At 38.1% G+C, this 115,343-nt stretch carries 113 protein-coding genes and 1 riboswitch (1 of these 114 running past the window's edge); of the genes, 47 read left to right on the top strand and 66 right to left on the bottom strand.

Annotated elements, in window-relative coordinates:
* Positions 1 to 515, bottom strand: partial view of an NAD(P)H-dependent oxidoreductase gene (locus tag BUA72_RS05440; RefSeq protein ID WP_072922073.1) — the 5' portion only. 16 nt of this gene lie to the left of the window's left edge; 515 of the gene's 531 nt are visible here — the first part of the coding sequence; it begins with the start codon at positions 513 to 515; its stop codon lies beyond the left edge, outside the window.
* 95 nt (positions 516 to 610) lie between these two features.
* Here BUA72_RS05440 and BUA72_RS05435 point away from each other — a divergent pair, with 95 nt between their 5' ends.
* The 4 genes from BUA72_RS05435 to BUA72_RS05420 all read left to right on the top strand — a co-directional run bounded on the left by BUA72_RS05435 (position 611) and on the right by BUA72_RS05420 (position 2,760).
* On the top strand, positions 611 to 1,012 hold the full coding sequence (locus BUA72_RS05435) for a winged helix-turn-helix transcriptional regulator (RefSeq protein ID WP_072922072.1): 402 nt from the start codon (positions 611 to 613) through the stop codon (positions 1,010 to 1,012).
* 140 nt (positions 1,013 to 1,152) lie between these two features.
* Positions 1,153 to 1,746 (top strand): hypothetical protein, encoded by a 594-nt coding sequence (locus BUA72_RS05430; protein ID WP_072922071.1) that lies wholly within the window; start codon positions 1,153 to 1,155, stop codon positions 1,744 to 1,746.
* 14 nt (positions 1,747 to 1,760) lie between these two features.
* Positions 1,761 to 2,207, top strand: a complete 447-nt coding sequence (locus BUA72_RS05425) for a hypothetical protein (protein WP_072922070.1) — start codon at positions 1,761 to 1,763, stop codon at positions 2,205 to 2,207.
* A 43-nt stretch (positions 2,208 to 2,250) separates the two neighbouring features.
* Positions 2,251 to 2,760 carry a hypothetical protein gene (locus BUA72_RS05420; RefSeq protein WP_072922069.1) on the top strand — a complete coding sequence of 170 codons (510 nt, stop codon included), beginning with the start codon at positions 2,251 to 2,253 and terminating at the stop codon, positions 2,758 to 2,760.
* 115 nt (positions 2,761 to 2,875) lie between these two features.
* On the opposite strand, the gene BUA72_RS05415 is transcribed toward BUA72_RS05420, so the two are convergent.
* From BUA72_RS05415 to BUA72_RS05400, 4 genes are all read right to left on the bottom strand, one after another.
* Positions 2,876 to 3,424 (bottom strand): DNA-3-methyladenine glycosylase I, encoded by a 549-nt coding sequence (locus BUA72_RS05415; protein WP_072922068.1) that lies wholly within the window; start codon positions 3,422 to 3,424, stop codon positions 2,876 to 2,878.
* On the bottom strand, positions 3,424 to 3,741 hold the full coding sequence (locus tag BUA72_RS05410; protein ID WP_047453741.1) for a MazG-like protein: 318 nt from the start codon (positions 3,739 to 3,741) through the stop codon (positions 3,424 to 3,426). The genes BUA72_RS05415 and BUA72_RS05410 overlap by 1 nt, the downstream gene beginning before the upstream one ends.
* Positions 3,741 to 4,661 carry a helix-turn-helix domain-containing protein gene (locus tag BUA72_RS05405; protein ID WP_072922067.1) on the bottom strand — a complete coding sequence of 307 codons (921 nt, stop codon included), beginning with the start codon at positions 4,659 to 4,661 and terminating at the stop codon, positions 3,741 to 3,743. Before BUA72_RS05405 ends, BUA72_RS05410 begins: the two co-directional genes overlap by 1 nt.
* Positions 4,662 to 4,813: 152 nt before the next feature.
* Complete coding sequence (locus BUA72_RS05400; RefSeq protein WP_072922066.1) at positions 4,814 to 5,620, bottom strand: SDR family oxidoreductase; 807 nt, start codon at positions 5,618 to 5,620, stop codon at positions 4,814 to 4,816.
* Positions 5,621 to 6,048: 428 nt separating this feature from the next.
* Here BUA72_RS05400 and BUA72_RS05395 point away from each other — a divergent pair, with 428 nt between their 5' ends.
* From BUA72_RS05395 to BUA72_RS05385, 3 genes are read left to right on the top strand one after another with little or no spacing between them, the layout of a single operon-like run.
* Entirely contained in the window at positions 6,049 to 6,963 is a 915-nt protein-coding gene (locus BUA72_RS05395) for an alpha/beta fold hydrolase (protein WP_072922065.1), read from the top strand.
* 17 nt (positions 6,964 to 6,980) lie between these two features.
* Complete coding sequence (locus BUA72_RS05390) at positions 6,981 to 7,361, top strand: hypothetical protein (protein ID WP_139259521.1); 381 nt, start codon at positions 6,981 to 6,983, stop codon at positions 7,359 to 7,361.
* Positions 7,362 to 7,416: 55 nt separating this feature from the next.
* Complete coding sequence (locus BUA72_RS05385; RefSeq protein ID WP_072922063.1) at positions 7,417 to 8,433, top strand: TQO small subunit DoxD; 1,017 nt, start codon at positions 7,417 to 7,419, stop codon at positions 8,431 to 8,433.
* A 220-nt stretch (positions 8,434 to 8,653) separates the two neighbouring features.
* On the opposite strand, the gene BUA72_RS05380 is transcribed toward BUA72_RS05385, so the two are convergent.
* The 6 genes from BUA72_RS05380 to BUA72_RS05355 form a co-directional block, all read right to left on the bottom strand.
* The gene (locus BUA72_RS05380) at positions 8,654 to 10,231 is read right to left on the bottom strand and encodes a DHA2 family efflux MFS transporter permease subunit (protein ID WP_072922062.1); all 1,578 of its coding nucleotides are present in this window, start codon (positions 10,229 to 10,231) and stop codon (positions 8,654 to 8,656) included.
* A 134-nt stretch (positions 10,232 to 10,365) separates the two neighbouring features.
* Positions 10,366 to 11,469, bottom strand: a complete 1,104-nt coding sequence (locus tag BUA72_RS05375) for an HlyD family secretion protein (RefSeq protein ID WP_034729023.1) — start codon at positions 11,467 to 11,469, stop codon at positions 10,366 to 10,368.
* Between the two features lie 15 nt (positions 11,470 to 11,484).
* Positions 11,485 to 12,804 (bottom strand): TolC family protein, encoded by a 1,320-nt coding sequence (locus BUA72_RS05370; protein WP_072922061.1) that lies wholly within the window; start codon positions 12,802 to 12,804, stop codon positions 11,485 to 11,487.
* Entirely contained in the window at positions 12,788 to 13,414 is a 627-nt protein-coding gene (locus BUA72_RS05365; protein ID WP_034729018.1) for a TetR/AcrR family transcriptional regulator, read from the bottom strand. Before BUA72_RS05365 ends, BUA72_RS05370 begins: the two co-directional genes overlap by 17 nt.
* Positions 13,415 to 13,705: 291 nt before the next feature.
* Positions 13,706 to 14,956: a tail fiber domain-containing protein gene (locus BUA72_RS05360; protein WP_072922060.1), complete on the bottom strand. Its 1,251-nt coding sequence runs from the start codon at positions 14,954 to 14,956 to the stop codon at positions 13,706 to 13,708.
* A 312-nt stretch (positions 14,957 to 15,268) separates the two neighbouring features.
* Positions 15,269 to 16,387 (bottom strand): DNA polymerase III subunit, encoded by a 1,119-nt coding sequence (locus BUA72_RS05355; RefSeq protein ID WP_047453728.1) that lies wholly within the window; start codon positions 16,385 to 16,387, stop codon positions 15,269 to 15,271.
* 401 nt (positions 16,388 to 16,788) lie between these two features.
* Between BUA72_RS05355 and mdlD the strand changes: the two genes are divergently transcribed.
* From mdlD to BUA72_RS05335, 4 genes are all read left to right on the top strand, one after another.
* The gene (mdlD, locus tag BUA72_RS05350; protein ID WP_072922059.1) at positions 16,789 to 18,108 is read left to right on the top strand and encodes an NAD(P)-dependent benzaldehyde dehydrogenase MdlD; all 1,320 of its coding nucleotides are present in this window, start codon (positions 16,789 to 16,791) and stop codon (positions 18,106 to 18,108) included.
* 193 nt (positions 18,109 to 18,301) lie between these two features.
* Positions 18,302 to 19,585 carry a membrane protein gene (locus BUA72_RS05345; RefSeq protein ID WP_047453724.1) on the top strand — a complete coding sequence of 428 codons (1,284 nt, stop codon included), beginning with the start codon at positions 18,302 to 18,304 and terminating at the stop codon, positions 19,583 to 19,585.
* Between the two features lies 1 nt (position 19,586).
* Positions 19,587 to 20,183: an LPS export ABC transporter periplasmic protein LptC gene (gene lptC, locus BUA72_RS05340; RefSeq protein ID WP_047453723.1), complete on the top strand. Its 597-nt coding sequence runs from the start codon at positions 19,587 to 19,589 to the stop codon at positions 20,181 to 20,183.
* Position 20,184: 1 nt separating this feature from the next.
* A complete protein-coding gene (locus BUA72_RS05335) occupies positions 20,185 to 21,228 on the top strand; it encodes an anhydro-N-acetylmuramic acid kinase (RefSeq protein ID WP_072922058.1) in 1,044 nt (347 codons plus the stop codon).
* 199 nt (positions 21,229 to 21,427) lie between these two features.
* Here BUA72_RS05335 and BUA72_RS05330 read toward each other — a convergent pair whose 3' ends face one another.
* Positions 21,428 to 21,817: a hypothetical protein gene (locus tag BUA72_RS05330; RefSeq protein WP_047453718.1), complete on the bottom strand. Its 390-nt coding sequence runs from the start codon at positions 21,815 to 21,817 to the stop codon at positions 21,428 to 21,430.
* Positions 21,818 to 21,857: 40 nt separating this feature from the next.
* On the opposite strand from BUA72_RS05330, the gene BUA72_RS05325 reads away from it, so the two are divergent.
* Complete coding sequence (locus tag BUA72_RS05325; protein ID WP_034729000.1) at positions 21,858 to 22,469, top strand: NUDIX hydrolase; 612 nt, start codon at positions 21,858 to 21,860, stop codon at positions 22,467 to 22,469.
* On the opposite strand, the gene BUA72_RS05320 is transcribed toward BUA72_RS05325, so the two are convergent.
* The 4 genes from BUA72_RS05320 to gldJ all read right to left on the bottom strand — a co-directional run bounded on the left by BUA72_RS05320 (position 22,462) and on the right by gldJ (position 28,601).
* Positions 22,462 to 23,733: a UDP-N-acetylmuramoyl-tripeptide--D-alanyl-D-alanine ligase gene (locus BUA72_RS05320; RefSeq protein WP_072922057.1), complete on the bottom strand. Its 1,272-nt coding sequence runs from the start codon at positions 23,731 to 23,733 to the stop codon at positions 22,462 to 22,464. The genes BUA72_RS05325 and BUA72_RS05320 overlap by 8 nt on opposite strands.
* A gap of 113 nt (positions 23,734 to 23,846) precedes the next feature.
* Positions 23,847 to 25,787, bottom strand: coding sequence for a family 2A encapsulin nanocompartment cargo protein cysteine desulfurase (locus BUA72_RS05315; RefSeq protein WP_072922056.1), 1,941 nt, complete (start codon positions 25,785 to 25,787; stop codon positions 23,847 to 23,849).
* Complete coding sequence (locus BUA72_RS05310) at positions 25,768 to 26,691, bottom strand: family 2A encapsulin nanocompartment shell protein (protein WP_047453712.1); 924 nt, start codon at positions 26,689 to 26,691, stop codon at positions 25,768 to 25,770. The genes BUA72_RS05315 and BUA72_RS05310 overlap by 20 nt, the downstream gene beginning before the upstream one ends.
* A gap of 308 nt (positions 26,692 to 26,999) precedes the next feature.
* Positions 27,000 to 28,601 carry a gliding motility lipoprotein GldJ gene (gldJ, locus tag BUA72_RS05305; protein WP_047453710.1) on the bottom strand — a complete coding sequence of 534 codons (1,602 nt, stop codon included), beginning with the start codon at positions 28,599 to 28,601 and terminating at the stop codon, positions 27,000 to 27,002.
* Positions 28,602 to 28,765: 164 nt separating this feature from the next.
* On the opposite strand from gldJ, the gene porU reads away from it, so the two are divergent.
* The 3 genes from porU (at position 28,766) to BUA72_RS05290 (ending at position 36,739) form a co-directional block, all read left to right on the top strand.
* Positions 28,766 to 32,668 (top strand): type IX secretion system sortase PorU, encoded by a 3,903-nt coding sequence (porU, locus tag BUA72_RS05300; RefSeq protein WP_072922055.1) that lies wholly within the window; start codon positions 28,766 to 28,768, stop codon positions 32,666 to 32,668.
* A 60-nt stretch (positions 32,669 to 32,728) separates the two neighbouring features.
* Entirely contained in the window at positions 32,729 to 33,892 is a 1,164-nt protein-coding gene (gene porV / locus BUA72_RS05295; protein ID WP_047453705.1) for a type IX secretion system outer membrane channel protein PorV, read from the top strand.
* Between the two features lie 582 nt (positions 33,893 to 34,474).
* Complete coding sequence (locus BUA72_RS05290) at positions 34,475 to 36,739, top strand: FUSC family protein (protein ID WP_072922054.1); 2,265 nt, start codon at positions 34,475 to 34,477, stop codon at positions 36,737 to 36,739.
* Here BUA72_RS05290 and BUA72_RS05285 read toward each other — a convergent pair.
* Positions 36,720 to 37,334 carry a 4'-phosphopantetheinyl transferase family protein gene (locus BUA72_RS05285; RefSeq protein WP_047453701.1) on the bottom strand — a complete coding sequence of 205 codons (615 nt, stop codon included), beginning with the start codon at positions 37,332 to 37,334 and terminating at the stop codon, positions 36,720 to 36,722. The two genes, BUA72_RS05290 and BUA72_RS05285, sit on opposite strands and share 20 nt — an antisense overlap.
* 202 nt (positions 37,335 to 37,536) lie before the next feature.
* On the bottom strand, positions 37,537 to 38,067 hold the full coding sequence (locus tag BUA72_RS05280; protein ID WP_034728986.1) for a HugZ family pyridoxamine 5'-phosphate oxidase: 531 nt from the start codon (positions 38,065 to 38,067) through the stop codon (positions 37,537 to 37,539).
* A gap of 166 nt (positions 38,068 to 38,233) precedes the next feature.
* Here BUA72_RS05280 and ahcY point away from each other — a divergent pair, with 166 nt between their 5' ends.
* Positions 38,234 to 39,547 (top strand): adenosylhomocysteinase, encoded by a 1,314-nt coding sequence (ahcY, locus tag BUA72_RS05275; RefSeq protein ID WP_047453696.1) that lies wholly within the window; start codon positions 38,234 to 38,236, stop codon positions 39,545 to 39,547.
* A 404-nt stretch (positions 39,548 to 39,951) separates the two neighbouring features.
* Entirely contained in the window at positions 39,952 to 40,344 is a 393-nt protein-coding gene (gene yiaA / locus BUA72_RS05270; RefSeq protein WP_034728978.1) for an inner membrane protein YiaA, read from the top strand.
* Positions 40,345 to 40,472: 128 nt separating this feature from the next.
* On the opposite strand, the gene purE is transcribed toward yiaA, so the two are convergent.
* Positions 40,473 to 40,976 carry a 5-(carboxyamino)imidazole ribonucleotide mutase gene (purE, locus tag BUA72_RS05265; protein ID WP_047453694.1) on the bottom strand — a complete coding sequence of 168 codons (504 nt, stop codon included), beginning with the start codon at positions 40,974 to 40,976 and terminating at the stop codon, positions 40,473 to 40,475.
* Positions 40,977 to 41,037: 61 nt separating this feature from the next.
* Positions 41,038 to 41,868: an AraC family transcriptional regulator gene (locus tag BUA72_RS05260; protein ID WP_072922495.1), complete on the bottom strand. Its 831-nt coding sequence runs from the start codon at positions 41,866 to 41,868 to the stop codon at positions 41,038 to 41,040.
* Positions 41,869 to 41,955: 87 nt separating this feature from the next.
* On the opposite strand from BUA72_RS05260, the gene BUA72_RS05255 reads away from it, so the two are divergent.
* The gene (locus BUA72_RS05255) at positions 41,956 to 42,960 is read left to right on the top strand and encodes a zinc-dependent alcohol dehydrogenase family protein (RefSeq protein WP_083544118.1); all 1,005 of its coding nucleotides are present in this window, start codon (positions 41,956 to 41,958) and stop codon (positions 42,958 to 42,960) included.
* Positions 42,961 to 43,058: 98 nt separating this feature from the next.
* Here the strand turns inward: BUA72_RS05255 and BUA72_RS24370 are convergent, their stop codons facing one another.
* Positions 43,059 to 43,196 carry a hypothetical protein gene (locus tag BUA72_RS24370; protein ID WP_175548854.1) on the bottom strand — a complete coding sequence of 46 codons (138 nt, stop codon included), beginning with the start codon at positions 43,194 to 43,196 and terminating at the stop codon, positions 43,059 to 43,061.
* A gap of 5 nt (positions 43,197 to 43,201) precedes the next feature.
* Here BUA72_RS24370 and BUA72_RS05250 point away from each other — a divergent pair, with 5 nt between their 5' ends.
* From BUA72_RS05250 to BUA72_RS05230, 5 genes are all read left to right on the top strand, one after another.
* Complete coding sequence (locus BUA72_RS05250) at positions 43,202 to 44,110, top strand: DMT family transporter (protein ID WP_072922053.1); 909 nt, start codon at positions 43,202 to 43,204, stop codon at positions 44,108 to 44,110.
* A 604-nt stretch (positions 44,111 to 44,714) separates the two neighbouring features.
* The gene (locus tag BUA72_RS05245) at positions 44,715 to 45,281 is read left to right on the top strand and encodes a hypothetical protein (protein WP_072922052.1); all 567 of its coding nucleotides are present in this window, start codon (positions 44,715 to 44,717) and stop codon (positions 45,279 to 45,281) included.
* Positions 45,282 to 45,289: 8 nt separating this feature from the next.
* Positions 45,290 to 47,413 (top strand): cation:proton antiporter, encoded by a 2,124-nt coding sequence (locus BUA72_RS05240; protein WP_072922051.1) that lies wholly within the window; start codon positions 45,290 to 45,292, stop codon positions 47,411 to 47,413.
* 197 nt (positions 47,414 to 47,610) lie between these two features.
* On the top strand, positions 47,611 to 48,321 hold the full coding sequence (locus BUA72_RS05235) for an SH3 domain-containing protein (RefSeq protein WP_072922050.1): 711 nt from the start codon (positions 47,611 to 47,613) through the stop codon (positions 48,319 to 48,321).
* 23 nt (positions 48,322 to 48,344) lie between these two features.
* A complete protein-coding gene (locus BUA72_RS05230; protein ID WP_072922049.1) occupies positions 48,345 to 48,980 on the top strand; it encodes a hypothetical protein in 636 nt (211 codons plus the stop codon).
* Between the two features lie 48 nt (positions 48,981 to 49,028).
* Here BUA72_RS05230 and BUA72_RS05225 read toward each other — a convergent pair whose 3' ends face one another.
* Complete coding sequence (locus tag BUA72_RS05225) at positions 49,029 to 49,223, bottom strand: bacteriocin-like protein (protein ID WP_047453684.1); 195 nt, start codon at positions 49,221 to 49,223, stop codon at positions 49,029 to 49,031.
* Positions 49,224 to 49,489: 266 nt separating this feature from the next.
* On the opposite strand from BUA72_RS05225, the gene BUA72_RS05220 reads away from it, so the two are divergent.
* Entirely contained in the window at positions 49,490 to 50,302 is an 813-nt protein-coding gene (locus BUA72_RS05220) for a hypothetical protein (protein ID WP_072922047.1), read from the top strand.
* A 71-nt stretch (positions 50,303 to 50,373) separates the two neighbouring features.
* Positions 50,374 to 50,910 (top strand): hypothetical protein, encoded by a 537-nt coding sequence (locus BUA72_RS05215; RefSeq protein ID WP_072922046.1) that lies wholly within the window; start codon positions 50,374 to 50,376, stop codon positions 50,908 to 50,910.
* A 106-nt stretch (positions 50,911 to 51,016) separates the two neighbouring features.
* On the opposite strand, the gene BUA72_RS05210 is transcribed toward BUA72_RS05215, so the two are convergent.
* Positions 51,017 to 52,129: a 5-(carboxyamino)imidazole ribonucleotide synthase gene (locus BUA72_RS05210; RefSeq protein WP_072922045.1), complete on the bottom strand. Its 1,113-nt coding sequence runs from the start codon at positions 52,127 to 52,129 to the stop codon at positions 51,017 to 51,019.
* A 42-nt stretch (positions 52,130 to 52,171) separates the two neighbouring features.
* Positions 52,172 to 52,723, bottom strand: coding sequence for a DUF1543 domain-containing protein (locus BUA72_RS05205; protein ID WP_072922493.1), 552 nt, complete (start codon positions 52,721 to 52,723; stop codon positions 52,172 to 52,174).
* A 200-nt stretch (positions 52,724 to 52,923) separates the two neighbouring features.
* Here BUA72_RS05205 and BUA72_RS05200 point away from each other — a divergent pair, with 200 nt between their 5' ends.
* Positions 52,924 to 53,754 carry a sulfite exporter TauE/SafE family protein gene (locus BUA72_RS05200; protein ID WP_034728950.1) on the top strand — a complete coding sequence of 277 codons (831 nt, stop codon included), beginning with the start codon at positions 52,924 to 52,926 and terminating at the stop codon, positions 53,752 to 53,754.
* Positions 53,754 to 54,137, top strand: a complete 384-nt coding sequence (locus BUA72_RS05195; RefSeq protein ID WP_047453674.1) for a DUF1634 domain-containing protein — start codon at positions 53,754 to 53,756, stop codon at positions 54,135 to 54,137. Before BUA72_RS05200 ends, BUA72_RS05195 begins: the two co-directional genes overlap by 1 nt.
* Positions 54,138 to 54,140: 3 nt before the next feature.
* Here BUA72_RS05195 and BUA72_RS05190 read toward each other — a convergent pair whose 3' ends face one another.
* The 3 genes from BUA72_RS05190 to BUA72_RS05180 form a co-directional block, all read right to left on the bottom strand.
* Positions 54,141 to 54,518: an SMU1112c/YaeR family gloxylase I-like metalloprotein gene (locus BUA72_RS05190; RefSeq protein WP_072922044.1), complete on the bottom strand. Its 378-nt coding sequence runs from the start codon at positions 54,516 to 54,518 to the stop codon at positions 54,141 to 54,143.
* Positions 54,519 to 54,652: 134 nt separating this feature from the next.
* Positions 54,653 to 55,444: a hypothetical protein gene (locus tag BUA72_RS05185; protein WP_072922043.1), complete on the bottom strand. Its 792-nt coding sequence runs from the start codon at positions 55,442 to 55,444 to the stop codon at positions 54,653 to 54,655.
* Positions 55,444 to 55,884: a nuclear transport factor 2 family protein gene (locus BUA72_RS05180; protein WP_072922042.1), complete on the bottom strand. Its 441-nt coding sequence runs from the start codon at positions 55,882 to 55,884 to the stop codon at positions 55,444 to 55,446. Before BUA72_RS05180 ends, BUA72_RS05185 begins: the two co-directional genes overlap by 1 nt.
* Positions 55,885 to 56,017: 133 nt before the next feature.
* Here BUA72_RS05180 and BUA72_RS05175 point away from each other — a divergent pair, with 133 nt between their 5' ends.
* Complete coding sequence (locus BUA72_RS05175; protein WP_072922041.1) at positions 56,018 to 57,100, top strand: endonuclease/exonuclease/phosphatase family protein; 1,083 nt, start codon at positions 56,018 to 56,020, stop codon at positions 57,098 to 57,100.
* Positions 57,101 to 57,365: 265 nt separating this feature from the next.
* Here the strand turns inward: BUA72_RS05175 and BUA72_RS05170 are convergent, their stop codons facing one another.
* Positions 57,366 to 58,652, bottom strand: a complete 1,287-nt coding sequence (locus BUA72_RS05170; protein ID WP_047453667.1) for an adenylosuccinate synthase — start codon at positions 58,650 to 58,652, stop codon at positions 57,366 to 57,368.
* A 376-nt stretch (positions 58,653 to 59,028) separates the two neighbouring features.
* Between BUA72_RS05170 and BUA72_RS05165 the strand changes: the two genes are divergently transcribed.
* Entirely contained in the window at positions 59,029 to 59,619 is a 591-nt protein-coding gene (locus BUA72_RS05165) for a hypothetical protein (protein ID WP_072922040.1), read from the top strand.
* 69 nt (positions 59,620 to 59,688) lie between these two features.
* The gene (locus BUA72_RS05160; protein ID WP_072922039.1) at positions 59,689 to 60,624 is read left to right on the top strand and encodes an alpha/beta fold hydrolase; all 936 of its coding nucleotides are present in this window, start codon (positions 59,689 to 59,691) and stop codon (positions 60,622 to 60,624) included.
* Between the two features lie 392 nt (positions 60,625 to 61,016).
* Here the strand turns inward: BUA72_RS05160 and BUA72_RS05155 are convergent, their stop codons facing one another.
* Positions 61,017 to 62,615: an ABC-F family ATP-binding cassette domain-containing protein gene (locus BUA72_RS05155; protein WP_072922038.1), complete on the bottom strand. Its 1,599-nt coding sequence runs from the start codon at positions 62,613 to 62,615 to the stop codon at positions 61,017 to 61,019.
* Positions 62,616 to 63,001: 386 nt separating this feature from the next.
* Between BUA72_RS05155 and BUA72_RS05150 the strand changes: the two genes are divergently transcribed.
* The 6 genes from BUA72_RS05150 (at position 63,002) to BUA72_RS05125 (ending at position 68,019) form a co-directional block, all read left to right on the top strand.
* Entirely contained in the window at positions 63,002 to 63,556 is a 555-nt protein-coding gene (locus tag BUA72_RS05150; protein ID WP_034728922.1) for a phosphoribosyltransferase, read from the top strand.
* A gap of 125 nt (positions 63,557 to 63,681) precedes the next feature.
* The gene (locus tag BUA72_RS05145) at positions 63,682 to 64,260 is read left to right on the top strand and encodes an adenylate kinase (RefSeq protein ID WP_034728921.1); all 579 of its coding nucleotides are present in this window, start codon (positions 63,682 to 63,684) and stop codon (positions 64,258 to 64,260) included.
* 67 nt (positions 64,261 to 64,327) lie between these two features.
* Positions 64,328 to 65,311 carry a GTPase ObgE gene (obgE, locus tag BUA72_RS05140; RefSeq protein ID WP_034728920.1) on the top strand — a complete coding sequence of 328 codons (984 nt, stop codon included), beginning with the start codon at positions 64,328 to 64,330 and terminating at the stop codon, positions 65,309 to 65,311.
* A gap of 3 nt (positions 65,312 to 65,314) precedes the next feature.
* Complete coding sequence (locus BUA72_RS05135) at positions 65,315 to 66,088, top strand: hypothetical protein (RefSeq protein WP_072922037.1); 774 nt, start codon at positions 65,315 to 65,317, stop codon at positions 66,086 to 66,088.
* 64 nt (positions 66,089 to 66,152) lie between these two features.
* A complete protein-coding gene (locus BUA72_RS05130) occupies positions 66,153 to 66,641 on the top strand; it encodes a DUF6438 domain-containing protein (protein WP_072922036.1) in 489 nt (162 codons plus the stop codon).
* A gap of 88 nt (positions 66,642 to 66,729) precedes the next feature.
* Complete coding sequence (locus BUA72_RS05125) at positions 66,730 to 68,019, top strand: DEAD/DEAH box helicase (RefSeq protein ID WP_047453970.1); 1,290 nt, start codon at positions 66,730 to 66,732, stop codon at positions 68,017 to 68,019.
* A 148-nt stretch (positions 68,020 to 68,167) separates the two neighbouring features.
* Here the strand turns inward: BUA72_RS05125 and BUA72_RS05120 are convergent, their stop codons facing one another.
* The 8 genes from BUA72_RS05120 to BUA72_RS05085 all read right to left on the bottom strand — a co-directional run bounded on the left by BUA72_RS05120 (position 68,168) and on the right by BUA72_RS05085 (position 76,416).
* Entirely contained in the window at positions 68,168 to 69,301 is a 1,134-nt protein-coding gene (locus tag BUA72_RS05120; protein WP_139259519.1) for a hypothetical protein, read from the bottom strand.
* 30 nt (positions 69,302 to 69,331) lie between these two features.
* Positions 69,332 to 70,096 (bottom strand): TatD family hydrolase, encoded by a 765-nt coding sequence (locus BUA72_RS05115; protein ID WP_072922034.1) that lies wholly within the window; start codon positions 70,094 to 70,096, stop codon positions 69,332 to 69,334.
* A gap of 4 nt (positions 70,097 to 70,100) precedes the next feature.
* Positions 70,101 to 70,628, bottom strand: a complete 528-nt coding sequence (locus BUA72_RS05110; RefSeq protein WP_047453651.1) for a DUF4269 domain-containing protein — start codon at positions 70,626 to 70,628, stop codon at positions 70,101 to 70,103.
* A complete protein-coding gene (locus BUA72_RS05105; protein WP_072922033.1) occupies positions 70,621 to 71,580 on the bottom strand; it encodes a GSCFA domain-containing protein in 960 nt (319 codons plus the stop codon). Before BUA72_RS05105 ends, BUA72_RS05110 begins: the two co-directional genes overlap by 8 nt.
* An 86-nt stretch (positions 71,581 to 71,666) precedes the next feature.
* Positions 71,667 to 72,638 carry a polyprenyl synthetase family protein gene (locus BUA72_RS05100; RefSeq protein ID WP_034728908.1) on the bottom strand — a complete coding sequence of 324 codons (972 nt, stop codon included), beginning with the start codon at positions 72,636 to 72,638 and terminating at the stop codon, positions 71,667 to 71,669.
* A gap of 103 nt (positions 72,639 to 72,741) precedes the next feature.
* Positions 72,742 to 73,884 (bottom strand): inorganic phosphate transporter, encoded by a 1,143-nt coding sequence (locus BUA72_RS05095; RefSeq protein WP_047453646.1) that lies wholly within the window; start codon positions 73,882 to 73,884, stop codon positions 72,742 to 72,744.
* Positions 73,885 to 73,903: 19 nt separating this feature from the next.
* Positions 73,904 to 74,542 (bottom strand): DUF47 domain-containing protein, encoded by a 639-nt coding sequence (locus BUA72_RS05090; protein ID WP_040998750.1) that lies wholly within the window; start codon positions 74,540 to 74,542, stop codon positions 73,904 to 73,906.
* 149 nt (positions 74,543 to 74,691) lie between these two features.
* Positions 74,692 to 76,416, bottom strand: coding sequence for a DEAD/DEAH box helicase (locus tag BUA72_RS05085; RefSeq protein ID WP_047453633.1), 1,725 nt, complete (start codon positions 76,414 to 76,416; stop codon positions 74,692 to 74,694).
* A 612-nt stretch (positions 76,417 to 77,028) separates the two neighbouring features.
* Between BUA72_RS05085 and BUA72_RS05080 the strand changes: the two genes are divergently transcribed.
* Complete coding sequence (locus BUA72_RS05080; RefSeq protein ID WP_072922032.1) at positions 77,029 to 77,691, top strand: DUF2461 domain-containing protein; 663 nt, start codon at positions 77,029 to 77,031, stop codon at positions 77,689 to 77,691.
* Between the two features lie 504 nt (positions 77,692 to 78,195).
* Here the strand turns inward: BUA72_RS05080 and BUA72_RS05075 are convergent.
* From BUA72_RS05075 to BUA72_RS05025, 11 genes are all read right to left on the bottom strand, one after another.
* Positions 78,196 to 79,254: a diphosphomevalonate decarboxylase gene (locus tag BUA72_RS05075; protein ID WP_072922031.1), complete on the bottom strand. Its 1,059-nt coding sequence runs from the start codon at positions 79,252 to 79,254 to the stop codon at positions 78,196 to 78,198.
* A gap of 76 nt (positions 79,255 to 79,330) precedes the next feature.
* Positions 79,331 to 81,100 (bottom strand): AMP-dependent synthetase/ligase, encoded by a 1,770-nt coding sequence (locus BUA72_RS05070; RefSeq protein WP_072922030.1) that lies wholly within the window; start codon positions 81,098 to 81,100, stop codon positions 79,331 to 79,333.
* Entirely contained in the window at positions 81,097 to 82,110 is a 1,014-nt protein-coding gene (locus BUA72_RS05065) for an NAD-dependent epimerase/dehydratase family protein (RefSeq protein ID WP_072922029.1), read from the bottom strand. Before BUA72_RS05065 ends, BUA72_RS05070 begins: the two co-directional genes overlap by 4 nt.
* A gap of 421 nt (positions 82,111 to 82,531) precedes the next feature.
* Complete coding sequence (locus tag BUA72_RS05060; RefSeq protein WP_072922028.1) at positions 82,532 to 83,536, bottom strand: MvdD family ATP-grasp ribosomal peptide maturase; 1,005 nt, start codon at positions 83,534 to 83,536, stop codon at positions 82,532 to 82,534.
* Positions 83,529 to 84,485, bottom strand: coding sequence for an MvdC/MvdD family ATP grasp protein (locus BUA72_RS05055; protein WP_072922027.1), 957 nt, complete (start codon positions 84,483 to 84,485; stop codon positions 83,529 to 83,531). Before BUA72_RS05055 ends, BUA72_RS05060 begins: the two co-directional genes overlap by 8 nt.
* 82 nt (positions 84,486 to 84,567) lie before the next feature.
* Positions 84,568 to 84,795 carry a microviridin/marinostatin family tricyclic proteinase inhibitor gene (locus BUA72_RS05050; RefSeq protein ID WP_047453616.1) on the bottom strand — a complete coding sequence of 76 codons (228 nt, stop codon included), beginning with the start codon at positions 84,793 to 84,795 and terminating at the stop codon, positions 84,568 to 84,570.
* A 51-nt stretch (positions 84,796 to 84,846) separates the two neighbouring features.
* On the bottom strand, positions 84,847 to 85,083 hold the full coding sequence (locus BUA72_RS05045) for a microviridin/marinostatin family tricyclic proteinase inhibitor (protein ID WP_047453968.1): 237 nt from the start codon (positions 85,081 to 85,083) through the stop codon (positions 84,847 to 84,849).
* 46 nt (positions 85,084 to 85,129) lie between these two features.
* Positions 85,130 to 85,372 (bottom strand): microviridin/marinostatin family tricyclic proteinase inhibitor, encoded by a 243-nt coding sequence (locus tag BUA72_RS05040; protein ID WP_072922026.1) that lies wholly within the window; start codon positions 85,370 to 85,372, stop codon positions 85,130 to 85,132.
* 115 nt (positions 85,373 to 85,487) lie between these two features.
* Positions 85,488 to 86,267 carry an alpha/beta fold hydrolase gene (locus BUA72_RS05035; protein ID WP_072922025.1) on the bottom strand — a complete coding sequence of 260 codons (780 nt, stop codon included), beginning with the start codon at positions 86,265 to 86,267 and terminating at the stop codon, positions 85,488 to 85,490.
* Positions 86,268 to 86,372: 105 nt separating this feature from the next.
* Complete coding sequence (locus BUA72_RS05030; RefSeq protein ID WP_072922024.1) at positions 86,373 to 87,092, bottom strand: pyridoxine 5'-phosphate synthase; 720 nt, start codon at positions 87,090 to 87,092, stop codon at positions 86,373 to 86,375.
* A gap of 147 nt (positions 87,093 to 87,239) precedes the next feature.
* Positions 87,240 to 88,508: a mechanosensitive ion channel family protein gene (locus BUA72_RS05025; protein ID WP_072922023.1), complete on the bottom strand. Its 1,269-nt coding sequence runs from the start codon at positions 88,506 to 88,508 to the stop codon at positions 87,240 to 87,242.
* Between the two features lie 122 nt (positions 88,509 to 88,630).
* Between BUA72_RS05025 and BUA72_RS05020 the strand changes: the two genes are divergently transcribed.
* Complete coding sequence (locus tag BUA72_RS05020; RefSeq protein WP_034728880.1) at positions 88,631 to 89,122, top strand: DUF456 domain-containing protein; 492 nt, start codon at positions 88,631 to 88,633, stop codon at positions 89,120 to 89,122.
* A 62-nt stretch (positions 89,123 to 89,184) separates the two neighbouring features.
* Entirely contained in the window at positions 89,185 to 89,688 is a 504-nt protein-coding gene (locus BUA72_RS05015) for a hypothetical protein (protein ID WP_072922022.1), read from the top strand.
* Here the strand turns inward: BUA72_RS05015 and BUA72_RS05010 are convergent.
* The 3 genes from BUA72_RS05010 to BUA72_RS05000 all read right to left on the bottom strand — a co-directional run bounded on the left by BUA72_RS05010 (position 89,675) and on the right by BUA72_RS05000 (position 91,452).
* Positions 89,675 to 90,316, bottom strand: coding sequence for a uracil-DNA glycosylase (locus tag BUA72_RS05010; protein WP_072922021.1), 642 nt, complete (start codon positions 90,314 to 90,316; stop codon positions 89,675 to 89,677). The two genes, BUA72_RS05015 and BUA72_RS05010, sit on opposite strands and share 14 nt — an antisense overlap.
* A 108-nt stretch (positions 90,317 to 90,424) precedes the next feature.
* A complete protein-coding gene (locus BUA72_RS05005) occupies positions 90,425 to 90,931 on the bottom strand; it encodes a GNAT family N-acetyltransferase (protein WP_072922020.1) in 507 nt (168 codons plus the stop codon).
* Complete coding sequence (locus BUA72_RS05000) at positions 90,928 to 91,452, bottom strand: hypothetical protein (protein WP_072922019.1); 525 nt, start codon at positions 91,450 to 91,452, stop codon at positions 90,928 to 90,930. The genes BUA72_RS05005 and BUA72_RS05000 overlap by 4 nt, the downstream gene beginning before the upstream one ends.
* 84 nt (positions 91,453 to 91,536) lie before the next feature.
* Here BUA72_RS05000 and BUA72_RS04995 point away from each other — a divergent pair, with 84 nt between their 5' ends.
* Positions 91,537 to 93,684 (top strand): endonuclease MutS2, encoded by a 2,148-nt coding sequence (locus BUA72_RS04995; protein ID WP_072922018.1) that lies wholly within the window; start codon positions 91,537 to 91,539, stop codon positions 93,682 to 93,684.
* 115 nt (positions 93,685 to 93,799) lie between these two features.
* Here the strand turns inward: BUA72_RS04995 and BUA72_RS04990 are convergent, their stop codons facing one another.
* Together BUA72_RS04990 and BUA72_RS04985 are read right to left on the bottom strand one after the other, a co-directional pair.
* Entirely contained in the window at positions 93,800 to 94,879 is a 1,080-nt protein-coding gene (locus tag BUA72_RS04990; protein ID WP_072922017.1) for a fibronectin type III domain-containing protein, read from the bottom strand.
* A gap of 88 nt (positions 94,880 to 94,967) precedes the next feature.
* A complete protein-coding gene (locus BUA72_RS04985; RefSeq protein WP_072922016.1) occupies positions 94,968 to 96,035 on the bottom strand; it encodes a GEVED domain-containing protein in 1,068 nt (355 codons plus the stop codon).
* Between the two features lie 235 nt (positions 96,036 to 96,270).
* On the opposite strand from BUA72_RS04985, the gene BUA72_RS04980 reads away from it, so the two are divergent.
* Together BUA72_RS04980 and BUA72_RS04975 are read left to right on the top strand one after the other, a co-directional pair.
* A complete protein-coding gene (locus BUA72_RS04980) occupies positions 96,271 to 97,068 on the top strand; it encodes a hypothetical protein (RefSeq protein WP_072922015.1) in 798 nt (265 codons plus the stop codon).
* Between the two features lie 52 nt (positions 97,069 to 97,120).
* A riboswitch (cobalamin riboswitch) is annotated at positions 97,121 to 97,300 on the top strand.
* Positions 97,301 to 97,414: 114 nt separating this feature from the next.
* Positions 97,415 to 97,798 (top strand): acyl-CoA thioesterase, encoded by a 384-nt coding sequence (locus tag BUA72_RS04975; RefSeq protein WP_034728864.1) that lies wholly within the window; start codon positions 97,415 to 97,417, stop codon positions 97,796 to 97,798.
* Between the two features lie 95 nt (positions 97,799 to 97,893).
* Here BUA72_RS04975 and BUA72_RS04970 read toward each other — a convergent pair whose 3' ends face one another.
* Complete coding sequence (locus BUA72_RS04970; RefSeq protein WP_034728862.1) at positions 97,894 to 98,484, bottom strand: HD domain-containing protein; 591 nt, start codon at positions 98,482 to 98,484, stop codon at positions 97,894 to 97,896.
* Between the two features lie 207 nt (positions 98,485 to 98,691).
* Complete coding sequence (locus tag BUA72_RS04965) at positions 98,692 to 99,372, bottom strand: XAC2610-related protein (RefSeq protein ID WP_139259517.1); 681 nt, start codon at positions 99,370 to 99,372, stop codon at positions 98,692 to 98,694.
* A 295-nt stretch (positions 99,373 to 99,667) separates the two neighbouring features.
* Between BUA72_RS04965 and BUA72_RS04960 the strand changes: the two genes are divergently transcribed.
* From BUA72_RS04960 to BUA72_RS04935, 5 genes are all read left to right on the top strand, one after another.
* A complete protein-coding gene (locus BUA72_RS04960) occupies positions 99,668 to 99,997 on the top strand; it encodes a PadR family transcriptional regulator (RefSeq protein ID WP_034728860.1) in 330 nt (109 codons plus the stop codon).
* Between the two features lie 11 nt (positions 99,998 to 100,008).
* A complete protein-coding gene (locus BUA72_RS04955; protein ID WP_047453589.1) occupies positions 100,009 to 101,727 on the top strand; it encodes a PspC domain-containing protein in 1,719 nt (572 codons plus the stop codon).
* Positions 101,728 to 102,035: 308 nt separating this feature from the next.
* Complete coding sequence (locus tag BUA72_RS04950) at positions 102,036 to 102,638, top strand: 1-acyl-sn-glycerol-3-phosphate acyltransferase (RefSeq protein ID WP_034728854.1); 603 nt, start codon at positions 102,036 to 102,038, stop codon at positions 102,636 to 102,638.
* Between the two features lie 55 nt (positions 102,639 to 102,693).
* The gene (locus BUA72_RS04945; protein ID WP_034728852.1) at positions 102,694 to 103,125 is read left to right on the top strand and encodes a PaaI family thioesterase; all 432 of its coding nucleotides are present in this window, start codon (positions 102,694 to 102,696) and stop codon (positions 103,123 to 103,125) included.
* A 258-nt stretch (positions 103,126 to 103,383) separates the two neighbouring features.
* On the top strand, positions 103,384 to 104,349 hold the full coding sequence (locus BUA72_RS04935; protein WP_072922013.1) for a chorismate-binding protein: 966 nt from the start codon (positions 103,384 to 103,386) through the stop codon (positions 104,347 to 104,349).
* 226 nt (positions 104,350 to 104,575) lie between these two features.
* Here BUA72_RS04935 and BUA72_RS04930 read toward each other — a convergent pair whose 3' ends face one another.
* The 11 genes from BUA72_RS04930 to BUA72_RS04880 form a co-directional block, all read right to left on the bottom strand.
* Positions 104,576 to 104,770, bottom strand: coding sequence for a hypothetical protein (locus tag BUA72_RS04930; RefSeq protein WP_034728849.1), 195 nt, complete (start codon positions 104,768 to 104,770; stop codon positions 104,576 to 104,578).
* 5 nt (positions 104,771 to 104,775) lie between these two features.
* Positions 104,776 to 105,378, bottom strand: coding sequence for a MarC family protein (locus tag BUA72_RS04925; RefSeq protein ID WP_047449212.1), 603 nt, complete (start codon positions 105,376 to 105,378; stop codon positions 104,776 to 104,778).
* 44 nt (positions 105,379 to 105,422) lie between these two features.
* The gene (locus BUA72_RS04920) at positions 105,423 to 107,162 is read right to left on the bottom strand and encodes a BatD family protein (protein WP_072922012.1); all 1,740 of its coding nucleotides are present in this window, start codon (positions 107,160 to 107,162) and stop codon (positions 105,423 to 105,425) included.
* Positions 107,162 to 107,911, bottom strand: a complete 750-nt coding sequence (locus BUA72_RS04915) for a tetratricopeptide repeat protein (protein WP_051891283.1) — start codon at positions 107,909 to 107,911, stop codon at positions 107,162 to 107,164. The genes BUA72_RS04920 and BUA72_RS04915 overlap by 1 nt, the downstream gene beginning before the upstream one ends.
* 102 nt (positions 107,912 to 108,013) lie before the next feature.
* Entirely contained in the window at positions 108,014 to 109,021 is a 1,008-nt protein-coding gene (locus tag BUA72_RS04910; RefSeq protein ID WP_047449218.1) for a vWA domain-containing protein, read from the bottom strand.
* Entirely contained in the window at positions 109,021 to 110,013 is a 993-nt protein-coding gene (locus tag BUA72_RS04905; RefSeq protein ID WP_072922011.1) for a VWA domain-containing protein, read from the bottom strand. Before BUA72_RS04905 ends, BUA72_RS04910 begins: the two co-directional genes overlap by 1 nt.
* Positions 110,006 to 110,902 (bottom strand): BatD family protein, encoded by an 897-nt coding sequence (locus BUA72_RS04900; protein ID WP_410493295.1) that lies wholly within the window; start codon positions 110,900 to 110,902, stop codon positions 110,006 to 110,008. The genes BUA72_RS04905 and BUA72_RS04900 overlap by 8 nt, the downstream gene beginning before the upstream one ends.
* A 31-nt stretch (positions 110,903 to 110,933) precedes the next feature.
* Entirely contained in the window at positions 110,934 to 112,604 is a 1,671-nt protein-coding gene (locus BUA72_RS04895) for a DKNYY domain-containing protein (protein WP_139259515.1), read from the bottom strand.
* 23 nt (positions 112,605 to 112,627) lie between these two features.
* On the bottom strand, positions 112,628 to 113,491 hold the full coding sequence (locus tag BUA72_RS04890) for a DUF58 domain-containing protein (RefSeq protein ID WP_072922008.1): 864 nt from the start codon (positions 113,489 to 113,491) through the stop codon (positions 112,628 to 112,630).
* A gap of 124 nt (positions 113,492 to 113,615) precedes the next feature.
* A complete protein-coding gene (locus BUA72_RS04885; RefSeq protein WP_047449231.1) occupies positions 113,616 to 114,074 on the bottom strand; it encodes a GNAT family N-acetyltransferase in 459 nt (152 codons plus the stop codon).
* Positions 114,074 to 115,078 carry an AAA family ATPase gene (locus tag BUA72_RS04880; RefSeq protein WP_072922491.1) on the bottom strand — a complete coding sequence of 335 codons (1,005 nt, stop codon included), beginning with the start codon at positions 115,076 to 115,078 and terminating at the stop codon, positions 114,074 to 114,076. The genes BUA72_RS04885 and BUA72_RS04880 overlap by 1 nt, the downstream gene beginning before the upstream one ends.
* Positions 115,079 to 115,343 lie beyond the last annotated feature (265 nt).

Below are 115,343 nucleotides of genomic sequence, written 5' to 3'. Positions count from 1 at the left end.
AATTCCAGATACATCGGCACACTGCTCTCAATCCATTCCTGTGAAGGATCATTTTCAATTCCATAGTACACAAAAGGTTCTTTATAATCTCCTTTGATGTAGTCAAAAGTAAGCTCATAAGGACGGAAAAGCTCATTCATGGTATATTTGTACTTTCCGGATGCACTGTAGCCTTCTTCATCAATTCCAGCCGTAACAGCCAGCGACATTTTCTTCCCTCCGACTTTGTAACCGCTCTTACTTCCATAGGCCCAGCCGTAAAGAAGCACCTCATCAAACCATTTTTTCAAAAGCGGCGGACTGCTGAACCAGTAAAACGGAAACTGGAAGACAATTTTGTCATAAGACTCCATCAGCTGCTGTTCTTTTGCTACATCGATCTTTTCATCCGGATAAGCTTCGTACAGGGAGTGAATGGTATATTTTTCAGGATATTTTTTTAATTCTTCTATCCATCTTTTATTGATCACTGATTTTTCAATATCAGGGTGAATGACTATTACTAATGTTTTCATTTTTCTGTTTAAATTTTCTTCAGCAAAAATAATATACGTAACTTACATTTAAAATAGTAGTGCCCAATTGTACGGTACTATAAAAAATGTAAGTAATGACTAAAATAAAGGAAACATCGACCAATTTTGCCAATAAAAAAGCGCTTTCCGATGAGTGTCCGGAGATCTATGCTTCCAATACCATCGGCGGACAGTGGGCGCTGGCCATCTGCTGCTACCTCATCAACGGAAAACTGAGATTCGGGGAGCTTAGAAAAAAGCTGAACAATATCACAGAACGAATGCTTACCCTGCAACTCCGTAGACTGGAAGAAGACCGTATCATCACCAGAACTGTGTATGCCGAAGTTCCGCCCCGCGTGGAATATGAACTGACAGAGATCGGATACAAACTAAAACCCATCATCCTGGAATTTGAAAAATGGGGCAAGGAACATAAGGACATTATGCGGGATAAGGAAATTGTTTCTGAACCGCAGAAGGTGGGAAATAGCTGAATTTAAGTTTCGGCTAAAGCCAATTGATTTTGTTTGATTGATTGAACGGGCTAAAGCCCGTTCCTATTGATGAAATAGAGACCAACAATTGAATTTCATATTCAAAAACCTCACTTTATACTTACAAGCAATTTACTTTCATGGATAAAATTTTAGTATTCTTTTTTATATTTTTAGGTTCTGATGTTCTATTTTCACAGAATATCAATGGGTATAACAAAATTTTAAAGATAGAAAACTTACCCTTCAACAAACATGAAGTAAGGATTTACAGAAAGCAGGCAACTTCGATCGGATTAGAAATGTTTAGGCTTTCTCAGGATCATATGGAAAACTGGACCTGCGAATTATATAAAACAGAATCAACAAGAAATCAACAGGTAACGATTAAAAAATCTAATACAAATTCACCAAAAAACATAGATTTGGTTTGGTTAAAAATTCTTGACACCAATCTTTTACATCTTCCCCAGTGGAAAAGTATTCAGTATAAGTTAGAAAAGAAAAATAAAGAATATTTTACAGAAGATGGTGAAATTATGTCTTCAAAATCTACATCAACTATATTGGATGGGGTTTCTTATTATGTAAAAATAAAAAATGATAAAAAAGAAAATCAATTTGAATATAATAATCCTGAATCCTATTTAAAAATTTACCCTAATGTTGATGAACTCATTTTCTTTAAAGAATTACTGGATGTAGTAAGCACTGAATTCAAAGTTTTTCCGTAAATAATATAAAATAGATGGTTACATTAGATTTTTTAAAAGAGATTTTATCTTCCCAAGCTTTGAGAAATAATCCCCGTGCTAATTATTTTTATGAATTTGATATCGTTGCATTTGATCATTCCATAAATGCCCCGGATTTCATGAGAACCCACTTTGCTTTAAAAGATAATAAGGAGCTAGCTGTACACCCAATCACTGAATCTGAATTCAGGAAAACTATACATAAGTGGTTCTTTGGGCGTGAAAGATCAAAGAATATCGATCCGGATCAGCCAGAAAATCTGGAAAAAGTAGAAAGCTTTTATCATTCTTTAAAATCGTTCACCAAAGAAAAGCAGATTTTCCATTTTCAAAATGTTAATATTGGAAGGTATGAATATCAGCTGGGTATAGATTATGACTATTTATACATTGAAGGCGAAAAAAATAATTTCCTCATTTATTTCAACGCGCAGGGCTGATAATGCGTAAATTTAAGGTATCACAAACTATAAAAACTAACCTATGAAAAATTTGATTTTTTCTCTCCCCTTTTTTCTTACTCTATTCTTCGGAACCCACGTCAATGCACAGAAAATTTCCGATGGCCAGACTATAGAAATCAACGGTATGAGTGTCACGTTTAATATTTTAAACAAAGAAAGCGTGGAAGCTGGTGGTAAACCGTACGACCGCTATAAAGTTTCAGCTACTGTAAAAAACGCCTCGGATAAAGGGTACAACATCAGACTGTCTTCTTATCCTCAGATTGTGAGCAACATTGGACTTGTAGAACTTAACTGTATCAATGCAACCGGCGCGAAACTAACCTCCAAAAAAATCGAACTGAAAATGAAAGCCCAGATGATTAATGTATCGTATTCTGCTTACGATAAATCCGGGAAATTCACCACCAATATGATTCCTATAACGGGAAGTTATTATTTTGATCCGGGAGATACCATCAGCGATAATGCTATTTTCATTGTTCCACAAGGTGAAAAGCCTGATGTTTCAGTGAGAAATTTAAGATGATTTGGTGATTCGATTATGTGATGATTTGGTGATGGGATAATTTTTAAAGAAAACACCACTCTCTCAAACTCTCTAACACTAAAACCCTCAGACTCTAAAACCCTCCAACACCCATCTACTTCATCCAAAGTGGCTTCTGTTCCAACACGTGATGATAAACAGGACATGTTTCGGCGTGGGCTCCTTTCAGATATCCTGTGCTCATTAAAAACTCATTTACAATTTCTCCGCCGGTGAATTTAAAGGTCTTTTTGAACAGTTTCATCCATTCCTGAAGCGTTTTCGGGTGATGATGCTCCAGCCATTTTTCAAAAGATCCGAATTCCTTTTGCAGTTCTATAATGGTTTTTGCGTTTTCAATGGCTGCATTTATTTTCAGGTGGTTTCTTATGATTCCGCTGTCGTTCATCAGTCTTTCTCTGTCCTCTTCTGTGTAGGCAGCGATTGTCTGAATATCGAAATTATGATAGCCTTTTCTGAAACTCTCTTCTTTTTTTAAAACGGTTTCCCAGCTCAGTCCTGCCTGATTGATTTCCAGAATAAGCCTGCCGAAAAGTTCGTTGTCATCATGGATCGGGAATCCGTAATAATGATCGTGGTAATTTTTATGCAGTTCTTTTCTGCTTTCGGGCTGCATCCCGTCTATGGCTAAACAATAACTCATTAAAATAATTTTTCTGTTTTGGTTAAAAATTCGTCTAAAGCTTCTTTAATATCAATTCCTGTGCGGTCTGCCAGAACAATGAGCCACCAGATATTTTCACCCAACTTATGCTTCAATTCGGCTTCTGAATCTTTTTTAAGCCATCTCTTCTGGTGAGACATAATATCTCTGCCCACCAATCCTGCATCGGTAAGATAGGCCAGAGCATCCTCTTCCAAAGTCCATTCGGTTCCATGGTGCTGGCGTTCCAGTTCATGATAGCTTTCTCTGATTCCGAGGGAACGTTTAATGATTTCGTCTAGATTATTTTGATCCATTATTTCTGTTTTTTTAAAGATTGTTTGTATTCGTTGGGCGTAAGTTCTGTTTTCTTTTTGAATAATTTACTTAACGATTGCGGATGCTCAAAACCCAGCTGGTAAGCCGTTTCTGAAACCGAAAACTGAGATTCAGAAAGATATTCTTTAGCCTTTTCTATCAGTTTATCATGAATATGTTGTTGTGCATTCTGCCCTGTATGATGGCGAAGCATATCACTTAAATATCTTGGAGTCAGATTAAGTTTTGATGCCAGATATTCTACCGTGGGAAGAGCATTTACTCCTTTTTCATTATCGAAATATTCATTGAGAAGATCTTCCATTTTAGACAATAAATTATTATTCACAGATTTCCTGGTGATAAATTGTCTGTTGTAAAAACGGTTGCTATAAGTCAGTAATAATTCTATCTGAGAAATAATTACATCCTGGCTGAACTGATCTATCCGCTCGTTCAGCTCATTCTGAATGTTGTCGAAAACATCCTTAATGGTTTGCTTCTCTTTTTCCGAAAGATACAATGCTTCTGCTGCAGAATAGGAAAAAAAACTATATTCCTTAATTTTCTTCAGGAGGGAATAAGGTCTGATGAAATCCGGATGAATGTGTAAAGACATTCCGCTGTAGTCAGCTTCTTCATTATCCATTCTAAGGACCTGACCTGGCGAGACAAAGGACATTCCACCATTTTCAAAGTCATAATATCCCTGTCCGTATCGGATTTTACCATTGAATTTTGTTTTAAACGAAATCTTATAGAAATCTGATTTTGTCCCGTTTTCAAAAATTTTAGGATCAAAACGAGTCTCACCATAATCAATAACACTGATTAAGGGATGCAATGGTGCAGAAAGCCCCATCGTTTTATGTAAAGTCGACAGCGAACGAAAATGAATCGGTGATGGAATGATTTTCATAATACAAATATAAGATGAGATTGTGACAACTGTTTGTCAGGAGGGAGAAATGTCAATTTTGCTTCGCAAGTGAATAATGGTCAATTTTAAAAATGTACGGATTAAATTCACAAGCGTAGCGGATTCACTATTGACAATTCACTTATTTGTTTCTAAAATACAAAATCTGATTTTATTCTCTGCACTTGGGCTTCAGATCCCGTTTCAGCTCTCTCATCATACAAAGCATTGGCATCTTTTCCTGCAATATACCTCAGCTGATCTTTTCCATCCGTGGCTGCTTCGTAAATAACCCTGGCTATATCTTCCGGTTTTGAATAATTTGAAATCTGTTCAGGGCTGTATCCTTCACTCACTTTTGCCACTAATTGTCCATAAGCCTCATGTGTAGCTCCATCCAAAGACCGTCCCGCAAAATCAGTCTGTATCCCTCCGGGAGCTACAATTTTCACTTTAATTCCGAATTGCGCCAATTCATACCCCATAGATTCTGAAAATCCATCAACTGCAAATTTTGTTGCGCTGTAAACGGAACATGTAGGAAAACCTATCAACCCAAAGCTTGACGTAATATTAATCAAGACGCCATCCTTTTTCTCCCTGAAATACGGCGTAAAACCTTTTGTTATACGGATCACTCCCATCAGATTGGTTTCGATCTGCATTTTAATCTGTTCATCAGTGAAAGCTTCCAAAGGTCCTATTAATCCATATCCGGCGTTGTTCAGAACTACATCTACGTTATAGTTGCCTAGAATATAATCCACTGTTTCATTAAGTTCCTGCGAATTGGTGACATCAAGTTTCAGAACCGTCACCTTTTCAAGTTGGGTCAGTTCGGTTTCAGCCTCCGGATTTCTCATTGTTGCAATAACGTTCCAGCCTTTGCTTTGAAATAGTTTTGCCGTTGTTTTTCCTAAACCTGATGAGGCTCCTGTAATAAAAATTGTCTTTTGCATTATAGTAAATTTTATACTGCAAAATTCCTGAGAATTCATAATTTAAAAGTAACCAAACTGAGTTTGGTTGTAGCTGTTTTGACGAAAGATAATAAATAGCTAGAAGTTGGATTAAGGTATTTTTTAGATACCAGACATCAGATTTCAGACATTAGACTTTCAACTGGAATAAGGATATCAATCGTGAATTTTGCTTCGCAAGTGAATGGGGAATGCTAGATGTTAGATACCAGACATCAGATATCAGACGATCATTTATTAGCTTAATGACTACCAACCAACAACTTATAAACCAGCAACTAGCAACCAAAATTCATAACTCTCTCAAACCCGTATTTCGGCACCTCATCTTTCTTTAAAAAACGAAAATATCCTGTTCGAACTCATGTTAAATAATTACTTTTGACAAAAATAAAAAGCAGGGCGCTATGACACAGCTGTTATTACTCCTATTTTCCATGATTTTCAGTGCTGTTCAGGCCCAGAATCTGTATTCCAAAGCTTATGGCAACCCAAAAGACACACCTGTTATTTTCATCCACGGCGGACCCAGCGGAAATGCTACTCTGTTTGAAGGAACTACGGCTCAAAAGCTTGCAGACAAAGGATTTTATGTGATTGTTTATGACAGACGCGGCGAAGGAAGGTCTAAAGATGACCATGCGACCATGACTTTTAAAGAAAGCTTTCAAGACCTCAACCAGATCTATACAACGTACCATCTTAAAAAAGCCAATATCCTTGCCCACAGTTTTGGGGGAATTATCGGAACCTTATTCACCAGACAGTTTCCTGAAAAAGTAAGTTCACTGACATTGGCAGGAGCTTTGTTTTCACAACAGGAAACCTATGACCATATTTTAAAACAGGCTAAAGAGAAATTCAAAAATGATCCTTCACAACTTCAGGAGATTGCGGAGATTGAAAATTTGAGTAAAAACTCGGCAGCTTACAGAAAGAGATGCTACGAAATCGCCAGCAAAATGAATTTCTTCAACATGCCCTCTCCCACTCCGGAAAGTAAGCAATTGAGACAGGCATATGAAACCGGTGAATTTTACGCCACCAATTTCAGAAACCAGGAATCACCGTTGAAATTCTATAAAAATGAATCCCAGAACAACATTGACAATACTTCTGTTCTGAACGAAATTAAAAAACGCGGAATTCCAATTTTCGCCGTTTATGGTAAAGACGATGGAATATTTTCTACGAAACAGCTTAATGATATGAAAACGATCGCCGGAAAAAATCATTTTAAAATCATTGATAATTGTTCCCACTATCTCTTCGTTGACCAGCAGGATGAATTTTTACAATTCATGGGGGGAAATCTAAAATAAAATGTAGTTTTGTAAACATGCGAACCACAGGCACTTCTATGAAAAACTATAAAGCACTCATCATGATGCTGATATTAGTGTTTTCATTATCGCCGTGTTCTGTGAAAAGAGATCTTCTCGGCCTTTTTGATGTTCAGTATATCAGTGGTTTAAATAAAGTAAAAATTACAGATTCCGTTCAGTCCTATGCCTGTGACAGTGTAACGGAACGTTCTTCAAGCAAAGTTTCTGTTTCAAAAAGGATCTTAAAATCTAAGAATCACAAGTACTTTACAGAAGCTATTCCCTTCCCGGAGGAAGGAACAATAAGTTTTCAAAACAAGTATTCCGGCACAACGACCGGAAACAGTCCGCCGAAATATATCCTGTTTAAAAGACTGAAATTGCATGTGGTTTAGATTTTTATCTGAATCCAATTTTCTATAAACAGTTTTTTAATACAATACAATTTCAATGAAACATACTTCAGACAGCCGGTCTTATGACCTGGCCGGACTCTATACATTATCACTCCGTCTTGTGATCGGATGGACTTATTTTTCAGCATTCTGGCGCAGACTCGTCCTTGAAAACAAACTTATTCCCGATGAAGCCGGATATATCGGTGAAAAATTCAATCACTTTCTCCCTAATGCTTTGGGAATAAAACCTATTATTGAATATCTGGTTACCCATCCTGATGCTTTGGAAACTTCAATGATTACTTTTACCATTATTGAGGCTGTGGTAGGACTGTTCATTATTTTAGGATTATTTACCAGATTAATGAGCATTGGAATTTTCGGGCTTGCTATGGGAATTCTTCTCGGTTCCGGCTGGATCGGAACGACCTGTCTGGATGAATGGCAGATCGGTGTTTTGGGAATTGCCGGAGGATTTGTTTTATTCCTTACGGGAAGCGGTCCTTTTTCACTGGATCATTATTTCATTAAAAAGAATACACCTTTCACTCACCAAAAATGGTTTCTGTGGCTGGGATCCGGTGTTCTTCCTTTTTCAAAACCTAAAACGATTGTGCTGGCGGGATCTGTTTTTATTTTCGGACTTACGCTGTATACCAACCAGTATTTCCATGGCGGCGTTTGGGGAACACTTCATAATAAATCGGTAAAACCTAAGATTGAAATTTCCAATGTTTTACTTAATGCTTCGGACATAACGTTTGAGATTTACAGAACACAGGGCGTGGATGTGTACGGCTCTTTTCTGATCGGAATTCAGTTTCTGGACAAAAACGGAACTGTTTTAAAGGCTTTAGACCTCAACGATCTTTCAAAGTTTCCTAAAGAGAACATTAAAAACCATTATGTGGCTAAAGTAAAACCCGGGAAACATAGCCTGATTATTCCACTGGGCTCAAAGGCTGATCTGAGTTTCAATCTTAATGAAATTTCTGTGAAACATGAAGAGATTCATACGGTAAAGCTGATTGACATCAGTGGGATTGAATGGACTGCGGAGGTAAAGTAAGAAACTTAAAATTGAACCATTAAGAGTCTTTAAGTTGTTAAGAATATTAAGTTTAAATGCTTCGACTACGCTCAGCATGACATCTCTAATACTACTGACTTTAACCGTGAATTTTTAACGTTGATGCTAAGTATAGATAGAATGTTTACGAACGAAATTTCAATACAACATTCCATAAAAAAACCTCCGGAAATTCCGGAGGTTTTGTATTTCAACTGATTTAGTGCATGGCTTCACTTAAATCTATTTTTTCTTTGCTCTTTCGTTCTTTTACCAATAAGATGAACGGAATACAAATCAGGAAGGCAATTCCTAAATAAAGGAAAACATCCATGTATGACAGCACTGTTGCCTGTTTGGTGACCGTCATATCCATCATTTTATAAGCGGCGTTCATGGCACCATCAGGAGTCATTCCTTTTGCCATAAAGCTTGCTTTTAATCCATTCAATCTCTGCTGGACATCAAAATCATTGGAGTCTAAATGAGAAATCAGATTCACCCTGTACTTCTGACTTGCATTGGCGATAAATGTTGTGATCGCTGCGATCCCGAAAGATCCTCCCAACTGTCTCATCATCCCTGTAAATGCTGCTCCCTGACCAATTTCCTGACCTTTCAATGTACTTAATGATAATGAAGTGATCGGAATAAACAATAATCCTAATCCAGCTCCTCTTACCATCAACATCCAGAAGAAAGCTTCTTTACCGGTGTCCGGCGTTAGAATTTTATACCCCCAGAAACTGTAAACGAAGAAGGTAAATAATCCTAAAGATACCAAGATCTGCTGTTTTACCCCTTTTGAAAGTAACTTTCCAATAATAGGCATCATGAAAGCGGTTGTTAATGCCGCGGGAATCATTAATGCTCCGGATTCTAAGGCCGTCCATCCTAAAATACTCTGGGTATAGAGCGGAACGATGAACGTAGAACCATATAAACCAAATCCCAATACAAATGACATGGCGGTTCCAATCCTTAAATTACTGTTTTTTAAAACTCTTAGCTCTACAATGGGGTACTTGAAAGTAAGTTCTCTCCAGAGGAATAATATAAATCCTAAAACCGCTGATACGGTAAACAGAACGATCCATCCACTCGCAAACCAGTCTTCCTCATGTCCTCTTTCTAAGATATACTGCAATGAACCTACTGTAACTGCCAATAAAGCGATTCCTAACCAATCTACATCTGAAGCTTTACGTTTTTCAGCGTATTTCGGGCTTTTTATAAACTGTAAGGTCATTAAAGTGGCCGCAATCCCGATAGGAATGTTGATATAGAAAATATAAGGCCAGCTAAAATTATCTACGATATATCCTCCTAATGGTGGCCCCAATGTAGGGCCGATAATTACTCCCAAACCATAAATAGCCTGAGCCATACTTCTTTTTTCAACGGGATACGATTCCGTAATGATGGTCTGTGAGGTTACCAGTAAGGCTCCACCTCCAATCCCCTGACAGAGTCTGAAAAATACCAGTTCCCAGATATTATCTGCATTACCGCATAAAAAAGAGAATACGGTAAAAATAATAATAGAGGCTGCAAAGTAATTTCGTCGTCCGAACTGTTGGGAAAGCCAGCTTGTCATGGGTACGATAATCACGTTACCAATGGCATAAGCTGTAATGACCCAACCTACTTCGGAAAGGGTAGATCCCAGGTTACCTTTCATCTCGTTCAGGGCAACGTTCACAATCGTGGAATCCACAATTTCCAGCAAAGCACAAAGAATAGCTGTGATCGTAATGATCACTCTTCGGGCTCCGTATTCTACTAATGAATCTTGCATAGTTTTTTACGATGTAAAAAGGTGAATTGTCAATGGTTAATCAACTTCGTTTGTCAATTTTCAATTTCATGTTATCCTCAGCAACTGACTTGCTTCAGCAAAATTGACAATTCACTTATTTCACAGTTTTAATATTATTTAAGCGAAACCTCTGCTTTCACGTTCATTCCCGTTCTAAGCTTCTTAGCAATATTCGGGTCCAGTTTTACAAAGTCAATTTTTACAGGAAGTCTTTGTACTACTTTCACGAAGTTACCACTCGCGTTATCCGGAGGAAGAATAGAGAACGTAGAACCTGTAGCCGGAGAGAATGAACTTACCACTCCGTCAAATTCTGTATCCGGGAAAGCATCAATCTCGATTTTCACTTTCTGACCTTCTACCATTTTATCAACCTGAGTTTCTTTAAAGTTGGCTACTACCCATTTCTGGTCATTCTTCACTAAGCTGAATAACTGAGATCCCGCCTGTAAATACTGTCCTGCCTGGATTGGAACTTTTCCTACAAATCCGTCTTCCGGAGCCAGGATAATGGTGTAAGAAAGATTCAGTCTTGCATTTTCTACGTCTACTTCTCTCTGCTTAGCCACTGAACCTGCCACGCTGATCTGCTGAGAACTTGCAGCGGTCTGAGAAGATGCTACATTCGTTTGCTGAGCGATCTGGTTTCTCTGATCAACCAAAACCTGCAATTGTCTGTCTGCAGACTGTTTTGCGGCCAAAGCCTGCTCATATTGCTGTTCTGTAATCGAGTGATCTTTTACCAGAACCGAATATCTTTTCAGATCCTGATTGGTTTTCCAAACGTTTACTTTTGCTGCTTCTATCTGTGCATTGGCCGTTGTTACAGCTGCCTCTGAAGTATTGATGCTTTTAGACGTTGCTGTAGTAGTAGCCTGTGCGTTTGAAATATTGCTTTTTGCAGTCGTTAATGCTGCTTCAGCCTGTACCAAAGCCATTTTCTGGTCTCTGTTGTCCAGGATCACCAAAGTATCTCCTTTCTTTACAAACTGATTATCTTTTACTTTTACCTGCGTTACATATCCTGAAACTTTAGAAATAACAGGGCTCATGTTGGAAGCAATCTGAGCATCATCCGTTTCTTCGTGAATCTGTCCGTAAGAATAAGTTCTGTATCCGTAAATCCCTCCTACCACAACGACAACCGCTAAAATGATCGGGAAAACTAAACTTTTTTTCTTTTTAGGTTCAATTGCTGGTGTATTATTATTTTCCATTTTTGGTCTTAATCTTTATTTAAATGTTAAAGTTCCTGTAGTTTGTAATAGTTTTCTGTAAGCCAGTGCTGCATCTGCTTTTGCATTGATAACCCCTACATTTGATGCTATCTGAGCGGCATCCGCGTCCAAAAGTTCGGTCATGGTTGCCAAACCGTTATCATATTTATTTTTTGTAATTCTGTAATTTTCATTAGCCTGTTCAGCAGCTTTCTCATACACAGATATTCTCTTTTTGGAGTAATCTGTATTCTGATATTCTCTGTTCACGTCAAGCTTAATATTGTCATTCAATAACTCATCCGTTGCCGCTAACTGCTTTTCTCTTGCCTGAGACTGTCTCAATGAAGAATTTTCTTTCCAGATATTAGATAAATTGTAAGAAATTCCGATTCCCACATTCACGGCATTGTATACGGTAAGAACTTTTGGAACATCTGCCGCTACATATCCTCCGGTAAATGCTATTGAAGGAAGGTTTTCAGCTTTTGCTGATTTTGAACCAAGCTCGGCCGCTTTTCTCTGCTGAGCCAAAGCCTGTAAGTCTTTACGGTTTTCTCTGGCTTCATTGACGTAATAATCAACGGCTTTTACTTCGGAACCTTCATCGATATAATTCTGGTCCACTTCAATTTCTGTAGTTTCCGGAATCCCTAGCAACAGATCCATATTGATGTTGGCAATATTGTAGTTGTTTTTGGCTTCCAGCAATTGCAGCTCGATATTTGAAGTCTGAAGATTGGCTTTTAAACGGTCATTTCTTGCGATGACTCCATTGTTTTCCAGTTTAAGAAAAGTCTCATCTCTTTTTTGAGAAGCGGTAAGGTTTTCTTCTAAAACTTTGATGGACTGATTGGCTTTAAATAAATTATTGTAAGCCTGAGCTACGTTGTAAGCAATCGCTATTTTATCATTCTCAGTGCTCAGTTTTGAAGCTTCCACCAGGTATTTTGCAGACTGGATCCCGTACCTAATTCTTCCGCCGCTGTAGATCGGAACACTTAAATTAACCGTTCCGTAAGCCACCTGATGTACATCCGGACTTGCTCCTGCTGCTCCTGAACCACCGCCAATCTTTAGATCAATAGTAGGCTTGATAGGAAGGTACATATAACTTCCCGACACTTTCAGTTCCGGAAGCTGTCTGTTTTTGGCTTCCAAAAGATCTGCTGTAGCCTCTTCAATCTTGGCGGCATCGATCTTAAGGTTTTTACTGTTCTGGATTCCCAGCTGCACGGCTTCGTCGAGAGTGAGCTGTTTTTTCTCCTGAGCATTAATGGCTGCAATTCCCATAAACAGGGATAATGCGAACACCGAGTTATTTATTCTCTTCATAACCTAAAAGGTCTTTTAGTAAATATTTTATATGTTTATTAAGTTCTGTGTAATATTTTTCATCAAATACTTCATCGTCGTCAGGATCGTTCAGGAATTCTTTGTACATCTCCTTGGCATTGGATGCGTAAAATAAAGTTCCGCTTACCGTAGCATGAAGTAAATAAATGGGAGGATTTTTGGTGAAAATTCCCTTTTTAAGCCCGCTTTCCAAAACCTGAGAATACATGGAGATAAAGCCCATCTTGGTCTGCTTAAGAAATTCCACGATCTGCGGATTTTGTGTATAAAGCTGCTCCCGCTGCATAATTCTGTAAAAACATTTGTGATGTCTTACTCTTCCGGAAAACTGGTCTACGACTTTCTCTATCTTCTGCCAATCGTTGATATCCGTTCTTTCCAGAATATCTTTGGCGAAGAACTGTCCTTCATTCATTCTGTACTCAACCAATTTCTCGTACAGTTTTTCCTTGGATCCGAAATAGTAGGAAATCATAGAGATATTTACATTCGCTGCCTTTGAGATTTCCCTGGTGGAAGTTCCTTCAAAGCCTTTTTCAGCGAAAAGCTTCTCAGCGGCAAATAGTATATTTTCTTCTTTTGAAACCATAGTCATTCTATTTTTCAGGGTGCAAATGTACACAAGATTTTCACAAAATCAAACGATTGATTGATTTTTTAATGTTCTTTTAATATTAGCTAATATAAATCGCTGAAAATTAATATAGTTAGAGCCTAACTAATTTGGATACTCTGTGAAAATTAGTTATATTCCTTTCAAAATGAGTCTATTCTGATAACTTAATTTACCCGAAAACAGGCTTAGAACATAGATTATTCAGTTGACTCCATAAAAAAATCCGGCTGAAAGGCCGGATCTTCTGTTTTGAAAACAGGATCTTTATTGGGTAACAATCATTTTTTTGGAATCAATTAATTTTCCGTCAGCCTGAAGACCGTAAAGATACGTTCCGGGCGTGAGTGTGCGGGCTGAGATACTGATCTGCTTTTCACCTCTTTTTACAGGAATAGATTGGAGCTGTCTCCCACCCATATCATACACCAGGATGGATACATTTTCTCCGGCAGCATTAAACCGGATAACCGTTTCCTGGTTAAAAGGATTCGGAACGTTCTGCTCTAGGGAAAATGAAGAAGAGCTTGGTTTATCGGATACCGTTTTCTTTGTTTCAGAAACTCCGTTGATCTTCGCTTCTAGTACGGCCATTCTTTCTTTAAGGTCTTTGATTTCGCTTTTCTGCTCTTTAAGTTCGTTCAGCAGCAGCGGAATAAATTCAATATAATTGAGGGCATAATTTCCTTTCTCATCTATAGTAACCAGATTCGGGAATTCTTTTTCCACTTCCTGGGCTATGAAACCGAAGTGCAGTTTATCATTATCTGCTCTTTTGTCTGTATTTCCTTCCTTGGACTTAAAAGTATAAGAGTATGGCTTGATATTAAGCAACTTGGAAGAAAGATCTTTTAAAGGCATAATATTATCCTTTAATTTTTTATCTGAACTTAAAACAAATGCCTGCGCTCTGACTGACCCATAAAAAACATCCACGTCATAAGTAGATGATGCATCAACCCCCACACCCAATCTGGCCATATAAATTCCATTGGCACCGCCTGAAACTGTACCAAACCCGGAGGCACTGCCGTTACCACCATTCAGAAAGCTTAAATAGGCTACGCCTCGTATAGAATTAATACTGGTCCCATTTCCAAATGTAGGACTTGAATACATGGTAAGATTTGAAGATTTCAGGTTACCCAGATTGTCATTGTACATCATCCTGCTTTCATTAGCTGTATTGGACAAAGACCGAAGTCCGAAAACACCGCCATAGCTCAGCCAGTTGATCATCACCGGATCTACAGGCGGAAGTATATTTCCAACCTGATTGTATATTTCTACAATATTGGGGGTGTTAGTCCCAAACATTTTATATACATGATTTATTTTCAAGGCTGAGATTGCCGAACCACTGTTTATATCCAATCTGGCAAGGGGTGATGCATTTCCAATTCCGACATTTCCGGTAGTTGTGGTAGGTGTTGAAGTTCCTGTCCATACATTCTGGGCAGAAACTGAGAGCGCTGCTATTGACAATAACAGACCTAAAAGGAGTCTTGTTCTTTTCATAATATATTTTGTTTTAGTGGTTTTAGTTCTTTAATAGTTCCATGAAGCTATTAAAACAAAATATATCCCTTTACTATGAATAAATAAGTGTGGGTGCTTTCTTAGTAAGTGCCTCTATTTTGGGAGCAAGTGTAATTTTGATAAGGTATTGTCAATAGTGATTTTTTTAGAGTCAAGATTTCAGATTTCAGATACCAGACATCAGACATCAGACGATAATTCGTTGGCTTAATTACTAGCAACACATAAACAAGCAACTAGCAACAAACAAAACAGCAACCGTCACCCAATTCAGGTGAAGCAGGAAATTTTCTATGAATTTTTGTGAATGTAGCGCGATAATTTTATCCCCAGATCTGTCCAGACAATTTTAGGATTTCCGTTTCTTGTCAGATGAAGATCCGCGGTATTGATTTCCTCTAAGATACTTTCAATATTGGCTCCGCTTATAAATTTCGAGAATCCGGCCCAGTTGAAGCCGTCTGCATCGATCTTTTTATAGACCAGATTTTCAGACTGATAGTTCTGAAGAAGGGCAAGTCTGAAGATTTCTGAGCAGTAGTTCAGGAAATTTTTCTGTTTTTCCCTGTTCCATCCTGCAATTTCTCTGGCCCAGAAGATGATACTTTTTAGGAACTGAGGTTTCTTTTTTACCATAAATGCATCACGCACCCATTGGATGAAAAGCTTTTCAAATTCGTCACTTTTATGTCCTGAATTTAAAATTTTTAGCGCATCATTTAGATCGCCCTGCGCTTCGTGAACAATCTCCCTTATCTTTTCAGCAGAAACTGAAGCATTCTTTTTAAGATAGTTTTCCAGATCCTCATCATTGAGCCTTGGAACTTCCACGATCTGTGTTCTGGAAAGAATAGTCGGAAGAATATCGTTGGCCGTTTCAGCGGTCAGAAGAATAAGGGTCTTTGCAGGCGGTTCTTCTAAAAACTTCAGAAATTTATTGGCTGCCGCAACGTTCATTTTATCAGCTCTCCAAACGATGAGAATTTTGGTTCCGCCTTCAAAACTTTTCAGGGCAAACTTCTGGTTCTGGTCATCTATTTCATCCGCGGAAATAAAAAGCTGTTTATTTTCAGATTCCAGAAAAGCGGTCCAGTCGTCGTAGCTCGCATAGGGAGAAGCCATGATCATTTCCCTGAAGTCTTCGAATTTATTTTTGCTTAACGAATTTTTGTTATCGGTAAAAACGGGGAAACTGAAGTGCAGATCCAGATGGTTCAGATGCTCCACTTTCGAGGCTGCATGCTCATTTTCCTGTCTAAAGACTTCCTTAGCATAAGCTAAAACCATGGGAAAAGTTCCATAGCCTTCTTTTCCTAAAAAAAGCTGTGCATGGCTTACTCTGTTCTCGGTGATGCTTTCCTGAAGAAGTTTTTTCAGATTTTCCTGTCCGGCGATGTTCTCCCAATTCATGTTCCAAAGATAAAAAATCTTATGTCAACTGGGAAAATTAAGTCTATTTAATATAACAGAAGAGTTACAGGTTTGAGAGTTGGAGAGTTTTTGGGTTGGAGAGTTTTGGGAGGCAGGTGTATTTTGGCTGCTGGTTGGTGAGTTGCTAGTTAATGGTTAATAGTTATTAAGCTAACGAATTATCGTCTGAAGTCTGGTATCTGAAATCTGACGTCTAAAAATCTTGGCTCTCGATTCCTGATTCTAAAATTCCCCAATAGGAAACATCAATCATCCAATTAGACTAAATCAGATTTTAAATCGTACACAATATAATTTTTGGCAATACATTTGTTGTATCAATTTTAATTAACTTATTGATACCATTTCAACACCCATTTTAATCATTAAATAATAAAAGAATGACTCAAGAATCGGAACAAAAAATAAGAGAAGTATTCCAGCAACAGAAGGCTTTTTTTAAAACCAATCAGACTAAAGATATTGAATTCAGAAAAGCACAGCTGCGAAAATTCCGTGACGTGTTTTCCAGTCATACCAATGCTCTTTGTGAGGCTTTGGATATTGATTTAGGAAAAAGCAGAAAAGAAGCGGAATATGTGGAAATTCAAATTGTCATGAGCGAACTCGATTATCTGCTTGACCATATAGACGAATGGGCAAAACCCACTCTGGTAGAATCCAAACCGCATCCGTCCGGAGCGGAAGTTGTGAGCAAAATAATATATGAGCCTTACGGAGTGAACTACATCATAGGCCCTTTCAATTACCCGGTTCAGCTAACCTTCAGCCCGCTTATCGGTGCTTTGATTGCAGGGAATACGGCGATCATTAAGCCTTCAGAAAACACGCCTCACGTGGCCAAAGTTCTGGAAGATATTGTTAAGGCATCTTTTGAAGAATCTTATGTTGCGGTAGTTCAGGGAGCTATTGAAGAAAACACATTATTGCTGAGCCTTCCTTTCGATTATATTTTCTTTACAGGAAGTCCAAACGTTGGAAAAATTGTCATGAAAGCAGCGGCTGAACAGCTTATTCCTTTAACGCTGGAACTTGGAGGAAAATCACCAACGATTGTTCATCATGATGCAGATCTGGATAAGGCTGTGGCGAGAATTTCTTATGGAAAATGGATCAATTGCGGGCAAACCTGTGTTGCTCCGGATTATATCTACATTCATGAATCTGTGAAGGATCTTTTTGTTGAAAAATTTAAAGCCTATTTACATGCTACTTACAGCGATGGATCATTGGGGAAAATAGGAAAAATTGTGAACCAGAATCAGATCAAGCATCTTGCAGGTTATTTAGAAGCTGCTCCCGAGAAAGTAATATACGGTGGAAAGTATGATCTTGAAACCCGTCATTTTGAAGCCACTCTTATGGATCAGGTGACCTGGAATGATCAGGTGATGCAACAGGAAATTTTTGGTCCTATCCTACCGATACTGACCTATAATGATATTGATGAGGCTCTGGAAGAAATAAACAGCAGACCTAAGCCATTAGCTTTATATGTTTTCTCAGAAAATCAGGAATTTGCAGATGATGTTCTGAACCGTACTACAAGTGGTGATGCTGAAATCAACAGTACGATTATTCATGTAGGATCTCACTATTTACCGTTTGGAGGGGTGGGAACTTCCGGAATGGGAAAATACCACGGAAAGTTTAGTTTTGAAAATTTCAGCCACAGCAGGTCTGTACTTCAGGTAAAATAATTTACTGATTTAAGACTAAAAAAGACCATTCACCGCATATGAATGGTCTTTTCTACATAATAGAATTGCTATTTTTATTTGTAAAAAATTGCATTTTTCTTTTAAAGACAGGCCCTTAACAAACTTTAACCACATATAATTTTTACAATTCATTAATATTTAAGATATTTGCGCATTGTTTTAAAAATAAAGAATGAAAAAAATCTTTGCGGTATCATTCATATCAGTTGGATACTTCCTAAATGCACAGAGTCTAAGTAACTCTCCGTATGCAACTTATGGAATTGGAGATGTAAAATATGATAATACTATTGAAACTGCCTCTATGGGTGGTATTTCTACTGCTTATATCAGTGATTTCACGAGCAGCTTCAATTTCGCAAACCCTGCGAATAACTCTAATTTCGAGCTTACAAGTATCAGACTGGAAGCTACCAACGAAAACAATTACTTCAAAACAAATTACAACGATACAAAGTCTACCAAACATTCTACGTATCTTTCTAATATTGCCCTAGCTTTCCCTTTGTCTCCAAAGGTAAAAATGGGAATTTCCTATCAGCCATACAGCTCTAAGAGCTATGATATTGTAAATACAACCACCGGAGCAGACGGGGTAATGTATGCTAACCGTTTTAAAGGAAGTGGAACTCTGAATACTGCGCAAGCTGCTGTTTCTTATAAAATTGATCAGAATTTTGCAGTGGGTTTGAGAGCCAATCTTTATTTTGGAAACCTGTATGACCTAAACGAGCTTAGGATTCAAAATACTGAATACATCAACGGATACGAGACTAAAAACAGTATCAAAAACTTCAACTTTACGTTGGGAGGTAGCTATCAGGCTCTGAACACACGTACAGACAAAAAGCTTACCATCGGTGCTACGGCTACATTTGGAAACACCAGTAATATGACTACTGACTATACCAACAGTACGTACAGATATAGTGATGTTGCAGAAAGTGTAAAGTCTTTGGAAACTATTATAGAGCAGAAAAGTACAAGTTCTAAAAACCTTCTTCCATTGCAGGCCTCTTTAGGGGTAGGTTACGGAAGTGAAAACCACTGGTTTGTATCAGGACAGCTTGACTATAAAAAAGGAGAAGATATTTCTTATTTCGGAAAGTCTTTTGACTTCCAGGATACCTACAGAATCTCTGCCGGAGGATGGTACTTACCTAATTACAACAACTTCAGAAATTATTTCTCAAGAGTGATCTACAGATATGGAGCCTTCTATGAAAGAGGAAACCTTAAGTTAGACGGGAACAGCATCAATAAGTTTGGAATCTCTGCAGGGGTGTTACTTCCGTTCAAAACAAGCAGCATTACCAGAATGAGCGGTCTTGAACTGGGTGTAGAATTAGGAAAGAGAGGAACTCTTAACAATAACCTGATCAACCAGAACTACATCAACCTGAGAGTTGGTTTCAACTTTGCTGACAGATGGTTCAGAAAGACTCTTTACAACTAAAATGAATTTTTCAAAAAAAATATCATATAAAAATATAGCATGCCTTTTTAGTTGTGCTATATTTTTTATACTGACATCCTGCGAAGAGGATCTTACCAAGGCCAATGGAAGCAAAAGCAAAAACTTCCCTTCACAGATCATCAATAATGCCAATATTATCCAAAGGGATTCAGGGTTTATCTCATTAAAAGCCAAAGCTCCGATCATTGAAAAATATGAACTGATCGACAGTCCTTACGTAGTGGCAAGAAAAGGAATCAACATCGAGTTTTTCGATAAAAAGAAACCTAAAGTACCCGGAAAAATCACCGCCAAATATGCCCGTATTTTTGAATATAAAAAATTCTACGAAGCAAAAGGTGATGTAAGAATTACGACCAATGAAGGACAGCGTTTTGCAATGCAGAGTATTTACTGGGACCAGAGAAAAAACAGAATCTACACCAAAGACACGGTTTACGTAACCATGGAAGATGGCTCTACTCTTGTAGGCGCGAATGGGATGACGGCTAAAGATGATTTCTCGGAATACAAGTTCTTCAATAATTCCGGAGATTTCAGTACAAAAAGACTCGAAGAAAAGAAAACACCACAATAACATGAGATTTCAGGCTATTGGACTCATGTCCGGCACCAGTCTGGACGGTCTGGATATATGTTTTGCCGCTTTTGAAAAACAAAACGGCTGGAATTTTCAGATCCTTAAGGCAGAAACCCTTCCCTATCCCGAAAACTGGGAAGAAAAGCTCAGAAACGCCATCCATTTATCACCAGAAGAACTATTGGAACTTCATTCGGAATATGGTTTTTATCTGGGTCAAAAAGTCAAAGAATTCATTGACAATAACCACCTTGAACACATCGATCTGATCGCGTCTCACGGCCATACGGTTTTTCATCAGCCTCAGAAAAAGTTTACATTACAGATCGGAGACGGAAGAGCCATCAAAATAGAAACTGCCCTTCCTGTCATTTACGATTTCAGAAGTCAGGATGTTCTGATGGGAGGAAACGGAGCCCCTTTAGTCCCTATCGGAGATGAGTTGCTTTTTTCAGAATATGATGCCTGCCTCAACTTAGGCGGATTTTCCAATATTTCCTTACAACAGGATGGTAAAAGAATAGCTTTCGATATTGCCCCGGTTAATATTGTATTGAACAGACTCGCACAAAAATTCAATAAAAATTTTGACGAAAATGGTGATCTGGCGAGAAAAGGTGTGATTGATGAAGATCTTTTAACAAAGCTTAATTCTCTTGAGTTCTACAGCCAGCCACATCCCAAATCATTAGGCATCGAATGGTGCTGTGAACATATTTTTCCTTTATTGGAAAACATGGATACCGCAGATGCTATGGCTACTTTTACTGAACATGCCGCTCAGCAGATTTCAGAGATTATTAATCAAAAGAATTTACAAAATATTCTCTTCACCGGCGGAGGCACTTACAATACTTTCCTGATTGAAAAAATCAAAGAAAAAACTGAGTCTGCGATCATCATTCCGGAAAAAGAGATCATTGATTTTAAAGAAGCTCTGATTTTTGCTTTTATGGGTGTTCTAAGATTTAATAATGAAATCAATGTACTGGCTTCTGCTACCGGAAGTACAGCAGATCATAGTTCGGGCTTAATTTGTTGATTTCGGGAGACAATGTCAATGGTGAGTTTTTGAGAACCAAGAGTCAAGATTTTAGACATCAGATTTCAGATACCAGACATCAGACCATAACTCATTAACTTAATTACGACGAACTAGCAACTAATAAACTAGCAACTAAATCACGAAACTCTAAAACCCGTACAGCAATAAAAAAGTCCTGAAAAATCAGGACTCCTATTTATTTGTAAACTTCGATCTTATCGGTGAGTGTATTGATAAAGTTTTGAAGCGGCTTTTCTACCATCATTTTGATAAAAGGATTGAACTTCCCTTCAAAAAGCATCTGAACTTCAGTCTGCGTATCATTAACAGGGTTTAAAGCAGCCGTTAATGTAAAATCCAGACTTGAGCTTGCTGACTTCAAAACAGCTTTCTGCTCGTTCACTTCATCTATTTTCAAAGCAATTTCAGGCATTCCCTGAAGACCGAATTTGAATCCGTTGTCTCTTGTTTCGAATTTCTGAAGACCGTCCGGCATAAAATCTTTATAGTTTTCAGGCGATTTCAATATTTCAGACAATTCTTTAGATGATTTATTGACAATAATCTTTCGTCCTTCTAAATTCATTTTTTATTTTTGTATTTAAATTCTTAATTCTTACAAATATATGTATAAAGTTTTTGTGAACGAAAAAAAATTATTGGTGTCTAAGCATCCCGAGCATCTTGAAAAAGAACTTAGGTACGAAAGTTTCACAACTTTAGAGATGGCATTGGATATTTTGGAAAACACTTCCGTGAAGGAACTGAATGTTTTCGGTGAGAATATTGAAGAGATCTGGAAAGAGTTTCAAAAGCTTTTCAGAATCATAGAAGCTGCCGGAGGTCTGGTGAGCAATCCTCAGGGAGAACTTCTTTTTATCAAACGTTTAGGCAAATGGGATCTTCCGAAGGGTAAGATGGAAAAAGGGGAATCCCGCGAGGAATCTGCCGTAAGAGAGATTGAAGAGGAAACCGGCCTTAAAGACGTAGAACTCTTGCAATTCATCAATACGACGTATCACATCTATATCGAAAGAAACGGTGAAAAGATCCTTAAATGCACGCATTGGTTTGAAATGAACTTCAATGGAGAAGATACTTCGAAACCACAGATCGAAGAAGGCATTACTGAAGTAGCCTGGAAAAACACCACTCAGATAGAGGATGAAGTTTTCCCAAGCACTTTTCAGAATATCAAACTTATTGTAAAAGATTTCTGGAATCTAAAGCTTAAATAAAGTCTATCGATTTTTCAAGAGCAATTCCTCTTGACCCTTTTAACAGGATATTTTCAGACTGAATGGTATTCTGCTGAAGGTATTCTATCAGTTCTGCAGTATTGTCAAAAGACAATGCTGAAGGATTGACTGTTTTAAAATATTTTCCTACGGTAATAATCTGGTCAAAGGCCAATTCCTGAGCAAGTTTTAAAATACTCTGATGTTCTTTCTCACTTTCTGCCCCCAATTCAAGCATATCTCCGATAATGATGGTCTTACTGCCTTCGAATGTAACAAAGTTATGCAGAGAAGCTGTCATTGAGCTTGGATTGGCATTGTAAGTATCGAGTACCAGCGTTCTTCCCTCTTTTTTCACTACCTGCGAACGCATGTTCGTTGGCGTATAATTTTCAACGGCATGTTTTATTTTTTCAAAGCTGATTCCGAAATGAAGGCCAAGGCTGGCTGCCGCACACAGATTGGTAAAATTATATTCTCCGGTCAGTTTGGACACCGCTTTTAATCCCTGAAACTCCAGCCCTACAAAATGTTCTTCTGAAAACAGTCCGAACTGATAATCCGAAGTTTCTTTTCCGAAAGTGATTTTTGGGGTATAATTTTGAGTTTTTTCTGCCTGAATGGGATCATTCTCATTCACGACAATAGTTCGTCCGTTCGTTTTCAGATAATCATAAAGCTCAGATTTTCCTTTAATCACGCCTTCAAATCCTCCAAAACCTTCCAGATGGGCTTTTCCAAAGTTAGTAATATATCCGAAATCCGGTTGGGAAATGGTACACAGAAGCTCTATTTCTTTCTGATGATTGGCTCCCATTTCGATAACGGCCATTTCATGTTCAGGTTTAATGGAAAGAATCGTCAGCGGAACTCCGATATGATTATTTAAATTTCCATACGTATACTGCACATTGAATTTCTCTGAAAGCACGGCATGAATGATTTCTTTAGTGGTTGTCTTCCCATTGCTGCCCGTAAGCCCAATAATCGGAATATCCAGCTGATTTCTGTGATAAATGGCAAGCTGCTGGAGAAATTCCAGGGTAGACGGAACATAGAAAATGTTTCGGTCTTTATTTTCAAATTCCGGCTGCTCCACGATAGAGGCCAAAGCACCATCGTCAGCGGCTTTTTCTGCTAAGGTTGCTGCATTGAAATTATCACCCGAAAAAGCAAAGAAAATATCATTCTTCCCGACTTTTCTGCTGTCGATCGTTACTTTATCTGACTTTAAAAATAAAGGATAAAACTGTTCTATATTCATAGTTCAAAAATAAAAAAACCTTCCGAAAATCCGGAAGGTTTTTTATAAGTATTTTGTGCCAGGATTTCCCTGCTTAATACTGCCATTTTTAAGCTTTAATGACTTTTCAACTATTAATAACCGCTTCTGAGTCTGTATAAACTTTCTACCAGCACATCTACATCTTCACAGGTATTATAAAAAGCAAGTGACGGTCTCACGGTACTTTCCAAATTAAATCTCCGCAGAATGGGCTGTGCACAATGATGACCGGTTCTCACGGCAATTCCCTGCCTGTTTAAAGCCTGTCCTACTTCATCATTGGTATATCCTTTAAAGACAAAGGACAGCACACTGGCTTTTTCATTGGCTGTACCAATTAACGTTAATCCGGGTATTTCATTGAGAAGCTTAGTCGCATACACCAATAAATAATGTTCATACTGGTGGATTAAATCAATGCCAATTTTATTTACATAATCTATAGCTGCTCCCAATCCAACCGCGTCAGCTATATTTCCGGTGCCTGCTTCAAACCTTGATGGAGTCTCATGATACTGCGTATGCTCAAAAGTTACATCTTTAATCATATTGCCACCACCCTGCCACGGTTCCGTTTGATTCAGTAAATCTTCCTTCCCGTAGACAGCTCCGATTCCTGTTGGTCCAAATACCTTATGGCCTGAAAAAACAAACCAGTCACAATCCAATGTCATAACATCAGTGCGCATATGGGAAACAGACTGGGCACCGTCCACCAAAACTTTTGCACCGGCAGCATGGGCTAAATCTATAATTTGTTTAGCAGGAGTCACTGTGCCTAAGGCGTTAGATACCTGAGTAAATGAAACTAATTTGGTTTTCGGACTTATGAGCTTAGCATATTCATCTAATAGAACCTGCCCCTGATCATCGACTGGGATCACTTTTAATTTCAGTCCCTTTTTCGCGGCCAGCTGTTGCCAGGGAACAATATTGGCGTGATGCTCTAAATGACTGATAATAATTTCATCTCCGGCGTTAAGATTTTGTTCTCCCCAACTTTTCGCTATCATGTTTATTCCTTCGGTAGTCCCTCTGACAAAAATAATTTCACTGGCGGAACGGGCATTTAGAAAAGCCCTTACTTTTTCACGGGCATCTTCATAAGCATCAGTAGCACGGGCGGCAAGCTCATGAGCAGCCCTGTGGATATTGGAATTTTCATGTTCATAAAAATAACTGATCCTGTCGATCACCTGCTGTGGTTTCTGCGTAGTTGCAGCATTATCCAGCCAGATTAAAGGTTTTCCATTGATCCGTTCCCTTAAGATCGGAAAATCCTTTTTAATTAAATCAATATTTAGGGAGGGTTTAAACTGCCTGAGGTTTGCAAAAAAATCTTTCGATCCCCTCTTCTCTTGTTCAGAAAAATCCCGGTCTGAAAATGATGAGATCCGGTTGGGCAGGAAATAATATTTACCTGCATCAAGAGCTGTTTCGGGAATTACCGGCAATTGCTGAACCGTATTAAATCTGTTAAAATCAGATAATGCTTTAACCAGGCTCTCATCTTCAATCGGTGAAAATAATCCGAACTGTTTGCCATCTAAATCCAGATGCTCTGTAAATGGGTTGATGTCATTAAAACGGTGTTTTACCGCTTCATTTATTTTAAAGTGAGAATCGTTTACACTGGTGGTTTGAAAGGTATTGAAGTCAGTCTCATTTTTCTGGTTGGAATACAGTGGTGATTTACCACTGCCTGCTACTGACGGCTGAATACCCTTATTATTCGTTATTACCGGATCGGATAAATAGAATTGGGAATCAACAGGCTTTTGAGTGTTTATCCGTTCCAAAGCAGAAGATGATGCTCCCAATCCTGAAAAGGAAGAAGATGTACGGTCTTTTAATGTCAGATCGTGGTAATCAAAATTGGCCTGAGAGGTTCCTTTATTAAAATCATGATCAGGCAAAGCTTCATCAGGAAAGCTGTTTTCTATGCCGGGAGGTGAAGAAAACAATTGATTTGCCAACTGTTCCAACGTTTTTTCACTGGGCAGACTATGATTATTAAGCGTATTTATACTCATGATACTTTCCTATTTCTACATCCTCAAGAACGGCAATCGAATCCTCCACCAAAACGGCAAGAGAACAGTACAGTGAGACTAAGTAAGAGGCAATAGCCTTATCATTGATTCCCATAAAACGCACAGACAAACCCAGGGACTGCTCACCCGGTAAACCTGGCTGGTATAATCCGACCACTCCCTGTCTGCTTTCGCCGGTACGGATCAGCAAGATTTTTGATTTTCCCTTAACGATCGGTACTTTATCTGATGGAATCAATGGAATTCCGCGCCAGGTTAGAAACTGAGATCCAAATAATGATACCGTAGGCGGTGGAACACCACGACGTGTACATTCCCGCCCAAATGCAGCAATAGCAAGCGGATGCAGTAAGAAAAAACCCGGTTCCTTCCAGACTTTTGTAATCAGTTCGTCTAAATCATCCGGCGTTGGCGCACCTGTCCGGGTTTTTATTCTTTGATTGGGTGAAATGCTGTTTAACAATCCATACTCAGCATTATTAATGAGTTCACTCTCCTGTCTTTCTTTAATACTTTCGATGGTCAGACGTAACTGCTCTGAAATCTGGTTATACGGCTTACTGTATAAATCAGAAACTCTGGTGTGTACATCTAAAACAGTATTGACTGCGCTTAAATTGTATTCCCTTGGATTCTCAACATAATCAATAAAAGTATGAGGAAGTTCACGTTCATCTCTGTTTGAACAGTCAACTTCTGCATAGCTCCCTTCTTTAACTTTATTTAATCTGTAAACACCGGATTCTACGGGAATCCAATTCAGCAAATGAGTCAGCCATCTTGGGGTGATGGAAACCATTTGAGGAACGGTACGGGTTGCAATAGCGAGCTGTCTTGCTGCTACATCGCCTAAAGCGGTTTGCTTGTTTTTTAAATCTGCCATAATTAATATTTTATTGTGGCTTAAATATATAGAAAAAAACAATTAGTCTACTAATTTAGTAGATTAATAAGGAATTAAAATAATCAGATAATTATAATTTATTTGCATCGTTATTTTGTTTAAAAATATATTAGAAAAACAACTGACAGGCAAAAATTAATTTGCACTTTTCCCATGGTGTTCCGTCAAAAAAGAATCACTTTTATGGAGTATAGATCCCCATATAAAAAAAACAGTAAAGGTCTTTTGACCTTTACTGTTTTTTATTTTTTCCAATCCTGTAATCAGGAGAGGTTATTTTGATCATATTATCTTCTAGTTCTGCTCTTATCGCTAGCTCTAGCATCCTGTGCAACACGGAAACCAATCCATCCGTAGGCTTTGCCCTGGTTTTTGAATCTTCTCTGACCCGGATCCAGCCAATAAGCCGTATCCTGCCAAGAACCACCTTTTACAACTCTTACGTCGTTAGACATTGCTGAAGTTCTGTCTTTAGTATCTTTCAGCATTTTCACTCTTCCTCCTGCATCTACTACAAATCTCTTTTGAGGAGAGTTGTACATATCATAAGAAGCAGCTGAATCTGATGCTCTGTAGTATTCTAAAGAAGACTGTCTGTCTCCATCTCTGTAGTTTCTGTAATCAGCGATAGTTTCTCTTTCAAACTGTCCCGGAAGTCCTCTGTAGACTAATCTTCCGTCGGCTAACGTATCATACTTGATAGTTCCTTCGTCGATCATTTTGTAAGTTCCGTCACCGTTTCTTACAACAGCCTGAGGCATGTTTCCTCTGTAGTAGTTGAAATCACTGAAATCTTCGTCAATGATAGGTCTGTAAACGTCAGCCGTCCATTCAGAAACGTTTCCGTACATACCGTAAATTCCAAGGTCGTTAGATGGGTATTGTCTTACGTCTGCAGTCTGAGCAGATCCGTCATTTTTCCATCCTGCGATACCTGAATAGTCACCTGTACCCATTTTGAAGTTTTCAAGGAACATTCCTTTATCTCTTCCTTTAGTACCTCTTAACTTTTCAATTTCAGGTTTTTTACCTTTGTATTGGTTATATTCTCTGTTCTTAGCCATACCAAGAGCTGCATATTCCCATTCTACTTCGGTAGGAAGTCTGAACTTCTGAACCATTGAAGAGTTTGGAGCTCTGTTTGCAGAAAGAAGTCTCTGGTTGGTTGTTTTCATCCCAGATTTTTGCTGCATCCTTTTCTCGTTGATATATCCCTGCATTTCCGGATCATTCGCTTTGAATTTATCCATGTTGAATGCTGTTCCTCCCTGGTTATTGGATTCGTTGATATACAAATCTTTAGCAATAACTCCGGCCTGCATCAAAGCTTTTTCATTCGCTCTGTCTGTAAGCCATTCACAATATCTGTTAGCCTGAGTCCAGGAAACTCCTACTACCGGGTAGTAATCGAATTCTGGCGAACGCAGATAAGTTTCATTATAATCGTTTCTAGCGAGTTTATTATCCCATAAAAGAGTATCTGGCAAAGCGCCGTTATAGATCTCCTTGAAGCTAGGATCACTAGGTGGAAATACGTACTTCAACCATGTAAGGTATTCGCGGTATTCGTAGTTAGTAATTTCTGTTTCTCCGATGAAGAATGAACTCACCTGCATTCTGCGCGGTGTGTTATTCCAATCATGCATAACATCATCTTTCACTAATCCCATTGTAAAAGTTCCACCTTCTACATATACCATTCCTGGCCACCCCTTCTGTTTTTGTTGCTTTCCTGCAAAAAACCAACCTTGTTTTTCGTTTGGTTTCCAACCCGTCTTGCTGACAAATTTTTTAGTACCGCCTCCTTTGCTGGTCCCGGATCCGCCACAGCTGGTTAATGCAAGTGTAGAACTTAATGCTATTAATGAAAACAACTTTAGTTTTTTCATAGTCGATATAAATATTTTCAAAGTACAAAGAAAAAATAAATTATTCAATAAATCAAGTAAACATTTGATTTTTTTGAAAAACGTTAACAAATTAATTTTATTGTATCACAATTTAATTCTAAAATTTTCATTTTATTTGTAATTCGGAAATTTCAATAATAAACATGAAACAAAAAATCACCTTTTTATTACTATTCTCTTTTGTATCAACACTTTGGGCCCAGAGAAAAGCCATAGAATGGGAAGGCTCTAAAATCCTGGATTTTGGTGACACAAAATTAAATCTTCCAAATTTCAAAAATGAAGGTTTTTCGTTCAGCCAAAATAACGTTTTTATCATCACCAAACAAAAAATAGGAGAAAAGCAACTGAAAGTTTCTGATCTCGCCTGGGAAAGTGTTTCGAATAAAGATCTCTATGATCTGGATAAAGGAAGACTGCCTGAATTTGAAGTGGCAGATGTTGCGTATTATACGTTGGAGGGAGAAAGATACGCCAGCATCAGTGTGTCTTTATTTAAAAATGTAAAAGGACGTGTCCTGAGACTTTCTTCATTTAACATTTCTGAAACTTCGGCTCCCAACAATTTCAGATCAGGAAATGCCAGCAAAGTGGGAACTACTAACAACCCTCTTTCTGCGGGTGGTTTTTATAAAATAAAAGTAGACAAATCCGGTATATTTAAAATTACAACGCAATTCTTAAAAGATAACGGGATCAATCCTGCTTCTGTAAATCCGAAAAATTTCAGGATTTACGGAAATGGTGGTGTGATGCTTCCTGAGTACAATCAGGATACAAAGTACGGCGCACTTCAGGAAAATGCAATCCAGGTTGTGGGTGAAGAAGACAATGTGTGGAATGACGGTGACTATGCCCTGTTTTATGCTCAGGGTCCCAACGGATACAATCTTTATGACCGTTCCAACGGAAGCGGTTATAAAAGAACCGACACCAGAAACGATATGAGTAATAATCTCAAAAATATCTATGAAGATTTTTCATACTACTTCATCAATTTCGATAAAGGTCCCGGCAAAAGAGTACAGCCTGTAGATGCCAATCTTCCGGCAGGAAATTTAATCACGAGGTATGATAATTACCAGGTGGTCAACAATGACCAGAAAAATCTTTTAAAAGTAGGAAGAATCTGGGTGGAAGATGCACCGTTCACAACGGATAAAGCGGTTACTTTCACGACCAACTCTCCTATTCAGGCTAATGATGTCATCAGATACAGAACTCAGGTTATCGGTTACAGAGCACAGCAGAACACTGTAGAGTTTAAGATCAATAACCTGAATCCAACTCCTCCATTGGCTGTTCCTACCAACACTTCAACCTATGTATACGATTTCTACCAACTGAAATATGATGGGACTATAACTAATCTGAACGGAAACCAGATTACCATTAACTACAAACCCAATATTTCTACAAACCCTAACGGAGCATTTTACTTTGATTATGCTGAAGTGCAGTACAAAGACAATTTAGCTTTTAATGGTTCTCAGATGAGCTTCAGAGATTTCTCTATTGCCAGCGGATCCAATACCAATTATGGATTTGGGGTTTCCAATGCAACCAACCTTGAGCAGGTATGGGATGTTACCGATATTACAAATGCCAATAGAAGAATAAATAAAGCAGGTGCCGGGAGTTTTAATTTCGGATATATCGCTGCTGATCCTAACTTCAATAATGAGTTTGTAGCTTTCAGGGCTGATGCGGCTTATAGTCCTCAGTTTGTAGAAAGAATTGCCAATCAGAATCTGTCTGCTCTGCAGAATGTGGATTATCTGATCCTTACTGTTCCTGAAATGATGGGACAGGCGCAAAGACTAGCCAGCTACCACCAGACGAAAAACAATTATACAGTAGAAATTGTAGACCCTACTAAAATCTATAATGAATTTGGAAGCGGAAGCAGAGATCTTACTGCGATCAGAGATTTCGTAACCAAACTCAATACCGGCGGAAGACTTAAATATGTATTTATTTTAGGAGACGGTTCATTTGATTATAAAAACAGAATCTCCGGTAATTCCAATATTGTGACCAGCTACCAAAGTGAGCAGTCTGCAGATTTTGTAGGATCCTACGTGACGGATGACTATATTGTAATGACACAACCGCAGACGACGGCTTTCATTGAAAATAACCTTCCGGATGTTCCTGTAGGAAGAATTCCGGCAGCTAATGTTACAGAGGCAGGTGATATGATGAACAAAACACTTGCTTATTATAATGCGCTTCCGGGACAGTCCTCTCCTTTCGGAGAATGGCGTATGAAGGTAGACTTCGTAGTGGATGATGATCAGGATGGAGGAAGTCCGTTCCACAATGTAATGAATGCTACCCTTGCGAGCGTTTTTGAACAACCGGGACAGCTTGACCTGAAAGAATATAATGTAAGAAAACTATATCTGGATGCGTTCCCAGCCCAAAGTACGGCAGCGGGACAGAGGTATCCGCAGGTAACTCAGGCTATCACCAATGATATAGGAAACAGTCTGTATCTTTTCTATTTCGGACATGGAGGTATCAACGGATGGGCACAGGAAAGAGTATTGACAAGTACTGAGATCCAGAACTCCAACAACTTCTCCAATGTATACAGCAGATTTCCATTTGTATCCACTATTACGTGTGAATTTACGTTATGGGATGAGCCGGGTACTTCTTCTGCAGGAGAACAGTTTATTAAATTAAAACAGGGTGGTGCTGCTGCTATGATTACATCCAGCCGTGCCATCGGGGTAGATTACGGACGTCTGTTTACAGATACCTATACAAAGAATATTTTCAAACTGACCAACGATGATTTTGAAACGTTAGGATATGCCCATTTACTTGCTAAAAAACAAAAAGGCCCTAGTATTGACCACCTGAAAGTAAATTTCCTTGGTGATCCGGCGATGAAACTGAGCAGACCTCAAAGAAACCTTGTGATCGATGGTATTGAATCTCCGGTTCCGGGACTGATCAGAGGATTGGACTTTATTAAAGTAAAAGGACACGTCAACAATCCAAACGGAACGCTTAATTCGACTTTCAACGGAAGAGTTTCTATCCACATTTTTGATAAGAGATTAAACAAAAAGACCCTTAATAATGACGGAGTATTAACTCCTGTCCTGGATTACACAGAAGAAGGAAGTGCTATCGTTAAAGCTTCCGGAACTGCAGTCAACGGAGTATTCACTGTGGAATTCTATGTTCCTAAGGATATCAATTACGCTGTAGGACAGGGAAGAATTCTTGGATATGCCGATAATAAAGGAACAGACGTATTTAATAATCAGGCTGTACAGGTAGGAGATATCAATCCGAACGGAATCAACGATAACGAACCTCCTAAAGTAAAACTGTATATGAACAACACCAACTTTGCGGATGGTGGTATCACGAACCAGAATCCAATGCTATTAGCGTGTATTACGGATAATACCGGGATCAACTCTACAGGATCAGGTGTAGGTCACGACATTACAGTTTATCTTGATGGGCAGATCATCAATACCGTTGTTCTGAATGACTTCTTTGCTTCCGGTGAAGGAAACGGATGTCTGAGCCCAAGCCTTGCCGACTACCAGAAAGGAAATGTAACGTACCCATTCCGAAACCTTGCCATAGGACAACACCAATTAACATTTAAAGTTTGGGACATAAACAATAATTCGACAAGTGCTACGTTAAACTTTGAAGTTAAGGATGAAGCTGATCAGCATCTTGTCATCAACAGACCACTGAACTGGCCGAATCCTTTTACCAATAAAACGTATGTACAGTTTGAGCATAACTGTGATGATATTTTAGATGTGAATGTTCAAATCTATACGATAACAGGAAAATTAGTAAAAACATTATCTCAGCCGGTAGTCGCAGAACCGTTCCTACAGGGCTTTAGAACGCCACGTCAGGCAATCGAATGGGACGGAAGAGATGATTTTGGGGCAACTGTTGCAAAAGGTACGTATATTTTTAAGATATTTGCAAAAAGTCAAAATCAAGAAAAATGCAAAGGAAGTGCTACAGCTGTAGAAAAAATGGTACTTTTGAAATAAATTAAATAATACATAGATAATAATATTTATAAAAAACTGATAATATATAAAAGACAACATATGAATTTAACTACTAAACTGCTTTTGGGATTTGGTTTAAGTGCTGGTTTTTTAGGCTATTCGCAAGATTTAAGTAAGATAAATCCAGTATTGACCGGAGCTCCTTTTCTAAGAATTGCACCAGATGCAAGATCCGGAGGTATGGGAGATCAAGGGGTGGTAACTTCACCGGATGCATTTTCACAATTCTGGAATGCGGCAAAATATCCTTTTAGCAGAACAAGTTCTTCCGTAGGTCTTAACTATACACCATATATGGGGAAACTTACCAATGATGTATTTTTACTATATGGTGCATTCCATAAATTCTTAGGACAGGAAGAAAGATCTACGATCTCTGCCAGTATCTATTATTTCAACATGGGTGAAGTAGATCTTACTCAGCTAGTAGGTTCAGAGGTAACTTCTATGGGTACATCAAAGCCTAATGAATTTTCCATTGACGTAGCTTACGGTTTGAAACTTTCTGATTCTTACTCAATGGCCGTTACCGGTAGATTCATCCGTTCAGACTTAGCTGGAGGTTTCAACACAGATACTACTCTTAAAGCTGCAAACTCATTTGCAGTAGACGTTTCCGGATACTATACTTCTCCAAGATTTTCAAGTTTCGGAGGATATGACGGAAAAGTGAACGCAGGTTTTGCCGTTCAGAACTTAGGTCCTAAATTAGACTATACAGGAAATGAAGAATCCAGATCTTACCTGCCTACTATGGCAAGATTAGGACTTGGATACGATATGTATTTAGATGATATGAACAAGATCGGTATCAGCTTTGAAGGTTCTAAGATTTTGGTTCCGGGATCTGAGTATGTGGGTATAGATCCTAACACAAGACAGCCAAGATATGAAATCCCTAACGTAGGGCCTATTGCCGGGATTGGAAAATCGTTCAAAAACAAAAACTCTATCATGATGAGTGGTGCTTTGGAATATTCGTATGACAATGCATTTGCAGTAAGAACAGGTTACTTCCACGAAAGCGAAGAGCAGGGAGCAAGACAGTTCGCTACAGCAGGTATTGGATTGAAGTACCGTTCTTTCGGACTTGATATTTCTTATCTGATCAATATGTCAAAAATCAATACTGCTTTGGATAACACCATTCGTTTCGGTCTTACCTGGAACATCGGTGACGAAACATCCAACGTAGAGAATTAAGATATTATATACCTCAAATCAAAAGCCTCATTTTTATGGGGCTTTTTTTGTAAAATATAATTGGTCAATGGTGAATTAGCTGCGCTGTCAATTGGCTTCGCCGTGAATTTTACAACCCGTCTTACACAGATTTACCATTCACAATAATCGTCAATGAGCTGCGCTGTCAATTTGTTTCACAGTGAATATTATACCCCGTCTTAGACAGATTCACTATTCACTTGCGAAGCAAAATTCACCATTCACGATTTCACGCCAAATAGTTCAATCAAAAGAAACCCAGTCCTCTATTCCCAAACTCACCATTCACTTACGAAGAAAATTCACCATTCACGATTTCACGGCAAATATTCCAATCAAAAGAAACCCAGTCCTCTATTCCCAAATTCACCCTTCACTTGCGAAGCAAAATTCACCATTCACATTCTCACGGCAAATAGTTCAATTCTTCATCCCCAATTCGTCATAGACACAACCATTCAAATTGCCAATTGACAAATGATTACAGAAATATAATATATAAGTTTGCAAAAGTCTCATTTTTATAAGGCTTTTCTTGTTTTCAATAATTATTTTTGTAGTATGAACTATTCAGCAGAACTCAAAAAATTCGTTACCAGCCAATATGTATATTCTGCCATCAGAATTACGCTGGCAACTGTTCTGCCCTGTTTAGTCCTCGCCCACTTCGGGATTCTCAAAGAATACTTCCTCTTTCCTCTTGGAACCAGCTTTGTAGCACTCTGTGATCAGCCGGGACCTTTTATCAGAAGAAGAAATGCACTGACATTCGCGATTTTCTGTTTTGTGTTCGTCGCACTTATTGCCAGTATGGTCATGAATTTTAAAGTGCTGGTCATTCTGGAGATCATTGTATTCGGGATGTTTTTTTCGCTTATCGGGGTCTACGGACAGAGACTTGCTGCTGTGGGATCACTATCTCTGGTTGTGCTCGCGATCTTTATCGACGGACATCTTACAGGAGGCAATATTTTCAAGAGTCTCCTGATTTTCGCATGTGGCTGTATCTGGTTTTTGCTGATTTTCCTTGTGGTAACCACCATCCAGCCTTATAAACTGGCGGGACAGATGATCGGGGAAAATTATCTTCAACTTGCAGAATTTCTAAAGATCAAAGCCAATTATTATCAGAAAAATCCGGACTTTGACAGACTGACCATTCAGGTTATTGCCAAACAGGTAGGAATCAAAAACCTTCAGGAAGAAACCAGGGAAACTGTTTTCAAGACCAGAACCATCGTCAACGAATCTACGACGACCAGCCGACTGCTGATGCTGATGTTTCTGAATTCTATGGACCTTCATGAAAAACTGATGACTTCCGAAAGTGATTATCAGAAACTGCAGCAGAGTTTTGAAGACAGCATGATTCTCGTGAACATTCATGATTATTTAAATCTTCTTGCTGAAGAAATCACCAATATCGGAATCGCGCTTCAGAGTGGAACCAGAGCAAAACCTATGTTTGATCTGGAGCTTGAACTGAAAAACCTTAACTACCATTATTTCGAACTCCGCAATAAGCAGATGACTCCCGGCAATCTGGAGAATTTCATGATCCTCCGCCAGATTCTGATGCGTATCAATGAGATCACGAAAGAAATCAACGAGATCTATAAAGTATTTTCCCAGGATGTAAAACTGGCGAAAAGTCTTTCCACGGGGTTGGATTTAAAAAAATTCATGCCTAATGAGGAGAAACTTAATTTTAAAGTTTTACGGAATAACATTTCGCTTTCATCCTCTCATTTCAGGCATGCGATAAGAATCACCACAGCACTGCTGGTGGGATATATTTTCTCTATGTTTGATCTTTTGGGGCTGGGACACACCTATTGGATTCTGATCACGATCGTAGCGATATTGAAACCCGCCTACTCCATTACAAAAAAGAGAAACCTTCTCCGTTTGTACGGAACCATTGCAGGCGCAGTCATAGCGTATACGATTCTTCATTTTATCCATATCAATGGTATTTTATTTACCATTCTTCTGTTGAGTATGATCATGTGTTTCAGTTTTCTGAAGGGCCGTTATTTTTGGGCAGTTCTGTTTATGACGATCTATATATTTCTGAGTTTTAATTTTTTAAATCCCGGAAATGTCAATGTGATATTCAAGGACAGAATCATTGATACCTTCATCGCCGGAGTGATAGCGTTTGCGGTATCTTACATTGTCCTGCCAGTATGGGAACATACTCAGAATCTTGATCTGATGAAAAAGTCTGCAGCAGACAACCTCATCTATTTCGAAAGCGTTATTTCAAAATTTCTGGAAGGAAAATTTGACATTGAAGATTATAAAGTGAAGAGAAAAAATGCGATCATTTCGCTGGCCAATCTTTCCGATAATTTCCAGAGAATGATTTCTGAACCGAAAAATCAACAGAAGAAACTGGAAGTTGTGCATCAGTTTGTAGCCACGTCACATTTGATCACCGCATATACAGCCTCTCTTTCCCAATATTCTAAAAACGACGAAAAGTATCCTGAAATAGATGCTGAAAGCTGGAGCAGAAAGATAGAAGCAGAAATGCAGCAGACTTCCGTTTTACTACACGGAAACGAAATCAATGAAGCATTAAGAATGGAAAGCCGCCTGGAACCTGAAGATTCCTCCATTGAAGATATGCTTTCGAAAAGAAAAACGGAAATCGAAGAAAACGACCTCATCGACCGCAGGGATCCTGATAAAATTTCACATTTAACAGAGCTTAAGAATATTCATGATATCCTGGAACTCATCTACGATGTCGCTAAAGAACAGAGAAAAGTGATCGAAAAATACAGAAGCGAAGCAGATTCTATTCCTCCACAATCGTAAAACAGTAATCGTCAAAAAATTCCACCCTCGCTTTGAACTCGTCAGAAAACTGTTCATCATACACCCTGCAGCTGATTTTATGAAGATGTTTAAGCTCAAAAGGTTTCACCTCATAATTCTTTTTCAGGGACCAGTATTTCGAGTGATGGATCTTGTACATGCTTTCTTTTACACTCCATATAATAGTATAGAACGCAGCTTCATTATCTGCGGGAATAAATCCTCTTTCGTTTTCGTAAGTGAATTTATCGATAACCCTTAAAATCTTTGGGTTGAATTTCTCAATATCGATCCCTATTTTATTTTTGGAAACTGCAATGGCGGCAAAAGGGAATGAATGCGTGATGGAAATTTCGGCATCCTTGGGCGAAAGAAAAGGCTCTCTTTCTTTGTATAAAATTTTGGAATGAGGTTTTAAACTTTTCAGAAGTTTGCGCACCATCAGTACCTCCTGCAGTTTTTTCGGATGATAGTCTTTTACCTTTTCCGCATTTTCCGGTTCCAGAAGCTTGTGGATATCAAGTTCTTCAGTTTCGTCATATTTCCATACAAGAATGGTGGCAGTATCATCTGAAAAATCGCGGTAAAGAGGCATTATTTTTTTATTCGATAAAAGTAGTAAAAAGATGTGGAAGATGAAAGAAGAAGGGAGAAGGAAGCGCGAAGATGGAAGTTAGTGTTCGTTTGCCCATTAACTTTTGAAGTTTTGATGACAAAGAATCTATTAAAAAATATTATTCTTTACTTAACCGTTATCAACTTCCATCTCCCCGCTTCCCTCTCCCATTCTTAATATATTACTTAGACTGATGATTCACATCATTTCTATGCTCAAGAATTTCAAGATTTTCATCTACAAAATAAGCACTTCCAAAACCATTTACATAAGAACCTTTTACCGGCTGTAAAGCGATCAGAATGAAATCCTGCATTTCAGCAATAACATCCACTACTTTTCCGTGTGTTTCTTTCAATTTGGTTACAACGGTGTTCCAGATTTCAGAATCTCTTTCAATCTGTGAAGTTGCTGCTTCAATTGTTAGACGCTCACGTGCGTAGATCTGTTTGGTCGCAGATTCATCTTCAATGAACATAACTGAGGTTTTTCTTCCGTCAGCAAGGTTTTTGGTATGTTTAGCCATGAAAGATACCAGAATATATAATGTATTATCTACCTGTACAAAAGGTGCATAGCTCGAATTAGGAGTTCCTTCCGCATCTACCGTAGCCAAAATCACACTTTTGGTACGTTCTATCAGTTCTTTTACTTTTGGAGCTACCGGTTTTGCTTTTCTGTTAGCTTCTTCCTGGGTATTTGTATGATTCATAGTATAAAATTTTATCCCACAAAAATAGTTATTTAGATTAAGACTAAATAATTTTTATCTATGTATAATCTCATAAAAGCCAACTTGATTTGCCGTTTTTTTATCTAAATTATTAATTGTAATTTTGCGTTTCGTTATCAACTGAATTTAAATTTATTCATTACATATGAGTACTACAACACAATACGTTCCTTACAAAGTGAAGGACATATCCCTAGCAGAATGGGGAAGAAAAGAAATTACCCTTGCAGAAGCAGAAATGCCAGGTTTGATGTCTATCCGCGAAGAATACGGACCGTCTCAGCCATTAAAAGGGGCAAGAATTGCCGGATGTCTTCACATGACGATTCAAACGGCTGTGCTTATCGAGACTTTGGTAGCTTTAGGAGCTGAAGTTACATGGTCTTCTTGTAATATTTTCTCTACACAGGATCACGCTGCTGCTGCTATTGCTGCTGCAGGAATTCCGGTTTATGCCTGGAAAGGTCTGAACGAGGAAGAATTTGACTGGTGTATTGAGCAGACTTTATTCTTTGGTGAAGACAGAAAACCATTGAACATGATCCTTGATGATGGTGGAGATTTAACGAACATGGTTTTCGATAAATACCCTGAATTCACAAAAGATATCAAAGGACTTTCTGAAGAAACCACGACAGGTGTACACAGACTGTACGAAAGAATGAAGAACGGAACTTTAGTAATGCCTGCTATCAACGTAAACGATTCAGTAACTAAATCTAAGTTCGACAACAAATACGGATGTAAAGAATCTGCAGTAGATGCTGTAAGAAGAGCTACAGACCTTATGCTTGCAGGAAAAAGAGTGGTAGTTTGCGGATACGGAGACGTAGGTAAAGGTACTGCTGCATCTTTCAGAGGAGCTGGTTCTATCGTTACGGTTACTGAAATTGACCCAATCTGTGCGCTTCAGGCTGCAATGGACGGTTATGAAGTAAAAAGACTGGACACTGTTGTAGACAACGCTGATATCGTGATCACGACTACCGGTAACTTCAACATTGTAAGAGGAGAGCATTTCCTTAAAATGAAAGATAAAGCGGTTGTTTGTAACATCGGTCACTTCGATAATGAAATCGATATGGCTTGGTTAAACAAAAACTACGGTCATACTAAATCTGAAGTGAAGCCACAGGTAGACATCTACACGATCGAAGGTAAGGAAGTAATCATCCTTGCAGAAGGTAGACTGGTAAACTTAGGTTGTGCTACAGGACACCCAAGTTTCGTAATGTCTAACTCTTTCTCTAACCAGACTCTGGCTCAGATCGAACTTTGGACAAATTCTGCTGCTTACGGAAACGAAGTATATATGCTTCCTAAGCATTTAGATGAAAAAGTAGCGGCTTTACACCTTAAAAAATTAAGCGTTGAACTGGAAACTCTTTCTCCGGAACAGGCTGAGTATATCGGTGTAGACGCAAAAGGGCCATTCAAGCCTGAATACTACAGATACTAAGATTTTTAAATCATATATCATAAAAGACTTTTCAGATTTCTGGAAAGTCTTTTTCTTTTTGTGCTCAGTTCAGCATATTACTTGCCCATTCTTTCAGGAGCTGTATCCCGCTATCCGCTCATACTCCTCGCCCCAAAGCCTGACCCTTGCTGCTGTGGGGTAACCGCTGCTATCGGGACTAGGGAGAAAATGATGAATGTTGGATTATGGATCATCATCCTTACAGATATTCAATAGGAGCGGACTTTAGTCCGCTTCTACTATAAAACAAAATCACCCGGCTTTAGCCAAAATCTAAAGTGAATAATACATCTGTTCCGTGTTTTTCCCATATTTCACTTTTGGCAGATCTATATTTATAAAAAATGAATATATTAGCCCTCTCAAATAAAAACAGAAAATACATGAAAAAACAAAGAGTATCGAATGCATTCGTAGCCGCGTCTTGGGTAGCATTGGGAGCAGGAATGATAGGTTTCATTGTAGGCCTTGCCAGAGCTGAAATGCTGTTGAATGAAAAAGGATATTATTTTACCATCCTTTTGTATGGTCTTTTTGCCGTAGTTTCTCTGCAGAAAGCGGTTCGTGACAGACTTGAGAATATTCCGGTGACGGATATTTATTACGGGATCTGTTGGTTTGCAACGCTTTCTTCTATCGTGTTGCTGGCTATTGGACTTTGGAATGCCACTATACTTCCGAGCGAAAAAGGATTTTATGCATTTGCATTTCTCCTCGCTCTTTTCGGAGCTATTTCCGTTCAGAAAAATACACGGGACAATATGGCCCAGGAATAAATTTAAAATAAAAACGCTTCAATAACCGAAGCGTTTTTTGATCTCATTTTTAAAAATATCAGGAAGTATCATATAAAGCTGCGGCCTCATCTTCGATGAGGCCGCAGCTTTATATGATCATTATCTTATTACAAATCAAAATGATTCGGATGCTTTGCTTTGATATCATCCACTGTTCCCAGCACTTTATCTTTCAGCGAATCCTGATACTTCTGAAGGTTTTCTGCCACAGCGTCATCGGAACTTCCCAGAATCTTTACCGCTAAAATTCCCGCATTCAGTGCTCCGTTTAACGCAACCGTTGCCACAGGAATTCCGCCTGGCATCTGAAGGATAGACAAAACAGAATCCCAGCCGTCAATAGAATTACTTGACAAAATCGGAACTCCGATTACCGGTAAAGTCGTGCAGCTCGCTACCATTCCCGGAAGGTGTGCAGCTCCTCCCGCTCCGGCGATGATCACTTTCAAACCTCTTTCTTTCGCTGTTTTAGCATAGTCAAACATTCTTTCAGGCGTTCTGTGCGCCGAAACTACCGTCAGTTCGTATGGAATATCCAGGCTTTTCAAAAAATTTGCAGCCTGTTCCATGATCGGCAGATCGCTCTGGCTGCCCATAATAATTCCTACCATCTTCAATTTTTATTAGATCTTCAAAGATAAAGAATAAAAGTCTTTTTTTAAAATCACAAGTCTATTCATTCCTGAATGCAGAAGGTGAAATTCCTTTCAGCTTTTTGAAAAAGCGGTTCAGATGACTTTTATCTGTAAATCCGAATTCATCTGCGATTTCACTGATGCGCATATCACTGTATTTTAAACGGTTTTCAATAAGGCCCATCTTATATTGGGCGGTATATTCATTTAACGTTTTTCCGGTATTATTTTTAAAATAACGTCCCACATAAGTTTTAGAGATCCCAAATATATTGTTGATGTGCTCCCCTGTCAGTTTTTTAGGCTCATAAATATGTCTGTGCACATATTGGATAATGTCTGCCGCTTTATGATCGGTCATTTCATTTACTTGTACAATATCCTCTTTCATCAGATTTTGCGCGACACTTGTAAGAACAGCCTGCACCAGCAGCTGAATCATTTCACCCGTGTACAGATTTTTACTTTTCATTTCAGTCATCAGGTTTTCCATCAGATTTTTAATCATCATTTCATTATCCTTCCCTTTGATCACCGGTCCCTGGAAAGTATGATTGGAAAACGTCTGTTCAAGCCGCTTCAGGAAAGTTGTCGTCATATGCTTGGTCTGCAGGAATACTTTATTGAATCTTATAAAAAACAGCTGAGTCTTTGTTGTAAAAGTAAAATGATGTGAATCTTCCGGGACAAGCAGAAAAAGATTTCCGGACTGGTAAGGAAATTCGTTCCCATTAATATCCTGTATTCCCGTCCCTGAAATAATATAAACCAATTCAAAAAAACTAACGCTATGCCCACCTCTTGGACAGACATCCATCGGTTCTTTCAAATCCAGTTCAAACGGATGGTGAATAAAATCTTTTTTCATGACAATATTATACCCTTTTATCATGTAAAAATACAACATTTCAAGACGTTATAGTACAGAACTTTGTATGATCAAAAAAAGAAAACAATGAATTCAAACCACAACGAAACAATGAAAGCCCTTATCACAGAGGAGTTCGGAAAACCTTTTGTCATGAAGGATATTGATCTGCCTAAACCAAAAGACCATCAGGTTTTAATTAAAATAAAAGCAGCCGGACTGAATCCTTTAGACCTTAAAATAAAAAACGGTCAGGCTGCTCACGCTCGGGTAACCCTTCCTGCAATATTGGGAATTGATATGTCTGGAATTGTTGTAGAAACAGGGAAAAACGTCAATGATTTTAAAATGGGTGACGAAGTTTTCGGAATGGCAGGCGGCATTGGTGGTCATCAGGGAACTTTAGCAGAATACATTACAGCTGATGCTGAACATATCAGTTTAAAACCAAAAAATATTTCATTTCAGGAAGCTGCCGCAATCCCTTTGATATTCATTACAGCTTGGGAAGCACTTGTAGATCAGATCAACATCCAACCCAACCAAACGGTCTTGATTCATGGAGGCGCAGGAGGCGTGGGTCATATAGCAGTACAAATCGCTGTGGCAAAAGGAGCAAAAGTGTACACAACGGTAAAACCAGACCGTTCGGAACAGATCAGAAAATATGGTGCTGAACCTATTGACTACACCGTTTTATCGGTTGATCAGTATGTGCAGCAATTTACCAACGGATCAGGCTTCGATGCAGTCGTTGACACGGTTGGGGGTAGCGTGCTGGATCATTCCTTTCGTGTGGTAAAACAATATACGGGACATGTGGTCAGCATTCTCGGATGGGGCACACACAGCCTCGCTCCATTGTCTTTCAGAAATGCAAAATATTCCGGAGTTTTCACTCTCTATCCTCTTCTGTCAGGAGAACGAAAAAAACATCATGGTGATATTTTAAAAGAAGCAGCTCTCCTTCTGGAAACCGGAAAAGTAAAAGTTCAGCTGTATTCCCAATCCTATTCATTGGAGCAGGCAGATGAGGCCTACTCATTGCTGGAAAGCGGAAAAGCATCAGGGAAAATAGTGATTTGCTGTTAAAAGTAAGGAAGAAGGAGGCTGGAAGATGGAAGTTATTGAGTTTAAGAGGACAACTATACCTCACTCTCTTTTCAATTATTTTATAAGAACTGTAGTCATCAAACGAGCATCAATAACTTCCAGCCTCCCTCTTCCCTCTCCCATTCTGCTTCTTCATCTGTATCAGCTAAAATCACACAAACTGTACCCATCCGGTTCATTTCAGAACAGGTATATTTGTCTGTTATACGATACATTCACCTTGAAAGATTACAAACTTCTTTTTGCCGTTCTCACCGTTGCCATTGTTTGGGGAACTACATTTTTAGCGATACGTGTTGCCGTGGAAACTATTCCTGCATGGTTCGTAGCTGGGATCCGTCAGTTTTTGGCAGCACTGATCATGCTTGTGGTACTTCTTTCAAGAAAAGAGTTTAAATGGATAGGCTGGAAAAATTTAGGCTATCAGATTGTTTTCGCCTCTCTGATGCTGATCGTGGCGAACGGAATGACCACAGTAGCTGAGGAAACCGTATCCAGTAGCCTGGCTTCATTAATCAGTGCCTGTTCTCCGATTCTGGTATTCCTGGGAAGTCTGGCGGTGGGTCTTCAAAAGTTCAGTTTCAGGGCGCTGGCCGGTGTTCTGCTGTGTTTCAGCGGTATTCTTTTTATTTTCTGGGATGGCATACAGGATCTTGCCAATCCGGAATACAGAATGGGAATGATCTTTCTTTTCTGTGCGATTGCAGGATGGGCCTCAGGAACTATTTTCACTAAGAAACTCAATATACAGAGCGGCAATATCACGCTGAACCTGTTTTATCAGTTCCTGTTTGCAGGCGTTGTACAGATTATTTTTGCCTTCCTGTTTTCAGAAAACTATAACTTTGGAAACTGGTCTTTAAAAAGTATCTCAGCAATGATTTATCTGTCTGTTTTTGGTTCTGTCGCAGCATTTTTTGCGTTCCATTATGCTTTAACCAAAATATCTCCTGTTCAGGTTTCCATACTGGCCTATGTGAATACCATTATTGCTATATTTTTGGGCTGGCTGATCATGGATGAAAAAATTTCCATTAAATTTATCCTTGCAGCAGCCATGATTATCTGTGGTGTTTTTATTATTAATTACAAACCGGAAATGTTTAGAAGACAGAAGGTGGAATTGTAAACTTCAACAACAATTATTTTCAACCACAAAAGGCACAAAAGTTTTTTAAACATTTTAGATTAATAGAAGTTGACAATAAAAACCATATAGAGAGCACACAAGTTTTCCAAAAATCTTAGATTTTTATAATAACAAAACCATAAAAAATATCCTCAATCATCTGTGTTCATCTGTGAAATCCGTGGTCAATACATAATCAACCACAAAAGACGCAAAAGTTTTAAACACTTTAGTTATTTTTAAGTTAAATGTATCGAGGATAAAAAGAACACCTAAGATTTAAAAATCACAGATTTTTATGGATAAAATTTGAACCATTAAGATTGGAATTAAGTTTTTAAGATCATTAAGAAAGCCTTGTTTTAAGGATTACGGATTAAAAAATCTTTAGATTTCTCTTAACTTTTCTAACCTCCTTCACTAATCTTAATGTTTCAAAAAAATAACCGAATCATTTGTGAAAATCTGCGAAATCCATGGGAATAAAATAATTAATCAAAGACCTCATTTTTAAAGATAATATTTTAAATTAGAGTCGATACCAGCCAGTAGATTTTATATTTTCCGTATTTTTTCTTATATTGTTTACACCAACATCTACAATATGCTAAAAAACACATTTTTCATCCTTTTTGTCGGTTCTTTTCTAATGATCGGCTGTGATTATAAGGAAAAAGAAAAAAACCTGACGGAAAGAGAAAAACAATTACTCGAAAAAGAAAAAATATTCGCTAAAAAAGAATCCGAATACCAGGCCCTCATCAAAATGAGAGACAGTCTCTTTTCAAAGAAAGATTCTGTAGTGATTGCTGCATGGCCCGCAGATATTTCCGGCCCCTGGAATGGAAAGGTAATCTGCACGGAATCCAACTGCAGTGATTATGCGGTAGGCGACCAGCGAACCGACACCTGGGAATTTGACAGCGACTCTACCCAACTGGTGACCAAGATCGTTAATAATAACAATCTCGTAAGGCTGTACTCCGGAAAGTATGAGAACAACGAAATCAGACTTTCATTCAAAACCGATTCCACCGCTAAAAAAAGTGTAGAGATGAACGTCCTTCTCAATGACATCTCTGCCAATAAAATGAAAGGAACCAGAACCGTGACGGCCGATAATGGCTGTACCGCCAGATTTTCTGTCGAATTAGTACGTTCCACCAAATAAAAACACCTATGATTTTACTGAGTATACATAATCTGAGTTTTCCTATAGAAGATCCGGTATTAAAATTCCTGTTGGTACTGGTCATCATCCTTGCCGCTCCCCTGCTTTTAAACAAGATTAAAGTCCCGCATCTTTTGGGGCTGATCATCGCCGGTGCCGTGATAGGTCCGAACGGATTCAATGTGCTGGCCAGAGACAGCAGCATTGTGGTGACGGGAACTACGGGGCTTCTCTACATCATGTTCCTGGCCGGACTAGAGATTGATATGGGCGATTTTAAAAAGAATAAATGGAAGAGTCTCACTTTCGGAATTTATACATTTGCTGTACCATTCGTTCTGGGCTATCTTGGAGGATATTATCTTCTGCATTTCTCTGTATTAACGTCTATCCTTTTTGCCAGTCTTTTTTCTTCACATACCCTCATCGCTTATCCTTTGGTCAGCAAGTTGGGCATTGCTAAAAACAAAGCGGTCAATATTACAGTCGGTGGAACGATGATCACCGATATCCTTGCGCTTTTGGTGCTTGCCGTGATCGTGGGAATGTCACAAGGCGATGTAGGGACCGAATTCTGGGTAAAACTTTCCGTTTCCTTTATTGTATTTGCCCTGATTGTACTGATTATATTTCCCCTTATCGGAAGGTGGTTCTTCAAAAGGGTGGATGATAAAATTTCACAATACATTTTTGTCCTGGTCATGATTTATCTGGCGGCTATGCTGGCTGAACTTGCCGGTGTGGAAGCCATTATCGGAGCGTTTTTTGCCGGATTGGCTTTAAACAGACTGATTCCGCATACCTCATCTCTTATGAACCGGGTGGAATTTGTAGGAAATGCGATCTTCATCCCGTTCTTCCTGATCAGTGTGGGAATGCTGATCGATTTTAAAGTTTTCTTTAAAAGCTGGGAAACACTTGAAGTAGCCGGAATTATGCTCGTTGCCTCCATCGGAGGAAAATACATTTCTGCGGTCATGACCCAAAAAACCTTCAGGCTTTCCAAAGAGGAAGGAAAACTGATTTTCGGGCTGAGTTCTGCTTCTGCAGCCGCAACATTAGCGTCGGTTATGGTAGGTTACAACATCATCCTTTCCGAAACCGAAACCGGCGAACCGGTAAGACTATTGAATGAACACGTCCTGAACGGAAGTATTCTGCTGATCCTTATTTCCTGTACGATTTCTTCCTTTATTTCAATGGCAAGCGCGCAAAAAATTGCAGAAAGCGACAATGAAGATACGGTGTCCGGCGACAGTCATGAGGAGGAAAATATCCTGCTGGCCATCAATCACGAGGAAACAGTAGACAGAATGGTGAATCTGGGAATCCTGATCAAAGCCCATTCAAATACGGAAAATTTCTTTGCTTTAAATGTCATTAATGAAGATAAAAATGAATCTTCCGTGAAAAATGCGGAAAAGCTTCTCCATCAGGCCGCAGATGCTGCTTCTGCTGCAGATGTGAAGATGCAGACGCTTAAGAGATATGACAACGACGTGATCAATGGGGTTAAAAATGTCATCAAAGAACAGAATATCACAGATCTTATCATCGGACTTGAGGATGAGAAAGGCTTCTCCCCTTCTTTCGTCTATAATCTTTATAACGGATATCTGCAGAATGATGATGTGAATGTACTCGTTTATCACGCAGCACAACCTCTTTCCACGATTAAGAAATATGCAGTGATGATCCCGGAAAACGCTCATAAGGAAGCCGGATTCTTCCATGCCCTTCTGAGAGTATGGAATGTTGCCAGAAACTCCGGTGCGACAGTCGTTTTTTATGCTCCGGAAAACATTCTGGATATTCTTCAGAAAATCGTTAAAAAGGCCAATATAGAAGCGGAATTCATCATTATGAGTACGTGGCAGGATGGTGAAAAAACCGCAGCAAAGCTTAAAGAAGATGAAGCACTTATTGTTCTGATGGCTAAACGAGGTATGCAGTCGTATGTTCCGAGGATGAGACTTATTCCTGAATTACTGAACAGACATCTAAGCAATAACAATTATCTCCTGATCTTCCCGTTCTCAGAATTTGACGAAAACAGTCCGGAGATCCGTTCTGTCGGGAATCATGATGATTTTATGGAGATTGGAAATGTAATTCAGAAGATATTTAAATAGTAAGGAAGTCTGAAGCTCGAAGAGGGAAGTTAATGAAGTTTAGAGATAGAAATTTAAGACTATTTCATCAAATTTTAGGGTAACCTTTAAAAATGAATATCCTGTAGTAACTTCAACTTTTCTTTTTTTAGTTTTTAACTAAAATTAAATCACTTACATACATAATAAGTATTAATTTAAACCGATAAAAACAGCATTTGAAAACAAATAAAATTATTCTGCTGGCGGCCGCTTTAAGCTTCCAGTGTTCATGGGCTCAATTTGCAAAAATCGTTGACAAAGACGGTTATGTGAATTTGAGGAAAGAAGCAGATGGGAAAAGTAATATTGTCGGAAAGATCAATTCGGATGAGATCCTTTATATTTTCAGCCCTGAAGATAACAAGAACTGGCTTAATGCCGATTATACTGATAAAAATGGGAAAAATCTGTCAGGATACATTCACAGTTCAAGAGCTAAGTATATAGAATCCTACGAATCCATTCCAGCGGTTTCCATTAATGAAAACAAAGCGGTTTTTAACTCAAAAAACATCACCGTTACTATTGAATCTGAACCTTTTAATTACAAGGAAAACAAAAAGTATTTTTCAACTACTGATTACAAAGATTATAAAGTTGAGGATAAATTTAAAGGCCAGCAGATTTGGGGTACGGATGGAACCATTCCACAGACTCACTATAAATCAATCTCTGTTAAAACAGGTGGAAAAACACTTCAAATTCCTGCAAAGGAGATTGAAAACCTGTTTAATATCAATACTGAATCTGCTGCATGCTATTTTGATTCGGAACATAATACTTTGTACATCAATATGGTGAACTCTGATGGAGCCGGAGGATATGCCGTTCTTTTTACAATAGAAAAGGGAGTCTATAAAGGAAAAACACTCATCATGCCTTTTTAACAAGAATATCTAAAAAAACATCCATGAAAATCAACTCATTACTCATCCCGTTAATGGCTATCGTTTTATTTTCGTGCAAGGAAAAAAAAGAACCTGTCAAAAATGAAATGGCGCAGCCTGCTGTCGCTGATACTGTAGTGGCAGCATCTCCGCAGGAAATAAAAGTAGATTCAGCTACGATAAAGGAGCCTGAAAATATAAAGCCTGAGGAAGCAGAAACGAAGGACTCTGTTATTTCCTATCAATTTGCTTTCAATAAATTCCCCTCAAAGAGCTATACATTTGTCAAAAAAGCAAAACTTGATTTCTCCGGTGATGAAGGTGTCTACAATTTCAGAACAAGAATCAAAGATGCCTATGCTGCCGGCACTCCCGATTTTGCCAGTTACTATATCACCGTGATTTTCGGATGCGGAACGAGCTGCATTATGGGAATGATGATGGATGTGCGTGACGGAAAAATGTATGGGCTTCCTTTAGGGGAAGAGACTTCCTGCATGTTTGCAGAAGACCGGGCGATCTTCGATCTGAACAGCAGACTTTTTGTGGCCAGCATCTGCAAAGAATCTCCTGAAGATCAGAATGTGTATTATCATGCTTTTGTCTGGAATGAGCAAAAGAAGGATTTTGAAAAGGTGGAGGAGAAAGATATTAAGTAAATATAAGTCGGAAAAAATTCCCGACTTATAAGTACCAAAAAAGTATTTTTATTGTATATACCAACGCCCGCAAGCATTATGACAACCGAAATTAATTTCAGGATCAAAGTTTGGAGATTGAAGACATGCTGCCTGATTTGGATAATAAGGCTGTCCTGAACCCCACCATTGAGCACATTCCGGAGTAATTCCTCCTTTCACAGATTTCAAGGAATCTCGTGAGATTTTTTTTAAGTTTTTCATAATAAATAGTATTTGTTTTTTTCCGATTTTTCATGTTTTCGGATTTTTCGTTATGAAAATACATGTTTTATTTTAAATTCAAAATATTTTTTTTATTAAATCACATGAAAAACAAATTAAAGTGCATTATTCCCCATCCTATGTAATATTCCATTACTTTCGGAAATAATATTTTGGATTAAAATTAAATCCGGGTGTATTCTCAATCGATAAATCAATTTAAATCAACTAAACAATTTTTGTATTTTAGCATAGAAAAATAACCTATGAAACAAATTACAGCAGTCCTTTTTATCGTTATGTCTTTCATGATTTCTGCACAGGGAAATACATATTCAGAAAAGGAATTCCAGCATAAACTGGATTCCATTAAAGCAGAAGGAAATCTTTTATATTCTCATGAAATCGCATCATGGAACTCCGGTGATCTTATCGCTGCAAATAAAAAATTACGGGAGCTCGCTCAAAGTTATTTGACCTATAAGAGCAATGATACTGTAAAAACCGTTTTTCTGAATAAAGATCAGAATCTGATTGTTGCTGAATACTCATTCAAAAACAATCAAAAGAAGCCTGTCAGAGAAAATCTGCAGCAGAGAAAACTCAATCAGACAGAGCTGAATATAAATAAAATCCGCAGTACGATTATTTCCCAGTTATCAGATCCAAAATATGAAGTGGGTGCGCCGGAAGGCTATACTCTTAACCTTATTATTATTCCAATCAACGAAAATTATAAAGCCTATCTGATTCCCGGGACTTCTCAGTCAGGGGTCATTCCATTTGGGAACGATTATCTGTTTATGACTGATAAAGAAGGTAAGATTACGTCCAATCAAAGATTCCACTCAAGGCTTATTCCAGCATTTACTCAGGGAGAGAACGGCACTTTAACCACGTCTACCCACAGCCATTTAAAAACAAATCCCTTCATTTCTGCAACGGACATCTGTACGTTTAAACTCTACGCTCCTTTAACAAAACTTGAAGAGTTTTCTATTTATTCGCCAGCTTTAGGAACCTATATGAAGTACAATTATAAAAAAGATTCTATTGAGAAAACCAAGGATCCCTTATAAATAGCTACTACTTAAAATCACTTCACTGATCAAAAAGATTAATCATTCTTTACTTTTATTAAAACGTCCTTATGACCGAAGATCTGGAAACATTCTACTCTTTTTTAATCTCCTTATTCCCGTTCTCCCTTGCCATTGCATTGGTTGGGTTGGTTATTGCCATGCTGACACGTCTGTTTAAAAACGATATGGCAAAAATCATCGGTATCGCTCTATTTGTTCAGACTTTTATTTTAGTACTTTTATTACTCATCGTTCAGAATATGGTCGTAAAAAATGTCCGGAGTGAAGTCATAGGCATACTTTCTGATCCTAAAACCAAAATATCGATTGACAGTACGGATTTTGGATCGTTGCAGGCAGAGGAATTAAAAAATGAACTTTTGAAACTCAAAGATATTTCCACCAACCACAGTCATGCAATGGATAAAAAAGCAATTCAGGTAATTTCGCCGGCAGGAAATTTTAATATTTTCATCGCAAAAGATTCAAATTACCCAAAAGAATTCTGGATTTTTACAGATAGATACAAGTCTAATGAGGACAAAGAAATAGGAAAGATTAAAACATCAAATATTACATTGGACCATATAAACCCTTCAGAATAACAATGCTTACCTGTTCAATAAAACGTATGAATAAATAGTATAACCACATAAAAAAAGAGCTGCAATCATCATTACAGCTCTTTTATATTTATTTTAAGTCTAAATCTTATTCCGCGATCACTCTCACCATACTTTTCACCTTCACCAGTTTTTCCATCAATTCTTCTCTGGTATCAGCCAGTACATTGATGTGTCCCATTTTTCTTCCGGGTTTGGTTTCTGTTTTCCCGTATAAGTGGATGTAGGTTTTTGGAAGTTTCAGAACGTCATCCATTCCTTCGTAAATGACTTTTCCGGCATGTCCTTCTGCACCCACAAGGTTTAGCATTCCGCTGTACCCGAAAGCATCCGTATCAGCTAAAGGAAGGTTTTTCACCACGCGGTACATTTGCTCAAACTGGGAATTCGCATTTCCTTCCTGGCTTTGATGACCGGAATTGTGGAGTCTCGGAGCCGTTTCATTAACCCAAATTTTTCCTTCTTTGTCCAGGAATAATTCGATGGCAAAAAGTCCCGGAGAATTAACTGCATTCAGAAATTTCTCTGTAATAGAATCAATCTGTTTCTGGATATCTTCGCTTAAAAATACCGGACAGATATTAAAATCCAATAGGTTTAACTTAGGATCAGCGACCATTTCAGTCACAGGAAATGTTTTGGTCTCCCCGTTTTCATTTCTGGCAACGATCACGGAAAGTTCTTTGTCGATGTCTACCAGACTTTCGATCACTGAAGCTTCTTTCCATACATCCTGATAATCTTCTTCTGTTCTGATCACCTGAACGCCTTTTCCGTCATACCCTCCTGTATTCATTTTCTGTACAAACGGCAATGGCATCATGATCTTTTCATCACTGTTCCACACCACCTGAAATTCAGGGCTTGGAATATCATAGGTTTTGTAGAATTCTTTCTGAAGGATTTTCTGCTGAATGGTTTTGATGATAGCCGCATTCGGAACTACTTTTATGCCTTGTTTTTCAAGCTCAGCCAACGCATCTGCATTTACGTGTTCTATTTCGATAGTCACTACATCTTTATCTTTCCCGAAGTTCAGTACCGTTTCAAAATCATTAAAATTTCCCTGAGTAAAGTGGGAAATATTGTTGCACGGCGCATCAGATGCCGGATCCAGCGTATAAAATTCGTCGTCGTATTTCAGTGCGCTTTGTATCAGCATTCTTCCCAGCTGTCCGCCTCCTAAAATTCCTATTTTCATTCTTACTTTTATTTTTTCTATTAGATTTTTTTATGGAAAGCTTTATTGAACCTTATCAATCTTTAAATATCCCAGTCCCATTGGATTCTCCTGGTTTTCTGCATCAGATTTTGTCAGTACAATGGAATATTTTTCTTTCATTTTTTCAGGAAGGATATCATTGACATTAAAAATATCATCAATATCTACTCCGTGTTTGTCATCCACATGGCTTACGGCACCTTCAAAACCCATCGTTGCATAAAATTCCGTAGCTTTTGCCCTTTTGATGATCTCTCCCATTGATTGTCCAACCATCAGATGCTGCTCGTGAAATTCTTCAAAAAAACCTCTCTTGTATCCTCCCAAATTAAGAAAATACAGTTGATTTTCGGAAGGCTGATCTGTCTTTTCCACGATCTTCACCTCATATCCGTCTGCGAATTTCACTTCCTGATGGCAGTCTAAATGAATTCTTCCTTCGGCTTCTTTCCAGAAATCCTTCATATCGGGAACGAGATCTTTAAGATTTTCTGCGATCCCGAAAAACACGTCATGCTGCTCGATATTCCTGCCCTTGGGCGTTGCACCGAGAATGATATAAAATAATTTCATTTCACTTTTCATGCCTACAAAAATACGTCAAATTTATCTTTTTAAGAACCTGTTTAAATTGGTTATATTTCATCATTCAGGTAAAATCTTCGTCAAAACAGAATCCTAAACTTCTTAATGTTGAAAAAAATTCTCAAAATATAAATCTAAACAGATTCTAAACGTTTGGCAGAATACCGCAATAGTTTTATATTTGTAGCATGTCAGAAATCATCATTCTGTTCCTCGGCGCGGTTTCAGCCGGTCTTTTAGGTTCACTTACGGGTTTGGGAGGAGGAGTTATCATTATTCCTTTATTAACGCTGGGTTTCGGCGTTCCTATGCATTATGCAATCGGTGCTTCTTTAATTTCTGTGATCGGAACTTCCTCCGGTGCTGCGGTAGCTTTCGTCAAAGAAGGTTTTACCAATATGCGGATAGGAATGTTTCTGGAGATCGGAACTACGGCAGGCGCTATTATGGGAGCTTTGCTTTCCGGAATGCTTAATCCGAATACCATCGGGATCATTTTTGCCAGTATCCTTTTATTGACTGTGGTTTTAAATCTTAAAGGAAAACCAGACCATCAGGAACCTTTGATTAAAGGAAGTCTGGAAGAAAAACTGAAGCTCTACGGAACTTTCCCTGATAAAGGGGTTTTAAAAAGCTATTCTGCGAGAAATACCGTTCCGGGATTTTTAATGATGATGTTTGCCGGTGCCATGTCCGGACTTTTAGGAATTGGTTCCGGTGCCCTTAAAGTATTGGCGATGGACAATATGATGAAACTGCCGTTCAAAGTTTCTACAACAACGAGTAACTTTATGATTGGTGTAACGGCCGTAGCCAGTGCCCTGATCTATTTCCAGAGAGGAGAAATCATTCCTGTGATCGTAGCTCCGGTACTGATTGGTGTGGTGGTAGGAAGTTTCATTGGTTCAAAAACTTTAATGGTTTCGAAAACAAAGAAATTAAAAGTATTCTTTGCAATCGTGATCACCATCCTGTCAGTGTATATGATGTATAACGGTATCAATAAAAGCTTCAGATAATGAAAAAGAATTTTACAGATGTAGATCTGAACCGTTCGGTAGGAAATCTTCTGAGACTTGGCGTTATTTTGTCTGTAGTGACCTCACTGGTAGGTTTTATCAAGCTATTCGTGGAAGGCTTCGAAATGCCTAAAAAATACTCCAGCCTGGATATGGGTTCCTCCTCTGAAAAAGTATGGGGAATGTTCTGGACTTCTCTGTGCAAAGGAGAAGGAATGGCTATTATCCAGTTAGGAATTTTACTGTTGATCTTTACCCCTTTGGTAAGGATTATCTTCGCTCTGATCGGGTATTTAAAAGAAAAAGACTACGTATATGTAGTCATTTCCTCTATTGTTCTCGTGATTATGGCGATCAGCTTTTTTACAGGCTACGCTCACTAATTTTTACATTTCATAAAACTCCAGCGGAAGTTGGTCCGGATCCTGGGTAAAGAAAAATTCTTTTCCTGTGTATTCATCTATGCGGATGTCTTCACAGGTAAGGCCTTTGGCTATAAGTTCATCTCTTTTAACTCCAACATTTTCTACAGAAAACGCCAGATGTCTTAAACCACAAGATTCTGGGCGGGAAGGTCTTTCCGGCGGATTAGGAAATGAAAAAAGCTCGATTACATAGTGGTCTCCTATAGCCAGATCAAGCTTGTAAGACTTTCTTTCTTCGCGGTACACTTCACGGATGATATTAAGACCTATAATTTCAGTGTAGAATTTCTTTGAAACTTCATAATCTGAACATATAATGGCAATGTGATGGATCTTCATTTTTATAATGTTTTAAATTTTTCTACCAACAGTTTTTTATAAATCTTTCTGAGTTTTCTATCTACTTCTTCTGATTTCAGGGCCTCTCCTATTCTTGCAGAATTGACACTAACTCTTGTCGTATTATCATCTTTTTAATACATAGCAAACTGAACATCCCAAATGGTCTGGTCGCCCAGCTGAAGCGTACTGATTTTATATTCACTACTTTCTTCTATCATTTTGAAAGCTACTGCTTTTATAGAATCATCAGATACATGATAAAATTTTTCGTTATTATAAAGATTTTTCTGTTCAAATTTCCCCATACCAAAAAAACGACCTGTGTTAATGGATATAATCCTTGCTGTATCTTTTGCTACTATAATATTCCTCTTCTTTAGCTCCGAAAGCACTTCATTCTTTGATTTATTAATTTCAAAAGAAGCATTATTATTAAAGTTAAGATTCCCGGAATAAGGTACGTATGAAAAATACCTGCTTCCAGTTGAGGTTGACATTAAGATCAGCATGGAAGGCAGCAATACAAAGGATGGATTGATCTTCTTAAAAGCAAAATGGTCAATAATCCGTGTATTTTTAAGCAACATATAAGGAATTGGAAGCAGCAGCAGAACCAACAAATCTGTGTAATCTACCACCCTGTGAAGCGGAATGGGTGACACGGTATTATAGAATTGGATCAGATTCTCCGAATAAGGCGATTTCCAAAAGGTAAATAAGAAACCTGCCACAAAAACAGAGTATTGTTTCAGTTTCGGAAACAGATACATGAGAAGCATCGGCAGCAGAATAATTCCTACCACATCCGACAGTTTGCCCGTGAACCAGCCTGTATATTGGAATTTAAAAAAATGGTCGTTTAAAAACAGGATAACCACACAGCTTATAAAGAGGTAGTTTAAGATCAGATTTCGGTTCCTCATTATTTTATTTCTCTGCAGTTTTCTTTTCTTCTGGTATCGATGATGTACTGAATTTTCCAGTCGTTCTGCTGTTTCACCAACTGAAAGCTGTTTGCCCCGCAGTGTGAAAACTTCCCTTTAAAATAGAAAGAATATGGAGTAAACACACTGGCAAGTCCTCCATCTGTATGAACGGCATCGATGATTATTTTTTCATCCAGATCGTCTTTTGAAAATTTGGAAACAGAAGCAATAAATTCCTGTACGTTTTCATTCTTTACGGTTCCGTCTTTAGCGATACTCTGTAAAATACCATTCTCCGCAAAAGCCGATTTCATGAGTTCAGGATCAGCATTTTTCATGCCGAGAAACAGATTACGGATGGGTTTTTCAATATCCTGATTCTGCTGTCCGAAACAGAATGTACAGAACAGTAAAACGAGTGCAGCAAGTTTATTCATAAGGCTATCATATTAATCTGACTCAATAAAATTAGGAAAAAATCCGGGAAATAATTAAAATTAACAAAGTTTAAAAAGTGAATCGGGTCGCATTCCGTGGAAATAGATTATTTTTATCCGTTTATTTGATATTATGTGGGGAATTTATTTGTTTTTAATTGCGTTATTGGTTCTGTTAACCATACTTCCTAAAATTCAAAATGCCCATTGGGTATTCAGGGTTCCGGAATTTGGTAAGATTCAGATAACGTATGTTGTTGTCATTACATTTGTTATAGGCTTTCTGATTGATCATCCTCAAAATTTCTGGTATGGACAGGGGCTTTTGCTCTTACTGTTTGTTCATCATGGTGTAACGTTGGTCAAATACACCCCGCTTTATCCGGTAAAAAAATATAAACAGCGACATCAGTCTTCTAAAAAAATACATTTTATTTCCGCTAATGTGTACCAGTTCAATAAGGAATACAACCGGTTTATTCAACTTATCGAAAAACATAAACCCGAGGTCTTTATGACCATGGAAAGTAATGGCGACTGGGAAAAAGCGATGACTGTTCTTGAAAAAGACTATCCGTTTTATCATAAAGTGACGCTTGAAAATACGTACGGCATGCATTTCTACTCAAAGCTTGAGATTAAAAGTGCACAGACGCATTATTTTGTGGCTGATGATATTCCGAGCATTGAAGTTCATCTGAAGACGGAAGACGGTTTTTCATTTGTATTTTTCGGGGTGCATCCGCCGCCGCCAAGTCCTACAGAAGAGGAAACGTCAAAAGAAAGAGACGGAGACTTATTAAGTGCTGCGAAACGGGTGAAAGACCTCAAAGAACCTGTCATTGTTGTTGGCGATTTCAATAATGTAGCATGGTCAAAATCATCCATATTATTCAGAAAAACCAGTCATCTGATTGATCCGAGGATCGGGCATTCCTTTGTCTCTACCTTTCACGCCAAATACCTTCTGCTGAGATTTCCGATTGACTTAATGTTTCACAGCGAAGATATTTTCATCAAAGAACTTAAAACCTTAGAAAACTTCGGCTCCGACCATCTTCCGGTGTACTGTGAATTTTTTATTGATCATCACAACGACGACCAGGAAGACAAAGTAGAAGAAGCTACTACAGAAGAAAAAGCGGAGGCTGAGGAAATGATACAGGAAGGAAAAGAAGAGGATGGAGAACGTGATGCAGTGGTAAAGGAGGAATAATTTAACCAGCCTTGATGATATTTTTCACGCAAAGAAAAACAAAGAATTATTTTTAGTTTCCTTAAATTAAGATGAACAAAGGCGTTTCACTTATTTCCGAAATACAAGATCTTTACTGAAAATTAGAACCTCTGAATTTTTGAGATTTTTCCAGTATTTCTTTGCTTTACCTTTTTAAACGAAAAGCCTTTGTTGATTTTTATTAAAAACATAAAAAAGCCGTTTCATCAGTGATGAAACGGCTTTTTCTATTGTTGGATTATTCTTAGAATAATTCTTTTCTGATGATGTTCTGGCTTCTTTCAGGGCCTACAGAAACTAAGTATACATTGATTCCAAGGTATTTCTCGATGAACTCGATGTATTTCTGAGCAGTGTCAGGAAGTTCGTCGTAGCTTCTTACTTTGGTAAGGTCTTCGTTCCAACCTGGCAGATCCTGATAGATCGGCTCGTAGTTGTATAATTTCTCAGTTGAAGAAGTGAAATAATCGATGATTTTTCCGTCTTCTGTTTTATAATGCGTTACGATTTTCAGGTTTTCGATTCCTGTAAGAACGTCTAATTTAGTAATAACAAGATTGTTGATCCCGTTGATCATACAAGCGTGCTTTAGAGAAACAAGGTCTAACCAACCTGTTCTTCTTGGTCTTCCTGTTGTAGCTCCGAATTCACCACCGATCTGTCTGATCTTTTCGCCTAATTCATTATCAAGCTCAGATGGGAAAGGTCCGTTTCCAACTCTTGTACAGTAGGCTTTTGCAACCCCGATCAGGTTTTGAAGCGACGTTGGCGGAACTCCCGCTCCTGTACAAACTCCTCCTGTAGACGGAGAAGATGAAGTTACGTACGGATATGTTCCAAAGTCGATATCAAGCATCAATGCCTGAGCGCCTTCAAAAAGAACGTTTTTACCGTCTCTGATGGCTTCGTTCAGTTCAACTTCCGTATCAACGATTCTGTCCTGAAGCTGTTTTCCAAGCTCTAAAAATTCGTTGTAGATTTCTTCAACATCTAAAGTCGGTTTTCCGTAATATTTTTCGAAAAGAGAGTTTTTAATTTTTAAGTTTTTCTCAATTTTGTCTCTTAAAATTTCAGGATTTAAAAGGTCGATCATTCTGATCCCTACTCTTGAAATCTTATCTTCGTAGCAAGGTCCGATTCCTTTTTTAGTGGTTCCGATTTGCGTACCTCCGTGTTCTTCTTCACGGTAAGTATCCAAAAGAATGTGGTAAGGCATGATCACATGCGCTCTTCTGCTGATAAAAATGTGGTCAGTTTTCAAGCCTTTGCTTTCAATCTGGCCAACCTCTTTAATGAAAGATTTTGGGTTTACCACTACTCCGTTCGCAATGATACACTTCCCTTTGCACTGTAGAACTCCTGAAGGGAGAAGGTGCAAAACAAATTTCTCTTCACCCACATAAACCGTGTGACCAGCGTTGTCTCCACCCTGGAAACGAACTACATAATCCGATTTAGCTGATAAAACATCCGTGATTTTTCCTTTACCTTCATCTCCATATTGAAGACCTACAACTACGTAAGTTGACATATTTTTCTTTTATTTTAGATTCATGCAAAATTACTTTTTAAAAATAGGGTGGGCAAATTATGGGAGGATTTTATTTTGGGGTGGGGTGGAAATCATGTGGTTGAAGAGGAATATTTTGAGTGCTTTTTATTACGTATATTTGATAATAAAGTAGGTCACAACCGATAATGTGAAATTTAATTTTGAGAAAAATAAATGAGACATGGATATTTGACTTTGAAAAAATTAAAATATTTAAGTAAAAATACCAATATGTTGTTAGAAAATAATTACTCAAAAGTAACCGAAGAATTAAAGAAAGGTGAAAGATCTGGCTTTATAAATAATTTCAATCGTAAAATTTTCTTAAATAATTTTTATAAAAAATTGAAACAAAATGCAGGAAAACTCCAAAAACGAATTTATAAAAATAGCCGAAGAATATGTATTAAATAATGCTGGAGATCATGTTCAAGTAAGTTACACAGAAGATTATGATGACCTCTTCGTTTTTGGTTACCAGGCAAAGGATAAAAAGGTGAAGCTTATAGGACAAGGTCCAATACTTCTTGTAAAGAAAGATGGAAGAATATTTGAATATGGAAGTGCTTGGGGAGAAAAAAGAGCACGCATAGATGTCATTACTAAATTAAACAAAGAAAGGTTAATAAGAATTTTTCATGAAGATTATAACATCCAACACAACAATTACGACTTTGTAATCAATAGTGTATATCAGGAGGATGAAGGAGAAGAGCTCAATGCGTTAGTAAATGTTCTATTAAAAAATAAAATTTATTACCTCATTCGTGATGAAAATAATGAAACAAAAACTCATTATTACACCAAAGAACATTTGGAAAAAACTTTACAACAAACACCTGTGAATTTTGGCCAACACTTTATCCAGAATTTAGAAGATGTTCTTGTCGATCTTATAAATACCAATCCTTATTTCAGTTGGACTCTTCTGGAAAAAACTAAATAGCTAAACGACTATATGCTAACCATTTAATAGATTTCTTTATATATTTGACTATTCCCTGAAATTTAAACCATGAGATCATCCCAAACATCCTCCTACCTCTCCCCATCTCCCGCCAGTGAAACAAAGCTCTTCCACACCCTTTTCACGCCCAACGAAGTTCCCGCAAAAGCCACTTTGCTCATCATACATGGCATGCAGGAGCACAGCGGAAGATATGCTGAAATAGCAACCTATTATGCAGATCAGGGAATAGCCGTACTTACCTATGACCATTTAGGACACGGAAAATCGGTGAAGGATAAAAAAGACATCGGGTTTTTCCAGCTGAAGCAACCGGATGAAAAACTTGTTTCCGATGCTGAAGCAATGGGAGACCATCTTATACAACAATACCCGGATGTTCCTCATTTTGTTCTTGGTCATTCTATGGGTTCATTTGTGACACGCTGTCTTCTTCAGAAAGCTGGAGGTAAATTTAATGGTGCAATCATCACAGGAACCGGAGGTCCTTTGGCAGGCATCAACTTAATCAATGGTTATCTCTCATTGGCCAACAAAATAGCGCCTCACTATCCTACTTATCTCAATACCCTTTTTAATACAGTCAATAATAAACCTTTTAAGAAAGACAAAGACTTCAGCGATACCAGCTGGCTGAGCTTGAACCCTGCCAACAGAAAAGCGTTTGCCGAAGATGAGCTCTGCGGAGTTCCTTTTACCAACAATGCTTTTTATGCGCTATTCGGCATTTACAAAAAAGCTACGGCAAGAAACTGGGCAGTTTCTATTCCAAAATCCTTTCCTCTTCTGTTTGTCAGTGGACAGAACGATCCTATCGGAGATTTCAGCAAAGGAGTTATGAAAACCGTCGGGTATTTAAAACAGGATGGATTTAAAGATGTTAACGTTAAAATTTATCCCAACATGCGCCACGAAATATTAAATGAGGAAATCAGGCAAGAGGTCTTCAATGAAATATTTCAGTGGATTTCAACGCATTTATAAAAATAAAATCTGTGTGATCTGCAAAATTTGCGTGAGATTTCTTAATCATTTTGTCGTTGCCATTTGTTGAGATAAGGCCATTGGTCATCGCAAAGGCGCAAATTATTTTCTAATTCGACTGCTTTAAGGCGCAAAGATTTCATCTCCGATAAAATTGAATACCGCTAACTGAATACTTATTTACCTATCCAACCCTGCTGAAAATATTGATTTTCTTGCGCCTTAAAAACACGCTTTTAATCATCCATTGCGCCTTTGCGATAATCCAACAGTTAATACTTTTCACGTTCAAACCTTATAGGTTTTAAAAACCTATAAGGTTTAAATCAGCAGCCAATAAAACACAAACATCACCAAAATCTGTGGAATCTGCGGGAGAAAAAACATCAGTATCATATCATTGAATCCAAACCAATCTCCCTCTCCACTCCTATCTCCTCCAGAAAGATCTCATCATGGGAAATCACCAGCAATGTTCCTTTATAATCCTTAATAGAAGCCGTCAAAATTTCTACATTCTGCAGATCAAGATTATTTGTAGGCTCATCCAGAATAATCATATCCGGAGCCTTACTGCTGATGGAAAGCCCGCACAGAAGCAGTCTCAAGCGTTCACCTCCACTCAATACCCCACATTTTTTATCCCAGGCTTCCTTTCCAAACAGAAATCTGGACAGCAGGGTTTTCACTTCAGATTCCTGCATGGCACCGTCATTAAACTCCTGTGCAAATTCATAAACACTGATATCCTGACCAATCAGAGAGTATTCCTGATCAACATAAATTGTATTAAACTCTGATCTCGTCATTTTTCCTTCAGACGGATTCAGATTACCCAACAGCATTTTCAGTAAGGTCGTTTTACCGGAACCATTGGAACCTTTGATTGAAATTCTTTCTCCACTACGGATTTCAAGGTTGATAGCATCTTTCCAAAGAGTTTCCGTACCATATTTGAAATTAATATCCTCAGCACTGATCAGTATTTTCCCGGAATGAAGACTGGAATCATTGAAATTCACTTTCATCTGATCTGAATTTTTCAAAGAGGAACGCAAATCCCGGAGATTACCGGAAATCCCACTGATTTTTTCAGCATGAACTCCTTTCAATCTGGATGTATTTTTCTCTGCATTATTGCGGAGTGTATTCATCATAATTCTCGCGACTCCGGATTTTTCCTGCTTCTGTTTTCCCCTTGCATCCAGCTTCTGTTTCCTTTCTATCGTTTCGCGTTCTTTTTCTTTGGCCTTTTTCAGAGCCCTTTCTTTGGCATGAATGTCATTGTGAAGTGCTTCCACTTCTATTTCTTTCTGTTCAGCATAGAAATCATAGTTTCCTCCGTATGTAGAAATTCCCTGATTGCTTAATTCAAATATAGTATCTGCAAGATTCAGCAGTGTGCGGTCGTGGCTTACCATAATAACCTGGGCATCTGTTTTTTCGATAAGGCTGTATAATAATTTTCTGCCTTCAAGGTCAAGATGGTTCGTAGGTTCGTCTAATAGAATAAGGTCCGGAGTATTGATCTGAATTCCAGCCAGGAAAACTTTGGTTTTCTGACCTCCGCTAAGGCTTTCCAGTTTCTGGTTTAATTCAAAATCTTCAAGTTTCCAGTCATGTAAAGCGCTTTGACAGCGTTCTTCAATCTCCCAGTCGTCATTTAAAATTTCAAAATATTCTTCATCTACTTCACCATTTGTTATCTTTTGGAGGGCATTCAGTTTTTGGTCAACTTTCAGACATTCTGCGATGGTAAGATGATCAAAGTTCCCGAACATCTGCGGAACATAGTACATATCGCCTTTCACAGTGATATTTCCTTCTAAAGGTTGAATTTCGCGGGCAATTATCTTCAGGAGTGTAGATTTCCCTACACCATTGCTTCCGACAAGCGCCGATTTCGTTTGGGATGGTATTGTTAAATGGATAGAATGAAACAGGAGGTCTCCTCCCGGAAACCCGTAAGACATATTTTGCAGTAAGATCATGATTTATTTCTTGGTAATAATTAAACTTCAGCAACGCACCGGTCACTGTTTGATAACATCGAAAAGAAATTAAATCCTACATGTCTGTATAATTGGGTTTTGGAACTGCAAAGATAACAAATTCTTCCCAATTCATTTTTTCCTGATAAAAAACATATGACTTTTACCCTGTTTTGAGATCGCTCAAAATTTTTCGGATCAGAATTCGCCTCCTTTGTAAAGATAGTCAATCGTAGAATTGACGGGACAATTGAGTGTAATCAAAGATTTTATATCTCTATTATTTTTACGGTATCCTCCTGAAACGGGGCATTATGAAATCGGGTGCAAAAGTAGAAAAGATTTTGATCAAAAAACCGTAACTTTGCCAACTACTAAAATTTTTTATGGAAAGCATTAAAGTTCACGACAAAACTTTCGTTCCTTATTTGAAGGACGCCGAGATTCAGCAAATTGTAAAAGAAACAGCTTTAAAGATTTATGAAGACTACAAGGATGAAGTTCCTGTTTTCATCGGGGTTCTGAACGGGGTGATCATGTTCTTCTCAGATCTTTTAAAATATTATCCCGGTGAATGCGAGATTGCTTTCATTCAAATGAGTTCTTATGCAGGAACTGAGTCTACAGGGATCGTTTACCAGAAAATGGAGCTGACTAAAGACGTGAAAGACCGTCACATCATTCTTGTGGAAGATATCGTAGACACTGGAAACACTGTTGAAAGTTTATTCAAATATTTCACAGAAACACAGCGTCCTAAATCTGTAAAACTGGCTTCATTCCTATTGAAACCGGATGTATACAAGAAGGATTTCAAACTGGATTATATCGGAAAAGAGATTCCAAATAAGTTTGTTCTTGGTTACGGACTTGATTATGATGAGATAGGAAGAAACCTTGCCAATCTGTATCAACTGGAAGAGGGACAAATCAACCATTAATTTCTGCTACTAGCTTTTGGCTACTAGCCATTAGCTTTAAATATTAAATCGAAATAAAGTAAATATTAACTAAAAAAGCTAAAGGCTAAAAGCGTATTGCTGAAAGCTGCAAGCGAATCAACATTATGATAAACATTGTTCTGTTCGGCCCTCCAGGAAGTGGAAAAGGAACACAAGCTCAAAACCTGATCGAAAAATTCAACTTAAAGCAAATTTCAACAGGTGACCTTTTCAGATACAACATGAAAAACGACACCGAGCTTGGAAAATTGGCTAAGTCTTATATCGATAAGGGAGAACTGGTTCCGGATCAGGTAACGACGGATATGCTGATCGACGAGCTTAGAAAGCCAACCGATACCAACGGATTTATCTTCGACGGATATCCTAGAACTACGGCTCAGACGCAAGCTTTGGAAACCATTGTAAAAGAGGAACTGAACGACAAGATTGATATCTGCCTATCCTTAGTGGTAGAAGACAAAACTTTAGTGGAAAGACTTCTGAAAAGAGGTGAAACCAGCGGAAGATCTGACGACAGCAATGTAGAGATCATTGAAATCAGAATTAAAGAATATTATACTAAAACAGCAGAAGTAGCCGAACTTTACAAGCAGCAGGGAAAATATGTTGAAGTAAACGGCGTAGGAGAAATTGCTGAAATTTCCCAAAAACTTTTCGCTGAAGTCGAAAAAATTAAATAATCGGGATATGGTGTACGGGATTGGAAAAATTCGGATCCCGTGAACCGCAACCCGCAACACAAACTATATGTCTAACTTTGTAGATTACGTAAAGATCCATTGTAAAAGCGGACACGGAGGTGCAGGTTCTGCCCACCTTCGCCGTGAAAAATATATTCCTAAAGGCGGTCCGGATGGAGGCGACGGAGGTCGTGGCGGACACGTCATCATGAGAGGAAATGCTCAGGAATGGACTTTACTTCCACTTCGATACACCCGCCACATCAAAGCGGAACGTGGTGAAAACGGGGCGAAAAGCCAGCTGACCGGTGCTGACGGTGCTGATATTTATATCGATGTTCCAATCGGGACCATTGCTAAAAATGAAGAAGGAGAAATTATCGGCGAAATTCTTGAAGACAAACAGGAAATCACTTTGATGCTTGGTGGAAAAGGAGGAAAAGGAAATGAGCACTTCAAATCTTCTACCAACCAGACTCCAAGATATGCACAGCCAGGAATGGATGGTGAGGAAGGATTTGTGGTTTTCGAGCTTAAAATTCTAGCCGATGTAGGTTTGGTTGGTTTCCCAAATGCAGGAAAATCTACCCTTCTTGCGTCTGTATCAGCGGCAAAACCTAAGATCGCTAATTACGCATTTACAACGCTGACCCCCAATCTTGGTATTGTGGATTACAGAAATTACAAATCATTTGTAATGGCTGATATCCCGGGAATCATCGAAGGGGCTGCTGAAGGAAAAGGTTTAGGACACAGGTTCTTAAGACATATTGAAAGAAATTCCATCTTATTATTCTTAATTCCGGCTGATTCTGAAAGTCATTTTCAGGAGTTTAAAATTCTGGAAAATGAATTGACGGAGTACAATCCTGAACTTCTGGATAAAGATTTCATCATTTCGATTTCCAAATCTGACCTTCTGGATGAAGAGCTGAAAAAAGAAATCGCAGCTGAATTTCCGGAAAACAGAAAACCGTTATTCTTCTCCGGTGTTACGGGAGAAGGCCTTGTAGAACTGAAAGACGCAGTCTGGAAAAAACTTCACGGATAAAAGATGATACACTCATTAAAGAAAATAACAGCACCCGCTGTTATTTTTGTTTCATTTCTTCTGCCCTCCTCGGCTTATGCTCAAGGGGGTGATTCATTCGTGGAAGCACCCAGATTGGATGAACCGGCACCTTTCAGTGATAAAGCGTTTTTCAGGTTTGAATTCAATAAAAAATTAACCTACAATAAAATTGCTGATCAGGGTACAGGTAATGAAGTGAATGAGGTGATCGAATACTATACCAATGATGCTGACCTGTCTGTTTTATCTTTTAACAACAGCAGAAACGGTATTATTTACAATTTAAAAAAAGATACCAACCCTGTTCTTCCTGTTCTGATTAAAGACGAAAATAAAGAAATAAAGCCCGGAAATTTTGACTATTTCAAGGGTGATATTCCTTTAGAGTCGGAGATTGCAGATATTAAGAAAAGGAAGAAGGCAAAAACCGATCAGGTACTGGAACTGGTGGAAAAGAAAGCAGACAACGATCTGATTCATTATAAGTATAACCTTATTCATAAAGGAAAAACGAATGTCGCAGTGATTGAACTGGACATTGCCAATACGGATAAGGACTTCAATAACAATATCCTGTTTGATATGGAACCTTTGTTCTTCAAGAATAAAATTTCCTTTGACAAAGGGGAAATCAAGAGTTATTCTTATTACAACACTTCCAAAAAGAGAACAAAGTACTATGAATCAATCAATATTGACCCGGTACTTTTAAGATTATCATTCACCAAAGGCTGTTGCGTTTCATCTCTGGAATAAGTTCACTGCTGAACCCGATTCTATTTGGAATAATTATTGAAACAACCTAGAGAAACCATTTCCTATGAAATATGTATTAAGCCTATGTGCACTGATATTTTTATTTTCCTGCACCACACAGAAAACGGAATCACAATATTCCAAAATTGAATATCAGGCAGGCGCATGTTTTGGATCCTGCCCTATTTTTACCATGACTATCAATCCGGACAGGACGGCCATACTGGAAGCAGAACACTTCAATTTCTCCAAAGATTTTTCGAAAGGGGAATTTTCAAAACCACGGGAAGGAACTTTTAAAGCTGTACTCAAAGAATCTGATTACAACAAACTCGTTTCTTTACTAAACGGTCTTGACGTTAAAAACCTTCAGGATAAGTACGGATCAAGAAATATCACGGATCTTTCCACGTCCTATCTGAGAATTAATTTTACGGATGGAACTTCCAAAAATGTAGAAGACTATGGCAAAAGAGGAAGTGAAAAGCTGAGAAAAGTCTACCTCTTCATTGAAGACCTGAGACATAACCAGCAGTGGACAAAAGTAAAATGATCCGCTTAAAAATATTTAGACTACCTTTGCATCATATAATTCCTTCACATTGAGGGAATTTTATTTTAAATTAAAAAAAACAGTTCATTTGAATTTTACAGACCTAAACTTAATAGAACCTATTGCGAAAGCAATTGAAGAACAGGGATATACAAACCCTACGCCCATTCAGGAGAGATCTATCCCTGAAATCTTAAAAGGCAGCGACTTTTTAGGATGTGCACAGACAGGAACGGGAAAAACAGCGGCGTTTGCTATTCCTATTCTACAGAATTTATCAAAAAATAAGACCAAAACCAACCATATAAAAGCCCTGATCTTAACGCCGACAAGAGAACTTGCCATCCAGATCGAGGAAAACATTAATGCATACGGAAAATATCTTCCGCTTAAACAGCTCGTTATTTTCGGAGGTGTAAAGCAGGGAAATCAGGAAGCTGCCCTTAGAAAAGGAATCGATATCCTGGTAGCAACCCCTGGTAGACTTCTGGATTTTATCGCTCAGGGAATCATCAGCTTAAAAAACATTGAGATCTTTGTTCTTGATGAAGCAGACAGAATGCTTGACATGGGTTTCGTACATGACGTAAAGAGAGTCATCAAACTTCTTCCACAGAGAAGACAGACGTTATTCTTTTCTGCAACCATGCCTTCTGAAATCCAGAAATTAGCAGATTCTATCCTGAATAATCCTGTGAAAGTAGAAGTAACTCCGGTTTCTTCGACTGCAGAAACGATTAAGCAGGCGGTTTATTTTGTAGATAAAGATAACAAGCTGAACCTTCTTTCTCATATTCTGGAAAACGAGATCGCTGATTCTGTACTGGTATTTTCCAGAACGAAGCACGGTGCGGACAAAATTGCAAGAAAACTTCAGAAAGACAATATCTCAGCAGAAGCCATTCACGGTAATAAATCTCAGAATGCGAGACAGAATGCCCTGAATAATTTTAAGTCCGGAAAAACAAGGATTCTGGTGGCTACAGACATCGCTGCAAGAGGTATTGACATCGATGAGCTTAAATATGTGATCAATTTCGAACTTTCCGATGTTTCTGAAACCTATGTTCACAGAATCGGAAGAACGGGAAGAGCTGGTGCTGAAGGATCTTCAATCTCTTTCGTAGACAGCCTTGATCTTTTAAACTTAAGAAATACGGAGAAGCTGATCGGGAAGAAAATTCCTGTGGTAAAGGATCACCCTTTCCATACAGAAAATCTGATCGCACAGAAAAGAGATTCCAACAACAAGCCTATGGCCGCTGGTGGTGGAAGACCACGTTCTCCGAAACCGCAGAATAATAACAATAAGCCGGCCGGAAGCGCTCCTACAAGCTTCAAAAAACCTAAGAATAAGAATTTCACCAGAAAAAAATAATATGAAAGCCCTTTCCAACGAAAGGGCTTTTTTTATAAAGATTTTTTTGGCTAAAAACTGTTTAAAAATCTATCTGCAAAGGCTTTTAACCATGTCAAGGTTTTGAACCTTTACATGGTTAATTGGGAACACTCAGGCCTAAAAAGCTTTAGACTTTCTCTATTTCTTTCCGAACTGAAAAGCAATAAGCTATAATACTGAAAGGCAGGCAGGCCGCAAGATAAGTCGTTGAAAAAAGATTATCCTGAAAGCCCAATCCGAAAAGCAGGAACTTCTCCAGTACAAAACTGAGCATCGTCAAAAAAACAATGTAGGCCGAAAAATAGAAAACATCATTTATTTTTCTGACATAAAACGATAACAATAAAGCTACCGCCAGAAAAACCAGCATGACCCATTTATTGCTCTGTCCCTGAAGCGTCAGAGGATTATGTTCAATAATATATTCAAGGTTTTTGGCAGGAAAAAAAACGGTGAGTAACAATACAGCTACGCTCAGCAGAAAGGCTGCAACGGTTTTTATTTTAGACTTTGTATTGGTTGCTAAAAAAGGTTTAAGCAGGAAAATAATCAAAGGAATAACGACTACACTTCGGGTCAGAAATAAAATACCCAGGCCTATTCCTAACAGGACAGGTTTCTGAAAATAATTCTCTTTAAACTTAGTATGCCAGAAAAGGATAAATGCAGCCGCGAAAATAAAGGAGGAAATAAAATCGCTCTTGCAGACTGCTTCGTAAATATAAGCCAAAGATATTCCCAGCATTAATATGGCTGTGAACCTGATCAGATTGCTTTTAAATTCCAGCATAACAACGTACGAAAACAACAGAAAAGCAACTACCTGAAGATAACCTACATTTCCCAAAAGATAAGCGGGAAGAGCCAGCAAAAGCTGTCCCGGAAGATAGGAGGACAAATTCCCCATAAAGTTTCGGGTATCATAAATATATTTGCCGTGAATCCAATAATCTAGTGAAAAATCCAGCGTCTGCCAACGGTCTATCCTTAGTTGATAAGGATCTGTTAAAACATGGCATAAGGTAATATATCCCACTCCTAAAATACCTGTTAAAAGATAAACGAGCTTTACATTAATCTTTTGACTCAACAGTTCATTCTTTCGCAGAAAAAATATTAAAACATGTACAGCAATAAAGGCAATGATAAGAATACTGATCGGAACCAATGATTGACGGATACCATATTTGGTGAGGAATAAAAAATTAACCACAAAATAGACTGCAAATAGCATTAAACTGTTTGCTTTGCTGGTTTTCATATAGGTTAAAGTTTTATTCATCCGAACTCCTTAGTTTCCAAAAATTCTTACTGCATTTTCTGTAGTAATTCTGTCTATTTCTGTAAAGTCTTTGCCGTAGATATTCACTAATTTTCCGGCCACCAGATCAAGGTAAGAACTTTCATTTCTTTTTCCTCTATGCGGAACCGGAGCCAGATAAGGTGAATCTGTTTCCAAAACGATTTTATCCAACGGAATTTCATTCAGGAACTGATCGATCTTTCCGTTTTTAAAAGTAACAACACCTCCTATTCCCAATATAAAATTCAGGTCAATCGCATGCTTAGCCTGCTCCAGATCTCCTGAGAAACAGTGGAAAATACCACGAAGTTTCGGGTGTTTTTTTCTTTCCAATACTTCGAATGTTTCATCAAAGCTTTCTCTGGTGTGGATCACAATTGGAAGGTCTTTTTCTATGGCCCAGTCGATTTGCTGTTCAAAAGCTTTCACCTGGATGTCCAGTGTCGTTTTGTCCCAATAAAGGTCGATCCCGATCTCTCCTATCGCAGGAAAATCTCTTTCGTCCAGATAGTTTTTAACGGTTTCAAGTTCTTTTTCCCAGGATTCCGGCTTTACATAACATGGGTGAAGTCCCATCATGGAAATAATCTGTCCGGGATATTCTGCTTCCAGCTGAAGCATTTTCCCATGGGATTCGGAATCAATAGCAGGAAGATAAAACTTCGTGATTCCTTTGTCTACAGCCCTTTGGATAGCTTCTTTTCTGTCTTCATCAAATTCTTCTGCGTATAAATGGGTATGTGTATCAATCATTTTCTTAAAATTTTAACAGATCTTCATAAGGGTTTTCCAATTCCATCAGCAGGCCGAACGCCGGCTCCGTCTTTATTCCCTGTTTCTTAAGTTCTATTATTTTATGTTTAAAATCTTCTCCTTTTTCCTGTAATATTCTGTATTCTGCCACCATATGACGGTAGGCATTCTGTTCAATGGACGGTTTATTTTGTCCGAAAATCTCTATGGGAAATTCTTCCAGCATAAAGTTTAGGACAATGCTTTTTTCTCCGCGGACCACTATATTTTCAACCTTTACATCTGTATCTCCCGGCATTAATCGCCTCATAGCGATTTCATCTAAAAAGTCTTCTTCACATTCAAGATCTACTTCGCAAATAATATCCAGATCGCTGCTTTCAATATCAATTTCAATGGGAATGGTTCCCGCCAGAACTGGAGAATAGTCTTTTAATTTTTCGAAAACCTGATATTTTTTCAGGACATCATAGGCTCTTTTCTGTCTTTCATTGCCTGATTTCAGGTATTCAATATTAGTAAAGTCAATCATTTAAAAATATTTTATGCCTTACTTTTTCGCGTTGAGCTTCAATCCTTGCATCAAGCTTTTCTCTGAACTCTATATATTTCGGGTCCTTATCATCATCTGTTCTATGTTCCAACGCTTTATTGATCTTAAAGCTTTCTTTGATAAAACTTTTCGTCGCATCCGAAAAATAAGCTTCCCCGAACTTATCAAAGATGTAATTGACAGCCTGCGACGTAGGATGAATCAAATCTTCCTTGTAAAAACGATAATCTCGCAGATCATCCATTAAGATCTCATAAACGGGCAGATAATGGCAGTTGTCCAGCTGTAAAAGCGCTTCATGCACAGCTGTGATCAGTTTGGATTTGCTCAGTTGGTTTTCAATCATTCCATCTTTGGTATGACGTACCGGAGAGACCGTAAATAGGATCTGTACATCGTAACGGCAGATATCTTTGAGGTTTAAAACCGTATTATAAATGGAATCCGTAAGTTCCTGGTGCGAAAGCAGTCTTTTTTCAAAAAACTTTTGCGGGATCTTGTGACAGTTGGCGGCTAGCTTTTTCTTGGGAATAAATTCATAAATAAATGAAGTTCCGTAGGTGATGATGACCCAACCGGCATCCTGTAGAAAACGGTTGCCCACTTCTATTCCGGCATTAATTTTATCCAGAGTCTGGTGGATATATCTTCTGTCGAAACTGCTGTGATGGTCCAGAGAGATAAATTCATCATTAAATGTGATGAGCTCATCTTCGGTATAAAACTCCGAATCATGAAGCCTTTTAACCGCATTACTGATCGAAAAAGGATTAAAGATAGTCCCGAAAGGATTATTCACCGTCTGAAGCTGTCCCTGTCCCAGCAAATCTGTCATTTCCGAAGCAAAACAGGATCCTATTGAAAATATTTTATCTTCAATATCAATCTTTTTTTCCGATGGGGGAATGTCTACTTCGGTTCTGAATTTCATTAATAAGGGATTAGGGTTTAGAAATCAGGGCTTAGGAATTTGCTATGAACAACTAATCCCTAAGCCCTAATTCCTATTACCTTTATTTAGCTTTCTCTTCTCAACAGGTAGTTGGCCAGTTCAGCAAAAGGTTTTTTCTTGTCTTCCGGGATATTGATCTTCTCAAGGTAACTTTGTCCGATTTCGTTGTGCTTCTGGATCAGACGTAATGCTTTCTCATCAACTTTCGTTCTTCTGAAGATCTTTTCTACGCCGTATACTTTGTCGATATTATCGGTTTTTTTACCATACCAGTGGTCAAGTTCTTTTCTTTCTTCGTCTGTAGCGTGTTCTCTCGCTAAAAGATACAGAATGGTTTTTTTGTTCTCGTAAATATCTCCGGCATGTTTCTTACCAAACTGAGCCTGATCTCCGAATACATCCAGATAATCATCCATAATCTGGAATGCGATACCAATGTGTTTTCCAAAATTGAAAATGGCTTTGGCATCTTTAAAATTAGCTCTTGCAATAAGCGCCCCTATTTCAAATGATGATGCACTCAGTACTCCTGTCTTGTACGTAATCATTCTGATGTAGTCATCATAGGTTACGTCTTCCTGCGTTTCAAAATTGATGTCATACTGCTGTCCTTCGCAAAGAAGAAGTCCGGTATGGGTAAATATTCTGATACACGCCTTGAAGATTTCAGGTTCAAGATCTTCAAAGAATTTATAAGCTTTCAGCATCAGTCCGTCTCCGGAAAGAATCCCGACATTGATTCCGTGTAAGGTATGAATGGTAGGTTTATTTCTTCTCAAAGGGGCCTCATCCATAATATCATCATGGATCAGGGTGAAATTATGGAAAAATTCGATTGCCAGCGCCGGTTTTATTGCCTGTTTCAGATCTCCGCCGAACAGGTCGCACGCCATCAGTACCATAATAGGACGAAGACGCTTTCCACCATGGGAAATGATGTAGTTCATCGGGTCATAAAGTTCTGCAGGCTTGTCTTTAAAAGTATACTTCGTGATCGCTTCAGCAACGATTTGCTGGTATCTGTCTAAAAATTCCATAAAATCTTATAATTTGAACAAAAATACAATTTTTCGAGGCTTTATAAAACAAAAAACTTTGCCCCGGAGGACAAAGTTTGTATTATATATTTCAACTTTAAAATTAAGTTAAAAACGTTACAGCAAGATAAGTAATCGCAGCAACAATTGCCGAAATAGGAATCGTTAGTACCCAAGCCCAAAGAAGACTTACGGTAATTCCCCATCTTACAGCAGAAATTCTCTTCGTTAATCCTACCCCGATGATAGAACCGGTGATGGTATGTGTTGTAGATACAGGAATACCAAAATGATCCGTAATGAATAAAGTGATAGCTCCTGCAGTCTCAGCACTTACTCCTTCCAGTGAAGTTACTTTTGTAATCTTAGTACCCATTGTTTTGATGATCTTCCAACCACCACTCATAGTTCCCAATGCAATAGCAATGAAAGAAACCAAAGGAACCCAGATATAATGCTGTGCAAAATAATCGAAACGGGCTGCAGATTCAATATTAAGATAAACAGGATCCTGAAGCATATTAACGTGATAGTAGATCATCGCTGCTCCAATAATACCCATTACCTTCTGTGCATCATTCAAACCATGTCCTAAACTGAACAAAGCTGAAGACACCAACTGCAGTCTCTTGAATGATTTGTCTGCTTTATAGGGATTCGATCTTTTATAAAGATGAACAATAATTAAAGTGATAATGATGGAAATAATCATCCCAATAATCGGAGCCATAAAAATGAACAGGAAAATAGGAATCACTTTGTCAAATTTAACAACACTTTGCTGGGCCACCTGAGAGCAGGCTGCTTTAATAGTCTCCCAAGTTCCTAAATCCGGGTGACTAGCCACAACTTCGTGATAATCCATCATAAAAGCATGCATCAGGGCAGCTCCTAAAAATCCACCGATCAAAGTGTGTGATGATGATGATGGAATACCAAACCACCATGTTAAAAGATTCCAGGCTATCGCAGCGATAAGACCGGAAAATATGACTTCTAATGTAATAAAGTTTTCATTAACCGTTTTGGCAATCGTATTACCAATTTTAAATTCTCCAATAATATAAGCCGCGATAAAGAAAGCTGCAAAGTTCCAAAGGGCTGCCCAAAGTACTGCCTGAAAAGGGCTTAAAACCTTGGTAGAAACAATGGTTGCAATGGAGTTGGCCGCATCATGAAAACCATTAATATAATCGAAAATTAAAGCTAGAGCAATAATAACCGTAAGTAAAATCGGAAATTCCATTTCTGTTAGTTATAATTGTTTAAGCGTATTTAATCATGATGTTCTCAATCGTGTTGGCAACATCTTCAGCTTTGTCAGTTACTATTTCAAGATAATTAAGTACAGATGAAACTTTGATAATGTTGATGGCATCATTGGTTTCAAACAGATCTACCATTGAGTTGGAAAGCAGGTCATCTGCAATGTTTTCAATAGAGTTTACTTTGATACAAGCTTCTTTCACCTGATCCATATTCTTAAACCCTTTAAGGTTTTTCATCGCATTCTGAATCTCAAGACAAGCCTTGTGGATCAGGAGTGAGAAATCCGAATACGCCTTCATCTCAGGCGATTTGTATAAGAAAATGTATTTTGTGGAAGCGTAGATGTAATCAGCGATATCATCAAGGCCGGTTGCCAGGGTGTGAATGTCTTCACGGTCGAACGGCGTAATGAAGTTTTTTCCTAATTCAACGAAGATCTCATGCGTAAGCTCATCATTTTTGTGTTCGTAGTCGCTCATTCTTTTTAACATCGTGTCATCGTTAAGATCGAAATCTTTGATCCCGTTGTTAAAGTCTTCCGACATTGCAACTAAATTCTCCGTTACCTTTTCAAAAAGTACAAAGAAGATTTTATCTTTTGGTTGAAAAGCGTGGAAAATATTACCAATTCCCATTTTTATGTATTTATAATTTGGTGCAAATTTCCTAAAAAAGGATTTGCCCTGAAACTATATGACATTAAGTTTTGTTAACATACGATTAACGCCTGATTATCAAACAAAAAAACCGGCTAAAAGCCGGTTTGTATAGTGTAGTATGAGTATTAATTAGCCTCTTCAGCTCTCATATCTTTTCCTTTGAATTTCATTGATGCAATATTACTCAAAAGCTCTCCTTTGAATGATTTTTCAATTTCAAAGAAAGAGAATTTCTCTAAAATTTCAATATCACCAATTTCTGCTCTTTTTTTGCTTCCTCCAGCTGGTGAAGTTGCTTTATTAATAATATCCAAAACATCAAGTTTCTTCAATTGATCTTTTTTCCCTAAGTTGAAGAAGAATCTTACCATGTTTTCATTCTTTCTTCTAGGTTTTCCGCCACGTTCTCTTCCGCCATCTCTGCTTCCTCTTACGTCACGGTCTCCACGGTCACGATCTCTTCCTCTGTCACGGTCTCTATCGCGTCCTCTGTCTCTTCTTGAATAGTCATCATCTCTGCTGCTCAGTTTCTGCTCAGCAAGGTCATGCTTATCTTTGTAGTAAAGTGCAAGATCTTTCAATTGGAACTGTAGTAATTTGTGTACCAGTTCTTCTTTGGTGAATGCACTTAAATCAGGGATTAAGCTATCATTGAATTCAAAGATATCTTCTTCGTGTTCTGTAAATAATTTTTCAAAAACACCTCCCACCTGAGCTTTGATAATATCATCACCCGTTGGAATAAATTTCTCAACGATATCGATTTTCGTTGTAGATTTAATCTGCTTTAATTTTCTGCTTTCTTCAGGCTTGATCAAAGAGATTGAAATACCATCTTTTCCTGCTCTACCTGTTCTTCCACTTCTGTGAACGAATACTTCCGGATCATCAGGTAAAGAATAGTGAATAACGTGCGTTAAAGAGTTTACATCCAAACCTCTTGCTGCAACGTCTGTCGCTACAAGAATATCGATGTTTTTCAGTCTGAATTTCTTCATTACCGTATCTCTCTGTGCCTGAGAAAGATCCCCGTGAAGGGCATCTGCCGCATAACCGTTCTGCATTAAGAAATCAGCAACCTCCTGAGTTTCCATTCTTGTTCTACAGAAAAGAATAGAATACTGGTTCGGGTTCGCATCAATCAATCGCTTAAGAGCTTCTTTTTTCTGACGGTATCCTACTACGTAATATTCGTGTTTGATGTTCTTCTTAACCTCGTTAATAGAACCCACAGAAATACGGTGAGGATTGGTAAGATAATTTTTAGAAATTCTCTCCACTTCTTTATTCATCGTTGCCGAGAACAAGAATGTCTGCTTTGTATCCGGTGTTTCTCTAAGAATTGTTTCCAACTCGTCTTTGAAACCCATAGAAAGCATTTCATCAGCTTCGTCTAAAACTAACCAATGAATCGCAGAAAAATCAAGTGCTTTTCTGTTGATAAGGTCGATTACTCTTCCCGGAGTACCCACAATAATTTGCGGCTTGTCCTTTAAAGAACGAATCTGATCCATAATACTGCTTCCACCGTAAACCGCTGTGGTTTTGATGTCTTTCATGTACTTGGAATAATTTTTTATGTCTTTAGAAATCTGAAGACATAATTCCCGTGTCGGACAAAGCACCAAAAATTGGATTTTGCGACTCGTTTCGTCAATCATATCCAAAATCGGAAGCGAAAACGCTGCTGTTTTGCCTGTCCCTGTCTGCGCAAGTGCGATCAAATCGCGAATATCTGAAAGAATGAAAGGGATAGTCTGTTTTTGGATTTCTGTCGGGCTTTCGTAACCCAGTTCGCCAACTGCCTTAAGGATGTCAGGACTTAAATTGGACTCCGTAAATAAATTCATTAAATATTTTAAAATTTTTGCAAAGATACAATAAATATTTGACTTGTTTTTGAATAAAGTTCTAAATATGTAAAGTTTAATTCAGAATCCTTTAATATATTTTTAATTTTTAAAAAATTAAATCCAAAAAAACAGCCCTTGCGTTAAAAACATGTTAAACATTATTTTTTTTTATTAAATTGGATTGATTTTTTCGGTATTATTTATGAATTTTTACAAATAAGACCATTCAATGTAAATTTTTCTTTTTATAACTACACTTTCTTGTTATTGAAATAATCCCAGTATCCATGGCTTCATTTAAAGGTTTACTAACCTATTAAGAATGTTCAAATTACTGCAAATTCAGAGCTTATTTAAAAATTATAATTATTTTTTCAAACTGCAAAATACCTCCCCTTTTCATTGGGTTAAAGCTTTATTTCGCTCCTTGTTTAAGTCCAATCATAAAATTCCATGGTTCATATGATAAGACTTCTTTGATGATTTTAAATTTAGATTTCATAAGAAATAAAAAAACAGAGGCTCTATTTAATTTTGGTCACCCTAAGTATATTTTTTAACTTGGTTCATTTAAATCATATCCAGCTTACCATTAAATTCCCAATACATATGAGCACAATAAAGCCCGAAACATTTACATTCTTAAAAGAACTGACCAACAATAACAACCGTGAGTGGTTTACAGAAAATAAAAACCTTTACACAGAATCTCAGGGAAACGTCATCGCTTTTCTTGATGAACTGATTAAAGAAATGGCTGGATTCGATGAAGAATTAGGCAAGCTTGACGGTAAAAAAGCACTGTTCAGAATCTACAGAGATACTCGGTTTTCAAAGGATAAAATACCTTACAAAACCAATTTCGGAGCCTCTTTAGGGATGGGAAAAGGCAGCCAAAAAGGAGGTTACTACCTTCATATGGAACCCGGAAAATCTTTCCTTGCCGGTGGTATTTACATGCCGGAATCTGCTGTTTTGAAACAAGTCAGAAAGGAAATTTCGTTATATGGCGAGGATTTTCTTAAGATCATCAATCAGAAGGACTTTAAGAAACATTTCCCAAAGCTTGATCAGGATGATCAACTCAAAAAAATCCCTCAGGGTTTTGAAAAGGAAGACCCGATGGGAGACTATTTAAAGCTTAAAAACTTCATCGTGGTTTATAACCTGAAAGATGAGGAAGTTCTGGATAAAAATGCGGTCAAAAATATGACGAAGATTTTTAAACTGATGAAGCCTTTTAATGATTTTCTGAACACTCCCTTTCTTTAAAAAACTTAATAACAATATTTTTTTTAACGCAAAGGTTGATTTCTGGAATGTAAAATTTTAAGGGTGCAAAGAGGGAATCAATTTCATTGATTCTGATAAAGCAAATAAAAAATCGGATGGTTTAAAATTTCGCGCAGATTATACTGATTACACAGATTTTTAATACTTATTGATCTATCTGCTTTATTTGTTAAATCTGCGTGAGTAAAAAAATTGAAAAAAACTTCCAATCTAAAACTGATGAAATCTTTATCTGAAATACAATGCTTTTTTTAACGCAAAGGTTCATTTTTAGAATATAGAATTTTAAGGGTGCAAAGAGGGAATCAATTGGCATTGATTCGATTAAGCGAGTGTACAAAAAAGCCGTTAAAAATTCAGCCTAACTTTCACTAAAAAGAATCTGCGTAATCCGTGAAATCTGCGGGAGCTTTTTTCTCACAATTTTCACGAATTACGCAGACATATCTGATTTATCGGCAGAAGAACTGCCATTTTTTCATTTTAGAATTTCATTACATCCTTTACGACTCCATTCTTTTGCGTGTGCTGAAGTAACTCGGTTTCAATAAATGCTTTGATCTGATCTTCGGATCCGTTATTCGGGAACAGCAGGTGTACATTGGCTCCGGCATCCAATGTGAAGAATAACGGAAGACCTGTTTCTCTACGGAAATCCCAGACCTTATTGATCACCTCCATGGTTCCTGTTTTCATTAGGATAAAAGCTGGATCACTCATCATCATCATCGCATGCAGGGTAAGCGCTTCGTGTTCTACCAATTTAATAAAACGCTCCATATCACCGCTCTTTAAGATCTCTTTCATTGGAACAAAATTCTCTCTTGCTTCCTGAAATCTTCTTTCTGCATAAGGATTGGTGTTCATTAACCCGTGTCCTACCGTTGAAGAGACACTTTTCTGCCCTTCATGGATCAGTAAGACCCAGTCATTGAAATTTTTAAAGATGTCATGAATTTCAGTATCCGGATATGGTACAGCAAATAAGTCTGAACTTCCTTCCACCTCATCTGACATTCCCCAAACGACCAAACCGTTGTATAAACTTCTGCAGGCGCTTCCACTTCCCAATCTTGCCAGGAATGAAGCTTTTCTTAATGATTCTTCTTCTGAAAGTTCATTGGAAAATATTCCGTCAAGCTTCATCAGACATTTTGCAATAGCTCCGAATCCTGAAGCAGAACTTGCAATCCCGGAACTGTGAGGAAAGGTATTTTCAGTTCTGACAATGTATTTTCCTTTCAGAATCCATGGAAGATACTGTTCGATATTTTTAAAATATTTTTCAATTTTTTCAGCAAATTTCACCTCTTCATTTCCTGCTAAAAAAGTTTGCACCGAGAATGGTTCATCTGCCAAAAACTCCATAGAGGTATTGGTTTTACAATGATTCAGCGTATAACTTATGCTCGGGTTGGCCGGAATCTGGTTTTCATATTTGCCCCAGTATTTGATCAGGGCAATATTGGACGGACAGCTTTCTGAAACTGTCTCGGTATGAATGGTAAAATTTTGTTTTCCTAGAAATTCTTGTGTTGTCATAGTCTGATTTAAAATAATAAAACTCTTTTATTGAACCACAAAAGGAACTCCTTTAGTAGTCGGTCAAGCCTTATTTCTAATACATTTTCTCTATAATATCCGCGTATTTTTTAAGCACTACATTTCTTTTGACTTTCAATGTAGGGGTAATTTCGCCGGTATTGACATCAAATTCAGCAGGCATCAGCGTGAATTTCTTCACTTTCTCATAATCTGCCAGATGAACCTGCAATTCTTTAATTTTCTCTTTATACAAAGCAATAATGCTGTCCTCTTTTACCGCGGTTTCCCAATTGGTAAAAGGAATGTTGTTCTTTTTAATATAATCCTGTAAGAACTCAAAATTCGGAACAATAAGTGCGGAAACGAACTGTCTTCCTTCTGCTACCAGCATGATCTGCTGGATAAAGTTATTATTGGTCAGAAGATTTTCGATCTGCTGTGGAGCCACGTACTTACCGTTGGAGGTTTTCATCAGATCCTTGATCCGGTCTGTGATGATCAGGTTTCCTTTATCGTCAAACTTTCCTGCATCTCCTGTTTTGAACCATCCGTCTTCCGTGAAAACTTTCTGGGTTTCTTCGGGCCTGTTGTAATAGCCTTTCATTATTCCGTTTCCTCTGGCCTGGATCTCGTCGTTTTCACCGATACGGATTTCTACACCCGGTAAAGGTTTTCCGCTGGTTCCATGTTCAAAATGAGTTAATGGGAAAAGCGTCAATGTAGCTGTTGTTTCCGTCAGTCCGTAACCAACTGTTACGTGAATGCCTACAGAATCGAAGAATTTTGTCACTTCCGGCGATAATGATGCTCCACCACAAGGTAAGAACCACAATCTTCCACCCATCTTCTCTTTAATCTTGCTGAAAACAAGCATATCTGCGATCGATTCTTTGAATTTTAATCCAAAAGGAATCGATTGTTCTTTTCTTCTTAGCTCTGCAGTCTGCCATCCCGTTGCCAGCGCCCAATCGAAGATTTTTTTCTTGAGTGATGAACCTTCTTCGGCTTTTTCTAAAACTCCGGCATATACTTTCTGGAAAAATCTCGGTACCGCACACATCATTGTGGGTTTCACCTCTTCCAGCGTCTTTGCAATATTCTTCGGATCTTCCAGGAAATATACCCTTGCCCCGCCATAAAGACAAAGCAAACTCCAGCTTCTTTCGAAAACGTGGGTCAATGGCAAAAATGCCAGAGAAAGCTCTTCCTCAAAGTTTTTGAATTTAAAAAACTCGAAGTGAGAATCGAAAGCTTTGATGAAATTTCCGTGAGTAAGCATCACACCTTTCGGTGTTCCGGTGGTTCCGGACGTATAGATCAGTGTGGCTGTATCATCATTTTCTTTAGGACATATCTCCAGCTTAGAAGATGATTTGGCTATAAAATCTTCAAGATAAAAGCTGTTGAATTCTTTTTTGATCCAGATTGATTTTTTAGAAACAATGATCGTTTCCAATGGATTCCCTTCTTTCTGCAGAATTTCCAGACAGGCATCATACTGCTCCTGGTTGCCTACCAATATGGCTTTAGCTGAAGAGTCATTGATAATATATTCCGCCTGTTCTGCATTATTGGTTGAATAAACAGGTACCGTGATGGCACCCATCGCCATTGAGGCCAGATCAAAGATCATCCATTCCGAAGAATTGTCTGCGTAGATCGCTACTTTATCATTTTCCTGAATTCCTGCATTTTTTAATGCATTAGCAGTTTTAAAAACAATTTCACCGAATTTTTTCCAGCTCAGTTCTTTCCACGCCTCATCTTTCTTTTTAAAGCCCATCGCGGATTTCACCGGATGTTTTTCTACATTTTTTAGGATAATTGCTGCTGCAAGATTCATGAATTCAGCTTTTTGTCGTTAATATAATTTTTAAGATGAAAATCAACACTTTCCTTCACAGGAATCAACTGATAATCAATCTCTTTTTTAATCTTCTGATTGGATATGGTGTTAAGGGATGATATGGATTCAATATTGGATTTCGTAATGATTCTCAGCTTCGGAATCAGCCAGCCAAAAAGGATATTGGCCAGTCTTCCGAGGTTTAACTGGAATTTCGAAAGGATTTTTGCTTCTTTCAGTCCAAGCTGTGAGCGGATCTGTTTTCCAAGATCTGCATATCTTTTGTTTTCTGATATCAGAATAAAACGTTCTCCGAAAGCATTCTTTTCCATCAGATCAATGGAAATCCGAGCTGCATCTCTTACGTCGATATAACTGGTTCCTCCGGAAAATGTAAAGCCGTTTTTTTCAAAAGTAGGGAAAATATCTCCACTGCTCTGTCCCCAGTTTCCGCTTCCGATGATCATTCCCGGATTGACGATGATGGTATTCAGTCCTTCCGCAGAAGCTCTCCACACCTCCATCTCAGCAAGGTGCTTTGAAATGGCATAGGCAGAATGTTCTTCTTTAGGATTAAATTCTGAACTTTCGTCCAATTCTCCATTTTCATTAAAAATATCCAGAACCGCAATGGTGCTTACGTGCAGAAATTTTTTCACTTCTGAACCTTCACAGGCAAACAGCAGGTTTTCTGTACCCTTCACATTGGTATGGTACATTTCTTTTTCATCATGAGGATGGAAACTTACTTTGGCGGCACAGTGATAGACCTCATCTACCCCTTTTAATGCATTCTGCAGAGCGTCGAGATCATCAAAATCTACGTCTACCCATTCGATCTTACTGAAAAGATCATCAGGATTCTCTGTATAGAAACCGTAAGAATGCCTTACATCGTTTAAATTGCTGCCCGGTCTTTTGGAAGCACGCACGCTTTTCCCTTTTTTAAGAAGTTCCAAAACGATCACCCTTCCCAGGATTCCGGTTGCACCCGTTACAAAAATCATTAATTATTTACTTGATTGCTGACTAAAATATGACAATATTTTCGATCCGGCAATTCTTCATTTTACCAATAGGATTTTATGAAAAACTGCTTATGCAAATTTGCGATTTTTAAAGCAGAATTCCGCTTAATTTAACCAATATTATCATTTTGAAAGACTTTATCAATAAATTAACTGCAAAAGGGACAAAAGTTTTTTTTGACACTTAAGTTGTAAATAAAAGATTTGATTTGCAGTGATAAAAAATCTGTTGAATCTGTGTGATCTGCGCGAGATTAGTTTTTTAGTGTCAATAGTGAATTTTGCTTTGCAAGTGAATCGTCAATTATGAAAGCATTTGATGTAAAAACTTTCGTTTTAACAGACAAAAAAGCCCTTCAGATTAACAAAAGGGCTTTGAGTATGAATTAGCGATGACTTTTTAAGCCATAACCGAATTGTTTCTTCTTGGAGCTTTGTCGCAAAGAACGTCTGCGATACTCTTGGAAATCATATTGTCTTCCGTTAAATTATCTAACCAGAAAAATTCACCTGCTGCATTGATCTCAATGAAATAATATTCGTTTTCAGGGGAAACAATGATGTCTATCGCACCATAATCCACATTGTACACATCTAAAAGTTCAAGGAGTTTTGCTTCAACATCTGCCGGAAGCTCTGTTCTCTCCCATTTGGTCAACAGGTTCACTCCATCTTTTCTCCAATCCACTTTAGCATCTTCAGACTGCTGGGAATCTATTTCAAATGCGTAAACGTCCTGTCCTACAATGGTAACACGAAGTTCTCTTTTCTTTTCTATCTTTTTCTGAAACTGCATCGGGCAATACACCAGTGAATCCAGTTCTTCAAGCTTATCCTCACTTACCACGTTGGTAAAAACAACACTTTCTACCCCGTCTTCATAAATAGCAAAACCGGTCTGCATTTTTGCCACTACATTCTTGTGCTTAAGAATAAATTGTCTGGCTTCTTCAGGATTGTTTGTCAGGCAGGTTTCAGGAATTTTAAGTCCTAATTTAACCGCAATTTTCAACTGTTCTTCCTTGCTGTCCAGCCTTCTGTAAATACCCGGTTTCCCCAGTGCATAAGCATCTACAGACTCTATAAATCCGAAAAGCGTATTGCGGATCTCGCCCATAGCTGCTCCGTAGAATTTTTTATCTAACTCTTCTTTTAAGCCGTTTCCGATGTTATAAGCTCTTCTGTACCAAATAGCTGCAATATCATCCAGACGGTACTTTTTATCTTTGGTTTCAAGGATACTTACCCATTCCCCATCCTGAAAAATGGTGGAGAGTTTGTTTTCTATAGGATACAGGTCTACATCGAAACGTACGACTTCACAACCGTTTTTTTCTATGTATTCCGTTACTTTTTCAATTGAAAAATTATCTGCAGTATGCGTAATGATTAGTATTTTATTCATGGGTATTGATTCTTTTTATAAGGTTGTCGGCAATTTTTTCTGCAATGGGAAAACCCAGCTCGTTCTGCAGCATTCCCCATTCTCCCTGCGGATTTACTTCCAGGAAATAATATTCCCCGTCTTTTCCTCTGATCATGTCAATAGCTCCGATATAAAGTCCCATTTCTTTCATCATAGACGTAAGACCTGACTTTATATGTTCAGGAAGTTCATAGGCTGACCAGGTATAATTTTCATTAGCCAGTCTCCAGTCTACATTCTCGCTGTTATTGATCTTTCCGGTAAAGAAATCTCCTGCCAGGTAGACAATTCTCAATTCATAAGCTTTGTCTATATAAGGCTGGAAGATCATCGGACAATAGGTGATGTCTGAAATATTCTCAAGCGTATCTTCTTCAATGATCATGGTTGAGATCAGATTTTCTCCGTTCATGGTCTTTGCAGTCAGGCTGTGAAGTTTGGCAACTGCTTTTCCGCCGCAGAATTCATGAAAAAAGGACGTAATCTTTTCTTCATCGTTGGAAAAAATGGTTTCAGGAATGGTAAGACCACTTTCTTTGGCCAGTTTTAGCTGAAGCATTTTATTTCCATCGATCTTTCTTTCATTTTCATAAGGATTGATCCATGGAATATTTTCCAGAACAGTGATCAGGTTATAGCGAAGGTTTGCGTATCCGCTCAGGAATATTTTTCGGTAGTCTTCATCCAGTTCTTCGGGAGTGCTTATTCCCCAGGCTTTTCTGTGCCATACAGCTTGAATATCTTTGGAATGTATGGTATTTCCGGACTCATCCGTGAGTTCAAATGAATTTTCGTTCACACTGATCTTCTGGAAATGATTCATCCGGTCAGAATTCAGTCTGAACCATGGAATTTTTTTGGAAGTAAGATATTCAAAAAAGATATCGATATTGTAAAAATCCTTTGAGTGGGTGATGCAGAGAATCATGTGCCGCTTTTTATTAAAAAAGGAAACTTAATGGTAAGTTTCCTTTGATATGATTGTATTAATACGATTAATATTTTACGTCTTAATCTAATGGAATTGTTGGAGAATCATCATCTCCGTCAGATGGATATTTCATAGTAACCATAAGATCGTCCTGAGGAGAAGTTACGTTATCTACAACCGGCTTCGTGATCACATCTCTTTCCGGAATGGTGATGATACCACCTCCTTTTACTGTTTCAGGATCTTTCAATTGTTTTTCTAAGAATGACGCAAAAAACGGCTTCTTTTTTGAATTTTTGTCTTTCATAATAATTTAGTTTGGGTTAAAATATGCTTGTAATTTCTTGTGTATCGAAATTTAAACAAGATCTTCATCACCGTCTGAAGGATACTTCATAGTAACCAAAAGATCTTTGTTCGGCGTTGTTACATGATCAAAAATCTGTGCTGTAACATTGTCTCTTGAAGGTATTGTAATGATGTCGTTATCCGTGTTTGTAATAATTCCACCTCCTTGGATGGTTTCCGGATCTTTGATTTGTTTTTCAAGGAATGAAGCAAAAAAAGGCTTCTTTTTTGAGTTTTCGTCTTGCATGGTCATTGAGTTTTAGTTAAAAAAAATATTTCGTTGTAATGTTTGATTACAAGTTTTCCAATTCTCCACCTTCATCACTGTCAGAAGGGTATTTCATCGTTACAATCTGATCTCTTACAGATGATGTAACATTGTCCAGAAGTTGAGATGTAATGACATCTCTTGTAGGTACCGTAATCATGTCAACAGTAGGTGCAGTAATTCCACCTCCCTGGATTTTTTCAGGATCATTAATTTGTTTCTCTAGAAATGAAGCAAAGAAAGGTTTTTTTGAGTTTTTCTTTTCCATAAGTTAATATATTTAGTTTTTTTGTAAAACTAAAGTACAAAAATTTCAATACGTGGGGAAATATTATCTTATTTTAAGAAAATTTTAACTAAATAATTGAATAGACGGAATTTAATTAATGTAAATCAAGAAATTCCTTAACAACATTTGCAAAATCAACCGGATTTTCAGCCTGAACCCAGTGCCCGGCATTTTTCACTGTTACTATTTTCGCTTTTGGAAACTGCTGCTTAATCCCGTATTCATCCTGTGGAAGGATATAATTTGATTTTTCTCCTGCAATGAATAAAGAATCACCTTCGAAAACACCAAATTTTACGGCATTCGAAACAAATTCGTTATATTTTTCAGATAAAGTTTTAAGATTAAACCTCCAGTTCAGTTTTTTGCTGTCATCCCAATAGAGGTTCTTGGCTAAAAACTGTATCGTAGATTTCTCTGGAATATACTGACTCAACACCGTTTCTACCTCACCTCTTGAACCTACAGTATTAAAATCTACTGTTTCAAGAGCCTTGATGATTCCCTGATGATGCGGAGGATAAGCCTTTGGAGAAATATCTACTACGATTAGTTTATCTACTCTTTCCTGATATTTCAAAGCAAACTGCATCACAGCCTTTCCACCTAAAGAATGCCCTAATACATGAGCTTTCTGAAAACCGTAATGATCCATATAACGGGCAATATCGTCCGCCAGATCATCATGTGACATACTTTCGGAATGAAAGCTTCGTCCGTGGTTTCTAAGGTCAATTAAGTGTACGGGAAGGTATTCACCCAGGTCTTTTCCAAAACTTCCCCAGTTGTCCAGCATTCCAAACAGTCCGTGAAATACAAGCAGCGGCGTAACCGTAAGATTTTCGCCAAATATTTTTGAGTTTAAGATGTCCATTTTTTTTATTTTAGATATTAGAAGTTAGAAACTGGAAATTAAAGGTTGAATATTTAAAATGCGTCTTTGGCACTAACTTCTAGCCTCTAATTTCTAACTTCTTTTTTACCATTTTGCCAAACGTTTCAGATATGCCTGAACCGTATTTTCAAGTCCCATATACAGTGCTTCAGAAACCAAAGCATGACCGATGGATACTTCAAGAAGATTCGGGATATGGTCTGCAAAATATTTTAAATTTTCAAGGCTCAGATCGTGTCCTGCATTGATACCCAATCCGAATTCTGTAGCAGCAACGGCGGTATCATAATAAGGTTTTATGGCCTGTTCTTTATTCGTAAGGTAGTTTTTAGCGTAGGCTTCGGTATATAGCTCTATTCTGTCAGCTCCGGTTTTTGCAGCATGTTCTACCAGTTCCGGCAAGGGATCAAGGAAAATAGAGGTACGGATTCCTGCGTTTTTAAATTCTGCGATAATTTCTGTCAGAAAATCTAAGTGCTTTTTGGTATCCCATCCCGCATTGGATGTAATAGCGTCGTCTGCATCAGGAACCAGCGTTACCTGCTCCGGTTTTACTTCCAGAACCATATCAATAAAAGAGCGGTGCGGATTTCCTTCAATGTTGAATTCAGTGGTCACCAATGGTTTCAGATCGTAGACATCTTTCCTTGTGATGTGTCTCTCATCAGGTCTTGGATGGATGGTGATTCCCTGTCCTCCAAATTCCTGGATCTTCACTGCTGCCTCCGTTACACTTGGCGTTTCGCCTCCTCTGGCATTTCTTAATGTCGCAATTTTATTAATGTTTACGCTTAGTTTTGTCATTTCTTATTTAGATGTTATTTTTTTGAGAAATTAGATAGTAGAGGTTAGAAATTAGTTTTTAAATCTACTTCTATATCTCTAAATCCAGATCAGAATAAGCGGTCGAATCACACTAACTTCTAAATTCTAGCTTCTAACTTCTCTATTCTACACTTTAATACTTACCTGCATTACCTGCAGATCAAATTCTTTGGATGCCACCAACAAGTGGTCAAAAATATCAGCCTGAATCTGTTCAAAATGATCCCATTTGGAATCATTCGCGAAACAGTATACTTCAAGGGGAAGTCCCTGCGGGGTAATATCGAGCTGACGAACCATTCTGACTCCCTCCTGATCAATATCAGGATCGTTTTCAATATATTTCTGAGCATAATATCTGAAAACCCCGATATTGGTCAACTGTCTTCCGTTGATGGTTTTATCGTTATGTTCCAGATTTTGTTTTTCTTTTTCAATCTCCAGTGTTTTCTCTTCCAGATACTCTGAGATCAGGTTGATATCTTTTAACCGTTCGATATCTTCTTCATTTAAAAATTTAAAAGAATTGATATTAAAATACACTGATTTTTTAATTCTTCTGGTATTGGATTCAGACATGACCTGAAGGTTTTTGATCTCCGTGGTCAGTAAATCATAGGTAGGAATTGTGGAAACGGTTTTATCAAAATTGGTGATCTTTGTAGTCAGAAGGCTGATATCGGTAATATTTCCTTCAATGCTGTATTTTGGAATACTTACCCAGTCTCCTACCTTTAGATTTTTAGAGGTTGCCACGTGTATCCCGGTGACAAACCCCAAAATAGTATCTCTGAAAACAAGCACCAGCACCGCAGTAATGGCTCCTAAACTCCCGACAATCGTGGTTCCTTTGATCCCGAATATCACACAGAGTCCCACTACAGAAAAGATAAAAATCCCGAGGATCTTTACGGTTTCTGAAATTGCATTCAGTGCCATGATCTTGTAGAAGTCCTGTTTTATGGTGAAATAATACCTGAAACCAGTTAATGACCTGTATAACATTCCTGCAAGAATAAGGACCAAACCTAAATTGATGGATCTGTTGATGAAAATATTGGTTTTAGGCAGTGCCGTTGCCGGAAAAATGGAAGGATGTATTCCTCCTACTACCAGAAGGGCAGCAAAATGAGCGACAGAATTGGAGATCTTAGACTGATAAATAGACCGGATAATTGGATATTTCTCATCATTTCTGAAAAATCTGAAGACAAAATTAATGGCAAATTTAAAAACAAAATCCACCACTAAAAACACGGCGCAAAGCAGTGCCAGCTTGACAATAATATGAACAATCCAATCCATTCCGCCGGGTGTTACCTGACTGATATAGATGTAAAGCTGATCGCTTATTTCCTGTAAAAAACTTTTAGTGTCCTGTATCTCGTCTTTCATTACAGCAAATTTATAAAATTAAGAATGATGATGTTACTATTGACAATCAATTTTCATCCCAAATATTCAAAAGGCCTCTGTAAATCTTCTTTTTTCCTATCTTGCATTGATAATTTTAAAGAATGGATACAACGCTGATTAATATTCTCTGCCTTATTTTACTGTTTCTGGGAATACTGGGAACCTTCCTTCCTGTCCTTCCGGGGCTTTTATTAAGCATCTGCGGACTTTTAATTTATAAATTCGGGACCGATGCGGATCTTCCTATGATTTATATCTGGGCATTCGGAATTCTGACTGCGGCCTCTGCAGTCCTGAACTATGTAATTCCCGCAAAAACAAACAGGAAATACGGAGGAACGCGTTGGGGAAGCATCGGATCCATCGTCGGAACGATTGTTGGAATCTTCATTCCAATTCCTTTAGGCTTTCTGATCGGGATGTTTGCGGGTGTATTTATCGGAGAACTGCTTCATGACAGCAAGGATATGAACAAGGCTCTGCAATCGACCAAAGGGGCATTTATAGGATTCATCTATGGAACCGGATTCAGTCTTGTGGTAGGTGTGGCCATGTTTTTGGTAGTAGTTTTGGATATGCTTGATGTTATTTAGATTGGAAGAGGGAGGATGGAAGTTTCCAGTCCCGTATTTTTAACTTTATAAAAAAAGAAATTATGTTTCACAAAGCCATTATATTCAGTCTGGGAATGCTGACCTTAGCAGGATGCAATGCCCAAAAGAAGGCGAAGACACCGGATTCAGCTGCCAATACCAGTGGGACGAAATCTTCGGTACCAAAAGAAGGGGTCATCTATCTTAATCAGGGAGAAAATAAATTCCTGAAAGAATACGATATGAATGTCACGTTCAAAGGTATTTCTGAGGACAGCCGCTGTCCTGAAGGGGTTAATTGCATCTGGGCCGGAGTTGCCGTAGCACAGATCGAAGTGATGGGAACCTACACGAGACCCACCGTTTTACTCCTTGCTTCTTCAGATAATGCCGGGAGAAATTATTATATGTCTCAGGAATTCAACGGGTATACGATTTCCATGAAAGAGATCACCCCTTTTCCAAAATCGGATGGTGGTGTCAAAGCGCTGGAAGGAAAATATAAAGTAGCCTTTACGATCAAAAAGACGGAAGGGTCTGCGAATGCCGATGCTACCAGGAAATAGGCTTTTCCCCTTTTGAGATCAGGTATTCATTGATCTTTGAGAAAGGCTTGCTTCCATAAAAACCTCTGTATACAGAAAACGGTGACGGGTGCGCCGATTTTAAGATAAAATGCTTGGCCGGATCAATGAGTTCGGCTTTTTTTTGTGCAAAAGCGCCCCATAAAACAAAAACGACATTTTCTTTTTTATCTGAAATTTCCTTGATGACAAAATCTGTGAATTTTTCCCAGCCTAAATCTTTGTGAGAGTTCGGAGAATGGGCACGCACAGTTAAGGTAGCATTCAATAATAAAACGCCCTGTTTTCCCCAGTCATCCAGTTCTTTTGAAGTTCTTTCCACTCCAACATCATCTTTCAGTTCGGTGAAAATATTCTTAAGAGAAGGTGGCGCTGTTACCTGTTCGGAAACAGAAAAGCACAAACCGTTGGCCTGAAAGTCATTGTGATAAGGATCCTGACCGATAATCACCACTTCAACATCTTCAAAAGGCGTAATTTCCAATGCTCTGAAGATTTGATTTTTAGGTGGAAATACTTTGGTGGTGGCATATTCCTGTTTTACTTTTTCCCAAAGGGTTGTAAAATAAGGCGTGCTTTTTATCGGGGCTAAAACTTCTGTCCAGGTCATGAGGTTGGTATGAAAATCTGTTAATAGTACAAAAATATCCTTTAATTACTGGATGACCAAATTTGGTGATTGGATGATGTGATGATGAGATAATCAGGAACTACAGGTTTATTGTTTTTTATGTAAGCTAAAAACAATATTATCAGGAAAACCTTCATCTGTTCTCCCCTCTTCTAAAATAAAATGGTGTTTCAACAGTAATTTTTGGGAAGCTTCATTGAGTTTATTTGTGAAAGCTAAAATTTCGTGTAAATTCAATTCATTAAATCCAAAATGTAGAACTGAATCTACTGCTTCGGACATAATTCCTTTCCTGTGATATTCGGGTAATAGTTCATAACCCATTTCAGCAGTTTTCCTGTCATCAGAAAATTTCCAGAGACAAATGGTTCCGATAAGATTGTTCTGACCTTTATAAGAGATTCCAAAGAAAATAATTTCCTTGCTTTGAGTTCTTCTTTTAATGCTTAAAATAAATTCCAATGCATCATAATTGGATTTTGGAGAAACCCGCTTTACAAATTTATTGATCTCCGGATTGCTTCGGATCTTTAAAATATCGTCAACGTGGCTTTCGTTGATGTTTTTTAATAGCAGCCGTTCGGTTGTAATCATTTATTATAATGTAACATTTGATACTCTATTTCCTCAGACGAATGGTATTTTTCTTTATAAGATTTCCCTGCATTATAGCTTTCCTGATTAAAACAGCTTATGACAGCCTCAATTAAAGCTCTTCCATAAGTATTTTTCCGGAAACTGTCAATCATGTGAAAACCTGCAAAAGTAATTTCAAAAATAAAATCTAAATGCTTCCCTTTGAGTGCCGAAATATAAGAGGTAATAAAATCAGCATAATTTTTTATTTCTTCAAGATGGAGATGGTAAAGTTCTTTTGGAAATATATTTTCATCTACTTTCCAATCAATATTTGAACAGTAATCAGATGAAAAGCCATTATCTATTTCATTCTTATAATTTTCTAACTCATAAAGATTCAGCTCAATGAAACCATACCGATCGTGTGCTCTCCACTTCTGCATGCCATGGCGCTTTTCTAAGTTCCAGTCAATTATTTCACTATTTACAGCGAATAATTTTTCTGCATTATAAATTTTCCTATCAATCCTTTCCATCTAATTTTAAGAATATTTCTGGTGAAAATTTTGTAAATACCTCAAATATACATAATAATCACATTTTCTCACTAAATTTGCACTGTGTATATAAATAAAGAAGATTTAAACGAATTAGAGTTTCCGCAATTGCTCGCGGAGATCTCTCCATTTGCGTATTCTCCGAAAACGAGAGAAAAAATTCTTCAACTTCGTCCCATGGAAATTGACGAGGCGGAACTTTCCCTGAAAAAAACGTCGGAATATCTTTCGAGTTTTGAAAGTTCAAATGCAATTCCATTCGATGAGTATGAAGATATCGAAAGTGAGCTGAAAGTGATGCTGATTGAGAATTACCGTCTGGAAAACAGTGCTTTCATCAAAATAAAAACTTTAACTGAACAGATAGGAAAACTACAGAAATTTTTTCCAACCATGCCTGAAACGTTCCCCACTTTGATAGGCGATGTTTCTGTACTGGAGTTTAAAAAAGAAATCATTGATAAAGTAGATAAGGTCTTTAACCGATTCGGAGAAGTGAAAAGTGATGCTTCCCCTGTTCTGAAAGAACTTAGAGCTGAAATCCAGATTGCTAAAAAAGCCATTCAGGAAAATTTCAACCGTGCGCTGTTCAATTACGGACAAAGCGAATTTCTGGATGATATCCGGGAAACGATTATTGAAGACATGAGGGTTTTAGCAGTAAAATCCGGGTTCAAGAAAAGAGTGGCCGGAAGGGTTTTAGGAATTTCAAAGACAGGTTCTATTACCTATATGCAGCCGGATAGTGTGGTAAAACATTACTTCAAGCTGAAGGAAAGTGAAGAGGAAGAGAAAAAGGAAATAGATAAGATACTCCGAAAACTCACTGCTGAACTGGCAGAATTCCAACCTCAGCTATGGCAATACCAGACTTATATTTTTGACCTTGACCTGACGAGAGCTAAAGCAAAATTTGCAGAACAGGTGAACGGAATTCTTCCAAAGATCAACCGTCACCGAACATTAAAATTGAAAGATGCTTTCCACCCACTTTTATGGTTAAGAAATAAAGCAGAAAACAAAATAATTCACTCGCAGAGCCTTTCACTAACAGATCACAACAGAATCATCTGTATTTCCGGACCCAATGCAGGAGGAAAATCCATCACCCTGAAAACAGTCGGACTGCTTCAGCTGATGATACAAAGTGGAATTCTGGTACCGGTGCATCCAAAATCTGAAATGTTCTTCTTTGAGAAGGTCATGACGGATATCGGTGATAACCAGTCTATTGAAAACCATTTATCTACCTATTCTTCAAGGCTTAAGAAAATGTCCGGAATTATCCGTGAGGCTGATGCCAATACATTGCTTCTGATTGATGAATTCGGGACAGGATCTGATCCTGAGCTTGGTGGTGCGTTGGCGGAAAGTTTCATGGAGTATTTCTATGATAAAAAGAGTTTTGCCATTATTACGACCCACTATACGAATATCAAACTGGTGATCGAACAGCTTCCGAATGCAGAAAATGCAGCCATGCTTTTCGATGAAGAAACGCTGGAACCGATGTATAAGCTGGAAGTAGGACAGGCAGGAAGTTCATTTACCTTTGAAGTAGCAGAGAAGAACAGAATCCCGAGATTCATTATTCATGCCGCTAAAAAGAAAGTAGAGCACGACATTATCAATCTTGATAAAACAATTGTCAAACTTCAGCAGGAAAAATTTGAAGTTGAAAAACTGAAAACGGATCTTGCCGAAAGGAAAGAATCTGTAGAAGACAAGCGGGACAACCTTCAAAAACTGAATGAACAGCTGCAACAGAAACTGTTTAATTTCCAAAAACTGTATGAAGATGAACACCGTAAGCTTCAGTTCGGAAGTAAAATTGAAGCGTTCATCGACAGTTACGTGAAAGGAAAGTCAAGGAAAGATGTAGTCAAAGATTTTGTGAAGATTCTTGAACAGGAAAAATTCAGAAAGATTGGCGCTGATAAAGATGAAACCAAACGTCTTCAGGTGGTTAAAAGAAAAATCACCCAACAGCTTAAAAAGGAAGATGTGATTGAAAAAATTGCGGAAACCAATGAAAAAATGGAAGAAAAACGCAAAACCGACCGTGCCGTGTGGATGAAAGAAGGACAGCGTGTCCGAATTCCGGGAAGCACCAGCGTAGGAACCATTGAGAAAATTTCCAAAAATAAAGTGACCGTGAATTATGGCACTTTCAAGACGACCATTAATGCGGATGAGTTGGAGAGGATTTAATGATTCGATGATGTGATAATACGATGATAGGTTGAGAATTTACTTTTTGTGGATTTTACAACTTTTAACTTTATAAAAAATAGCGCTGGATTTTTCAGCGCTATTTTATTTTTACTTATTTCTTAATGAATTTCAGTCGGGTTGTATTCTCTTTATTTTTAAGCTGAATAAAGTAAATTCCTTTCGCAAGATGGCGAATATCTACTGTATTCTCAGATGTTCTGCCTTCTCCTGTTTTTTGACCTGAAGCTGAGAAAATCTCATAGTCCGTTTCTGATGAAATCCCTGAAATATGTAAAGTCTCTGCAGCTGGATTCGGATAGATGCTGATTTCTTTGGATTTCGCAGTTTCATTTACAGCAAGGCTTGCGGGATCTATAAGTTCAATTTCATAGTCTTCAATTTCCCCATTAGATGAACATGTCTCAATACCGACAGAGGGTGAGCTTACAATTCTCATTGCAAGTTTACAAGGCTTCTGAGGGTTCTGAGAAGGTACCGAAAAAGTTCCTGTAACCGTTGCATTTGTACTTCCATTTGAAAATAGAATGATCTCAGAAGGATTACTACCTAACGAACCATCCCCATCAAAATCAACAAGCACACGCACGTATCCGGGAGACTGAGAAGCTGGCCCGGCTTTCGTTACTGAAATCGTATTACCTGTACTGCCTAAAACCAGTTTTACTTTACGGCTGGGATCTTCAAAATATTTTGTGAAAGCTGAATTCCCTGAATTACTAACCATAGGAGGCAAACCAACAGCATTTACCGTTACATTCGATATATATAAGGTGGGTACATAACCCGGATTACTCGAAGGCGAAATTAAACAGTAGTTATTAGCAGTAGCAAAAAAAACAGGACTTGAATCACCTCCGCCGGCCTGCACATTACTTACTGTCACCTGATACTGTTTACATCTTTGCAAATCTGTAAGGTCAATACTTGTACTTGTTGTATACTGTGAACCTCCAGAGCCCGGTATTCCAACTATACTATATTTTACTAAATGCCCCGTCCCAATAACAGGATCCCATGAAACTGTGGCACTGGTAGAGGAAATGTTTGTGACCTTTATATTTGAAGGAGGTCTAACTGAATTTAAATGGTCTGTTTTGGTACTTAAAACACTGCTTTGGTAAAAGTGAACACACAAAAACATTACGAATAATGAAAATAATTTTCTGGTCATGAGATAGTTTTTAATATTTTCAACAAAGATATTATTTAAATTTAAGAGAAATTAATCTCTCAATCTAAATTTCCATCCATTTTAGCTCTTATTTCCTGATAAACTTCAGACGGGCTGTATTTTCCTTATTTTTAAGCTGAATAAAATAAATTCCTTTAGCAAGATGACGAATATCTACTGTATTCCCAGATGTTCTTCCCTTTCCTGCTTTCTGACCTGAAGCTGAGAAAATCTCATAGTCCGTTTCTGATGAAATCCCTGAAATATGTAAAGTCTCTGCAGCTGGATTCGGATAGATGCTGATTTCTTTGGATTTGGAAATTTCATCTACAGCCAAGGTCTGGTTCACAAAAGTAACACCGTAATCTTCCACTTCACCGTAAGTAAATGTTCCGCAAGGACCTGTCGGCACTGTTTGGCTGGTTATTACCCGCATGGTGGTACCGCATTGGGATACCGTTACGAAAGGAGGAACACTGAAGGTAGATGTTTTTGGAGCCGTAGAGTTTACAGATGCAGACATCATCATTTCGCTAGATTCAAAAATTCCATTAGAATTGAAATCAATCCAGGCTTTTACATATACAGTTCCCGGTGTACCTGCCCAGTTTTGTTCTACTGACAGGACATTATTTGTGGTTCCTATACCAAGCTGGATGCGACGGGTTAAGTCAGGACGATAATCTGTGTAGTTGGAAGCTCCTGAAGCACTCACCATCTGTGGAAGTCCTGTGGACGGAGTCATCATTACTTTAGACAAATGCATCATAGCAGAATCTGCAGATCCGGCCTGACAGTAATTCAACTGGGTATAAAACGTCACAGGAACAGATGTATCTCCTGAAACATTGTCTATCACCTCGACAACATAACCATTACACGGGACTAATCCCGAAAGATTACACGCAGTCCCGACTGAAACTACAACCGCTACCCAAGCTCCGCCACTTACCGGTCTGAATCTTACCGTATAGCCATTAGCTCCCGGTACAGCATCCCACGTAACATCAGCTGAAGTGAGGTTAATATTAGAAACCGTTACATTGGCAGGAACCGTGAACATTTTTTTGGTTAAAGTATTTTCCTTGTGATGGGCGGCCTGAAATTGAGGCACCCCGCTTAAAAACATAAGCATAAAGAATAGATTTCTTCTCATATTGATTGGGTTAATAGTTTTCAACGGAAAAATAATTTAAATTATCTACATATCATTACATTTTCATTGATAAATATTACATTTTTATCGAATTTCTGTAAAAACAACTAAGTATTATTTGATCAGAAAATAAGTTTTTGAGAGCATATTGATAATTTTAATCAAATCCCGTTATATTTTACCGATTCAAAAAACATTTAATTTATATATTTGAGGGATCAAAAAATTTCATAAAATGATTTCCGTAAACAGAGCATTGTACCTATCCGCTTTCAGTCTTTTTTCTTTAGCATTTGTCAAAGGACAGAATAAAGTTCCTTTCGGTGTTGTAAAAGCTGAGGAAGGCTACGCCAATGTACGTGTCCACAAGGATAACTACAGAAAAATTGTAGACAAAATCCGTATGCGTAAAGGGGATGTATTTGTTTATGTAAAGCCTGCTCCGGGAGAAACAGAATGGATCTGGATCAAATATCCTGAAAAACAGGACGATGAAAAACCTTTTGTGAGATATGAAAATCTTGAGAAGGAAGGTATGGTAAACAAAGAGCGTATTGCTTTCATTGATCAACTACCTCAATTTACGCCTTCTAAATCCAAGAACGGGAAATCCCTTATTTTCACCGATAACAGCAATCCCAAAATACCAACATCCCAAAGAACCAAAGTGGTCATCGATGTTTATCCTTCGAATGCCGGTTACAGAAAGCAGGAAAAAGATGCGGACGGAAAAATCCTTACCATCGATAAAATTAAACCGTGGGGAATCAAAGATGCGCTTCCTGAAGGGATGACGGAAATCAAGTCGGTTCGTGTACAGCAGCCGGGAAGAGGTTCTGTTTTTGTAAGAGAAGCTATTAAAAATATGTTCCAGCCTACCATGGATTTCAATAATGTCGGAGTAACCGCTCTTGACAATGATCACATCTATCTTTATATGATCAATGGTTCCGGTGAGAACAGGTATGTCACCCTTTGGGCCATCAAGGAAGGAAGGGTAATGAGCCAGATTATTTACAATAGTCCGGAATAATTACCGTTTTTCGCTGTAATATTCTTATTTTTGCCCTGAAAAAGTTTAACGCTTATTCATCACAGAAACTGGTTCTGCTTAACGCAGATTAAAAGGGAACCGTGTGAAAATCACGGACTGTCGCGCAACTGTAAGTAACTGAAGTCTTTATCAAGAATCCACTGTGCAGGGCACGGGAAGGAGATAAAAGATGTTACAAGTCAGGAGACCTGCCTATTTCTTTAAACAAGAAACTTTCGCGATTTGAAGTTGATTGATCTGATGGATGCTTCAGGAATTCCCATGATTCCTGTCATTGCTCTGTTATTTTAATCTATTTCATTTCGTATTAATATAATAATGAAATATGACTACAGAAGAAAGAATTGCAGCATCCGAAACCAGAATTTTTAAAGCGGTTTTCCCCAACACAACGAATCATTATGACACTCTTTTCGGAGGTACTGCCATGCAGCTGATGGATGAAGTAGCGTTTATCACAGCGACCCGTTTTGCCAGAAAAAGAGTGGTTACCGTAAGCAGCGATAAAATTGATTTTAAAAAACCTATTCCGGCAGGAACTATTGTTGAACTGATCGGCAAGGTTTCCTACGTTGGAAAAACGAGTATGAAAGTGAATGTGGAGATCTACACAGAGCAAATGTACTCTTATGAGAGAGAAAGAGCAATCGTGGGTGATTTTACTTTTGTGGCGATTGATGAATCTAAGAAACCAATCAGAATACTATAATTGATGAGTTTCGGGGCGGCCTACGGGTGCCCCCCGAAACTATCTATACTATATAAACAGCAATTTAAAAATCCTTATTTTGCTTTTCAATCTATCTATCTTACAACCTTATCCGTATCCAGACTTCTGGTCAGCAACGTTTCAAAAGCCTCTCCCATCTCGTCTGATGCTCTTGTAATCGCATTTTCCAACATATTTCTGATCTGTTTTTCAGTCACACCGGCTTCTGTCCAGCTTTTCCCTGAAGTGTGTGAGTTTAGGATAAACGGCATGATACGGTCAATAGAACAGGCAAAAATAGCATCCGGAGTGCTTTCTTCCTCAAATTCCAGCCACAATTCAAAGAATTCTGTACGCAAAGGTTCATCCAGTATTCCAAAGATTTTCTGAGCTGAAATCTTTTCTCTCTCAAATTTTCCTACCATAGCTTTTTCATCAAAAAGGAAGGTATCTCCCGCTTCTATTTCCACCAAGTCGTGGATAGAGAGCATTCTTATTACCCTTAAAAGATCAATATCCGCACGGTATTTGGCGTATGGATAAAGGATCTGTGCCAGGATAATGATCTGCCATGAGTGTTCTGCCGTATTTTCTCTTCTGGAATCATCGGCATTGTAATTTCTTCGCTGTACGTTTTTCAGGGCATCTACTGCCAGGATAAAATCGATCTCCTTCTGTATTTTCATTTCTTTTATTATTTAATCCAAATTGGGATAAAGTATCTGTTCTTGTCTGTTTTTAAACCTAAATTGAAAGTTAAAGGCTAAGGTTGAGGCAAAGGCTGAGAGAGATTAAGAAGGTGATTTGTATTTTCAACACTAAAATCTGATTACTCTCAAAAACCCGTAAACCCGAAACTCTAAAACGCTCTGACTCTCAAACCTGAATCCAGGCTATTCGGTTGTTTTTTTAACCACCCATTTGTTATTGATCTTCTCTTTTATAGTGACTTTAGCCGGTTCTTCGCTCATATCACTTATTTTTTCATAAACCAGATCGAGTCCTTTATTCGGAATCACCTGATATTCGTAGGTGTATAGTAAAGAAGCTCCGGATCTGGCATAAGTGGTTAATCTTTTGCGTTTGGGATCTACATCGAAAATTCCCTGGTAGTCACTGCCAATTTGGGTAAGTTCTTTACTTAAGACAAATTGATTTCTGGTTGAATTAAAGACGTATACGTCATACGAAGCACTTCCGTAGTTTCCTCCGCTACCGTTTCTCAGAGCAACATCTTCTGTTCCGTCAAAATTGAAATCATCAAAAACTATGGGATCGTCATGCATCAGTCCGGAAGTAAGCTGCATTACCTCTATTTTGGAGGGTCTAAAGCCTTCTTTAAACGATAAAGCTATATCATCGGAAACGAGTGTCTGTATTTTCTCACCGTTTTTATTGAACAGGATAACGTTTGCTTTATGTCTGCACTGACCGGTAAAGCATTCTTCCACATTAATTTCAGCATTATATTTTTTGGAAGCGCCTTCAACAGCAAAGCGGTATTGTCCGAAGCACAAAGGCCCCAGCAGCAGCAATGCAGATAAAGGCCTGTAAGATAAAAAGGCTTTTGTCATTTGGTATAACATTAATTTAAATATTTCATGAATTAAGAACAAAAATACGAATCACCAGCTACAATTTGTCATTTTTTTCAGCTGATTTTAATCTGATATTCAATTATCCTAATTTTTGATAAAAATTTATTTAACTGATAATCAATAATTTAAATCATTTCTTTTAAAAATTTCACTACTTTGTATTGCATATTACCATTTTAATTACATATCTTTGTAATGTAAAATCGGAAGAAGTTCATCTAGCTAGGAACATTATTCTGAAAATATAACTAATTAACAAAACTTATTAAAGATGAATACTGAAAATACCAAAGCGCAAATGCGTAAAGGAATTCTGGAATTCTGTATTTTAAGTCTCATCAACCATCGTGAAATGTATGTTTCCGACCTGATCGATGAGCTTAAAAAGGGAAAACTGGATGTAGTGGAAGGAACCCTCTATCCTCTCCTTACAAGACTGAAAAACGGCGAGTTCCTTTCCTACAGATGGGAAGAATCTACAGGAGGACCCCCAAGAAAATATTACCAGATCACAGAAAAAGGAAAACTTTTCTTGGACGAACTTCAAAATACATGGGCTGAACTGACAGCGTCAGTAAACCAAATCACTCAAAAAATTTAAAAAACAAAGCTATGAACAAGACACTCTCAATAGGACTCGCAGGTTTTTCTTTCACCATAGAAGAACACGCATATATAAAGCTCAGCGATTACCTGAATGCACTGAGAAGCTCATTGGATGCTTCAGAGGAGGAGGAGGTAATGCATGATATAGAAATAAGAATGGTAGAAATCTTCAGAGATTCTTTAGGAAAACGTGAAGTGATCAACGATACAGACGTAGAGAAAGTAATCGCACAGATCGGATCTCCTGAAAAAATCGAAGAACAGGAAGAAGCTTACTATTCTGAAAAGAATACCAAAAGAACACACCAGGCAGGTGCTGAATTTACAGATAAGAAACAACTGTTCCGTGATCCGGAAAGACAAAAAATCGCCGGAGTATGTGCAGGACTTGCTCACTATGTAGGAATGGATATTACCGCAATGAGAGCGATCTGGCTGGGAATCTTTGTACTGGGTATTTTCACAGCAGCGATTTCTTCTTCACTGATCGGCCTTCTGTATGTTATTCTCTGGATTGTACTTCCAAAAGCTGAAACAGCTGCAGATTACCTGAAAATGAAGGGAAAGCCTATGAACTTCGACAATCTTAAGAGCGAATCCAACAAACTGGTTCAGTTTGCCAACGAATCTACTCAGAGGGTCGGAGAAATGTACAACGAAAGCAAACCTTATATTGATAATGCAGGGAGCGGAGTATGGAATATCCTGAAATACTTTGTAGGTGGAATTTTCGTCCTTATGGCGATAGGAAGCATCATCGGTATATTTGTGATCTTCGGACTGTTCGGTATGGATGCAGATTTTCCAGGTGCCAATGAGATGAGATTCTATATGGATGACAACAATCTGGATAAAGTGCTGGTAGCCATTATGATCATAGGATGTTTAATCCCTACTATACTTTTCAGCTTATTGAGCATCAAGATCTTTTCTCCAAAGACTAAACTTAGAAATATCGGATGGGTAATCGGAGGACTTTTCCTTCTGCTTATCGGACTTGGAACTTATTTCGGAGTAAGCATGGCGAAGAAAAACCTGATCTACAAAGGAAGCAAGGAAGACACGGAAAATATTGCCATCAACACCACTTCTGATACCCTTTATGTAGATGTGAAGCAGGTCAATATTCCTCAGAATTTCACCGCTTACGATGACGACATTTATTCTGATAAGAAAACGGTTTACAAAGAAGATTATATCTCTGTAGAAGTTACAAGAAAACCTGAGGTGAAAACACCTTACCTGATCATTAAAAAAGAAGGAAACGGTTATAACGTTCCTGTTCAGATTAACGTACCTGTAGAAATCGTAGGAAACAAGGTAATGCTTCCAAACTACATCAAGTATCCTTACGAGCACAGATTCAGACATTACAGAGTAGATTACGAACTTGTAATTCCTCAAAATGCAGTAGTAATTCCTGTGAAAAAAGACGGAATTGATTTCGATGGAGATCTTAATGGAGACGGAATTAATGATGACGATCAGGACAGAGACGAGAACGGACACATCAGAATTGAAAAAAATAAAATTTCTGTAAACGGTTCTACGATTGAATACAACTCCGATGATAAAGACAGCCTTATCATCAACGGAAAAAAAGTTCCGAAAAATCAGGCTGACGTGGTTATTGATTCTATGAAGTCCAGCATCAAAAAAATGAACAAAAACGTGGACATCAAAATCAAAGACGGAAAAGACGAAATCTCCATACAAACTAAATAATTAACTTCAGAGAGTGCAGGAGGTGTGAATGGAAGGCAACCGTTTGAAATTCACACTCTTCTTCTCTCAGAAACCGGAAAAAAAATATTATTTAGTTCGCTATGTTAAAAAAATGTTATACCTTCGTGTAGTTAAAAATAATTAACCAAATCAATAAAAAACACCTTAACCATGGTACAAGTTGCACTAGAAATTGTAATGAAGATCGCAGATTTAATCAGCGGTTTGTTTTAAGAGCGATAATATTTCAATATATTTGTAAAGTATAACCTGTTTGGTTATACTTTTTTGTTTTAATCTAACGATATATGAGAAAACTGATAGGTAAATTAATGTTAAAGATGCTGGGCTGGAAAGTCGTCCTGCAGGGTGATGTAAATAGCCTGAACCGATGTATCCTCGTGGTGGCACCACATACCCACAACATGGAGTATCTATTGGGAAATCTTGCCTACTGGTCTTTAGAAAAACCTTTGAAAATCATCATTAAAGATGCCCATACAAAAGCGTGGTACGGGGGCCTTGTAAGAGGTCTTGGAGGGATCGGAATCGACAGAAGTCAGAAAAATGATCTGGTGAATTTTGTGGCTAAACAGTTTGAAAAAGAAGATTTCAGTCTTGTGATCACCCCGGAAGGTACCCGAAGCTGGGTTCCAAAATGGAGAAAAGGATTCTATCATATGGCATTGGCGGCCAAAGTACCCATTGTACTGGCAGCAGGCGATTTCAAGAGAAATATCGTTTACTTAGGGTACACCATTCCTTACGAAAGAATTGCTTCTGTTCCTTTTTCCGAGATTATGGAAGAGATTCAGGATTATTACATTAAAAATGATATCGGACCCAAAATCCCGGCCAACTGGAACCCGAATATTATGGGAACTGGTACGGAGGACGAAGCCAAAAGCTAGAAGCAAAAAGCCATCATCCGATTATTAATCATCAATTATCATTCATACCAATACAATGAAAGGTCAGACTAAAGAAGAACTCCTTGTATTCCTTAACAGCTGGGGAAACGGGGTAACATTAGCCAAAACACTTGAAATACAATTCATCGATATCGACGTTGAAAATGAAACCCTGACCGCTACAATGCCGGTACAGCCAAAGGTACACCAGCCGTTCGGTATTCTGCACGGAGGAGCAAGCTGTGTGCTGGCAGAAACGCTGGGATCAAGTCTGTCTAATATTTTTATCGACGGCAGCAAATATTACGGTGTAGGAACGAATATCAATTCCAATCACCTTAAAAGCAAAAAAGATGGCATCGTAACGGCTACAGCACGTTTCATCAGAAAAGGAAAAACGATGCATGTTTCTGAAATAGAAATCAGGGATGAAAAAGGAATCCTCATCAATCATACCACGATGACCAACAATATCATTCTGAAATAGAGAAAAAAATCAAAAAAAAATAGAAGACTCAAAAAAATTGGGTCTTTTTTTTATGCTGAATTGTGATTTTTTACTCTTTAAAATTGCCTTTTCAAATTCGACACACTGGTCTGTAAAAATCGGGAACATTTCCGTAAAAAAATCTGCTTTTAATTTTGACATTTTTAAGACTAATAATACCTTTGCTGAAAGGAAAATCAATCTGGAAATTTCCTATACTATTTCCAGTTGATGATTTTCAAAATCCATCCATAATTAATGATTTATTTCAAACTTCCTTTCGACGAAACGGTGTATTCAACCGATCAGAAACAAGACAAAGAATCCGTAAGTTTTCAGTCTTTTGATCTTTTGAGACAGATTACTTTTGAAGGTCATATCATCAACGCTTCCGGGCAGTTTGAGCATGATACAATTACGAATGAAAATTTGCTGAAAGATGAAAGTCATTTCAATGAAGAAACCAAAGACGAATATGTAAAGACCCTTCATGAGGTCATCGAGGTCATTAAAGACCATGATCTTCCTAAACTCGTCTACTCCAGAAGGAAAATCTTCACTGACTTTAACGAAATCGATTATAAGGAAAGTTTTAAAAAGCTCTGCACGTCTTACCCCAACGCCTTCAGATACCTCTTCAATGACGGAAAGAATGCCTGGATGGGTGCTTTTTCAGAGACTTTAGGAAAATTCAATAAAACAACACATCAGTTTGAAACCATGAGCCTTGCCGGAACACTTCCGGTATCTGAGGAATGGACAGAAAAGGAAATTGAAGAGCAAAAACCCGTTACGTCTTATATCAAGGACATTCTTGAAAATTATTCAGAGAACATAGAAGTATCGGAAACCTACGATCATATCTCTGGAAACATCAAACACCTCAGGACAGACTTCAAGGCCCGTATACAGCCTGAGGATCTCGACAGCCTGATCCATGACCTCCATCCTACTCCGGCAGTGTGTGGAATTCCAAAAGATTTCTGCAAACAGAACATCCAGAAGTTTGAAAAATTCCCACGTGAATTTTATGCCGGCTTTATTAAAGTAGAAACCGATGAAAGCGTCATGTATTTTGTGAATCTCCGATGCGCAAGACTGTATAAAGATTCCGTACACATCTTTGTAGGTGGCGGTATCACTGCACAAAGTGATGCGGAAAAAGAGTGGCGTGAAACAGAGCTGAAATCGGAGGCTGTTTTAAAGAATCTTGTGGTTTCTTAGTGAGAGGTGGCTTCGAGTACCTCAGCCACCCAGAGATTTTTGCCCTATTATTCCTGGATGTACACTTAATTTTATAAAGCGCACTTGGTGGTTGAGGCTCTCGAAGCCACATTCACCAATACCATACAGCACTGGTGGCTGAGGACCTCAAAGCCACCAGTAGTAAAAACAAAAACCTCTTTTCAACGAAAGAGGTTTTATTATATAGAATAATGTGATTCTGAGATTATTTCTTCACTCCGATCCTGCTCCATGTATCTAACACGAAAAGCAAAATCAAACCGAGAACTGCTGAAGCGATTGAAAATACAAACTTCAGGTTATCTTCTGATAAAAGATCCGTCTGCCAGTCTAATGCATAAAGATTGATGGCAATAAAAACGATAAACACAACTAGAAATACTTTATAAAACTTCTGCATGATTCTTAAAAATTAATATAGTTCTGCACCAATTGGGCAAAGTTAGCGGTGAATAATTTTATTGAAATCGCCAAAAGAATGATCCCGAAAACTTTCTGAAGAATAGACAGAGTTGCCTCCCCCATTTTGTTTTCCAGCCACTTCGCTGATTTCAGCACCAAATATACGAAAATTGTATTGAGAACAATTCCTAAAATAATATTAATGTCATGAAATTCAGCTCTAAGAGACAGTGTTGTGGTAAGGGTTCCTGCACCGGCAACCAGCGGAAACGCAATAGGGACGATGGATGCCGCCTTTGCTTCGGTGGTTTTGTTGATCTCGATTCCCAAAATCATTTCCAGGGCTATGATAAAAATCACAAAAGCACCCGCAATGGCAAATGAGTTTACATCTACTCCGATAAGCTTTAGGATTTTGTTTCCCACGAAAAGAAAAACAATCATGATCACCCCGGCAGTAATAGATGCTTTTCCGGCTTCTATCTGGCCAAACTTCTGCTGAAGGCTTACCACGATAGGAACAGAGCCTATAATATCGATCACGGCAAAAAGAACCATAAAGCAGGTAACGATCTCTTTAATAGAGAAATCATTAAATATTTCCATCTCTTTGTAATTAATAATTTCGCAAAAATATGAAAAAAAATTGATTATTTGCTAATTCGTGAATACAAATTAACAACTGCTTTTAAAAGTTCATCCATTCCCTCTGCAGATTTCAAAGGTGAGTATTTCTCAATTTGAATTCTTTGCAACAGATTTCTGTACTCCTCTGCTACGGAAGATCCTTTATGACTTTCCAAAAATGTTCTGAACTCCTCTGAAGAACTCTTGAAATACTGGTTTCTTACTTCAAGATCCATTTCTTCCAGCGTATCAAAGAACTTTTGATAGTCTCCGTTATCTTTAAGATTTTCAAGGTAGCTGAAATAATCATTGATATCCGTCTTCAGTGTTTCTCTGATTTCTTTTTCTGTTTCTGCCACAGAACCAAGCGGTTTCGGAGATGTTGTTTCTCTAACTAACGCTCGTTTTTTTTGCCAAGTCTTGAATAGTAAGTAGATCACAAACAATCCTACAAGAATCGCAATATTGGTTAAAAGAATACTCCAGTGGAATTTACTTTTTTCTTTTACTTTAAATGTGGTTGTCTTTAGAACCGGCGTATTTACGGTTTCCAAAAGTGTGTTGGTGTATTCATTCACCTTTTCAACCGTAGTACGGGATTCAAGGATCTGGTCATGAGAAAATGCACTCAAGGCAAGGGTTTCCTGTCCAAGATCTACATATTCACGGCTTGCCGGATCAAAGAAGGCAAATTGCTCAGTCTGAATTGAGATAGGACCCGATTTTTTAGGAATCACTACATAATTCGCGAACATTTCCCCTTTCATACCTGTTGTTCCCGGAGCTACTTTTGATGTAATTTTCGGGGTAAAAACTTCATAGTCCGGAGACGCTAAGATTTTTGGAAGATACATATCGGGAAGGTTTCCTTCTCCCGAAACTTTGACAATCACATGGATCGGCTTTTCAACCTCTATCTTATCCTTTGATGCATTATACACATTCACACTGAAGTTTCCTACTGCATTTTTGAAGCATTCAGGCGATCCTTCAGGAAGTTTTTTTACATTAAGCTTTACTTTATTGGAAACAATTTTATTTTTATTCGCATAAGAACTTACCGATGCTGATACGGAAGGAACCTCTACATAGCCTGCTTCGTTAGGAAACACCATGAATACCGCCAAAGTCTGTGAAGCCATATTTCCTGCCCCGGAAGGATCAATCTCCGATTTGCTCATGCTTATCGCATGTACATTGATGTTATCCTGATTCGGAAGACGGACATCTTTCACCTTTCTGAAATTGTCCATATTTTTGGAGTACACCCTCAAAACTGCTATGGTTGGCTGATCCTGATACACCTCACGGTCCTCAATCTCCATATTCAGATACATCTCGCTGGCCATATTCGTAGCAAGAGATCTCTTTTCAATAATATCTTTTATATTGACGTCAAAAGGTTCGGTCTTGTAAATCTTGTTATTAACCGTTACCAATACGGAACCAATCTTCACCTTCCCTTTTTTCTTGGGCTCAAGAGCAATTCTGGTTACTTTTTGAGTTATAAGGGTATTGGTAGCCGGGTCGATCACAGTATTGGTTACTGATCCACTTCCAATAATGGTAAATTTTGAAAGATCGGGAAGCTGAAAACGGGTCTGTGGTTCAAGGTCCACTCCATTAAGTTCGAGAATAATCGTAAGGTTCACAATGTCCTTTCCATTATAATCTGTCTTATCAGACTCCATAAACAGGTTAACCTGTCCGTAAGAAATTACGGATGCAAAAATAAACAGTATGTAAATTAATTTCTGCTGCATCACCAATCTTTTTCGTTGCTCTGAGGCGTCGAATAAGAATTCTTATTTAAGATTTTTCTGGCGGTTTCTTTTTCTTTTTCGCTTACTTTATCTAATATGGCATTTTCCAAGTCTTTAGGGATCTTCCCTTCATTGTTCTGGTCCTGCTTAGGAGTATTCCCCTGATCGCTTTTCCCTTCATTCTGCGGGCCATTGCCCTGATCCTGCTTCTGATCTTTTTTATCGCCTTTCTGATCATCCCCTTTGTTCTGATCATCACCGCCGCCACCGCCTTTTCCTGAGTTATTCTTCTCGTTCTTTTGCTGCTGCTTTTCTTTTTCTTTCAGCTTGGCAATTTCAAAGTTCTTTCTCGTTGCTTCATTATAAGGATCCTGTTTCAGGGCCTGCTTATAATAATCAGCCGCTTTTTCCGGCTGGTTCATCTGCATATACGTGTTTCCAAGGTTGTGAAGGGCAGCCGTTTTATCAGGCAGGGTCTGTGAAAGCTTTTGTGCTTTGTCAAATTCTGCTTTGGCCTCTTCATACTTCTTGCTTTTATACAGTGCATTCCCCAGGTTATAATGAGCCGTAAAATCTTTTTCATTCTTTTTTACCGCCTCCATATACTTGGAAGATGCTCCATCATAATCTTTACCGTTGAATTTCTGATTGCCTTCATACACCAGTGTACGGTAGTTTTCCTGCCCAAACATGAGGTTTGAGAATGACAAAGCAATTAGAAACGATAAAAAAATGATTTTAGTATTCATCAAATGCAAAATTATTCGTTTATATGTTAATAAACAGACTTCTATTTGTTAAAGTTCGGTTAAAGTATTTATTTAAAATCTTGATAAACAAAGAATAAAATATTATACGTTGAAATCTTTTTTCGGGTTCAATATATAAATTAAAAAGAAGAAGAAAATGGATACTATTAAAAAATATTGATAATAATGATTCGCGTTCTGAGATCTCACCAAAGTCTGTGCAGAGGAAGCCTTTTTATTCATGGCATCGATGATCTTATTAGGCGCCTCATTGATGTTGTTTCCGTCGATATAGTCGCCTCCTGTAGATTCTGCCATCTTTTTAAGGGCTTCGGTTTGTCTTTTGGAAATAACCGTTCCTCCATCCATATCCGTTTTGTAGCCCATCAGCTGACCGAAAACATATTCCGGTACCGGTGCCCCTTCATCAGTTCCTATTCCTACCGATGTTATAGAGATTCCTTCTCTGTTAGCCAGTCTTATCGCTGCATTATCATTCCCTTCATTATCTTCACCATCACTCAGCAGGATGACCTTTCTTGACCCTTTGCTTACATTTTTAAATTTTTCAGCTGCCGCCTGCATTCCTTTCAGAAAATCCGTCCCCTGAATCTTCATAGAACTTGTCTCCAAAGCACTTATGTAAGTTTCCGCAGTTCCGTAATCTGTCGTAAGCGGCATAATGGAAACCGCTTCACCGGCAAAAATCACAATCCCGATCTTATCATTCTTCATCTTCTGCATGGTGCTCAACATCAGATTCTTTGCTTCCATAAGACGGCTGGGATCAATATCTTCCGCATTCATAGAATTGGAAACATCCAGCATAAAAATCACATTATTAAGCCTTTGATTGGTTTTCACTTCTTCCGAACCATTTAATAAATCGATAATGGAAAATATCAGGAAAAGTGTTCCCAAAAGATATAAAACAGGGAAAAATTTTGTAAATCCCGATCTGTTTTCAAATAAATTATCGTGAAACCTGCTGTCTGCAAAGATCTCTCTCTTTTTCTTTTTCCACTTCAGATAACGGACCAGAAAGAAAGACAGCAGCGGCAAAAGCAGCAGCAAAAGTAAATACCAGTAATTTCCTAAAGACCAATTCATCAGCTTAAAAATTTATATAATACCCATCGCAGCAATGCATCAAAAAACAGCATTCCCAATGCGATCCATAGGAAGATTTTAAAATATTCGTCGTAGTTGTACAGCTTGGAAACCTTAATGTCAGATTTTTCCAACTGGTTGATTTCATCATAAATTTCCTCCAGGCTGCTGTTGGAAGTCGCTCTGAAATACTTTCCTCCTGTAGTCTGTGCCACTTCTCTCAAAGTATTTTCATCAATCGTTACTTCAGTTTCCGTGAAAATCAGATCCCCGAAAATATCCTGTGAAGTAGGCATCAGTGCAAAACCATTGGTTCCGATCCCTATGGAGTATATTTTTATATTATTGTTTTTGGCCAGTTCTGCAGCGACTTGCGGAGGTATTGCATTTTGAATATTGCTTACTCCGTCCGTCATCAGAATCACCACCTTACTTTTAGCTTTGCTTTTGGTCAGGTGATTCACCGCTACGGAAAGTCCTTCACCTATCGCTGTTCCTGGTTCAAGACCTAAAGAATTAAGGTTTTTAATTTCATCGATAACCACCTGATGATCCGAAGTCACCGGTACTTTGGTAAATGCTTCTGCAGCATAAGCTACCACCCCTATTCTATCGTTCGGGCGCTTCTGAACAAACTTGATGGCGATATCTTTTAATGCAGTAATACGGTCCGGACTAAGGTCTTTGGCAAGCATACTCAGTGAAACGTCTATAGAAAGCATAATATCTACCCCTTTGGTATCATCCCGGTCCTGAGAGACGGTAAAAGTTCTCGGTCTGGCCATCGCAATAATCAGCGCTGAAAGAATGATATATTTCGAAAGTTTAAGCAAAACAAGCACTGCACGGATTCCTCCACTGTCATCCATATTCTGGATGGTAGGAACTTTTATGCCTTTCCTTTGCTTTCCGCCGGCATCTTTAATAAAAAGGGGAATAAATAGCAGAAAAAGCAGCAGGAACCACGGACTGTAAAATTCAAAATCAGGCATCCTTTCTTAAGTTTTCAAATTCTAAATCTTTTGATGATCTCTTCACAAAATCACGGATATCTGCAAAATCTTTCTCCATGGTCGTCTGATCAGGGAAAGTCTTGGCAAATTTCACCAGGTCTCCTCTTAAAAATACATCTTCCACGATCTTTTCGTTTTCCTGAGAAATGGTGTTGTTCTTTTTCATAACCTCAATAAGATCGTCGGTAAGAAGAACATCCGCCGGGAGATGGTACTGTTTGGCGATAAATGTTCTTGATATCTCTATTAATTCAACATAAAAGGAACGGAAATTACCCCCTTCAATGTATTTTTTCTTTTTTAAGGAATCAAGCTCTTTTAAAGTCTGATTGGTTGCAACCGCAGGTGAGCTTTTCGATTTTCTGCCCCATTTGATAAACATAATAACGGCAATAATCAGCGCAATCACAGCAAGGGCAGCGAGAATGTAAAATTTATAGAGTTCCCAATAATCTTTGGTTTCAAGCTTTACTTCTTTATTATTCATGATATCATTGATCTGATCGTCCTTTTGAGCGGTATTGATCACATCAATTTCATAAGGAATGGTTTTTAAAATCTTCCCTCCTACATTAAATTCCAGTTCGGGAATGGTAAATTTTCCCTCATCATAGACTGAAAACTCAATTTTTCTCTCGTAGAAATTCTGATTCTGTCCGATACTGTCTTTAATTTCCTCAAAATGGAAAGGAAGCAGCTCATTTTTAGGCGCAGCAATAACCTGTAAGTCATGTACATTGTCAATTTTAATCGTTAAACGATTGACTTCACCCAAAGCCAGGGTCTTCTTTTCGAGCTTCGAGGACAATATCTGTGAAAAAGCATTTCCACCGATAAGAAAAAATATAATTAAAAATATGTTCTGCAATTTCATTCTTTATATCAATACTGCCTTACTGCTAATAAACAGAAGGCTTTAATTCAAATTCTTTAATTCCGTCATGCCATCCCTCGGGAAGTTCCATGCCTAAATTCCGTATCACAACTTTGCCAGATATCATTACAAGCCAAAATCCTGAATCATTTCTGAACAGATAATAATTGGATGAAGGATTTCTGTCTAATCCACATCCGGGTCTGTATCCTGTAAACACACCCAAAAGTTCAGCATTTTTACTGTCTATTATTTTATAGTTCCCACTATAAATATAATCTTTATCCTTTAAAAAATTCCCGAAAGTTTCCACAGTCAGCGGATCTATTCCTTTTATTGTTGTCAATTTACTGTTTTCGCCATATCCGATATACCGGTATACATTCTTTGAATCTTTATAAAAATTCCAATTAGCCCCAATACTGGTAAAGCTTCCCGCATCTGCCTCTGTTTCCTGACCATGACAGTAGATCTTACCTTCTGCCAGATAAAGATTCTGGCTAAACTGCTTTTCTATCTTTCTGTTTTCTATTTCTTTTGACAAATTCAGAGTATTTTGTCTTGCTGCAGCCAGCTGTCCGTCTGTAAGGTTTTTATAAATAACCTTATTCCATGGATCGTACGCCTGATTTTTGTAGACAATATACCAGGAATTATCTGTTATAAAAAGATTCTGTTCCGAAACATCATCCGTATAATCAAAAGGGAACTGATCATTTACGGCTTTCTTCAGTTTTTCTGAATATATTTTTTTATAGACTCCTTTTTTGTCATAAAAGAAATCTGAGTGGGGAAGCATTCCAAAGGTCTTCGCATCCAGATCAGCATCCTGTTTTCCATCTGCCGTCCATATGGAATGACCGTCTGAAAGATAGGAGGAATTGACCTGATCCCATGCCTTCAGGTTTTTGAAATCTCCCTTTACCGGAAGTTTTTCCAGATTATAATAAACATTTTTTGCATCCACAGAAAACCTTCTCGACAGCGGCCGGATTGTTTTTGCATCCATTTCCGGATGCGGCCTCATATCTCTGGAGTATACTTTTGTTTTAGTTTTGGCCAGTGCTTCATTTACAGAAAACAAAACTTCATTATTCACTTTGGCTATTTTTCCATTAAAGTATAAATAGTTTTTGTCATAAAAATATTCCCTGCAGGCTTCAAATGCGGTCTTTACATCTGCATCCGGCATCTTTTTATCACGGTAATAGATGAAATTTTTATCTTTATAATAGTCACCATTCGCACAATAAGCCGGCACGAAGGTATCCGGATCCGAAACCTGGATCTGTGTAAAGTTTTTATATACTTTTCCCTTTACTTTCCAAAGTGCCTCCTGATGATCACCTATCTGCCCTATTATTTTAAATCCGGCTGTATCTATTTTAATATAATCTCCCTTATAATAAACTCCTTCTTTATCCAATGCAAAAAAGCCTTCGGAATTGTTTTTAGGAAAGGTGATATCATTTCCTTTTACCGGCAGGTATTTTCTGGTATTACAATCGTGATAAATAACGTTATTTTCATTACGGAGATAAACAGGCTCCATCACATATTTACACTGACTGGCCGGAACTTTCAAGCTACTATTGACCTCCGGTTCCACTACCGATACCTCAGAAATCACCGTTTTGTTTTGTCCAAAACAAAATACAGAAGGTAAAAGCAATAGTATAAAAGTGTTTTTATTCAATAGGAGAAAGTTTGTTATTAAAATTACTTCTTCTGGAAATAATTATACAGCATTTTAGAATAATCAGCACCGGTGCTCATGTTCATAAAACTGGCCGAGCTGTTGGCAAAATCTTCTTCCAGAGCGCGGACTTTCTGTTTTTGGGCTTCGGCAAACGTATACCTCCATCTTGCGCTGGACGTATTGGCCCAGACTTCTTTTCCTGTTTCGGCATCATGCAGGAGAGCATAGCCTACATCAGGAATCTCGTTATCTTTTTCGTCATAGATCCTCATTCCGAGCAGCTGATGTTTTTTGGAGGCTACTCTCAGCATTTTGGAATCATATGTATCTTCAAAATCCGAGAACAGAAAAACCAGAGATTTCCTTTTGAAAATCCCCATCATATATTCCATCGCCTTATCAATTTTCGACACAACAGGTACATAATCTGCCGTGAGAATATTACTGATGATCGAAAGAATATGTTTTCTGCCTTTCTGCGGCGGAATCACTTTATATACTTTATCAGCAAACAGGATCAGTCCTACTTTATCGTTATTTCCGGCGGCTGAAAATCCAAGGCTGGCAGCGATTTCAGCTACATATTCCCTTTTCAGCTGGTTTTTGGTTCCATAATCCATAGATGCGGAAATATCTACCACAATCATCATGGTGAGCTCTCTTTCCTCTTCCATCACTTTGACGAACGGCTCACGGAATCGGGCTGTTTTGTTCCAGTCTATTCTTCTGATTTCGTCTCCGAACTGATAAGGACGAACTTCCGAGAAAGTCATCCCCTGTCCTTTAAAAGCACTGTGATACTGTCCCATAAGTGAAGCCTCCGTCTTCTTTCGGGTACGGATTTCTATCTGCTTTACTTTTTTTACAATATCTTTTATTTCCATAATGTTGGTGCGGGTTTCGAGTTTTCGGGATTCGGGATTCGGGATTCGGGTTGCTGGTTACGGGGTTTCTGCCGCGCTTCCATCTTCCATCTTCCATCTTCTAACTTCCTTTCTTCCCTTCTCTTTAATCCTTCAGTTCAATCGAAACATTCAGCCATTCATTGTCAAATTTCGGGCTGTATTTTTTATAAAAATTAATGGCGGGTTCGTTCCAGTTCAATACCTGAAAAACCATTCCGCTGTATTGGTTTGATTTTCCGTATTCCAAAGTGGCATCAAACAAAAGTTTTCCGATCTGCTTTCCTCTCATTTTTTCAGTCACCACCAGATCTTCAAGATATAGTCTTCTTCCCTTCCAGGTTGAAAATCTGTCGTAATACAGGGAAATCCCTACTATTTCATTATTGAGTTCAGCAACAAAAGCTCCCCAAACCGGAGACGTACCGAAGCCATCTTCGATAAATTCATCCAACGTTAAAGTCACTTCATGAAGTGCTTTCTCATATTCTGCCAGTTCGCGGATCAGCTCCAGCATGGGAGCGCAATCTTCCTGAACCGCTTTTCTGATGACCACTTCACTCATTACGGTGCCTGAATTTTAGCCAATATTCTACTGACAATCTCTTCTGCTGTAATTTCTTCCGCCTCAGCTTCGAATGTAAGACCAATTCTGTGTCTTAATACATCCTGCGCCAATGCTTTTACATCTTCAGGAATCACAAAAGCTCTTCCCTTCAGAAATGCATACGTTCTTGATGCAATTGCAAGGTTGATGGATGCTCTTGGAGAAGCTCCGAATCCTATGTAATTTTTAAGTTCGGAAAGTCCGTAGTTTTCAGGATAACGCGTTGCAAAAACCATATCCAGAATATATTTTTCGATCTTTTCATCCAGATAGATCTGGTTGATGAGTTCTTTGGCATCTACAATATCCTGCAGTGAGATCACAGGCTTCACAGCAGGCTGGTGAGAGGTTGAAACCATTCTCATCACGGTTCTTTCGTCTTCAAAACTCGGATAATCGATTTTACATTTCAGCATAAAACGGTCGCTCTGAGCTTCCGGAAGAAGATAAGTTCCTTCCTGATCAATCGGGTTCTGAGTAGCCAATACCAGAAACGGTTTTGGAAGCTTCATGGTTTCGTCACCAATGGTTACCTGCTTTTCCTGCATCACTTCCAGCAGTGCCGACTGAACTTTTGCCGGCGCACGGTTGATCTCATCCGCCAACACAAAATTCGCAAAAACAGGACCTTTTTTTATGGTAAAATCGTTGTCTTTAATATTGAAGATCATGGTTCCCACCACATCCGCAGGAAGCAAATCCGGCGTAAACTGTATCCTTGAAAATTCACCGTGAACAGCTTCTGCCAGGGTTTTTATCGCCAGGGTTTTTGCCAGTCCGGGAACCCCCTCCAAAAGAACGTGACCATTCCCGAGAAGTCCCACCAAAAGGCGGTCTATCATATATTCCTGTCCAATAATCACTTTGTTGATTTCCTGTCTCAGAAGAGAAAATAAGTAGTTTTTTTCTTTTACTTTTTCCGTCAACTGGCGGATATCTTCGGCTTGATATGTATCTGACATAGCTTTAATTAAAATAAGTGGTAAATTTCTGATAAATACTGGCATTAATCAACATAATGAATGCCATTTTTGAGTTAAAGTTTGTTAAATATTCCGGGATTAATAAAGCAACGGGATGCCTATACAACAACTTTCACTGTATAAAATCAATTCATACAGTGAAAGTTACGGTAATATTTCCTTATAAAACAGAGTGTTAAATGGTCAATTTTGCTTCGCAAGTGAATGGTGAATGATTCTCTGCTAGTAAAAATTCACTATTGAC

The organism is Chryseobacterium sp. OV279 (genome assembly GCF_900128945.1).
Lineage (GTDB): Bacteria > Bacteroidota > Bacteroidia > Flavobacteriales > Weeksellaceae > Chryseobacterium.
Note: the sequence above shows the minus strand (reverse complement) of the source record. Positions and strands in the feature narration are given on the sequence as shown.

What these genes read in the sequence shown, in the direction of transcription:
- BUA72_RS05435 (WP_072922072.1), top strand. Translation starts at nt 611, where the DNA reads ATGACTAAAATAAAGGAAACATCGACCAATTTTGCCAATAAAAAAGCG.
- BUA72_RS05430 (WP_072922071.1), top strand. Translation starts at nt 1,153, where the DNA reads ATGGATAAAATTTTAGTATTCTTTTTTATATTTTTAGGTTCTGATGTT.
- BUA72_RS05425 (WP_072922070.1), top strand. Translation starts at nt 1,761, where the DNA reads ATGGTTACATTAGATTTTTTAAAAGAGATTTTATCTTCCCAAGCTTTG.
- BUA72_RS05420 (WP_072922069.1), top strand. Translation starts at nt 2,251, where the DNA reads ATGAAAAATTTGATTTTTTCTCTCCCCTTTTTTCTTACTCTATTCTTC.
- BUA72_RS05415 (WP_072922068.1), bottom strand. Translation starts at nt 3,424, where the DNA reads ATGAGTTATTGTTTAGCCATAGACGGGATGCAGCCCGAAAGCAGAAAA.
- BUA72_RS05410 (WP_047453741.1), bottom strand. Translation starts at nt 3,741, where the DNA reads ATGGATCAAAATAATCTAGACGAAATCATTAAACGTTCCCTCGGAATC.
- BUA72_RS05405 (WP_072922067.1), bottom strand. Translation starts at nt 4,661, where the DNA reads ATGAAAATCATTCCATCACCGATTCATTTTCGTTCGCTGTCGACTTTA.
- BUA72_RS05400 (WP_072922066.1), bottom strand. Translation starts at nt 5,620, where the DNA reads ATGCAAAAGACAATTTTTATTACAGGAGCCTCATCAGGTTTAGGAAAA.
- BUA72_RS05395 (WP_072922065.1), top strand. Translation starts at nt 6,049, where the DNA reads ATGACACAGCTGTTATTACTCCTATTTTCCATGATTTTCAGTGCTGTT.
- BUA72_RS05390 (WP_139259521.1), top strand. Translation starts at nt 6,981, where the DNA reads ATGCGAACCACAGGCACTTCTATGAAAAACTATAAAGCACTCATCATG.
- BUA72_RS05385 (WP_072922063.1), top strand. Translation starts at nt 7,417, where the DNA reads ATGAAACATACTTCAGACAGCCGGTCTTATGACCTGGCCGGACTCTAT.
- BUA72_RS05380 (WP_072922062.1), bottom strand. Translation starts at nt 10,231, where the DNA reads ATGCAAGATTCATTAGTAGAATACGGAGCCCGAAGAGTGATCATTACG.
- BUA72_RS05375 (WP_034729023.1), bottom strand. Translation starts at nt 11,469, where the DNA reads ATGGAAAATAATAATACACCAGCAATTGAACCTAAAAAGAAAAAAAGT.
- BUA72_RS05370 (WP_072922061.1), bottom strand. Translation starts at nt 12,804, where the DNA reads ATGAAGAGAATAAATAACTCGGTGTTCGCATTATCCCTGTTTATGGGA.
- BUA72_RS05365 (WP_034729018.1), bottom strand. Translation starts at nt 13,414, where the DNA reads ATGGTTTCAAAAGAAGAAAATATACTATTTGCCGCTGAGAAGCTTTTC.
- BUA72_RS05360 (WP_072922060.1), bottom strand. Translation starts at nt 14,956, where the DNA reads ATGAAAAGAACAAGACTCCTTTTAGGTCTGTTATTGTCAATAGCAGCG.
- BUA72_RS05355 (WP_047453728.1), bottom strand. Translation starts at nt 16,387, where the DNA reads ATGAATTGGGAGAACATCGCCGGACAGGAAAATCTGAAAAAACTTCTT.
- mdlD (WP_072922059.1), top strand. Translation starts at nt 16,789, where the DNA reads ATGACTCAAGAATCGGAACAAAAAATAAGAGAAGTATTCCAGCAACAG.
- BUA72_RS05345 (WP_047453724.1), top strand. Translation starts at nt 18,302, where the DNA reads ATGAAAAAAATCTTTGCGGTATCATTCATATCAGTTGGATACTTCCTA.
- lptC (WP_047453723.1), top strand. Translation starts at nt 19,587, where the DNA reads ATGAATTTTTCAAAAAAAATATCATATAAAAATATAGCATGCCTTTTT.
- BUA72_RS05335 (WP_072922058.1), top strand. Translation starts at nt 20,185, where the DNA reads ATGAGATTTCAGGCTATTGGACTCATGTCCGGCACCAGTCTGGACGGT.
- BUA72_RS05330 (WP_047453718.1), bottom strand. Translation starts at nt 21,817, where the DNA reads ATGAATTTAGAAGGACGAAAGATTATTGTCAATAAATCATCTAAAGAA.
- BUA72_RS05325 (WP_034729000.1), top strand. Translation starts at nt 21,858, where the DNA reads ATGTATAAAGTTTTTGTGAACGAAAAAAAATTATTGGTGTCTAAGCAT.
- BUA72_RS05320 (WP_072922057.1), bottom strand. Translation starts at nt 23,733, where the DNA reads ATGAATATAGAACAGTTTTATCCTTTATTTTTAAAGTCAGATAAAGTA.
- BUA72_RS05315 (WP_072922056.1), bottom strand. Translation starts at nt 25,787, where the DNA reads ATGAGTATAAATACGCTTAATAATCATAGTCTGCCCAGTGAAAAAACG.
- BUA72_RS05310 (WP_047453712.1), bottom strand. Translation starts at nt 26,691, where the DNA reads ATGGCAGATTTAAAAAACAAGCAAACCGCTTTAGGCGATGTAGCAGCA.
- gldJ (WP_047453710.1), bottom strand. Translation starts at nt 28,601, where the DNA reads ATGAAAAAACTAAAGTTGTTTTCATTAATAGCATTAAGTTCTACACTT.
- porU (WP_072922055.1), top strand. Translation starts at nt 28,766, where the DNA reads ATGAAACAAAAAATCACCTTTTTATTACTATTCTCTTTTGTATCAACA.
- porV (WP_047453705.1), top strand. Translation starts at nt 32,729, where the DNA reads ATGAATTTAACTACTAAACTGCTTTTGGGATTTGGTTTAAGTGCTGGT.
- BUA72_RS05290 (WP_072922054.1), top strand. Translation starts at nt 34,475, where the DNA reads ATGAACTATTCAGCAGAACTCAAAAAATTCGTTACCAGCCAATATGTA.
- BUA72_RS05285 (WP_047453701.1), bottom strand. Translation starts at nt 37,334, where the DNA reads ATGCCTCTTTACCGCGATTTTTCAGATGATACTGCCACCATTCTTGTA.
- BUA72_RS05280 (WP_034728986.1), bottom strand. Translation starts at nt 38,067, where the DNA reads ATGAATCATACAAATACCCAGGAAGAAGCTAACAGAAAAGCAAAACCG.
- ahcY (WP_047453696.1), top strand. Translation starts at nt 38,234, where the DNA reads ATGAGTACTACAACACAATACGTTCCTTACAAAGTGAAGGACATATCC.
- yiaA (WP_034728978.1), top strand. Translation starts at nt 39,952, where the DNA reads ATGAAAAAACAAAGAGTATCGAATGCATTCGTAGCCGCGTCTTGGGTA.
- purE (WP_047453694.1), bottom strand. Translation starts at nt 40,976, where the DNA reads ATGGTAGGAATTATTATGGGCAGCCAGAGCGATCTGCCGATCATGGAA.
- BUA72_RS05260 (WP_072922495.1), bottom strand. Translation starts at nt 41,868, where the DNA reads ATGAAAAAAGATTTTATTCACCATCCGTTTGAACTGGATTTGAAAGAA.
- BUA72_RS05255 (WP_083544118.1), top strand. Translation starts at nt 41,956, where the DNA reads ATGAATTCAAACCACAACGAAACAATGAAAGCCCTTATCACAGAGGAG.
- BUA72_RS24370 (WP_175548854.1), bottom strand. Translation starts at nt 43,196, where the DNA reads ATGTATCGTATAACAGACAAATATACCTGTTCTGAAATGAACCGGATG.
- BUA72_RS05245 (WP_072922052.1), top strand. Translation starts at nt 44,715, where the DNA reads ATGCTAAAAAACACATTTTTCATCCTTTTTGTCGGTTCTTTTCTAATG.
- BUA72_RS05240 (WP_072922051.1), top strand. Translation starts at nt 45,290, where the DNA reads ATGATTTTACTGAGTATACATAATCTGAGTTTTCCTATAGAAGATCCG.
- BUA72_RS05230 (WP_072922049.1), top strand. Translation starts at nt 48,345, where the DNA reads ATGAAAATCAACTCATTACTCATCCCGTTAATGGCTATCGTTTTATTT.
- BUA72_RS05225 (WP_047453684.1), bottom strand. Translation starts at nt 49,223, where the DNA reads ATGAAAAACTTAAAAAAAATCTCACGAGATTCCTTGAAATCTGTGAAA.
- BUA72_RS05220 (WP_072922047.1), top strand. Translation starts at nt 49,490, where the DNA reads ATGAAACAAATTACAGCAGTCCTTTTTATCGTTATGTCTTTCATGATT.
- BUA72_RS05215 (WP_072922046.1), top strand. Translation starts at nt 50,374, where the DNA reads ATGACCGAAGATCTGGAAACATTCTACTCTTTTTTAATCTCCTTATTC.
- BUA72_RS05210 (WP_072922045.1), bottom strand. Translation starts at nt 52,129, where the DNA reads ATGAAAATAGGAATTTTAGGAGGCGGACAGCTGGGAAGAATGCTGATA.
- BUA72_RS05205 (WP_072922493.1), bottom strand. Translation starts at nt 52,723, where the DNA reads ATGAAATTATTTTATATCATTCTCGGTGCAACGCCCAAGGGCAGGAAT.
- BUA72_RS05200 (WP_034728950.1), top strand. Translation starts at nt 52,924, where the DNA reads ATGTCAGAAATCATCATTCTGTTCCTCGGCGCGGTTTCAGCCGGTCTT.
- BUA72_RS05195 (WP_047453674.1), top strand. Translation starts at nt 53,754, where the DNA reads ATGAAAAAGAATTTTACAGATGTAGATCTGAACCGTTCGGTAGGAAAT.
- BUA72_RS05190 (WP_072922044.1), bottom strand. Translation starts at nt 54,518, where the DNA reads ATGAAGATCCATCACATTGCCATTATATGTTCAGATTATGAAGTTTCA.
- BUA72_RS05185 (WP_072922043.1), bottom strand. Translation starts at nt 55,444, where the DNA reads ATGAGGAACCGAAATCTGATCTTAAACTACCTCTTTATAAGCTGTGTG.
- BUA72_RS05180 (WP_072922042.1), bottom strand. Translation starts at nt 55,884, where the DNA reads ATGAATAAACTTGCTGCACTCGTTTTACTGTTCTGTACATTCTGTTTC.
- BUA72_RS05175 (WP_072922041.1), top strand. Translation starts at nt 56,018, where the DNA reads ATGTGGGGAATTTATTTGTTTTTAATTGCGTTATTGGTTCTGTTAACC.
- BUA72_RS05170 (WP_047453667.1), bottom strand. Translation starts at nt 58,652, where the DNA reads ATGTCAACTTACGTAGTTGTAGGTCTTCAATATGGAGATGAAGGTAAA.
- BUA72_RS05165 (WP_072922040.1), top strand. Translation starts at nt 59,029, where the DNA reads ATGCAGGAAAACTCCAAAAACGAATTTATAAAAATAGCCGAAGAATAT.
- BUA72_RS05160 (WP_072922039.1), top strand. Translation starts at nt 59,689, where the DNA reads ATGAGATCATCCCAAACATCCTCCTACCTCTCCCCATCTCCCGCCAGT.
- BUA72_RS05155 (WP_072922038.1), bottom strand. Translation starts at nt 62,615, where the DNA reads ATGATCTTACTGCAAAATATGTCTTACGGGTTTCCGGGAGGAGACCTC.
- BUA72_RS05150 (WP_034728922.1), top strand. Translation starts at nt 63,002, where the DNA reads ATGGAAAGCATTAAAGTTCACGACAAAACTTTCGTTCCTTATTTGAAG.
- BUA72_RS05145 (WP_034728921.1), top strand. Translation starts at nt 63,682, where the DNA reads ATGATAAACATTGTTCTGTTCGGCCCTCCAGGAAGTGGAAAAGGAACA.
- obgE (WP_034728920.1), top strand. Translation starts at nt 64,328, where the DNA reads ATGTCTAACTTTGTAGATTACGTAAAGATCCATTGTAAAAGCGGACAC.
- BUA72_RS05135 (WP_072922037.1), top strand. Translation starts at nt 65,315, where the DNA reads ATGATACACTCATTAAAGAAAATAACAGCACCCGCTGTTATTTTTGTT.
- BUA72_RS05130 (WP_072922036.1), top strand. Translation starts at nt 66,153, where the DNA reads ATGAAATATGTATTAAGCCTATGTGCACTGATATTTTTATTTTCCTGC.
- BUA72_RS05120 (WP_139259519.1), bottom strand. Translation starts at nt 69,301, where the DNA reads ATGAAAACCAGCAAAGCAAACAGTTTAATGCTATTTGCAGTCTATTTT.
- BUA72_RS05115 (WP_072922034.1), bottom strand. Translation starts at nt 70,096, where the DNA reads ATGATTGATACACATACCCATTTATACGCAGAAGAATTTGATGAAGAC.
- BUA72_RS05110 (WP_047453651.1), bottom strand. Translation starts at nt 70,628, where the DNA reads ATGATTGACTTTACTAATATTGAATACCTGAAATCAGGCAATGAAAGA.
- BUA72_RS05105 (WP_072922033.1), bottom strand. Translation starts at nt 71,580, where the DNA reads ATGAAATTCAGAACCGAAGTAGACATTCCCCCATCGGAAAAAAAGATT.
- BUA72_RS05100 (WP_034728908.1), bottom strand. Translation starts at nt 72,638, where the DNA reads ATGGAATTTTTAGACAGATACCAGCAAATCGTTGCTGAAGCGATCACG.
- BUA72_RS05095 (WP_047453646.1), bottom strand. Translation starts at nt 73,884, where the DNA reads ATGGAATTTCCGATTTTACTTACGGTTATTATTGCTCTAGCTTTAATT.
- BUA72_RS05090 (WP_040998750.1), bottom strand. Translation starts at nt 74,542, where the DNA reads ATGGGAATTGGTAATATTTTCCACGCTTTTCAACCAAAAGATAAAATC.
- BUA72_RS05085 (WP_047453633.1), bottom strand. Translation starts at nt 76,416, where the DNA reads ATGAATTTATTTACGGAGTCCAATTTAAGTCCTGACATCCTTAAGGCA.
- BUA72_RS05080 (WP_072922032.1), top strand. Translation starts at nt 77,029, where the DNA reads ATGAGCACAATAAAGCCCGAAACATTTACATTCTTAAAAGAACTGACC.
- BUA72_RS05075 (WP_072922031.1), bottom strand. Translation starts at nt 79,254, where the DNA reads ATGACAACACAAGAATTTCTAGGAAAACAAAATTTTACCATTCATACC.
- BUA72_RS05070 (WP_072922030.1), bottom strand. Translation starts at nt 81,100, where the DNA reads ATGAATCTTGCAGCAGCAATTATCCTAAAAAATGTAGAAAAACATCCG.
- BUA72_RS05065 (WP_072922029.1), bottom strand. Translation starts at nt 82,110, where the DNA reads ATGATTTTTGTAACGGGTGCAACCGGAATCCTGGGAAGGGTGATCGTT.
- BUA72_RS05060 (WP_072922028.1), bottom strand. Translation starts at nt 83,536, where the DNA reads ATGAATAAAATACTAATCATTACGCATACTGCAGATAATTTTTCAATT.
- BUA72_RS05055 (WP_072922027.1), bottom strand. Translation starts at nt 84,485, where the DNA reads ATGATTCTCTGCATCACCCACTCAAAGGATTTTTACAATATCGATATC.
- BUA72_RS05050 (WP_047453616.1), bottom strand. Translation starts at nt 84,795, where the DNA reads ATGAAAGACAAAAATTCAAAAAAGAAGCCGTTTTTTGCGTCATTCTTA.
- BUA72_RS05045 (WP_047453968.1), bottom strand. Translation starts at nt 85,083, where the DNA reads ATGCAAGACGAAAACTCAAAAAAGAAGCCTTTTTTTGCTTCATTCCTT.
- BUA72_RS05040 (WP_072922026.1), bottom strand. Translation starts at nt 85,372, where the DNA reads ATGGAAAAGAAAAACTCAAAAAAACCTTTCTTTGCTTCATTTCTAGAG.
- BUA72_RS05035 (WP_072922025.1), bottom strand. Translation starts at nt 86,267, where the DNA reads ATGGACATCTTAAACTCAAAAATATTTGGCGAAAATCTTACGGTTACG.
- BUA72_RS05030 (WP_072922024.1), bottom strand. Translation starts at nt 87,092, where the DNA reads ATGACAAAACTAAGCGTAAACATTAATAAAATTGCGACATTAAGAAAT.
- BUA72_RS05025 (WP_072922023.1), bottom strand. Translation starts at nt 88,508, where the DNA reads ATGAAAGACGAGATACAGGACACTAAAAGTTTTTTACAGGAAATAAGC.
- BUA72_RS05020 (WP_034728880.1), top strand. Translation starts at nt 88,631, where the DNA reads ATGGATACAACGCTGATTAATATTCTCTGCCTTATTTTACTGTTTCTG.
- BUA72_RS05015 (WP_072922022.1), top strand. Translation starts at nt 89,185, where the DNA reads ATGTTTCACAAAGCCATTATATTCAGTCTGGGAATGCTGACCTTAGCA.
- BUA72_RS05010 (WP_072922021.1), bottom strand. Translation starts at nt 90,316, where the DNA reads ATGACCTGGACAGAAGTTTTAGCCCCGATAAAAAGCACGCCTTATTTT.
- BUA72_RS05005 (WP_072922020.1), bottom strand. Translation starts at nt 90,931, where the DNA reads ATGATTACAACCGAACGGCTGCTATTAAAAAACATCAACGAAAGCCAC.
- BUA72_RS05000 (WP_072922019.1), bottom strand. Translation starts at nt 91,452, where the DNA reads ATGGAAAGGATTGATAGGAAAATTTATAATGCAGAAAAATTATTCGCT.
- BUA72_RS04990 (WP_072922017.1), bottom strand. Translation starts at nt 94,879, where the DNA reads ATGACCAGAAAATTATTTTCATTATTCGTAATGTTTTTGTGTGTTCAC.
- BUA72_RS04985 (WP_072922016.1), bottom strand. Translation starts at nt 96,035, where the DNA reads ATGAGAAGAAATCTATTCTTTATGCTTATGTTTTTAAGCGGGGTGCCT.
- BUA72_RS04980 (WP_072922015.1), top strand. Translation starts at nt 96,271, where the DNA reads ATGATTTCCGTAAACAGAGCATTGTACCTATCCGCTTTCAGTCTTTTT.
- BUA72_RS04975 (WP_034728864.1), top strand. Translation starts at nt 97,415, where the DNA reads ATGACTACAGAAGAAAGAATTGCAGCATCCGAAACCAGAATTTTTAAA.
- BUA72_RS04970 (WP_034728862.1), bottom strand. Translation starts at nt 98,484, where the DNA reads ATGAAAATACAGAAGGAGATCGATTTTATCCTGGCAGTAGATGCCCTG.
- BUA72_RS04965 (WP_139259517.1), bottom strand. Translation starts at nt 99,372, where the DNA reads ATGACAAAAGCCTTTTTATCTTACAGGCCTTTATCTGCATTGCTGCTG.
- BUA72_RS04960 (WP_034728860.1), top strand. Translation starts at nt 99,668, where the DNA reads ATGAATACTGAAAATACCAAAGCGCAAATGCGTAAAGGAATTCTGGAA.
- BUA72_RS04955 (WP_047453589.1), top strand. Translation starts at nt 100,009, where the DNA reads ATGAACAAGACACTCTCAATAGGACTCGCAGGTTTTTCTTTCACCATA.
- BUA72_RS04950 (WP_034728854.1), top strand. Translation starts at nt 102,036, where the DNA reads ATGAGAAAACTGATAGGTAAATTAATGTTAAAGATGCTGGGCTGGAAA.
- BUA72_RS04945 (WP_034728852.1), top strand. Translation starts at nt 102,694, where the DNA reads ATGAAAGGTCAGACTAAAGAAGAACTCCTTGTATTCCTTAACAGCTGG.
- BUA72_RS04935 (WP_072922013.1), top strand. Translation starts at nt 103,384, where the DNA reads ATGATTTATTTCAAACTTCCTTTCGACGAAACGGTGTATTCAACCGAT.
- BUA72_RS04930 (WP_034728849.1), bottom strand. Translation starts at nt 104,770, where the DNA reads ATGCAGAAGTTTTATAAAGTATTTCTAGTTGTGTTTATCGTTTTTATT.
- BUA72_RS04925 (WP_047449212.1), bottom strand. Translation starts at nt 105,378, where the DNA reads ATGGAAATATTTAATGATTTCTCTATTAAAGAGATCGTTACCTGCTTT.
- BUA72_RS04920 (WP_072922012.1), bottom strand. Translation starts at nt 107,162, where the DNA reads ATGCAGCAGAAATTAATTTACATACTGTTTATTTTTGCATCCGTAATT.
- BUA72_RS04915 (WP_051891283.1), bottom strand. Translation starts at nt 107,911, where the DNA reads ATGAATACTAAAATCATTTTTTTATCGTTTCTAATTGCTTTGTCATTC.
- BUA72_RS04910 (WP_047449218.1), bottom strand. Translation starts at nt 109,021, where the DNA reads ATGAATTGGTCTTTAGGAAATTACTGGTATTTACTTTTGCTGCTGCTT.
- BUA72_RS04905 (WP_072922011.1), bottom strand. Translation starts at nt 110,013, where the DNA reads ATGCCTGATTTTGAATTTTACAGTCCGTGGTTCCTGCTGCTTTTTCTG.
- BUA72_RS04890 (WP_072922008.1), bottom strand. Translation starts at nt 113,491, where the DNA reads ATGGAAATAAAAGATATTGTAAAAAAAGTAAAGCAGATAGAAATCCGT.
- BUA72_RS04885 (WP_047449231.1), bottom strand. Translation starts at nt 114,074, where the DNA reads ATGAGTGAAGTGGTCATCAGAAAAGCGGTTCAGGAAGATTGCGCTCCC.
- BUA72_RS04880 (WP_072922491.1), bottom strand. Translation starts at nt 115,078, where the DNA reads ATGTCAGATACATATCAAGCCGAAGATATCCGCCAGTTGACGGAAAAA.